The 95,031-nt window shown below is 44.1% G+C and carries 84 protein-coding genes, 4 tRNA genes and 2 pseudogenes; 47 read left to right on the top strand and 43 right to left on the bottom strand.

Annotated features, from left to right (window positions below; all coding sequences use genetic code 11):
• The first annotated feature begins 67 nt into the window (after positions 1–67).
• Entirely contained in the window at positions 68–814 is a 747-nt protein-coding gene (locus tag BW716_RS19410) for an ROK family protein (RefSeq protein ID WP_083725021.1), read from the top strand.
• A 90-nt stretch (positions 815–904) separates the two neighbouring features.
• On the opposite strand, the gene BW716_RS19405 is transcribed toward BW716_RS19410, so the two are convergent.
• The 3 genes from BW716_RS19405 to BW716_RS19395 are packed head-to-tail and all read right to left on the bottom strand — an operon-like array spanning position 905 to position 4,899.
• Positions 905–1,246, bottom strand: a complete 342-nt coding sequence (locus BW716_RS19405; RefSeq protein ID WP_083725019.1) for a DUF4280 domain-containing protein — start codon at positions 1,244–1,246, stop codon at positions 905–907.
• Between the two features lies 1 nt (position 1,247).
• Positions 1,248–1,841, bottom strand: a complete 594-nt coding sequence (locus BW716_RS19400; RefSeq protein WP_083725017.1) for a hypothetical protein — start codon at positions 1,839–1,841, stop codon at positions 1,248–1,250.
• Between the two features lie 10 nt (positions 1,842–1,851).
• A complete protein-coding gene (locus tag BW716_RS19395) occupies positions 1,852–4,899 on the bottom strand; it encodes a type VI secretion system Vgr family protein (RefSeq protein ID WP_083725015.1) in 3,048 nt (1,015 codons plus the stop codon).
• A gap of 154 nt (positions 4,900–5,053) precedes the next feature.
• On the opposite strand from BW716_RS19395, the gene BW716_RS19390 reads away from it, so the two are divergent.
• Positions 5,054–5,680: an ABC transporter ATP-binding protein gene (locus BW716_RS19390; RefSeq protein WP_083725013.1), complete on the top strand. Its 627-nt coding sequence runs from the start codon at positions 5,054–5,056 to the stop codon at positions 5,678–5,680.
• Entirely contained in the window at positions 5,681–6,778 is a 1,098-nt protein-coding gene (locus tag BW716_RS19385; RefSeq protein WP_143708916.1) for a hypothetical protein, read from the top strand.
• A 21-nt stretch (positions 6,779–6,799) separates the two neighbouring features.
• On the opposite strand, the gene BW716_RS19380 is transcribed toward BW716_RS19385, so the two are convergent.
• Positions 6,800–8,107 carry a RagB/SusD family nutrient uptake outer membrane protein gene (locus tag BW716_RS19380; protein ID WP_083725009.1) on the bottom strand — a complete coding sequence of 436 codons (1,308 nt, stop codon included), beginning with the start codon at positions 8,105–8,107 and terminating at the stop codon, positions 6,800–6,802.
• Between the two features lie 22 nt (positions 8,108–8,129).
• Complete coding sequence (locus BW716_RS19375) at positions 8,130–11,126, bottom strand: SusC/RagA family TonB-linked outer membrane protein (protein WP_083725007.1); 2,997 nt, start codon at positions 11,124–11,126, stop codon at positions 8,130–8,132.
• Between the two features lie 450 nt (positions 11,127–11,576).
• On the opposite strand from BW716_RS19375, the gene BW716_RS19365 reads away from it, so the two are divergent.
• Positions 11,577–12,131, top strand: a complete 555-nt coding sequence (locus tag BW716_RS19365) for a hypothetical protein (RefSeq protein ID WP_143708915.1) — start codon at positions 11,577–11,579, stop codon at positions 12,129–12,131.
• A gap of 168 nt (positions 12,132–12,299) precedes the next feature.
• Here the strand turns inward: BW716_RS19365 and BW716_RS19360 are convergent, their stop codons facing one another.
• The 11 genes from BW716_RS19360 to BW716_RS19310 form a co-directional block, all read right to left on the bottom strand.
• Positions 12,300–13,340, bottom strand: a complete 1,041-nt coding sequence (locus BW716_RS19360; protein WP_083725001.1) for a DUF2167 domain-containing protein — start codon at positions 13,338–13,340, stop codon at positions 12,300–12,302.
• A 261-nt stretch (positions 13,341–13,601) separates the two neighbouring features.
• Positions 13,602–14,387: a pyruvate formate-lyase-activating protein gene (pflA, locus tag BW716_RS19355; RefSeq protein ID WP_083724999.1), complete on the bottom strand. Its 786-nt coding sequence runs from the start codon at positions 14,385–14,387 to the stop codon at positions 13,602–13,604.
• Positions 14,388–14,475: 88 nt separating this feature from the next.
• Complete coding sequence (gene pflB, locus BW716_RS19350; RefSeq protein WP_083724997.1) at positions 14,476–16,710, bottom strand: formate C-acetyltransferase; 2,235 nt, start codon at positions 16,708–16,710, stop codon at positions 14,476–14,478.
• 148 nt (positions 16,711–16,858) lie between these two features.
• Positions 16,859–17,629, bottom strand: a complete 771-nt coding sequence (locus BW716_RS19345; protein WP_083724995.1) for a hypothetical protein — start codon at positions 17,627–17,629, stop codon at positions 16,859–16,861.
• Positions 17,630–17,876: 247 nt separating this feature from the next.
• Positions 17,877–18,716: a VOC family protein gene (locus BW716_RS19340; RefSeq protein ID WP_083724993.1), complete on the bottom strand. Its 840-nt coding sequence runs from the start codon at positions 18,714–18,716 to the stop codon at positions 17,877–17,879.
• A gap of 286 nt (positions 18,717–19,002) precedes the next feature.
• Positions 19,003–19,413 (bottom strand): hypothetical protein, encoded by a 411-nt coding sequence (locus BW716_RS19335; protein WP_083724991.1) that lies wholly within the window; start codon positions 19,411–19,413, stop codon positions 19,003–19,005.
• A 361-nt stretch (positions 19,414–19,774) separates the two neighbouring features.
• The gene (locus BW716_RS19330; protein ID WP_235643890.1) at positions 19,775–21,031 is read right to left on the bottom strand and encodes an amidohydrolase family protein; all 1,257 of its coding nucleotides are present in this window, start codon (positions 21,029–21,031) and stop codon (positions 19,775–19,777) included.
• 183 nt (positions 21,032–21,214) lie between these two features.
• Positions 21,215–21,985 carry a DUF5995 family protein gene (locus BW716_RS19325; protein WP_083724987.1) on the bottom strand — a complete coding sequence of 257 codons (771 nt, stop codon included), beginning with the start codon at positions 21,983–21,985 and terminating at the stop codon, positions 21,215–21,217.
• A gap of 120 nt (positions 21,986–22,105) precedes the next feature.
• The gene (locus BW716_RS19320; protein WP_083724985.1) at positions 22,106–25,333 is read right to left on the bottom strand and encodes a DUF2723 domain-containing protein; all 3,228 of its coding nucleotides are present in this window, start codon (positions 25,331–25,333) and stop codon (positions 22,106–22,108) included.
• A gap of 210 nt (positions 25,334–25,543) precedes the next feature.
• Positions 25,544–26,377 carry an S-adenosyl-l-methionine hydroxide adenosyltransferase family protein gene (locus BW716_RS19315; protein ID WP_083724983.1) on the bottom strand — a complete coding sequence of 278 codons (834 nt, stop codon included), beginning with the start codon at positions 26,375–26,377 and terminating at the stop codon, positions 25,544–25,546.
• Positions 26,378–26,595: 218 nt separating this feature from the next.
• The gene (locus tag BW716_RS19310) at positions 26,596–27,408 is read right to left on the bottom strand and encodes an SDR family oxidoreductase (RefSeq protein WP_083724981.1); all 813 of its coding nucleotides are present in this window, start codon (positions 27,406–27,408) and stop codon (positions 26,596–26,598) included.
• Positions 27,409–27,573: 165 nt separating this feature from the next.
• Here BW716_RS19310 and BW716_RS19305 point away from each other — a divergent pair.
• Positions 27,574–27,649 (top strand) — tRNA-Lys (locus BW716_RS19305).
• Between the two features lie 157 nt (positions 27,650–27,806).
• Here BW716_RS19305 and BW716_RS19300 read toward each other — a convergent pair.
• Complete coding sequence (locus tag BW716_RS19300) at positions 27,807–28,121, bottom strand: hypothetical protein (RefSeq protein ID WP_143708914.1); 315 nt, start codon at positions 28,119–28,121, stop codon at positions 27,807–27,809.
• A 1,399-nt stretch (positions 28,122–29,520) separates the two neighbouring features.
• Between BW716_RS19300 and BW716_RS19295 the strand changes: the two genes are divergently transcribed.
• Positions 29,521–31,242: an amidohydrolase gene (locus tag BW716_RS19295; protein WP_083724977.1), complete on the top strand. Its 1,722-nt coding sequence runs from the start codon at positions 29,521–29,523 to the stop codon at positions 31,240–31,242.
• A gap of 354 nt (positions 31,243–31,596) precedes the next feature.
• Here BW716_RS19295 and BW716_RS19290 read toward each other — a convergent pair whose 3' ends face one another.
• The 7 genes and pseudogenes from BW716_RS19290 to BW716_RS19265 all read right to left on the bottom strand — a co-directional run bounded on the left by BW716_RS19290 (position 31,597) and on the right by BW716_RS19265 (position 37,681).
• Positions 31,597–33,336, bottom strand: a complete 1,740-nt coding sequence (locus BW716_RS19290; RefSeq protein WP_143708912.1) for an amidohydrolase — start codon at positions 33,334–33,336, stop codon at positions 31,597–31,599.
• Between the two features lie 30 nt (positions 33,337–33,366).
• A complete protein-coding gene (locus BW716_RS19285; RefSeq protein WP_179091191.1) occupies positions 33,367–34,455 on the bottom strand; it encodes a porin in 1,089 nt (362 codons plus the stop codon).
• A gap of 23 nt (positions 34,456–34,478) precedes the next feature.
• Positions 34,479–35,273 carry a transporter gene (locus tag BW716_RS19280; protein WP_083724973.1) on the bottom strand — a complete coding sequence of 265 codons (795 nt, stop codon included), beginning with the start codon at positions 35,271–35,273 and terminating at the stop codon, positions 34,479–34,481.
• A gap of 340 nt (positions 35,274–35,613) precedes the next feature.
• Positions 35,614–35,865, bottom strand: a pseudogene (locus tag BW716_RS19275) (transposase); the annotation flags it as partial.
• Positions 35,855–36,031, bottom strand: coding sequence for a transposase (locus BW716_RS39020; protein ID WP_143708917.1), 177 nt, complete (start codon positions 36,029–36,031; stop codon positions 35,855–35,857). The pseudogene BW716_RS19275 and the gene BW716_RS39020, both read right to left, overlap by 11 nt.
• A 2-nt stretch (positions 36,032–36,033) precedes the next feature.
• The gene (locus BW716_RS19270) at positions 36,034–36,273 is read right to left on the bottom strand and encodes a hypothetical protein (protein WP_083724969.1); all 240 of its coding nucleotides are present in this window, start codon (positions 36,271–36,273) and stop codon (positions 36,034–36,036) included.
• Positions 36,274–37,198: 925 nt separating this feature from the next.
• Entirely contained in the window at positions 37,199–37,681 is a 483-nt protein-coding gene (locus BW716_RS19265) for an alpha/beta fold hydrolase (RefSeq protein WP_083724967.1), read from the bottom strand.
• Positions 37,682–37,846: 165 nt separating this feature from the next.
• On the opposite strand from BW716_RS19265, the gene BW716_RS19260 reads away from it, so the two are divergent.
• From BW716_RS19260 to BW716_RS19235, 6 genes are all read left to right on the top strand, one after another.
• Entirely contained in the window at positions 37,847–38,683 is an 837-nt protein-coding gene (locus BW716_RS19260) for a hypothetical protein (protein ID WP_083724965.1), read from the top strand.
• A 164-nt stretch (positions 38,684–38,847) separates the two neighbouring features.
• Positions 38,848–40,026: a hypothetical protein gene (locus BW716_RS19255; protein ID WP_143708911.1), complete on the top strand. Its 1,179-nt coding sequence runs from the start codon at positions 38,848–38,850 to the stop codon at positions 40,024–40,026.
• A complete protein-coding gene (locus BW716_RS19250) occupies positions 40,023–41,852 on the top strand; it encodes a 7TM-DISM domain-containing protein (protein WP_083724962.1) in 1,830 nt (609 codons plus the stop codon). The genes BW716_RS19255 and BW716_RS19250 overlap by 4 nt, the downstream gene beginning before the upstream one ends.
• A gap of 30 nt (positions 41,853–41,882) precedes the next feature.
• Positions 41,883–42,533: a response regulator transcription factor gene (locus BW716_RS19245; protein WP_083724960.1), complete on the top strand. Its 651-nt coding sequence runs from the start codon at positions 41,883–41,885 to the stop codon at positions 42,531–42,533.
• 114 nt (positions 42,534–42,647) lie between these two features.
• Positions 42,648–43,565 (top strand): hypothetical protein, encoded by a 918-nt coding sequence (locus tag BW716_RS19240; protein ID WP_143708910.1) that lies wholly within the window; start codon positions 42,648–42,650, stop codon positions 43,563–43,565.
• Positions 43,562–44,974 (top strand): C1 family peptidase, encoded by a 1,413-nt coding sequence (locus tag BW716_RS19235; protein ID WP_083724956.1) that lies wholly within the window; start codon positions 43,562–43,564, stop codon positions 44,972–44,974. Before BW716_RS19240 ends, BW716_RS19235 begins: the two co-directional genes overlap by 4 nt.
• Positions 44,975–45,055: 81 nt before the next feature.
• On the opposite strand, the gene BW716_RS19230 is transcribed toward BW716_RS19235, so the two are convergent.
• Complete coding sequence (locus BW716_RS19230; protein WP_220388791.1) at positions 45,056–46,009, bottom strand: hypothetical protein; 954 nt, start codon at positions 46,007–46,009, stop codon at positions 45,056–45,058.
• Positions 46,010–46,185: 176 nt separating this feature from the next.
• Here BW716_RS19230 and BW716_RS19225 point away from each other — a divergent pair, with 176 nt between their 5' ends.
• The 3 genes from BW716_RS19225 (at position 46,186) to BW716_RS19215 (ending at position 47,689) form a co-directional block, all read left to right on the top strand.
• Positions 46,186–46,506 (top strand): helix-turn-helix transcriptional regulator, encoded by a 321-nt coding sequence (locus BW716_RS19225; protein WP_083724952.1) that lies wholly within the window; start codon positions 46,186–46,188, stop codon positions 46,504–46,506.
• Positions 46,507–46,582: 76 nt separating this feature from the next.
• Complete coding sequence (locus BW716_RS19220; protein WP_083724950.1) at positions 46,583–47,050, top strand: SRPBCC domain-containing protein; 468 nt, start codon at positions 46,583–46,585, stop codon at positions 47,048–47,050.
• Positions 47,051–47,155: 105 nt separating this feature from the next.
• The gene (locus tag BW716_RS19215) at positions 47,156–47,689 is read left to right on the top strand and encodes a DUF4256 domain-containing protein (RefSeq protein WP_083724948.1); all 534 of its coding nucleotides are present in this window, start codon (positions 47,156–47,158) and stop codon (positions 47,687–47,689) included.
• An 83-nt stretch (positions 47,690–47,772) separates the two neighbouring features.
• Here BW716_RS19215 and BW716_RS19210 read toward each other — a convergent pair whose 3' ends face one another.
• The 5 genes from BW716_RS19210 to BW716_RS19190 form a co-directional block, all read right to left on the bottom strand.
• Positions 47,773–49,473 carry a family 2A encapsulin nanocompartment cargo protein cysteine desulfurase gene (locus BW716_RS19210; RefSeq protein WP_083724946.1) on the bottom strand — a complete coding sequence of 567 codons (1,701 nt, stop codon included), beginning with the start codon at positions 49,471–49,473 and terminating at the stop codon, positions 47,773–47,775.
• Positions 49,460–50,380, bottom strand: coding sequence for a family 2A encapsulin nanocompartment shell protein (locus tag BW716_RS19205; protein ID WP_083724944.1), 921 nt, complete (start codon positions 50,378–50,380; stop codon positions 49,460–49,462). The genes BW716_RS19210 and BW716_RS19205 overlap by 14 nt, the downstream gene beginning before the upstream one ends.
• Positions 50,381–50,600: 220 nt before the next feature.
• Complete coding sequence (locus BW716_RS19200; RefSeq protein WP_083724942.1) at positions 50,601–51,068, bottom strand: hypothetical protein; 468 nt, start codon at positions 51,066–51,068, stop codon at positions 50,601–50,603.
• 28 nt (positions 51,069–51,096) lie between these two features.
• Positions 51,097–52,524 carry a glycoside hydrolase family 28 protein gene (locus tag BW716_RS19195; RefSeq protein WP_083724940.1) on the bottom strand — a complete coding sequence of 476 codons (1,428 nt, stop codon included), beginning with the start codon at positions 52,522–52,524 and terminating at the stop codon, positions 51,097–51,099.
• Between the two features lie 241 nt (positions 52,525–52,765).
• Positions 52,766–53,602, bottom strand: coding sequence for a methylated-DNA--[protein]-cysteine S-methyltransferase (locus BW716_RS19190; RefSeq protein ID WP_083724938.1), 837 nt, complete (start codon positions 53,600–53,602; stop codon positions 52,766–52,768).
• Positions 53,603–53,688: 86 nt separating this feature from the next.
• On the opposite strand from BW716_RS19190, the gene BW716_RS19185 reads away from it, so the two are divergent.
• From BW716_RS19185 to BW716_RS36820, 3 genes are all read left to right on the top strand, one after another.
• Positions 53,689–54,252 (top strand): alkylphosphonate utilization protein, encoded by a 564-nt coding sequence (locus BW716_RS19185; protein WP_083724936.1) that lies wholly within the window; start codon positions 53,689–53,691, stop codon positions 54,250–54,252.
• 258 nt (positions 54,253–54,510) lie between these two features.
• Positions 54,511–54,795, top strand: coding sequence for a hypothetical protein (locus tag BW716_RS36825; protein WP_179091190.1), 285 nt, complete (start codon positions 54,511–54,513; stop codon positions 54,793–54,795).
• A 5-nt stretch (positions 54,796–54,800) separates the two neighbouring features.
• On the top strand, positions 54,801–54,995 hold the full coding sequence (locus BW716_RS36820) for a hypothetical protein (protein WP_179091189.1): 195 nt from the start codon (positions 54,801–54,803) through the stop codon (positions 54,993–54,995).
• Positions 54,996–55,076: 81 nt separating this feature from the next.
• Here BW716_RS36820 and BW716_RS36815 read toward each other — a convergent pair whose 3' ends face one another.
• The gene (locus BW716_RS36815; protein WP_179091188.1) at positions 55,077–55,259 is read right to left on the bottom strand and encodes a hypothetical protein; all 183 of its coding nucleotides are present in this window, start codon (positions 55,257–55,259) and stop codon (positions 55,077–55,079) included.
• Between BW716_RS36815 and BW716_RS19170 the strand changes: the two genes are divergently transcribed.
• Both BW716_RS19170 and BW716_RS19165 read left to right on the top strand, forming a co-directional pair.
• Positions 55,258–56,013, top strand: coding sequence for an AraC family transcriptional regulator (locus BW716_RS19170; RefSeq protein WP_179091187.1), 756 nt, complete (start codon positions 55,258–55,260; stop codon positions 56,011–56,013). The two genes, BW716_RS36815 and BW716_RS19170, sit on opposite strands and share 2 nt — an antisense overlap.
• A gap of 48 nt (positions 56,014–56,061) precedes the next feature.
• Positions 56,062–56,937, top strand: coding sequence for a hypothetical protein (locus BW716_RS19165; RefSeq protein WP_083724928.1), 876 nt, complete (start codon positions 56,062–56,064; stop codon positions 56,935–56,937).
• Here BW716_RS19165 and BW716_RS19160 read toward each other — a convergent pair.
• Positions 56,932–57,584: pseudogene (locus BW716_RS19160) on the bottom strand (suppressor of fused domain protein). The gene BW716_RS19165 and the pseudogene BW716_RS19160 sit on opposite strands and share 6 nt — an antisense overlap.
• A 53-nt stretch (positions 57,585–57,637) precedes the next feature.
• Between BW716_RS19160 and BW716_RS19155 the strand changes: the two are divergent.
• A complete protein-coding gene (locus BW716_RS19155; protein WP_235643888.1) occupies positions 57,638–57,859 on the top strand; it encodes a hypothetical protein in 222 nt (73 codons plus the stop codon).
• 53 nt (positions 57,860–57,912) lie between these two features.
• On the opposite strand, the gene BW716_RS19150 is transcribed toward BW716_RS19155, so the two are convergent.
• Positions 57,913–60,297: a discoidin domain-containing protein gene (locus BW716_RS19150; protein ID WP_083724926.1), complete on the bottom strand. Its 2,385-nt coding sequence runs from the start codon at positions 60,295–60,297 to the stop codon at positions 57,913–57,915.
• Between the two features lie 100 nt (positions 60,298–60,397).
• Between BW716_RS19150 and BW716_RS19145 the strand changes: the two genes are divergently transcribed.
• From BW716_RS19145 to BW716_RS19125, 5 genes are read left to right on the top strand one after another with little or no spacing between them, the layout of a single operon-like run.
• Positions 60,398–61,123 carry a DUF72 domain-containing protein gene (locus BW716_RS19145; protein ID WP_083724924.1) on the top strand — a complete coding sequence of 242 codons (726 nt, stop codon included), beginning with the start codon at positions 60,398–60,400 and terminating at the stop codon, positions 61,121–61,123.
• 22 nt (positions 61,124–61,145) lie between these two features.
• Positions 61,146–62,258, top strand: a complete 1,113-nt coding sequence (locus BW716_RS19140) for a tetratricopeptide repeat protein (RefSeq protein ID WP_083724922.1) — start codon at positions 61,146–61,148, stop codon at positions 62,256–62,258.
• Between the two features lie 30 nt (positions 62,259–62,288).
• Positions 62,289–62,978: a DUF2461 domain-containing protein gene (locus BW716_RS19135; protein WP_083724920.1), complete on the top strand. Its 690-nt coding sequence runs from the start codon at positions 62,289–62,291 to the stop codon at positions 62,976–62,978.
• A gap of 43 nt (positions 62,979–63,021) precedes the next feature.
• Complete coding sequence (locus tag BW716_RS19130; RefSeq protein WP_083724918.1) at positions 63,022–63,885, top strand: serine hydrolase; 864 nt, start codon at positions 63,022–63,024, stop codon at positions 63,883–63,885.
• 19 nt (positions 63,886–63,904) lie between these two features.
• Entirely contained in the window at positions 63,905–64,291 is a 387-nt protein-coding gene (locus BW716_RS19125) for a DoxX family membrane protein (protein ID WP_083724916.1), read from the top strand.
• On the opposite strand, the gene BW716_RS19120 is transcribed toward BW716_RS19125, so the two are convergent.
• On the bottom strand, positions 64,266–65,852 hold the full coding sequence (locus BW716_RS19120; protein WP_179091186.1) for a T9SS type A sorting domain-containing protein: 1,587 nt from the start codon (positions 65,850–65,852) through the stop codon (positions 64,266–64,268). The genes BW716_RS19125 and BW716_RS19120 overlap by 26 nt on opposite strands.
• Before the next feature lie 104 nt (positions 65,853–65,956).
• Here BW716_RS19120 and BW716_RS19115 point away from each other — a divergent pair, with 104 nt between their 5' ends.
• Positions 65,957–66,244, top strand: coding sequence for a hypothetical protein (locus BW716_RS19115; protein WP_083724914.1), 288 nt, complete (start codon positions 65,957–65,959; stop codon positions 66,242–66,244).
• Here the strand turns inward: BW716_RS19115 and BW716_RS19110 are convergent.
• Positions 66,211–67,302: an anaerobic sulfatase maturase gene (locus BW716_RS19110; protein WP_220388790.1), complete on the bottom strand. Its 1,092-nt coding sequence runs from the start codon at positions 67,300–67,302 to the stop codon at positions 66,211–66,213. The two genes, BW716_RS19115 and BW716_RS19110, sit on opposite strands and share 34 nt — an antisense overlap.
• Positions 67,303–67,534: 232 nt before the next feature.
• Here BW716_RS19110 and BW716_RS36810 point away from each other — a divergent pair, with 232 nt between their 5' ends.
• Both BW716_RS36810 and BW716_RS19105 read left to right on the top strand, forming a co-directional pair.
• On the top strand, positions 67,535–67,678 hold the full coding sequence (locus BW716_RS36810) for a hypothetical protein (protein WP_179091185.1): 144 nt from the start codon (positions 67,535–67,537) through the stop codon (positions 67,676–67,678).
• A gap of 82 nt (positions 67,679–67,760) precedes the next feature.
• Entirely contained in the window at positions 67,761–68,474 is a 714-nt protein-coding gene (locus tag BW716_RS19105) for an alpha/beta fold hydrolase (protein WP_083724910.1), read from the top strand.
• On the opposite strand, the gene BW716_RS19100 is transcribed toward BW716_RS19105, so the two are convergent.
• The gene (locus BW716_RS19100; RefSeq protein ID WP_179091184.1) at positions 68,444–69,841 is read right to left on the bottom strand and encodes a carboxylesterase family protein; all 1,398 of its coding nucleotides are present in this window, start codon (positions 69,839–69,841) and stop codon (positions 68,444–68,446) included. The genes BW716_RS19105 and BW716_RS19100 overlap by 31 nt on opposite strands.
• A gap of 78 nt (positions 69,842–69,919) precedes the next feature.
• Between BW716_RS19100 and BW716_RS19095 the strand changes: the two genes are divergently transcribed.
• From BW716_RS19095 to BW716_RS19075, 5 genes are all read left to right on the top strand, one after another.
• Positions 69,920–71,014 carry a VWA domain-containing protein gene (locus tag BW716_RS19095; protein WP_083724906.1) on the top strand — a complete coding sequence of 365 codons (1,095 nt, stop codon included), beginning with the start codon at positions 69,920–69,922 and terminating at the stop codon, positions 71,012–71,014.
• 34 nt (positions 71,015–71,048) lie between these two features.
• On the top strand, positions 71,049–72,557 hold the full coding sequence (locus BW716_RS19090) for a sigma 54-interacting transcriptional regulator (RefSeq protein ID WP_083724904.1): 1,509 nt from the start codon (positions 71,049–71,051) through the stop codon (positions 72,555–72,557).
• 123 nt (positions 72,558–72,680) lie between these two features.
• On the top strand, positions 72,681–73,262 hold the full coding sequence (locus tag BW716_RS19085; RefSeq protein WP_083724902.1) for a TetR/AcrR family transcriptional regulator: 582 nt from the start codon (positions 72,681–72,683) through the stop codon (positions 73,260–73,262).
• Between the two features lie 14 nt (positions 73,263–73,276).
• Positions 73,277–74,038: an SDR family NAD(P)-dependent oxidoreductase gene (locus tag BW716_RS19080; RefSeq protein ID WP_083724901.1), complete on the top strand. Its 762-nt coding sequence runs from the start codon at positions 73,277–73,279 to the stop codon at positions 74,036–74,038.
• A 40-nt stretch (positions 74,039–74,078) separates the two neighbouring features.
• On the top strand, positions 74,079–75,392 hold the full coding sequence (locus BW716_RS19075; protein WP_083724899.1) for a Gfo/Idh/MocA family protein: 1,314 nt from the start codon (positions 74,079–74,081) through the stop codon (positions 75,390–75,392).
• 197 nt (positions 75,393–75,589) lie between these two features.
• On the opposite strand, the gene BW716_RS19070 is transcribed toward BW716_RS19075, so the two are convergent.
• Together BW716_RS19070 and BW716_RS19065 are read right to left on the bottom strand one after the other, a co-directional pair.
• Positions 75,590–76,096, bottom strand: coding sequence for a GNAT family N-acetyltransferase (locus BW716_RS19070; protein WP_143708908.1), 507 nt, complete (start codon positions 76,094–76,096; stop codon positions 75,590–75,592).
• A 224-nt stretch (positions 76,097–76,320) separates the two neighbouring features.
• On the bottom strand, positions 76,321–77,535 hold the full coding sequence (locus tag BW716_RS19065; protein WP_235643886.1) for an MFS transporter: 1,215 nt from the start codon (positions 77,533–77,535) through the stop codon (positions 76,321–76,323).
• A gap of 89 nt (positions 77,536–77,624) precedes the next feature.
• Between BW716_RS19065 and BW716_RS19060 the strand changes: the two genes are divergently transcribed.
• On the top strand, positions 77,625–78,521 hold the full coding sequence (locus BW716_RS19060) for a LysR substrate-binding domain-containing protein (protein ID WP_083724895.1): 897 nt from the start codon (positions 77,625–77,627) through the stop codon (positions 78,519–78,521).
• Here the strand turns inward: BW716_RS19060 and BW716_RS19055 are convergent, their stop codons facing one another.
• Positions 78,522–79,751, bottom strand: a complete 1,230-nt coding sequence (locus BW716_RS19055) for a BamA/TamA family outer membrane protein (RefSeq protein WP_179091183.1) — start codon at positions 79,749–79,751, stop codon at positions 78,522–78,524.
• Between the two features lie 536 nt (positions 79,752–80,287).
• Here BW716_RS19055 and BW716_RS19050 point away from each other — a divergent pair.
• The 12 genes from BW716_RS19050 to BW716_RS19000 all read left to right on the top strand — a co-directional run bounded on the left by BW716_RS19050 (position 80,288) and on the right by BW716_RS19000 (position 91,012).
• Positions 80,288–81,979: an arylsulfatase gene (locus BW716_RS19050; RefSeq protein ID WP_083724891.1), complete on the top strand. Its 1,692-nt coding sequence runs from the start codon at positions 80,288–80,290 to the stop codon at positions 81,977–81,979.
• A gap of 133 nt (positions 81,980–82,112) precedes the next feature.
• Entirely contained in the window at positions 82,113–84,530 is a 2,418-nt protein-coding gene (locus tag BW716_RS19045; RefSeq protein ID WP_083724889.1) for an ABC transporter permease, read from the top strand.
• Positions 84,531–84,696: 166 nt separating this feature from the next.
• Entirely contained in the window at positions 84,697–85,035 is a 339-nt protein-coding gene (locus BW716_RS36170; protein WP_143708907.1) for a hypothetical protein, read from the top strand.
• A gap of 130 nt (positions 85,036–85,165) precedes the next feature.
• On the top strand, positions 85,166–86,824 hold the full coding sequence (locus tag BW716_RS19035) for a phage tail protein (protein ID WP_179091182.1): 1,659 nt from the start codon (positions 85,166–85,168) through the stop codon (positions 86,822–86,824).
• Positions 86,825–87,009: 185 nt separating this feature from the next.
• Positions 87,010–87,639, top strand: coding sequence for a hypothetical protein (locus BW716_RS19030; RefSeq protein ID WP_143708906.1), 630 nt, complete (start codon positions 87,010–87,012; stop codon positions 87,637–87,639).
• Positions 87,640–87,653: 14 nt separating this feature from the next.
• Positions 87,654–88,331: a hypothetical protein gene (locus BW716_RS19025; RefSeq protein ID WP_083724882.1), complete on the top strand. Its 678-nt coding sequence runs from the start codon at positions 87,654–87,656 to the stop codon at positions 88,329–88,331.
• Positions 88,280–89,065 carry a sensor histidine kinase gene (locus BW716_RS19020; RefSeq protein WP_083724880.1) on the top strand — a complete coding sequence of 262 codons (786 nt, stop codon included), beginning with the start codon at positions 88,280–88,282 and terminating at the stop codon, positions 89,063–89,065. The genes BW716_RS19025 and BW716_RS19020 overlap by 52 nt, the downstream gene beginning before the upstream one ends.
• Before the next feature lie 8 nt (positions 89,066–89,073).
• Positions 89,074–89,730, top strand: a complete 657-nt coding sequence (locus BW716_RS19015; protein ID WP_083724878.1) for a response regulator transcription factor — start codon at positions 89,074–89,076, stop codon at positions 89,728–89,730.
• 119 nt (positions 89,731–89,849) lie between these two features.
• Positions 89,850–90,761, top strand: a complete 912-nt coding sequence (locus BW716_RS19010) for a putative 2-dehydropantoate 2-reductase (RefSeq protein ID WP_179091181.1) — start codon at positions 89,850–89,852, stop codon at positions 90,759–90,761.
• Positions 90,762–90,782: 21 nt separating this feature from the next.
• Positions 90,783–90,853: transfer RNA gene (locus BW716_RS36805), tRNA-OTHER, on the top strand.
• Between the two features lie 7 nt (positions 90,854–90,860).
• Positions 90,861–90,933 (top strand) — tRNA-Gly (locus tag BW716_RS19005).
• A 7-nt stretch (positions 90,934–90,940) separates the two neighbouring features.
• Positions 90,941–91,012: transfer RNA gene (locus tag BW716_RS19000), tRNA-Gly, on the top strand.
• A gap of 47 nt (positions 91,013–91,059) precedes the next feature.
• Here BW716_RS19000 and BW716_RS18995 read toward each other — a convergent pair.
• The 4 genes from BW716_RS18995 to BW716_RS18980 all read right to left on the bottom strand — a co-directional run.
• The gene (locus BW716_RS18995) at positions 91,060–91,302 is read right to left on the bottom strand and encodes a hypothetical protein (protein WP_083724874.1); all 243 of its coding nucleotides are present in this window, start codon (positions 91,300–91,302) and stop codon (positions 91,060–91,062) included.
• Between the two features lie 7 nt (positions 91,303–91,309).
• Positions 91,310–92,299 (bottom strand): type IX secretion system membrane protein PorP/SprF, encoded by a 990-nt coding sequence (locus BW716_RS18990; RefSeq protein WP_235643876.1) that lies wholly within the window; start codon positions 92,297–92,299, stop codon positions 91,310–91,312.
• Complete coding sequence (locus tag BW716_RS18985; protein WP_255373883.1) at positions 92,296–94,821, bottom strand: Ig-like domain-containing protein; 2,526 nt, start codon at positions 94,819–94,821, stop codon at positions 92,296–92,298. The genes BW716_RS18990 and BW716_RS18985 overlap by 4 nt, the downstream gene beginning before the upstream one ends.
• Positions 94,818–95,031 (bottom strand): Ig-like domain-containing protein (locus BW716_RS18980; RefSeq protein WP_143708904.1); only part of this gene is annotated, 214 nt, incomplete at its 5' end. The genes BW716_RS18980 and BW716_RS18985, both read right to left, overlap by 4 nt.

Raw genomic sequence — 95,031 nt, 5'->3', positions numbered from 1 at the left:
AGTATAAACAACTTCATAAACAAAATCGGTGTGACTTTTGTATTGATTTGCATAAATTTTTAATAACATGGCAGAGACAGGACATATTTTAGCGATTGATGTGGGTGGGTCGCATATCAAATGTACGATCCTCAATGATAAAGGGGAATGGCAGATGGAGTATAAGCGGGTAAAAACGCCGGAGGCAGCCACCCCCGAGAATGTGTTAAGTACCATACAGGGTTTGGTACAAGGCATGCCGGAATATGATAAGATCTCTGTTGGATTTCCAGGGTATGTAAGGAATGGTATCGTGTATACGGCACCGAACCTGGGAAATCCGAACTGGAAGAATATTGATTTGGGACAGCGTATTGCGGATTTGCTGAATAAACCGGTGAGACTGGTAAATGATGCGGATCAGCTGGGACTGGGTGTTGTAAGTGGCAAGGGGTATGAGCTGGCGGTAACACTGGGAACAGGGTTTGGAACAGCGGTTTTGATTGATGGGTATTTACTGCCGCACCTGGAACTGGCACATCACCCCTTGACGAAGGAGCATGATTATGACGAATATATAGGCAATAAGGCGTTGGAAAAAGAAGGGTTGGAAAAGTGGAATAAGCGGATGGAACGGGTGATGGAGGTGCTGAAAGTTGTGTTTAATTACGATCGGTTGTATTTGGGAGGGGGAAATGCGGATAAGATTAGTTTTAAACTGGATAAGAATGTGATATTGTTTACGAATAAAGATGGGATTAAAGGAGGGGCGAAATTGTGGGGGATGGAGGATAAGTATCATATCAGTACTAATTTTCCCAAAAATAAACAGTAAAAATTGAGGGAGATTGCTTCGCAATCTCCCTCAATTTTTAAATGCTGTATTTCGGCAATCCCTGCTTCGCTAGCGCGTTTGGCGGTCCTTTTATTCTTCAGTAGCAGCGAAACCATTTTGCCCTGTCGATGCAAAAGAAATCTTTCCACCCAACCCGCACATACAATACGATTTATCTGTCAATTCCTTATCTGATCCAATCACATCCAATACCGTCGTATCCATCCACGCCGTAGGCTTCGGCATACAAGGCTTCTGCGTTACACTACACACCCCAAACGGCGGTATATTCGTATTCGCTCCTTTATCCTTCTCCGTCGCCACCAGCTTATCTTCTATATACACATACGACTGACTGGTGACCTTTAGCACAGCTGGTGCCGCACCCTTATCACACTTCATCCGGGCGGTATCTGTAATAATTGTAAGCATATCAGTTATCGTGATGAGTAGATGTTTTAATTGTAATCACCTTGCCAGTCACCGCATCCAGATTCACATGCTTCAGCTGAATATCCGCCCCACCTATATGCCCGTCTTCATGCGTCACTATCCAGCGATCGCCAATAGTATCTGACTTTCTATTGATGCTCGTCCAGCGATCTGCCAGTGACAGATTATTGCGTTTCAGGAATTCCATCACCTTATCGAGCGTAAAAGTATATGGCGCATCGTAGTTCACAGATTTTTGTTCAACTCCCTGCTCATTGAAGAAACGCCACGTACCCAGGCGGAACACACTTTTATTGAACAAGTCACCTTCCTCCTTGAGTGTACCATTTTTATAATATTCACGATAGTGATCAATATACGTATCGGGTTTACTGGTCGTTTCGGCATATCCCCCATCAAAGTCGGTCTGTCTTACCTTCACACCATCGTGCTCAAAGGTATACTCACCTGCCTGTTTGTTTTTATTATAGGTCTCTATATCGAATCGGTTGTTCATATTTGTTTGTTTGGTTTGTGCACAGGCCGCAAATGAGTGGATGATGATCAGTACGGCCAGCCAGAACTTTTTATACATATTGATTGATTTATTCTTTTCCTACATTCGCTCTCACCTTCTCCCACTGCCACTTCCAGGTACTGATACGCGTCTTGCCATATTGGTGCGAATAGTCCATGATATTCTCAGTTTCACCAATCTTAAACACATGACTGCCACTATTGTCAAACGTGTGATACAGTCCCATTGCATGCAGCAATTCGTGGGTGGTCGTAGCAGTATTATGGGTATTGAAGAGCACTACACTCTTCGCCACTATATCTTTGGCGCCACCATTCAGGCCCTGGTAATTGCTTCCGGCCATATACCCGCCTTCTTCATCAAAGAAGAATACTTTGTAATAGTCTTTGTAAGTAGCATGCTTTGCATTGAAGGCCGTTTCCAGTGAATCGTGGATCTGCTTACCTCCCGGATAAGCATTCACAGCAGTGGAACCGGAAGCCGTGGTCAATGCATTCGTTTTGATAGCTGCATCTGCCGTCATATCCAGTTCTTCTTCTACCAGGTTCAATAAAATTAAACCCTGATTCATATATTTTTCCAGAAAAGCCTTTTCTCCGGTGGTCTTGCCTGTATTTACACTTGTCCCAAATTTGGTCTTCACTTTCACAAAAACCACATTTGCTTTATAACGTACTTTGTTTTTGACAACAATCAATTTTCCGGCCAGCTTAGGCGTATCCAAAGTACCATCTGCTTTCTTAGTATAAGCCATCACTTTTATTTCCTGATCTGCATCTGATTCTTTCAAACATTCTACTGTCAGTTCCAGTTTATGACTACCCTTACTCTTTGGTGTGATCTCCTTTTTATCGCATTTGATAAATTCATCCTTGAATAACAGCTCTATTTTTTCCGGCTCTTCATCTACTTCTACAAGCAACTGCACAGTAGCTTTCGTATTATTATAACTCTTACCACCGGGGAATAAGCATAACCATGACTGGTAGTATTCCGCCGTCGTTTTACCATCCGCTTCCTTCTTCCATGGAATGAGTGCCGGACTGTAACGGGTAGTTTTCAGTGTATTAAATTTAGCATCGCTTTGTGTAAACACAGCGCCAGACTGGGTGGCATAGACACTGCCATAGCTACCTACAATCTTTTTATATTCTACATCACCCACAATGCTGGTATCTTTGATACGCAACCAGTCAAAGCCATACTCTCCTGTCCACCCACTTTTTGGGCGGAAGCTTACAATCACTTTAGCCGGAATTTCCGGTTTTGCTGTTTCGTAAGTATCTGCTTTATTATAGTGTTTATTGCCCTGCTCACCTTTCATGTGCAACTCACCTTTACTATTTGCCAGGATCTTCTCATCGCTGTGCAGCATGATCTGGCTCTGGCCTGCGGCATAAAGTTGCTGGGCTTCTATCTTGATTTCATCTTTTGAATTGAATAGCGCCTTGCCCGCCTGCATGTGCAGGAAGTCAGCAATCATCTGCGTCATGAGTGGCGTATTCACGACCATTGCTTTCATCACATTCATGAGCAGCTGTCCGCCTACGTTCATCTCCATTTGCTCACCCACATTGATGTTCATGTTGCGGGCATTCAGCGTCATGTTCTCCGGCGCAGTGATTTCGATGCTGGATGTGCTGGTATTTAGGTAAATGACATTACTGTTTTTGTCAGTGATAGTAATGCTTTCACTACCATCCGTATCATCCAGACGAATGACATGGCCACTGCGGGTTTTGATCACCTTCAGGTTATTCTGCGCATCACCAAAACCTGTCTTTGCCGTACCATTGTACGTGGTACCTGTTACAAAAGGTGCTTCGGGATTCCCTCCTTCAAAGTCTACCCATACCTCCTCCCCTTTTTCAGGCATGAAGTAAATACCTTTGTCCGAACCGCTGTGTGCATTCAGCACACGTATCCAGGGAGTTGTACCGCTCTCCTGCCAGCGAAACCGAACCTTTACACGGCCCAGACCTTTGGGGTCATGGTTCTCAATCACGGTGGCGCTTTGTGGCTCGCAATATGGAATGGCATGCAGGTCTATGTACGGTACAGCCGTATCCGCAGGAATGGCTTCGAATGTATTTACATAAAGACCATTATCCGTACAGGAATGTTGCAATGAAGTAATAAGGAATTGTCCATGATCTTCGGTAGATAGAAAGTTTTCTCTCACCGTAATCAAATCCCCAATTCTTAAAGACGTTTCATTGGAGCGGCCTTTCATCACCACCATGCTGGCGGCTTTGCCTTTATACTGCAAGGTAGTCAGATCGTCTACCTGCGACTGGGCACTACTGCTAAAGCCATAGTTCATTTTGTACAGCGAGGGTTTGCTATAGAGCTGTTTGCTCACCTCCTGCACATGGGTGCTGTATTGATTCGTACCACTGCCAGCCTGTGATTGCGTGTCATTGTTCACCACAGATTCCTGGCGGTAGTCATAGCCATTCAGTTTTAAGTTGTTTGGCTTTACATCCAGTGCCAGGTCAAAATCCAGTAAATTCACCTGGTGGATTAATTCAGTTTGCCGGTTTTTGTACTGCCCGAAAATGAGTTGTTGCCCGTCGTAAAAGAACCATTCACCATAGCGTGCCGCGAGGCGGGACACAAAGGTGTAAGCGGTTTCCTTGTATTGAACAATGTACTTGAGCGACGCTGTGTTATTGGGTTTGACCGATAACGGCGGCATGAGTGGGCCCCCTGATTTAAGCACAGTATCAATGATGTCGCTGAGCGGACGGCGCTCAAATGTAGCGATGTGGGGATCGTTTTCCAGCAAAATATCGGGGCTGAAACCTCTGATCACACAGAAACCGTTGGTACCATCGTTTTCTTTGCCGGCATTGATACCGGTAACAATGCCATCAAAAATCAATGGTTGAGCAGTGCTCAATGGATCCGCGGGTTTGATGGTGATTTTGATTTCTTTGCCAAGAAAGTTCTTACTGGCGTTGAACAGACCTTTTCCTAACTTATTCAACCAATCGTAGCTAATGAGAATTTCAAATGAATGATGTCCTCTGATTTGCTGGTACAGATTGAGTGAATGAAATGAGGAAAACAGGTTCCCATCAATGGAGAATGAAGTTTGGGTATGTAAAGACATGGTTAAGGGTTAAAAAATCAAGGTGAATATACGAAAAAATATTAATTACGAATAGATGCACCCTGCCTGCGGCCAACTAATTTTCTCCAAAAAATATTGTTAAAAAACAGCAGCGGTCTCATCACCCATCAATAATTTTTATATATTGATAGCTATGCTTCAACTCACAAATGTTCGCAAAGCCTATCAGGGAAAAGTAATCCTCAATATACCTTCCCTCCTGCTGGATCCCGGCATCTACTGGATACAGGGCGCCAATGGGTCAGGCAAATCCACGTTACTGAAAATCATCGCCGGCATGGTGCCTTTTGAAGGAGAGATCACCCTCAAAGACAACAGTCTCAGGCATTCACCCCTCATTTACAGGCAACATATAGGTTGGGCTGCAGCAGAACCGCTCTTCCCTCCTTTTATGACAGGCATGGATCTCGTGATCCTGTACCAGCGGATCAGGAAAGTGCCACAACCCGAAATCGATCGGCTCATAGAACGGTTTAATGTCGGTAACTTCATACAGGGACAAGCTTCCGCATATTCCGCAGGGATGACCAAACGATTGTCGCTGTTACTGGCCTTCATCGGAAATCCTGCTCTTATTATACTGGATGAACCATTGACGACACTGGATACGAATTCATTTACACTCATCTCTGATCTGATACTGGAATTCAACCAGAAAGCCGGCACTTCATTTTTAATGAGCTCACACCAGGACCTGGATACCAGTTTATTAAATGCACAGCGGGCACTCACAGTTATTAACCAAAGCATCATACAATAAATGACAAGATATCTACTCCGTTCATTGGTTTCACCCTTCTTCAGAGAGAATAGCGGGTTGATCATTTTCATTTACACCATGACGGTGTTTATTGTCAATTCCCAATCTGGCGCAGGCGTATATGAATATCATTTATTCCTGGTACTGGGTACTTTCAGACATGCGGGTATGATGAGCATGGTGTTTTTACTTTGGTTCCTGTATACGAGAAAGTTTACCGCCTTTGTGGTCACGGAAATATATAAACCTGAAAATATGTTCCTGCATGTATTCAATTATCTCAGTAAAAAAAAGCAGACAGGATTACTATTCATTGCCACATTTTTATTGATGATACCCGTGTGGGCGTATGTGATCTTTATAGTAAGAACAGGTATTCAATATGGCTATATCGGAGGTGTATGCCTTGTGATCGGTTATTTATTATTGCTGTGCTTACTCTCCGCGCTCTGGTTGGGAAAAAGGCTAAGACACATTGCGGAAGGAAATGCACCGGTGCTGAAATCTTTTAAATTCACTTCTATGACAGGGATGCTTTTGCGATACATAGCCACGAAACAACTTGTTACATGGACAGGATTAAAGATCTTCACATGTGGCCTGCTATACCTCATTGCTGTCAATAATTCAATGAAATATTATGATGGACAAACCATCTTTATTGTAATAAGCTTAGGTATTTTAGGCAATGGCATATTGGTATACAGATGCAGGGAATTTGAAGATGTGTATTTGAATTTTTATAGAACAATGCCGGTATCACTAAGTATGCGATTCCTTGAATATGCATTACTGGATTTTATATTGATCATCCCCGAGGTATTGTTGTTAGTACTGTTAGTACCCAAACACATGCCGCTGACCGATGCTGCTATCTTTTTTTTATGTGGGTATAGCAGTATGTTGCTGATGACGAGTCTTACCTTCTACAGGCATTTTACAAAATCACAGTTCTATAAGATCTTATCAGTCGTACTTTGTGTACAGTATATTTTTTTATTGACAGTAGGCTTACCGGCCCTTTATATTTCACTTACAATGATCGCCATCGCGCTGTTCAGGTGGAGATATTATAAATATGAAACGCTTCTGCCTTAAAAAACAGAAGCGTTTCTATTTTTATTGATTGCTTTCGCTTTGAGGTAATGGGAAATGACTCCACACATCATCATCTGCTCTGTCTACAGGAAGTGTATGCAACAATCCATATCTTCTCATATCAATCCATCTATGTCCTTCCATGAACAGGGAATACCGCCTGTTGTACAATAATTCCGTCGTCAATGCGGCACTCGTCAAAGCGCCTGCATATGCTGTCAGATTGTGGGCAGTACGTATACGGTTCAGGGCCACTATCGCATCCGGAAAGTTATTTGTTTGAATATTAGCTTCTGCATAGATCAAAATGAGTTCTTCATTGCGAATAATGCTCACAGGCGCATTCAGTGAATTCCAGACAATCACATCTCTGTTGCCGGTCAATCCATTCTGACTGGCAGACGAATTACGTACCTGTGTTTTATTGATCCGATCATCACCCGGCACAATGTCATTAGCATAAGAAGGATGCGCTATCCGCACTTCCCCATTACTATTTGGTGCGATATACAATGTGTTGGAAACATCTCCCCCATTGGTAGAGAAAAAATGCCATACACCTGTCGTAAGATCCCCATTCAGGTCAAAGAAAGATTCATTCAAAGCAGTCAGCGCTTCCGCCCATTGCTTACGATATAAATGCACCCTTGCAGCCAGTGCCCTGTTGAATTTCAACAAGCCCGCAGCATCCGAAAATCCTGCAAAACCACCTGACAAAGGGAAGATAATATCTGCACCTGTAAGGTCCGCCTTTCCATCATCCAGGAATTTTAATACTGAATCCAATACAATACCCGGATCAGTGATCACCGGTCCCTGTGCTGCGCCATTGGCCACCGGAATGCGGGCCCCACTGGAATCCGTCATATTGATATTGAGTAATAACTGGTAACCTATCAAAGTCTTTGCATATCCGGAAAATCCTTTCTTCTGCGCATCACTCGCTACAGATCCGCTTGTATGACTAATGGCCTCCAAAAGAATAAAACACTGCCGCATCACCTGATAACGGGATGCCCAGGGATTGGTCAGGTAAAAAGTATTATTGTCCAGCACCTTCGTACCACCACCCAACATATCTGTTGTATAACGGGGTTCTGAACTGGAAAAGCGATAGACTTCACGACCAATAATCCCTTCTGCATCCAGGTAAAAATTGATACTGGTACGCATACCCGATTCAGCACCGGTAGCGAGATTAAATAAGTCACTTCGGGTTGGATTGCCTGTTACACCACCCACCACCGGCGTATTCAGACTGTTTATTTCTCCCTTCTGACAGGCATTCAGCAATATTAGCAGACAGAAGGCTATTATGTTGTGTTTCATGTGTCAATGTTTTTAAAAAGGATCAGAAATCTACACCAATATGGAAACTGGCTCTCTTCGATGCAGGGAAAGGCATTACATCCACCCCTGTGGACAAACCATTGCTACCACGGCTGGAAGAAGTGCTGATGGTATTACTACCAAAATTGGATACTTCCGGATCATACCCTACATAATGGGTCCAGGTAAAGAAATTGTTCGCTGATACACCCAGCCGGATACCGGAAATGGTTTTGGTATTTTTTAACGGCACATTGTAATACAACCCGATTTCGCGGATGCGTACATAACTGGCATCCTGTACATAAATGCTGGCATCGCCGGCACCTAAGCGGTATACACCCGCTTTCTGTCCATTGATGATATCATCATAATCGAAGGAGGTTGCCCCCGCATCGGTGAGCAACTGGGTCAGGTTGATATTATCCCCGCCTTTCTTCCAATGCAGCAGGATACGCAGTGACCAGTTTTTAAACACCGTCACTTCATTGTAGAAGCTCATCTGGAATTTAGGCTCTGAGTTCCCGATCAGTTTCAGGTCACTCCCTACAGTACCTTTGATCTGTGTGGCGGGCTGACCTTCTTCGAGGTAGAATGTACCAAGTGAGTTACCAAATGCACCAATGGCATAAGGAGGAATCACCAGTCTGGTGACCTTGCTACGGTTGTACCACCAGTTGATAGACGAAGTCCATTTGATATTCGTTTTATTGACAGGCACCAGGTTCAATCCTATTTCCACACCCTGATTTTTCAGGTCGCCACTGTTTTTCCATTCAGCGCTGTAACCGGAGGATGCTGCCAGCGAGTGGCGCAGCAGCACATCCTGAATTCTCTTATTGTAATAAGTTGCTTCCAGGCTAATACGGCCATTCAGCACACTGATGTCCAAACCGGTTTCAAACTCCTCCTGCCTTTCAGGTTTGATATCAGGATTTCCCTGCAGGTTATCGACCAATACACCGGGCAGACCATCGATATTACTACCCAGCATGCCGGTGAACTTACTGCTGTAAGGCGGTACATTGCCTGACTGTCCATAGGCCGCCCTGATCTTGAGGTTATCGACATTATCGATTGACCACCCTTTCAATTTGGTGAAGTTGAAAGAGAATGCGCCTTTCGGGAATGCATAGTACTTTTTGTATTCACCATTATTGGTAGAACGGTCAAAACGAACACCACCACTCAACGTAATGGCTTCAATCAGGGAGAGGTCTTCCTGTATGAAAACACCATTGTCCCTGAATTTGGAGCGGAACTGGCGGGTAGCGGTATTGGCACTGGCATCGACATTGCTCTGACCTGCTACAATATTGGTAGCCACCGTTACGATGTTATCAAAATACCCGGTTTCCAATGTGGCACCTACAGTACTCGTCAGGCTGATAGCCGGTGTTGGCGTAAAAGTATTGGCGAGGAAACCACCGAGGTTGGTATTGAGGTTATTGGTATTGCCCTGAATGGAATGTCCCTGTTTTGAATTTTCTTCAAACTGCAGATCACGGGGAAAGAGGGCCATCGTTTTATAATTGAAATAGTCCACTCCACCACGGCCAATAAAGCGGGTATGAGAATGCTCGCTTTGTTGCAGGTGCACTTCCAGGTTACCTCCACCGACAAAACGGTTGGTAGTTTCATTGTTCGTCATCTTATCGCGGGTTTCCAGGGGGTTGGAAGCGGCGAAAGGATTGCGTGGATATTCCCCCAACGAATTGGGATGGAGGTCAACGAAATTGGGGGTGGAAGAGAGCGCTACGCCATAGCTGACACCATTGTTATCGTTGTTGGTTAAGCCCCTGTCGGCAGAAGAATAGATGTAGTTCGTCGTGACACCGAGCGATACCCGGTCACTGAGTTTATGGTCAATATTGAGGCGAACGGAGTTGTTAAAATAACCGGTACCTTTTACAATTCCTTCTTCCTGACGGCGGTTGCCCGAGAGGTAGAAAGTTGTCTTGTCTCCACCACCGCTGATGGCGAGATTGGTGTTTAGCACCTGCCCTTTCTGGCCAAACATTTCCTTTTCATAATCGAAGATCCTGCCGGCACTTTGGGCGTCGGTAAATTGCGTTTTATAGGCTTCTCTTTTGGCGATTACATCCGGATCAGTATTATCTGCACTACCGGCAAGATCGGCCGCCGTTTCGGCTGTAAATGGCCTTACACCCATCAGGTGTCGCACCTTCACAAAGCCGACTTCCTGGTTAAGGCTCACTTTTGTTTTGCCTGCCCTTCCTTTTTTGGTAGTAATGATCACCACCCCGGCAGCGGCTTTGGCGCCATACATAGCGGCGGCAGAAGCGCCTTTCAGGATCTCAATATTTTCAATATCGGTGGGGCTCAGGTCTGCAATACGGCTGGAGGGGTTGTCCTGGTTATTGGGGTTTCCGGCAGTAGCGGCGCCGGTTACGTCATTGAGGCCGGCAGGGATACTGCTGTTATTAAAGAAGATACCATCTACAACATACAGCGGTTGCGAGTTACCAAATACCGAGGTGATACCCCTGAGTTTGACGGTGAAACCACCACCTGGGGCGCCGGAATTGGCAGAGATCAAAGCGCCCGGGACCTTGCCACTGAGGGCGGCGTCGAAGGTCTGTGCGGGGGCCACGCCACTGAGTTGATTGACAGAGATGGTGGCGACGGCATTCGCAAGATTACTTCGTTTGATGCTTGTAGCGGCGCCGGTCACTACTACTTCATCAAGGTGAGCAAGGTCTTCATCCAGGGTCAGGTTGAGGATAGCCTGATTGTTAGTGAGGCGGATAGTTTGGGTTTTGTACCCGGTATAGCTGATCACTAACGTGGAGGCACCGGCGGGAAGGGCGATGGAATATTTACCGTTGGCGTCGGACATAGCGCCCCTGCTGGTATTGAGCACCCGGATGGTTACACCGGGTACGACCTGACCGGTTTTCGCATCTCTTATTTGTCCGGTCACATTTTGCTGCGCGAATAATGCATAAGTACAGAATAGGCATAACAGTAGCAGCAAGCTAAATTTTTGCAAAAGCATAGCTTGAAGGGTTTAGAGTGTGAGTTGAAATTTGACTGGTTACAGACTACAAAATTTTGGTTATTAAAAGCTGTCGTGGTTCCTGCTAAATGGGTTCAACACTGTTTCAGGGGTGCAGGTGATTATTACTCAGGCATCAGATCGATGCGGCAGATTACGGAATTTTTCAGGGTTTTCACTTTTTTTATTTGGAGGGATTGGGTTATTTTTTATAAAGTAAGTATTAATACTCTGTAAAAGGGCGGTATCATTCAGTTGATACCGCCCTTTGTCTTTAGTGTAACTTCGATGCTAATACATCACCATAAGTATATTATAAGTACACTTGTATATCGATTGGATATTGAGGTGAAGATTTAGTGATGTATTAGTACTCATTTAGTATTATAGTTACACTATAGTTCCAGCGTATGTAGTAACATTGTTTCTGTAACCTCAAAATTGTTTGTTATGGCACTTGTAAAAGACAACATACTCCTCCAACTCGTACGGGGAACGCTCGGCGATCAACTCACGATTTACGAACGGAACGGACAGATAATAATGGCGAAGAAGCGCGGTCCGTCAAAGAAAAAGCCGACGAAAAAACAGCTGGAAGCAAGGTATAAGATGAAAATAGCGGCGGCTTATGCGCGGTCGATTCTGAAGGATCCGGAGTTGAAGGCTTATTATAAGTCGCTGGCAGGGCCTGGGCAGAATGCTTATAATATGGCGGTGAAGGATGCTTTCAGATCGCCTGAGATTCAGAATATCAGGTTTGAAGAAATGGATATAGTGGTGACTACGAAAGATGAATTCCGGGTAGTGGATGTGGATGTACGGGTACATGATGCGGCGAGTACTATGCTGGAAAGAGGGAAGGCAGTGTTGGGCAGGAATGGGGTAGATTGGTATTATAAAGCAGCGGTGTTGCCTGCAGGAGGCAGGGTTGTAGCGGTGGCGGTAGATTTGCCGGGGAATGAAACGCTGAGGGAGTTGGTGATTGTGGGGGATGGAGGGAAATGAGAAGCCGCCTCATATTCGTAATGAGACGGCTTTGTATGTAAAGATTGGGACTGTGTTTTTGGAGGATGATTTTAGAGGGCAGGCTTTCAGGTTCCTGTTTTTTCGGGGCCTGTTTCTCAGTGTCCTACTTTTCGGGTTCCAGTTTTCCGGGGCCTGTTTCTCAGTGTCCTACTTTTCGGGGTCCTGATTTTCTGATTCCTGCTGCCCTGGATCCAGCTTTTCGTGGCCCTGAATTTCCGATTCCTGCTTCTCGTCTTCTTGTTTTTCGTCTTCTTCTATTGCTGGTATCTCTTTAGAATTCTTCTCTTTTTTACCCGTAAATAACTTTCGGATAAAACCACCTACAGCAACAAATCCTAAAAGAATAAATTTCCAGAAAGCAGCACCAAATTTAACAAGAAGGGCAAAGAAACCTACCTTGGCAAGCACTTTGCCAGCGATCAGACCACCAATAGTATAAGCAGCTACCTTATCGATTTTTGGGTCAAAATCCTTGTAAGCATTACCACTTGTGAACTTCGCCATTTGCAACACTTTATCTATATCAGCTTTTACCAGCGGCAATTCATTCATAGTACATATTGCATTCATAGAAAGCACCCCATCACGACCTAATATCCTGATTTCGTAGTTCAGTGTATGGGGCGTGTCTTCTCCGAATTTAATTTCTCTGGCCCAGTGAAGCACTTTGTTTTCCTTGTCGTAAAAAGGAGATTGTGCCCAGCCCATCATATGAATTGGCTGGTAACCATTCTTTACTCTTTCCGTATTTGCTTCAACTTCTTCCTTTTGAATATCTTTCAGCAGGTCATCATAATTGATCTTTGATGCATCATAGTCCTTTACATAACCGATGTTTTCATATCGTACCACAAAAGCATAGCTGATCGAATCAAAAGCATCAGCATTAGCAGGAAAAATCATCCCCAGAATATCATCTGACACTGAAGGCGGGTTGCCCCACAAATCGGTCAGAATATACTTGCTCTGTGCTGCATTCAGGAATTTAAAGCCCGCAGGTACATTGATATCAGCCTTACCGCCGGACAAGTGAATCAAACCAGATTCCCACTTTTCCGACTGCTTTACTGAGTCTACGAATTTGCTGTATTGTTTTTCAGCCATGACAATCGAATCGTCCACGGGAGTGGCCGCTTTCAGGCCCGGCGCAAGTAGGAGCACGCTGGCCAGGTAAAGGAATTTTCGCATATAGAGGTATAAATTAAAGACTGTAAAAGTGGGAATAATTTTGATGTATCCGTAATATATTGGACGGAAAATGGGTTTCAGAGGATGGATTTAATCCAGTAACCTATGGATGTTACAGGTGTGTATTGGAGTTACTTACGCAAGTATCGTTTTGACGGGTAAACAAAAAAAGCATACAGTTAGCAATTAACCGATGCCTTCATTTATTATTAGAAAATCATTTTCCTGAATGGAAGAAACCTTCTCCAGCTACCGTAGGCGTTATTTCAGCACTACATTATTAAAGTACTTATTAAATATATGTACAGCTGTTTTTTTACCCTCGAGTGTAGGCCCCTCAATACCTTTCAATGGATAATTCATTTTCAGCAATTCCCATTTATGGCTGCCTAACTGATGAAAAGGAATGATCTCTACCCTATCCACTGTTTTATATCTTGTAAAATGCTTGGCCCATTCTTCCAGGTACTCTACCTGATCTGTCCATCCGGGAACCAATACATACCTCAACCACATCCGCTTACCAGTAGATTCACGGTAGGCAGCAAGGTCCAGCGTATTCCGGTTACTCAGGCCAGTAAGTTTATGATGCCATTCATCATTAATATGTTTTACATCAAGCAGTAACAGGTCAGTATGTTCCATTAATTCATGGGTAGCATCATCATTCAGACGGCCATTGGAATCCAGACAGGTATTGATTCCTATCTCGTGGAGCGCTTTAAAAAAGGTAGTGATCTTGTTGCGTTGCAACAGTGGCTCCCCTCCTGAAACGGTGACACCGCCATCCTTTCCAAAATAGGTGCGCTGTCTGTCTGCTCTTTTCACCAATTCGTCAATACCAATCAACATTCCACCTTTCACATCAAGTGTATCAGGATTCTGGCAGTAAACGCAGCGGAACTGACATCCCTGTACAAATACAACCATTCTAACGCCAGGTCCGTCGTGTGTGCCAAATGTTTCAAGAGAGTGAATACGCAAATGTTCCGGATCATCGAGGTTGAGCGCGGCGGCCTCGAGGTCCTGTAAAGGAAAGTACAACATAGTCTTAAAAAGGAAGGTCGATAGAAGACAGAGACAAAACAGCGGACCGCAGATGCGATCCGCTGTTGTCTTACTTAGTCCCAATTGATCACATACTCTCGTGGAAAGTACGTGTTATCACTTCAAGCTGATGCGCCCTGGATAAGCGCACGAAGTTTACAGCATAGCCGGATACACGGATGGTGAGCTGAGGATAATTCTCAGGGTGCTCGTAAGCGTCCATCAATGTTTCGCGGTTCAGCACATTTACATTCAGGTGATGCGCCATCTTGTTAAAGTAGCCATTCATGGTAGTCACCAGATTATTAATCTGTTCGTCTCTTGTATCACCCAGTGATTTAGGGATCATAGAGAAGGTGTTAGAGATACCATCCTGCGCATCTTTATAATCCAGTTTACAAACAGAGTTGAGAGATGCGATCGCACCGCTACAGTCTCTTCCGTGCATTGGATTGGCGCCGGGCGCAAAGGCTTCGCCTTTCTTACGTCCGTCAGGAGTCGCACCTGTGTTGCTACCGTACATTACATTACTTGTAATGGTCAGCAGAGACAGGGTCGGTGTAGAATTCTTGTAAGTAGCATGCTTGCGCAGCTCTGTGATGAAGAAGTGAGTGATTTCTTTTGCAATGTTATCTACTCTGTCATCATCGTTACCATATTTAGGATATTCTCCTTCAATTTTATAGTCTACGGTCAGGCCACGATCATCTCTGATTGGTGTAACCTTCGCATATTTGATAGCGGAGAGGGAGTCTGCTATGATGGAAATACCGGCAGCACCATATGCAATGTCGATATGGGGATCTGTATTTACCAGAGACATCTGGGCTCTTTCATAATAATATTTATCGTGCATGTAGTGGATGATAAACATCGCTTTGGCATACACTCTCGCCAGTTCTGCCAAAGTTTGTTTGAACACACCCAAAACCTGGTTGTATTCCAGCGGACCATCGGCCAATACAGGAATGTTCTTGATCACTTCCAGACCATCGATTTCTTCTTTACCGGCATTCAGGGCAATCAGCAATGCCTTAGGCAGGTTTGCTCTTGCACCAAAGTGCTGGATAGATTTACCGATTTCCTGATAGGATACGCAACAAGCGATACCATAGTCATCAGAACCACGGGTACCTCTCATCAGGTCATCGTTTTCGTACTGGATAGATGATGTATCGATAGATACCTGTGCACAGAAGCGTTTGAAACCTTCTGGCAGACTATCAGCCCACAGAACAGTCAGATTTGGTTCTGGTGAAGAACCCAGGTTGTACAGGGTCTGCAGAAAGCGGAAAGAAGTCTTGGTTACTTTTGTACGGCCATCGTGCAGTGTACCACCGAGTGCTTCAGTTACCCAGGTAGGGTCACCACCAAAGATCTCGTCGTAGCTACCAGGACGCAGGTGACGTACCAGTCTCAGTTTCATTACGAACTGGTCGATGATTTCCTGTGCTTCTTCTTCATTGATCAGTCCAGCCTGCAGGTCTCTTTCAATAAATACATCCAGGAAGGAGGATACATTACCCAAAGACATCGCAGCACCATCCTGTTCTTTTACAGCAGCCAGGTAAGCAAAGTACACCCATTGTACAGCTTCGCGGGCATTTTCTGCAGGGCGGGCTACATCACAACCATAGGCAGCAGCCATGGTGATCATGTCTTTCAGCGCACTGATCTGGGTATTGATCTCTTCACGCAGACGCACTTTGTGCTCAGTCATTTCACCACCCACCTTGTTCAGGTCAGCTTTCTTGAACTTAATCAGCTGATCAGCACCATAAAGCGCCAGGCGACGGAAGTCACCAATAATACGGCCACGTGCATAGTTGTCTGGTAAGCCAGTCAGTACGTGTTTGGAGCGGAATGCCCTGATTTCGCTGTCATAGGCATTGAACACACCTTCATTATGGTTTTTAGCATAATTGAAAATGTCGATCACTCTTGAAGATACTGTCAGTCCTTTTTCTTTCACAGCGGATTCAACCAGCTTGATACCGCCAAAAGGCTTCATTGCACGTTTTAACAGTTGATCAGTTTGCAGGCCAACAATTATTTCATCATCCCTTTTAATATAGCCCGGCGCAAAGGCGGTCATATTGGAGATGGTTTCTGTGTCAATGGCTAGAACGCCATTGTTAGCTCTTTCTTTGAGCAATTCTTTTTTAACGGTATCCCACAAGCGGTTAGTTCTTGCAGAAATACCTGACAGGAATGAAGCATCACCCTGGTAAGGTCTGATGTTTTTTACAACGAAATCATATACGTTCATTGTAGTATTCCAATCACCTGATTTGAAGGGAACAGCGGTCACATCTTTTATCATATCCTTGAATTTTATTTATTCTCTAGATAATGATACAAAGTTAACCCCCGCGCGGGTGGATATTTGTGTTCGTCGTCAGTCTATATAGTGATTATAGTTGTGAATCTGACCAAATTGTGGGTGATTATAAGCGTAATTGTAGGTGTGATTATAAATTTGAATGTGATGATGGTGCAGGATGTGAAGATGGTTGTGGATGTTCTCTTTTCCACTTGGTAGCGAAGTAGGCTCCCCAGCCTTTGATATATTCGTAAAACTGGTATTCGTTTTCGAAGTCCAGGAGCATCTCGTAACTAGGCCGGTAGGCGACCATGAAGGAATCCAGAACGGGTGACTCCAGTCCGGTGAGACGCTTTACAAGAGGCATATTAAAGCGGTGAGTAATGTATTTATCCTGTTCAATAGCAACCAATTGGTCGCGGAAATGCTCCATTCTTTTTGCTTTTCTCCAGGTTAAGAGGAGGTCGAGGTTTACACCTACACCACCCATGCCGGTGGCGATGTATTCGCGGGAATAATCGAATACTTTGCGGTACTCCTGTCTGAATTCGGCGGAGTCCTGTTTGTAGCTTTTTTGCTGTACTTCTACGGTAGGGAGTACTTTGATATCTATATGTAATCCCACATCAAATGGGCGGTTTACGTTCAGTTCATTTACGGGGAATTTCATGGTGACCTTGCCCTGGTAAGAAAAACTCAGGGAATCTTTGCGGTTGATGCGGATAGTGTAATGCCCCATGGAATCGGTGACAGTACCGCCTCCGGCGGAATTTATTACGCTGACGCCTGCCATGCCATAGCGTTCCGTACGTTCATACACGGTACCCTTCACCTGCACTATCTGGGCGAAGGTCAGGGATCGAATGGCGATCAGGATAATAAGTAATAAGAATGATTTGTGTAAAATTGAAATACTCATCTGGAAGGCAAACTAATACAGATGAGAAAAACAAACAAGTGGATGTTAAATATTAACAAACAATTGTATAGGAAACCCCGCGTTGGGACGCGGGGTTGGGGGTTTTAGAAGGCGAAAAAAAGTTTTTTGGTCAGGCGGATTGATCAGCGGTTTGAACTTAACCGGAAGGCCGGTTTGATCCGGGGGGTGATTTGATCAGAGGGATTGGTTTGATCAGAGTCCAATTTGATCATGGCCCCTATTTTGATCATGCATTTTCCAATTCTGTATAGATAAGCTTCTTCATCTTCATCAATGCCCCCATTACATGCTGAAACTTACCTGGATTCGTCATCCATTCACCCAGTTTATCAGGAACGATCTGCCAGCTGATACCATATTTATCGACCAGCCAGCCGCAAGCCACCTCATGGCCACCATTGGCGATCAGGCCATCCCAATATTTGTCAATTTCGGCCTGATCCTTACAGTTTACCACCAGGGAAATGGCGTCCACAAAGCCAAATCCATGTTCGGCAGAGCTATCCATTGCCATGGTCACGAAGTTCTTGATTTTGAACTGAGCGTGCTTTACATAATTGGTATTGTCCTCTCCTTCGCTATATTTCAGAATACCCTGTATACCGTTTTCAGGGAATAAATTGCTATAGAAGTGCACCGCCTCTTCTGCTTTGCCGGCTTTAGGACCGGTGAACATCAGGGTGGGGCAGAATTTCTGGTTCATATCGTTTTTGCCACCGGTATATAGCTGCCAGGAGATGCCAAATTTATCCTGCACCCAGGCGTATTTGGAACTCCAGGGGTAGGTATCCAATGGCATCAGGACGCTGCCGCCATTGATCAGTTTTAGGTAATATGCTTCTGTATCTTGCTCATTTTCACTCAATACCATGAAGGAAATGGATGGATTGGGGGTGGATGAAGGCCCGTCATTGAGTAACATAAATTGCTGACCGCTCAGTTTGAGCGTGATTACGATTGGGTTGGAGGAGGTAATGCCGCCGTCTCCAAAGGTGTCTAAGTAAAAGTCAGCCGCTTCCGCAATTTTGCCTTTGATGGTGAGGCAAGGATAGATGGAATTGTTCATGATGATCAATTATGTTATTAATGAGTAGTTTTTGCGATACAACTTTTTGAAGAGCTGTTGTGCTATGAGGTCTTTAACTTTTGTCATGCACTCTTTAATGAAGGGGCTGTTTTGCCTTACAATTTTTTAAAGCGCTGTTCTGCCATACCCTCTTTAATTTTTGTCATTCACTCTTCAATGAAGGAGCTGTTTTGCCTTACAACTTCTTAAAGCGCTGTTCTGCCATACCCTCTTTAATTTTTGTCATTCACTCTTCAATGAAGGAGGTGTTTTGCCTTACGACTTCTTAAAGCGCCTTTTTTACCATACAACGACACAGGTCCATCCCCATATACCATTCAATGCAAAAGCCCGCAGGGTCAATGCTACTATCGTGAATTAATTGCTGGAAAGCATTGCCAATGGCAGGAATGTCCTTCATAAAATCATGAACGTCGATGAACAGGTACCCTCCTTTTGAGATCACTTTAGTCTCCAGGCTATGTTTGGAGAACTCACCAGGGTGCAATTCGGCTGCCGCTGCCTTATACAAAATACGACCATCTCCGGCTGGCCAGGAAAGCCCGAAATACATCCTTTTTTCGTCGAAAGGAACAAGGCTATGTAAGGTCTCATGGGCCTGCTTTACTCCTTCTGGGAAGGAGCTGGCAGTGACACAATAGACAAGTATATCGCTTTGTAAAGTAGTAGTTTCCATACTGTAAACATACGATCATTAGGAACGGTTCATAGGGGGTAAAAAAGACAATTAACAGGTAAAATACGACACCATGACTCAGCCGCTGGAAAAATATAAAAAACTGCTTTCCGACAGGTGATAAGCACAATTAAGGAGTAAAATGCAATAACCTTAGATTCGGCAAGATGAGGGATACTCCTTTCATAACTGATGAAAGGCATGGTTACCGGGTAAAGCCTACAATTGACGCAGATTCTGCAAGATCTGGGATACTTCCCTGCACAACCGGTGAAAGGCATGATTACCGGGTAAAACCTACAATTGACGCGGATTCTGCAAGATCTGGGATACTTCCCTGCATAACCGGCGAAAGGCATGATTACCGGGTAATATCCAACACCATAACCCCATTCTGCATCACCAAGGAAACCAGCTTCACAGCCGCAATATCTGCCACCGGATCTCCCTTTACTGCAATCAGATCGGCCACATAACCAGCCCTGATATTTCCCAGCAGCGGCAAACCAAATACACTTGCATTGACAGCTGTAGCCGCATGCAGTACCTCAATAGGTTTCATACCGTATTCTACCATTAGCAACATCTCACGACTATTATCACCATGTGCAAATACACCTACATCCCCTCCCATACAAATAGTAACACCTGCCTTCATCGCGTCATTAAAGATCTTGTGCTTTTGTTTTATCGCAACCGTTTCCTGGTCTATGCCTTTACGCCAGCCTTTATAACTGGCAATAGATTCAGTAGCTGTAAGTGTAGGACACAATGCAATACCTTTCTCTTTCATCAACCTGAATAATTCAGGCGTTCCCCCATCCCCATGTTCAATAGTACGCACACCCGCCTCTATAGCGCGGCGCATCCCCTCTTCAGTGCCGGAATGTACCACCACATACCGACCACTACTACCAGCTACTTCTACCGCAAGCTTAAGTTCTGTAGCCGTAAACGTAGGTGCCGGTGTTTTATTCAACCCCCATCGGTAATCTGCATATAATTTAATCACATCAGCACCATGGCCGATCTGAGATCTAATGGCTTTTGTAAGACCATCCATACCATCAGCTTCTTCAGCGCCAAGCGGAATATCACCATTGTATCCTTTAGGCCCATAACTACCAGTGGCAACAATAGCACGGGTAGCAACGATTAAACGGGGACCTGGAATAATACCTTTATTAATCGCTTCTTTTAAACCAGCATCATCATACATCGCCCCTTCCGTACCCAGATCCCGTGCAGTAGTGAACCCCGCCATAAGCGTAGCTCTGGCATGCACTACAGCGCGGGCCGTACGTTCCGCTCCTGATTCAGTGAGCACCTGATCATTCCAGCTGGTTTCATTATAAGGATGTAAGAAAAGATGTGAATGGCCTTCTATAAGCCCAGGCATAAGGGTCATGCCTTTCAGGTCAATAACAGTTACTTTTTCAGGCACCTGGATAGTTGCAGGATCGCCGGCAGCCACGATCTGACTATCCCTCACCAATACCCACCAGTTAGCATGCATAACAGTTCCGTCAAATACACGATCCGGTTTGAAAAGGTAAGAGGACTGGGCATTGACAGATATATTGAATAGAAGGAAAAAAGCAAAAACGACGTATCTCATATTCATTCTTTGGCTTACAGTTTAGCCGGTTATACCGCCGGCAGCAAGGAAAAAATAACAAATATTCCTTTAATAAAATTATTCCCTCTTTAAAGGAATTCCCTCCTTAAGATCCCATCCTTAAAATGATTCCCTCATTAATAAAAAGCGAATCCCCTTTAAAAAAGAATGATTCCTTCTTTATCACCGCACCTTAATATACATTTTTTGATAATTCCTTAGGATATGGGTAATCTTAGAAGGATTTTTCAGCTCAAATAAATGGATAAAAAACACAGTTATTTTGATAAAGCCTTTGGTGGTGACAATACTCCCACCCAGTTTATGAATATCCTGGTCTCTGGAAGCAATTGTATTTCCACTATTATATAAATCCTCTGCAAAGCACCATGCTCCATCTCTCGCATTACTCAGTGCAAACTGGATTAACAATGAATTATTGCCTGAATGTTTGCCTAGTAAAGATAGTAAAGGAGATATTCTATTTAGCTCGTTGATCACTTCATAACTCAAGGCCGCGAGAATAGTATTAATACTATTAAAGTCCTGGTGTATTAACTGTAAAGGGGTATCATATTCTTTCGCTATTTCCACTACTGCTACGCCAAGATCCAGATTAATATGCGCATTCATACCTAACAGTAAATGCTGCAAAACCAATACAGATCTCTTTTGTAGCTGCTCAAACGTCACTTGCCATGATAAGGATACACCGGTTTTATTCTTCGCCGTCCATTCATCATAAGCCGCAATGTAACGATTGGCAAAGACCACATCCAGTCTTTCCATTCTCGGTCCATCCTGAAACTCTCCTGCTGCAATTCCTTCTTTTACACGACATGTGACTTTGTGGTATAAGGCAGCGAAATAGCCGGCCCTGTTATCTGTGGTGATAGATGTTGCGATGATCTCCTCTAACCGGGAAATCACCTCATTAATAGTTTGCGCGGGCATGTTTTGGGGTTTGATAGTTACTAAGATAATAAAAAAATCCCCGGCTCTAAAAGAACCGGGGATTATACTTACTAATAATATATTAACCAGCTGGCGTCACATTGCCACCAGGCCTATAATTTACTTAGTGCTATCGTCTGTACTGATCACATTACCACCAGGTAAATCCTGCATGGCATGATGCGCAGTATCGCTAAAGTCTGATTTCATACGATCCAGTAATGAAATAAACTGTTGCGCCATCTGTCCATCACGCTGCAAATCGCTGGTCATTCTGTTCTCAGGCAGACTACGATAATAGTTGATCTGCTGCTGACAATCCTTCTTGATCAGACTGGCAATCTGCTCAGCCTTCGTCTTATCACCAGCCAGGTAGTACGCATATACAGTCTGCATAGAACTGTAGTTATGCATCTGCCCCGGAGTAGTCATCGCATAAGGGAACGTGCTTTGCAACAGGTTGCTATCTGCCTTGTTCAGTGCCAGTAACGCCTGATCTTTCTTATTATCCAGCGCCAGTGCAGTACCCAGGCGGGTATAAGCATTTCTCAGATACTGAAGCAGCTTACGGTTTGGTTCGTCGAAGTAAGTAGTTGGAATATTCGCACCACCGAAGGTGAATTTATTCATCATTACATCGTACATCACCGGCACGTTCACATTCTTCTCAGCACCCATTGGATCTTCGCTTTCTTCTTTCTTCAGTGGAACCAGGCGATAGGTCAGACCATCCATACGGAGGTAGTCGTTCAGACCCAGATCGGTAGGGCTGGTGAAATAAATAGGGCGTTTCCATGCGTTGGTAGCAATGATATCCAGTGCAGCCAGGTCATTCTTCAGCAGGTAGTTCTTATTTACCTGGAATGGCAGCTGTGGAAGGATACGGCTGCTGTCGTACGCACTTACAGTATTGGAAGCCAGTACTTCAGCTTTATCAACAGGAATGAACAGTCTCTTTACAGGGAGGTAGTTCATCTGCTCATTGCTCTGAGTGGTTACCATCGCACGACTGTCAGTAGACCCCATGAAGTTGAGTACTTCTTTCAGGTTATAGAATTTATCCTGCGGGAAGTTACCACCATCATAGAACTGAACGTAGTTGTGGTTTTCGCCACGGTATTTATCCGCACTCCAGGTCATTGGAATAGCTGGACTCTGGTTTACCGCCTGGCGGGCCTGATCGATATACCAGTCAACACCAAGCAAGCTCAGGTTGATCACACGTACATCGGTACGAACACCTTCTACTTCCTGTGCAAACCACAGCGGGTAAGTATCGTTATCACCTACAGTGAAGAGGATCGCATTCGGCGCACATGAATTAAGGTAGTCAGAAGCCACGTCTTTAGCAATCGTCTTGGTAGAACGATCATGATCATCCCACTCCTGCGCACCCATCAGTACAGGTACTGCCAGGATACAGATCACAGTAGCGATTGGCGCAGCAACTGCCAGTTTGGTTTTGCTCTTCAGGAACTGATATACTGCCAGTACACCCAGACCAATCCACACCGCATAAGCATAGAAAGATCCTACATAAGCGTAGTCACGCTCACGTGGCTGGTTACCAGCCTGGTTCAGGTACAGTACGATCGCGAAACCTGTGAAGAAGAACAGCAGACCTACAACAAGGGTATCGCGGCGGTGGTATTTATAATGATACAACAGACCGAATATACCTAAGAGGAATGGCAGGAGGAACAGGGTATTGTGACCCTTGTTGTTCTTCAAACTATCTGGCATGTTAGACTGGTCACCATACAGGAAGTTGTCGATGAAAGGAATACCGGAAATCCAGTTACCATCTCTCACGTTACCATAACCCTGTGTATCGTTCTGTTTACCAGCAAAGTTCCACATGAAGTAACGGAAGTACATAAAGTTAACCTGGTATTCCAGGAAGAACTTCACATTGTCGCCAAAAGTTGGCTTTTCACCCTGTTGTAAGCCCAGGAAGCTACGATAGTAGTCAGCATGGCCCTGATCGTTGGACGCGTCCCAAACACGTGGGAACAGCATTTTATCTTCTGGAGCATAAACAGGTTCCTGTTTTTTGCCGGCAACTACATATTTAGGTTTACCGTTTTCATCAAAACCGCGTGCGTACACATTGCTGGTTTCTTTGTATTCGGAAGGACGGGCAGTAAATACCTGACCATAGATCAGCGGGAAATCACCATACTGCTCACGACCCAGGTAACCAACCAGGGAGATCGGGTTATCTACGTTATACATATCTACAGCCGGATTGGCAGTAGACCTCACCATGGTGGTAATATAAGTGGAGTAACCCAGTAACAGGAAGAGCGTACAGTAGATAGTCAGCTTGGTTGCATGTACAACATTTGGTAACAACAGGTTACCACCAGCCTGTTTAACCACCCATGGAATACCCAGTACCGCACCTGCGATGATGATCTTCAGGAATATCATACCACTACCATCAGCGTCGATGAATGCAGGGATGAGAATTACGGAAGAGATCAGGATCAATGGAGCATAAATGCCGAATTTCGGATTTTTCAGACCATAGATCAGGGCTGCAATAATTGCAATAAAGTAGAATCCAAAACCAGTGAAGAAAGGCAGGTGCAGATAGTTTACGAAGAACACATCCATATAACCGGAAGCCTTGATGGTATCCTGGATAATGAATTTCTGTATCAGACCGGTTATCGCACAACCAATAATAAACGCCCAGAAGGTACCCATTGGGGTCGCTTTGTAACGTTTAAAGTAATATACCATCACAATAGCAGGGATGGTGAGGAGGTTCAGCAGGTGGACACCAATAGAGAGCCCCATCATGAAAGCGATGAACACGATCCAGCGGTCGGCATAAGCCTCTTCGGATTCATGTTCCCATTTCAGGATAGCCCAGAATACGATGGCAGTGAAGAAGGACGACATAGCGTATACCTCACCTTCCACAGCAGAGAACCAGAATGAGTCAGAGAAAGTATAAGCGAGGGCACCTACGATACCTGCGCCCATGATAGCGATCATTTTTTCGCCGGAGATCGATTCGCCTGCCTTCACCATAAGGCGGCGTGCAAAGTGGGTAATGGTCCAAAAGAGGAACAGGATAGTGAATCCACTTGCAAGGGCAGACATCGTGTTAACACCAATAGCGGCATGCTTCTGGCCGAAGAAAATAATAAAGAGCCTACCCAACAGCACAAAAAGCGGAGCCCCTGGAGGGTGAGGGATCTGCACCTTTGCGGCGGTGCTAATAAACTCACCGCAGTCCCATAAGCTGCCGGTCGCCTCCATAGTCATAATATAGACAGTGCAGGCAATGATACAAATAACCCAACCCACAATGTTGTTGGTCCTTTTAAAATTCATAGAGATGTTTTAGGTCCGACAAAAATAGAAAAAGTGGCAAATTATGATAATTAGAGATAACAGTTTTAACTTTTTCTTTAATAAGTGAAAAAAAATGAAGATTTACAGGGATTTATGGGGTTTGGGGTGGGATTTTTTAATACTATTTTAATTCAGGGGGTCCTCTTTCCGGATAAAATCAAAAATGCCGGCCATGGGGCCGGCATAAAATCAGTTAAATATAACTCTGACCGTCTGGTAAAACGACAGTTTCTGGTACCCGGTATTCTGCTGACTCGTCAACTGATCCCTGCGGAACCCTTGTAAACCAAACAAACCGGCAGCATTACCTTTATTAATAGCGATCTCCAGGTAACCGGCGGCATTGAACATGGCCAGTTTATGTCCTTCCGGTACATCGGAATAGGTTTCACTTAGGGAGGAAATGACTTCATCCCTGCGGAAAAAGATAGAGAACTTTCTATTCTGGCGCTGCTCTTCGAACTGTTTGCGGGTGATATTCACTACAACATTTTCGAAGTTGTCGATATGAATGATCTGACCATCGATATAATCCTGCCCGGTCATGGGCTGTAAGTTATTCTTAATAACGTATTCGTTTGCCTGTTCTCCCAGGTCAGTTAATTTCTTACCGCTTTTGAGATCATTGAATGCCTGAGCAAAACGTCTCAGTATACCAAAGGTATCTTTCGCCTGATCTTTTCCGAGCGGTAATTTGACAACTACTCCAGGTAACCCTTCTGCAATCATGGTAATCAGCCCGTTATCTGCGCAGGCGATATATTGACCATTGTGCTGAGCGAGCAACACATGATCTGCTTTTCTATCGAACAGATTAATGAGTACCATATGAAATGTACCTGCTGCAAAATGCGCGAAAGCACCTTTACAGATATACGTAGCCTGCGGCAGGTTGAACGGAGAAATCTGGTGAGTAACGTCCACTAACTGAGCACCGGGACAGTCCTGCGACAGCTGCCCTTTCATGGCGCCGACGAGGTAATCCTGTAAACCGATATCTGATGTTAGTGTTATAATGGACATTCGTGATTATTAGATTCGCTTTATCTCCAAATTTGATGCCATTGAAGACTGGCGTTGATTTTAATGCAAAGTAAGATAATATTTAGATGCGGGAGACTGTCAATATGAAAATACTTGTTCAGATGTGTATAACTCTGTGAACTTGTATAGATAAGGGTTTGGGGCGGTGTAAAGAAAATCCGGAACTGGAAAATAGTCAGTTCCGGATTGAATGTCAATTATTTTAAAGGAGAATTTGGTTCTTTCTTAAAGTGGTTGTACACCATTCCATCCAGGAATCCGGGTAGTAGTTTACTCAGTAACACGGTCAGTTTTCCCTGTCCTGTCAATACCAATGTACGTTTACGTTTAGCAATCGATTTATTGATAGCTGAAGCAACGGCTTCGGCGGTCATGAGTTTTCCTTCATCAAGGGGTGTTTCGCCCTGTACGTTACCTTTTTCGTTCAGTGCCGTGTTGCGGATATTGGAGGCAGTAAAGCCCGGGCATACCCACATTACGTTTACGCCTGTATGCAGGAGTTCTGTTCTCAGCGATTCCAGGAAGCCCTGCATGGCGAACTTGCTGGCAGAGTAACCGGTTCTGCCGGGAAGGCCACGGTAACCGGCGATGGAAGATACGCCGACGATGGTTCCTTTATTTTCGAGGATGGAAGGTAATGCATAATTTGTACAATACACGGTTCCCCAGAAATTGATATCCATTAGTTGTTTTAACACAGACAAATTGACACCATTGAAGAGGGCGCGCATAGATATACCGGCATTGTTGATGAGGATATCTATTTTACCGAAATGGGCAATAGTTTGTCCAATAAAAGCTTTACAATCATCCTCTTTACTCACATCGGCGACATAGGTAAACAGGGTATTTGTTTTCAGCTCATCGCTTAAAGCCTGCAGGGCGTCCTGCTTGCGGCCACATACAGCGACTTTGGCGCCGGAGCGAAGGAGGTCAATTGCGATGGCTTTTCCTATACCGGAAGTTCCGCCGGTGATAACGGCTACTTTGTTTTCGAAAGGTTGTTGCATTAGAAATTTTTAGCAATCACAAAAATAAGTGGGATATTGGATAATATGAGATTTTGTTTGTGAAGAGCGGGTAAAATTGTGAGTATGTTTTAAAAAAAGTTGTCAAAAAGTTGGGAGATATTAAATAATTCCTATCTTTGCACTCCCAATAACGAATGGGGCTATGATTCCGTAGCTCAGTTGGTAGAGCAATACACTTTTAATGTATGGGTCTTGGGTTCGAGTCCCAACGGGATCACCAAACCCGACTTCTTGAGAATAGTCTCAAAAGGTCGGGTTTCTTCTTTATATGAAGTGCCCGTCAGGTCTGCAACGAGCGCGAATAATGGATTTATTTTTGTGGTTCGAGGTTGGACATTTTCCTTGTTATAATAGATGCCTTCAGGAAATATCGTTTTCTAGAATCTTTGTTTTTCTATGTAATTGTTATGATTCCATACCAACGCGGGTTCTATGACTTGTTGAGTAGCAAATTCGATGTATTTTTCGAGGTTCGAGGCGTTTATCGGGGACGATTGTAAATCCTCCGGTAACTTTTTACGTTCTGCTCCATATTTACCGGCAAACTTTTTATACAGCTCTTCTGTGATTTTATCCTCAACATAACGTTCTTCCAGCCTTTCGATCTTTTCTTCCAGTTCTGTAAGCCTTGCTTTAAGATGTTTAGCTGTTTCCTCTCTTTCTGCGTTGACGGTTGTAAATAGCTTTCTCAATTGGAGCTGAAAAAGAGGGATATACTTTATCTCTGAGTACATCCCAAATTCTAACATTCCTGTATAATCCTTAGCACATGAAGCAACACCTCTTCACAAGGCTATTCATTGCGTTATGTCTAACGGTCAACGCTCTGGGGGCACCCTATTGCCCAGCGTTAATGATAGCCTGTTATCCCAAGTACAAAAAATCAGTTAAGAAAAGTATACAACTGAAAAGGTTCTAAGAAATAGAGCCAGCATAACTATATACTCAACTGAACAGCTACAAAAGGTTGAAGCAAAAATATGGTTACATACTGTTGTTGTCACACTTCAGTTTTGGGAGTATAAGGCTCCTATTTAAGAGAGAGTATAAATTAGTTTCTCAATTGTAAGATGTAGCTTAGACCTTGATCAGATGTTAATTTGAATTTGTTATCTTTGGAATATGCTCGCCCCGAATGAATTTGATTTCGAAAGATACAGTTATACGAAGCTTACCTAATATACCCTAGTTTGACGGGCACTATGTTAAGATGTAAAAATCTTAATTAGTAAATATCTAAAAGAGAACGATTTATAGTAGCTAGTTCAAAGAAAAAGCTCTTCATTTAGCTGCCAAATCCAGCATAACACAATTAGCTTAGGCTTTTAGAGTTCACCTAATACGCTTTATAAACAGAAGAATCAGTTGTAACAACATTCGGAAAAGCCCTTTCCGGGTCAGGGAAAGCCAACTGATCAGGATATGGTCAAATTGCAAAAGGACAATGCGAGGCTAATGGAAGAAGTCGGGATACTAAAAAAGCTGCTGAAATCTTTATAGATCACTCCGGGAGAGATACTTTGCGATTAAGAAGTTGTCTGGGCTGTTTCGTACACGGGCTTTGTGGTGGTCTTTTGTTTTAGTATCAGTGCATACTATAGCTCGCAGAAAGTTGAATCCAGAAAGCTGGAACACCGTAAGCGGAAATTAACCTCTTTGGTTAGAACAACATATTTTGATTCTCTAAAGACTTATGGCAATCCCCATATTCAATTTATAAAGCAGTATGGGCATAAAGGGTAATTGCTGGGATAACTCTGTAGCTTAATGTTTATTTTCATCTTTAAAAGACGCGTCGATCTATCCATCAGGTGCGCTCACCAGCACTAAATAAGTCCGTAGCCACATTTCTTTTATATAGAAGGCTTCCACAAAATAAATACAAAACACTCATATCCAGGATATGTTTCTCCCGATGAATTTGAATTAGATAGCAAAAATGTGTTTGTGAAAAAGCGGCTTAAACTAGTTTTTTTATTTCTGGGTGAGGACCAATCCTCATATATAGTGTGTAGATATTTAACTGTAAAACCGGCAAGACAATTACTGGATAAACAATTAATATGAACTTTCATTCTAAAAATAACCACTATGAAAAAACTACTCCTACTGATTTTTATTTCAGGGATTTTGTTTAGTTGCAATCGCAAAAACCCTTATTCTAATGAGACATCTAAGTCTACAATTTATTTCAATGGTGACATCATTACTGTAGCTGATGATACGGCTACTTACGCTGAAGCGGTACTTATAAAAGATGGTGAGATTTCTTTTGTGGGTGCCAAAGCAGAAGCAGAGAAGTTGGAAACCAATGCTACTCAAATTGATTTAGAAGGAAAAACCCTTGTTCCTGGTTTTATCGATGCACATGGCCACGCATTTAATGCAGGTATTCAGGCCGTATCGGCAAATTTATTACCTGCTCCGGATGGAACGGGAAACGATATTCCAACGCTGATTCAACTATTAAATGAGTGGAAAACTAAAAATCCTAAAGCCTTAGGCAAATATAAATGGATAATAGGGTTTGGATACGATGACGCACAATTAAAAGAGCAAGTTCATCCAACTGCTGACGATTTGGATAAAGTGTCAACAGAATCGCCTGTATTAATTATTCATCAATCCGGCCATTTGGGTGTAATGAACCACAAAGCCCTGGAGTTAACAGGCTACAATGCCAATACTAAAGATCCAGCGGGTGGAGTGATCAGAAGAAAGACAGGCACGAAGGAACCTAACGGTGTGTTAGAAGAAATGGCATTTTTCGGGCCATTATTTTCAGTAATGGCTAAATTGGATAAGGATGCCAATGAAAAAATTGCTTTAGCCGGTGTAGATGCCTATACCCGTTTTGGCTATACAACTGTGCAAGAAGGCAGGGCTACCAAGGCAGTCTGTGATACCTGGTTAAGTCTGGGTAAGCAAGGCAAGCTAACTGTTGATGTGGCCTGCTATCCTGACCTTCAATCACAGTTACCTTATATGCAAGTACATGGTGTACAAAAGGAATATACAAATCACGTAAGAATAGCAGGAATTAAATTGTCATTAGATGGCTCTCCGCAAGGTCGTACCGCATGGCTTACGAAGCCTTATTTTAAGCCACCTGCCGGACAAAAGAAGGATTATGTTGGCTATCCCGCTTTTCCTCTCGAATCTGATGTACACGCACTTGTAGACACTGCCTTTGCGCATAACTGGCAGATATTGGCACATTGCAATGGTGACGCATCACTTGACGAATATATCAGGGCTATTCGTGAGGCTGTAAATAGATATGGAAATGGCGACAGAAGAAACGTAGCAGTTCATGCGCAAACGGCACGCTTTGATCAGTTAGATTCCATGAAAGTTTTAAAAATCATTCCTTCTTTTTTCGGGATGCACACTTATTATTGGGGAGACTGGCATAGAGATGTAACCTTGGGAAAAGATCGGGCGTACAAAATTTCTCCTGCGCAAACAGCACTTAAAAAAGGGATGATATTCACAGAGCATCATGATGCTCCTGTTGCCTTACCAAGCAGTATAATGATCATGTATTCTGTAGTAAATAGAATTAGTCGTTCAGGAGATATTATAGGCCCTGATGAGAGAATCAGTCCTTACGATGCATTACGTTCCATCACTTCATGGGCCGCTTATCAATACTTTGAACAAGATAAGAAAGGCTCAATTGAAAAGGGGAAACTTGCAGATTTTACTATACTTGATAAAAACCCTTTAAAAGTGGAACCTAAAGAAATCATTAAGATTCAAGTATTGGAAACCATAAAAGAAGGTAAATCCATTTACAAAAAAAAGATATAGCTTGAAAAAGGAATACTGATTAGATTAGAAGGATTTAGCTAATCAGTATTCTTGTTACTCTTATTTGTAGCATAATTGAATAAAAGAACCTATTCACAATTTCATTTCTATCACCACAAAATTTTGTTTATCCTTTTACTTTCCTGTTTGACGCTTGGATCTCCGCTATTGCTAAGAAAGACAAATATTCAGATCTTTGCTACATGGCAACCAGACGAAAATATCTTACAGATGAGCAATGGTCTTTGATATCCCCATTAATACCACCCGCTGCTATTCGTTCAGACGGCAAAGGTCGTCCACGAGAGCATAGTGATCGTACCTAAGGTCACTTTATTTATTTATAGTTTATAATTATTGTTTAGTATTATCAAATCGTTTGCCGTGATAAACAGTTCCAATAACTTTAATATCTTTAATCTTTAAAGGATCAATTTTTAAGGGATTTTCGGAAAGGATAGTAAAATCCGCAGTTTTTCCTGTTTTTATGGAACCTATTTCATTTTCTAAATCCAATGTTCTTGCTGCGGTAATCGTGATGCCTTTCAAAGCCAGGTAAGTATCGATTCGTTGGTCTTGTGAAAATCTACTATTCTGTGATGTAACTCTGTTGACTGCGGTCCAGGCCAGTGTTAATGGTTCAATTGGAGCCATTGCAAAATCCGAGTGGAAAGATACCGGAACTCCCCGGCTGGTCAATGATTTGATTCGAACTAAATTCTCCCCTCTCTCTTTTCCTAATCCTTTTTCGGAATATTTATCAGCCAAAGCCCACAAATAATAAGGGTTAACAGATGCTTCAATGCCCAAGTCTTTTACTTCCTGTGCTTGTTTGTCGGAGAAATAGCCCATGTGATGTAGGGTGAATCGATGGTCTTTTCGCGGATTATTCTTTTCATTCTCGGTCACATAATCCAGTACTTGCTGAATACCTTGGTCACCATTGGCGTGCACATGAATTTTATAACCCGCATCCCAGTAAAATTTCACTTGTACTTTCAATAAATCCAAAGGAGTCATCCATTCGCCTTGGTGTCCATCGGTGTAACCACCTTCCATACGCATCAATTGTGAGTAGATTGCGCCATCAGAAAAAAGTTTTACTTGTTTAGGTAAAAACATAATGTTTGTTGTATTATATTTTGCAGGTAATTCTTCCATATACGCTTCTGCCTTTTCATTACTATTCCCTTTCATACTATACAACTGGGTACCGCTAGGAATGAGGTATACAGAATAAGGTGGATTCTTATCCATTTCCTTTTTGAGTAAACTATATTCCATATTAAAATCAGAACTTGGAAAACCAGGTTCAGCTATTGTTGTTATGCCATTTTTCCGGATAAGCTGAGTCATTAATACCAAACCTTTGGAATATCTGGAGGGCACTATGAACCATTGTGCAATTTTTGGAACTAATCCTAACCATCCGCCTTCAAAAAAGTGACCTCTTTCCCATTCTACCTGGGGGTTTCCTTTAAAATCTGCTTTTTTAATTTTCATTAATTCTATTGATTTGTCGTTCAAAAATACCTCGTGAAAGGAACGATGTAATACTGCAATGGGTTTATCGGGAGAAATTTTATTTAACATATCTCTATTTAAATCACCGTGCCATAATTGATGGTATCCCCAAATCCAGTATACTTCACCTGCCTTAGCATTTTTTTGAATCGATTCCGTCAATGCCTTGATGTAGGCATCGTGTCCAATAACTCCTTTTTGGGTTTCTGTTGGCAGTACCCAATCGTAAGGAGCAATAATTTCATTTGGTAAGATAGAAGCTGCAATGGATGGATGTACATGAGGTTCCACAAATCCGGGCATCATCGTTTTCCCTTCTAAATCGACCAGGACATATCCTTCTCCGGCCTGTTTTATCGCTTCCGCCTTATGTCCTGTGAATGTAATTTTTGCGTCTTTCACGACCACTGCTTCTGCATAATTAGCGTTTTGGCCTTCCATAGTTAGAATGTCACCATTATAATATACGGATGCACTATTTTCTTTCCTACGTGTAGTACTTTTTTCGTATGTTTTGTAGGAAACCAATAGTAGGATTACTACAAAAATGGCCAGGGAAATTTTTTTCATAACTGTTTAATTATATTGAATTAATATTTATCAAAATTTTTTCCCAAAATCGATGTTGTATCGAAATCCGAGTACCAATACATTGTAATCATCTTTTTGTTGAGCATAATCGGAATGGCTATAGCGACTTAATAGATACACCCTGGTTGCTGGCGTAATAAAATAGTTGGCTCCTAAAATAAAATGCATTAATCGATAATTGTTATTGTTTAATATAGTCGCTTCTTTGGAATCTATAATGTTAAGACCACCTTCAAAAGCCCACTTACTGTTGGGAATGTAACCGAGAGAAAGTTCATAGCCATTGGTAGGGGCAGAAATCACAGTTGCACTGTCTTTTTTGGCAATGGCATCATCATTAACCGAAAAAGTCGCTGCGCCATAGTATTTACTACTACTGTATTTCATACCCGCCAGGAAATTGCTTGAATTTTTCCCGATTCCCTTAATAAATTCCTGTATTTTAGGTTGAATTTTAACCGTGTTATATGTAGTTCCAATGGTTAAATTTTTATTGATATCGTACTGTACCGAGATACCAAAGGATTCCGTATCTCCGAATAATTGAGTTTGAATACCTGTTTGCAAATCTCCCCATCTATTGCGGTATTGTATGCTATTATCGGCTCTACCAGTTCCTTTCCAGCCACCGTCGGTACCTCCTGCATAGATCCCGTGGGCTGCACCGCCAAAGAGCGAAAAATTATCGGTATAAGCACCGATGTCGTAATAAACTCCCCATTGTTTTCCAATTGATAGTACCCCCCATTTTTTTTGTTGAATGGCCACATAAGCCAAACGAGGACTTAAAACCTCTGCTTTGGAAAAGGGATTTGAAACAAATTCAATGCTCGAATTTGCATCGTTATTGAAATTGACACCATCAATAAAATGAAGTCCCATTTCAATTTTTCCGTTTACAGACCATTGGTCATCAATTTTTCGGTTCAAATAGATACCTATTCTTGGGGAATTTTCCTGAAGTTGTATTTTATTGTCAAAAAGCCCCAGTTGAACGCGAATCATTCCATAAAACGAAATGGAATCTGATATTTTTGTGTTTTGTGCTTTAAGTTGTAAACTTAAAACAACAAGTAGAAGTGAAAGCCATTTTTTCATAGCCAACATTTTGGTTTTTATATTCATTTTGGAAACAGCAATGCCATTCCGGCTCTTATTCCAAATTTACTTTCCGTTCCTTCTGGTGCTGCTAAATTGATTCTTGGACCGATTGAAAGACTTACTTTTTGGGACCCAAAAGAAGTAAGCCCTGAAAACATCGGTTCAAAATATAAGGTTGTACTGTTTTCCGTCCAATTTTGAGTCCATTCGAGTTGAGCTGTCAAACCAGCACCGGATTTCCAATTGAAACTTATAAATGGATTAACAAACATCTGATTTATATTTGGGCGTTCATCATTTCTAGCTAAGCTCCAAATTTGATTAATCAAAGAACCATAAGTCAAGCCGCCAGATTGTTTAAGTGCAACTACTGTTGGACCAATACCAAACTTGTTAGCAGTCAAAAAATCATTGGTCCCTGTTGGAAAGAGCAATACAGGACCTGCTCCCCAGGTAAATCCGTTTTTCAGTTTTTTAGGAGAGAAAAATGCGCTCGCAACAATGTCTGACAATCCAGACTCGTGCGCACCCATTCCGGAAATGTTGTATTGGGATACAACAGGAACAATAACTCTAGTAATTAAATTTATGCTCTGGCTTAGTGATAAAGGAATTACTGGCTGAATGTTCAAAGTATATCGTGATCCCTTAAAACTACCAATACCATAATCTATATTATTTTGCAAAGGCAAAGAAATTAAGGATGCTATAGGATTGGCTAATTTTTTTGCTAAGTCTTCAGTTTCGCTTTGGCCGGATACAGATATTGATTGGAGACAGATAATACCAATTGATAGTAATATTTTCTTTTCCATTTTATTATATTTTGAGAGTGTTAAGATAACTGTGTAGGCTGTCTATCCAGCTCATATCTTTAAGTGGCATCGCTCCTGACCAAACAGTTTTTAATAAACTGTGTTAACATAATGTGCCAGTCTTTTGAGGCATAGTCCAATTTTTTGAGTCTGCATCAGGCTGAGATAAACCACTTTTTCGGCTGCCTGGTCACCAGGTAATTTGCTTCTGACCTTGGTATATTTCGGGTTCGAGTTGTTGTATGGGGATACATAAACTTGATCGCTTCGACAAAGCTTTTCAGATTATCTGTACTTGTGATCAATAGCTTCTACTCCATGAGCATTTAGATGAGTCAACTCACTCATCCCGAAACGCAGCACTTTTATTTTGGCAGATCCACATCCCTGGTATTTCCTTACGACCATTATTATTAAGGCCTAATGCAATCTGTACTGACTTATCTATGACTTTACCCTCCTGGCGCACCTTAAATACGATAGCATCCCTCCAAACTACCATATATACCTTTTCCAGGCGTCTATTCTTCCATTGGTGAATATGACCGATTACGCGGTCTGTTATGTGAGATATTGTGGCTTCACTCATTTCTACGCCATATAGTTACCCCGGCGTGAGTTTCAATGTCATGGACAGTCATACCATGATTATAAAAAGACAATATATTATCTTCTATTTCAAGCATTACACGGCTACGCTTGGGTACCAACTTGGGTTGAATACTGACATCTCTATCTATTGGAACTTCTAAGGGAATTTCTACCGGATTTGATTTTTACTTCTTCTTACTTTACCCATTGCGGCTGTTGGGTGCTCTACACCTTCTGGTGCATGTTTTTCGTAACCTAAATGTTCATCGATTTTAGCTTTGAGTATTTTCTGTATATGCAAACGGTACATTTCATGAAAAAGATCGGAGAACTCTTTGCTGGAGTTGATTTTACCGTTTTTCAAACGGTAGGCCGGTTCCTCTTGAATTGTCTGCTGTAACTTGTCCATAAGATAACTGGTTAATTCAAAGGTAAGATATTAATCACAGACTACTAGCATATCAGTACAGCAGCCTCTGCATAGCATCTTTAACCTTTACTCGGTTATCTTAACACCCCTATTCACGTTCACGTTTTTGTAATTAGTTCTACTGATGTGAGTCGAAAGTATCAATCAGAAGAAAATAGTGGCACGATCGACAGAAAGTTGAAATACTATAAGGATGATTCCATGGGGAAGGATCTGACGATATTGCGGAAAGAATGAAGACATTTGATGAGTTATGTGAAAAAGCACCATAGCTATTCCCCATTTATAGGCCTTCGATATCAGGTAGCCGACTTAAAGTAGCCTTGACTTAATTTTACACCCCAAGCGCATCCTCGAACCTTTCGCATATTATGTTAACTCATTGTTTCCTGTTAATATTAAGAGCAGTTAATTCATTAACTATCTGGTTCGAGTGTCCGATACCTGGGGTCACCAAAAATCAGAAAGCTTCAAGTTCAAGAACTTGGAGCTTTCTGATTTTTGGTGCTTTCATTCACATTATTTATTATCAACCTGTAGCGAGGTTCGAGTCTCATTGTAGTGTTAACTGAGAATAACATTAGAACAATATTCCAATATTTTTCATGATCATTGGCAACAGTTATTTTTGTAATGAGGCATATAAGCTAATAAGTATACACTTCCCGGCATTCCGGAATAGATATTTATAGACTTTATCTTTGCCGCTGTATTCATTGATGCCATCAGGTTTACAGTATTACTTTCCAATCCTGGTATTTCCAAAACCGGTTCAGTCATATCATTTACATACACTCATTTGCCAACCGGAAACTACCAGCTGAACATGGTTCCATTCTTTATTTTGAATGAGTTGAAGGCGTTTGGGTAAGCACCACTTATTTATACTATTATCAGATGTCGTCTATTTTGCGTGCTGCAAAAAATCGACAATCAATTCGGTGAGTTGTTCAGGTTGTTCCTGTTGCAACCAGTGACCCGCACCTTCAATGATGTGAAAGCTTTGCATTTTTGTACAGGCCTTGCGCTGCATCTGTTCTAATGCGCCTGGCGGACGAAATGTTGCCCAGTCAGCGACCCCTGAAATAAAGCAGGAGGGTACATCTATGGTGTGACCCGAAAAAAGTTCGAGGTCAGACCTATTTAATCCGCTCGTGGTACAACGGTACCAGTTTAATCCGCCCTGGAAACCGGTACGTTTAAACTCCTGGGTATAGAAATCTATTTCATTATCCGGAAGCCATTTACAAGCGTCTATTTCATTCTGTGACGGCATGTAGGGAGCAACTGACTCCGGCATTGTTTTATCCAGATCCAGCACATAATAAGTAGGCTGCCTGGCGAATTCTTCTGCCGTGCCCGAGGTAAGGGCAAATCCTTTCTTCAAATCTACACTTCATAAATACATACATAATATCCATCTAACCGATATCCTGATGGGTCAGCTTATAAGTCTTCAGGTCGATTAATAGAAAACATTAGAAGTATACACCCAGTACAAAAAACACTAAGATATTTACCGTATATTCAATCTAACAACTCTTAAAATGCCATGCACGTTACCTCTCTTCGCACAACGCAGCCTGCTAACAGAGCTTCGGCCAATAATACCTCTTCTGCAGGTATTTCCCGGCCTGCTGCAACGGTAAATAAGCCTGTAGTACAGCTCACAAAAAGCCTTACATATGCAGTAAGCCCTGAAGCCGTGGTGAGCGCCTCCGCTAAGTCCAGGTGGATGATGGTACAGGGCCTGCAACAGCTGGGCTATCCTGATTGGCACCTCACCATCTTCCCTATTAACCAGGAAAAATGGAGCCATAGCTTTCAATTGCCTGCCAATGGTAACCCTCCCGTACAAAAATGGATGCTATACAACGAATTTCACTTTACCAATCGCGAAGGCGACCACTTCTTCTACACTGATGATTGTGTCCCCCTGAAAAGCAGCATGGAATCAAGAGGCAAAAGCCCTGCATGGGAGCTACAGGATAAATGGACCTGGGCTAACTGGATTTGTCATCAGTATTTCAATGTAAACTATAACGCGTTACAGCAATATGTACAAGAACGTCCCAAGGCTGAACAGGAAGAAGCAAAAAAAAAGAAAGCAGAAGAGCAATTCCAGCAAAACCTGTGGGAGCTCTATAAAGATTCTGTCAGGCGCTTTCCTGAATGGCATGAAAAAGAGAAGCTGGACGTGTATAGCTGGACAAAGCTAATCCAAGACGGCTACCGGGGCACTGATGAACAATTTAAACTACAGATAGCTGAGGAAGTCAAAGGAATTCCTTATCCGACCCAGGAGAGAGTATGGGTCGATAATGAAAAAGGATATGGATATGAGACGCCCCAGCATGAAAAATCTCCCAACTCTTCAGGTTTGATATAAAGCGCACTGTAAATAAATGCTTAGTCCCGGGACGATCAACCTGTAGCATTTCGAACACAAAATTCAACCCGGGGAAAATACCCCTCCCCCATGTTTTTTTTCACCTTTTCGCGCAACAGTGTAATGTGTAGCTTGCAAGCATAACCTCAATAACTACTGAATCTATGAGTCATAGTCGCAAAGTCGGGTACCTATTATTGACCCTGGTCATCATTTTCTACACCCCTTATGTAGCCCTGCTACTCCGCGAAGGAGGAGAACTCCCACCGGATTTCTTTTATTTTCCTGCAAAGGTAGCCACGGTAAAACCAGATAAGAATTACCTGGTGATTGTCATTACCTCCTTATTGTTCATCGCTTACCTGTTACTCGTCTTCTTCCCACGTATTTATGGGATACGACCTGCTACCACACCACCGCCACGCCCCCCAAAAACACGCTTACCATGGTGGTTCTGGCTGGGACTGATTTTGTGGGGTGCGATCATAGTCATATTCGCCGCAAAACTCAGCGGACCTAAATGGCTGTTGAACTGGGCATTATTGCCCCTATGGTGGGGCTTCATCTTTATGCTGGATGGCATGGTCTACGCCCGCAATGGGGGTAAATCCTTGATGAAAAATGGAATGGCAGAACTTTTTGCCATGGGGATGCTCTCCATTTCAGGATGGCTCATCTTCGAGTATTTCAATTTTTTCATCAACATCAACTGGTTCTATCCGCATGCGGAGATAGTGACACGGGATGAATTCCTGCTCTACGCCATTATAGGTTCCTCAGCATTTATTCCCATGGCATTTGAGTGGTACCACCTGCTGCTGACCTTCCCGCGCATCAACGCCGGTTACCGGCAGGGCCGAAAGGTGAAATGGTCGCTGACTGCGCGTATCATTATTCTGATTGTAGCAGCCGGGTTGCTTTTCAGTATGGTATTCGCACCGGATAGTCTGTTCTACGCCTTCTGGCTGGGGCCACTCACCATCCTGATTATTGTACTGGGCTTGCTGGGAAAATGGACGCCTTTCCGTGCTATCAGGGAACAGGGTGACAGGAATCCGCTGATTGTTTTTTCTACCGTATGGGTCATACAGGGACTTTGTGTGGAATGCTGGAACAGACTGAGTTATTTCCAGGCCATAGCCGTACGGTTCCATGGCGGTTCTTTTAACCCGGGTTACTGGGATTACTGTATTCCTTTTGTGAATTTCTTCCATATTTTCAATATGCCTTTGTTAGGCTACCTGGGGTATGTGCCGTTCGGTATTTACTGCTTTATATGGGTGATTACGATGTCTTTTGTAATGAATATAAAATTGCCGTTCACAATGGGGGATAACGAATGAAATACCTGCTTATACTGATAAGCTGCATCCATTGGTGCTTACCCGCTGGCGGACAAACCGTGCAATGGTCGCGGGGCGACGAGACATTGTCCGTTGCCCCGGCGATGCAATTTATGGAAGATAGCACGGGTAAGTTGCGGATAGAAGATGTGATTACTTCAGTTTGGCATCCTACGGGACAACCAGTGCTTCATTTCGGTTTTACGGATAAAGTGATATGGCTTCGCCTGTTTGTACGGAACAATACAGCTGATAGTCTGTTATTATCCTATGAACAGGCGTTCATATCCGACCTTACATTATACTATACCGACGCAGAGGGGCATTGGCAGCCGATCAGGAGTGGATACGAAGTTCCGTTTACGGCAAAGCCTGTACTGGACCATAACCAGGTCATTCCCTTTCCCCGTTCGAATGGCCCGGTATATATCCGCATGCGCCCATTGATCCATGCTACACCTGTGCAACTCATTACCCTTAAACAATGGGAGCTGCAAGCTGCACGGCAAAAAATGGATTATGGGATCTATGCAGGCATCCTGCTATTAGCAGTGATCGTGAACCTCTTCCTGTTCGCCGCCCTGAAGAAAAACTATTTCCTGTATTATTCTATTCTCATCTTCTTTTACCTGATGACCTCTGCAACGGTCATGGAGGGTTACGCCATCTACTTCTTTCCCCGGATCCCGATGATGTTCTGGTACAGCATCGTACCGGTACTGGACATGATCGCGCTTTTACTCTTTTGCATCTCTTTCTTTGAGCTGCGTAACAGGCATCCGGACCTTTATGGGGTAGCATTGTACAGTGCGGCATTCTTCCTGATTTATCTGGTGGTGCTCTCCTTCCTGCCTCTGCTGCCGGTTTTACTGGCGAATCAGGTTTTTGCATTGTATGTATTTGTGATCGCGAGTGTGGTCGGGTTGAAAGAGGGACGATCCGGGAACCCGCTGGGATACTACTTTTCAGGGTTCTATGCCTTGTGGTTTATACTCATTCTCGTGGAAGCTGTGTATATACAGACCGGGGCGCCCCAACATATATTCCCGGTAAGTTATGTTTCTACGGCCATTTTCCTGGAAGGTTTTCTCCTGGCGATTCTTGTTGCGAAACGATTCCAGCGGGAAAAGCGGGAAGATAACCTTCGGCAGTTTGAGATGAAAAACCAGATAGAGAAAATGGAACAAAATTTCAGACAGGAGATCCTGACTACACGGCTGGAAATCCAGGAAGAAACATTCACTGCCATTAGTCAGGAAATACATGATAATGTGGGGCAATTCCTGAGCCTTGCCCGGATACAGGTCAATATTATGGATCAGCAGGAAGCCAAGAATGGCCCTATGATCATTGAACTGAGAGATAATCTTGGCAGAGCGATGACTGATTTGCGAAATATTGCCAAAAGCCTTAATAGTTATTATATACAGAATAACAGCCTTGGTGAAACGATCGCCAGTCAGGTGCAACATATCAATCGTACGGGATTTACACGTCTTGAGCTTTCTATCAATGGCTCAGAACGGGAAATTGATAATCAGCGTAAACTGGTACTTTATCGCATGGTGCAGGAAGGTATCCAGAATGCTATTAAACATGCGAAGGCTTCAACCGTCCATATCCGGTTGGATTATACGGGTACTTTATTTTTGGTAGAGATTGAAGATAATGGCGAAGGGTTCGATAAAGAAGCGACATTACAGCAAAACCAGGGACTAGGATTGCATAACATGTTTAGTCGCGCGACACTGATTGGAGGTGAAGCATACATTGTGAGTCATCCAGGGAAAGGTACCATTATTCAGATCAAAACACCATTTCAATAACTCATGAAGATTAAAACGCCCTATCAATAAATGAAAAAGATCGCTATTGTAGACGACCAGGTGATGATACGAAAAGCATTGTCCGTATTGATAAATATGTTTCCCGGTTACGAAGTGATGCTGGACGCAGCTGATGGGAAAGACCTGCAGCGACAGCTTCAGGAGGAGCACCTACCTCATATCGTATTACTTGACATTGTAATGCCCAATATGGATGGGTATGAAACAGCCGGATGGCTTCGGGATAATTACCCCGACATCAAAGTGCTGGCCCTAAGTACAATGGACGCTGACACGGCCATCATAAAAATGATCAAGCACGGCGCGAAAGGCTATGTGCTGAAAGATGCAGATCCTGCAGAACTGAAACTGGCATTTGACGAAGTAATACGACAGGGTTATTTCTATAATGAACTGATCACACGCAAAGTGATGAACAGCATCCATGCATTGGCAGATGATAAAAGTGACCTGAAGGCATTCGCGAAATTGACAGATCGTGAACTGCAGTTTCTCCGTTTAGCTTGTAGTGAGAAAACCTATCAACAGATTGCGGCAGAAATGTTCGTGAGCGAGCGTACGGTAGACGGTTACCGGGAAGCCCTGTGCAAAAAGCTCAACCTGAATACCCGGGTGGGTCTGGTAATGTTTGCTATTAGAAATAATATCGTGCAGTTATAACCCTATTACGGGAAAAACACCCTCCTCATTTCCGTCTTTAATCCCATTGTTACAGACATGCGTCCGGGTTAGTTTTGGTAAAGCAATGTTTTATTCTTTACTAAACTTATGATCATGTTTGTAAAATCTCTATTCACAGCACTGGTCTCCTTCGCTCTTTGCAACAGCATTTCGGCAATACCGGCCTTTCATTCCTTAAGGGATACTCTTCCCACTACCCCAACCGATACTGTTCCAGCGGCGGTTTACACCCCTTCTGCACCAGCAGCTGTAGAAGTATCAGACGATGACGACGATACCAAAAGCGTACTCACCCCTTTACTGAGCTACAACTTTTCCAGTGGAAAAAACAACCTCTCCAATCTTACTCCCGTTATCAACTACGGATGGATCAAGACAATCGGAAAAGCATTCTGGGGCCGGGCTAAATGGGAACTAGCCATTAATCCTTATTCAGCCGGACAAATAGACGTGAAGGATTCGGCCAACTATCTCCCTGCCCTCATGCTGCCTGGCATTGCGGGTATCAACATCAACAACTTTTTTACGTTCAATGAAAATGGTAACGGGCATTTTATTCTCTATCCCGTGAATTTCGCATTAAAACTGAACACTAATTTCCAGGACTCAGGCCGGATTATCGCACAGTATAACGTTCGCTGTGGTATGGGCTTCCGGTATGATGATCATTTTCAGATAGGGATACAACATACCTGGGCATGGCATAACCTGACATCGGAATCAGAAGAGAGTTTTAAAAAGGTATTCAATACAGAGAAGAGCCGGATTTCTTATGTGACGGTGGTATTCGAAACCTATTTCAATACTTCGCATGAAGCCAATACAGATGTGGACGGTAATGATAAAAGCAATGTATTATTCCTGGAATGGAGATGCCTGACAAACAGAAATGATTTCAAGGGATTTCCTAACGATCGTATTCTCACACTTGGGTTCAGGAAAACACTTAATCTTTCTAATCTCAGCCTCGCACCAGGAGCAGCTGCAAGAAGCAGAAACGCAGCAAGATGAAAAAGTTGATCATTGCACTCATACTGTCAATTTGCATGACGGCCTGCACGCCACCTGATGTACCAGGAGGACTACTACTACCCGAACCGGATTCACTCAAAGAGTTTCCGCTTGCTGCCTCTTCCGGACGCAAGGTGGAACTCCGGCTGGCAGTGGATATGGAACCAGTGCTGCCTCCCGCTGGTGATCAGGGAAAACAGGGATCCTGTGTGTCGTGGGCATTGGGGTATAACCTGTTCAGCTACTATGAAAGAGCGCATGCAGGGTTGCAGGATTATGGCATCTCTCAGGGTATCCCTGATCCAAGAAAAGTGTATAGTCCTGCGTTCATTTACAATTACCTGAAGCAGCAGGTCATTCCCACTGATTGTCAGCGGGGTATTTTGTTCAAAGATGCGTTTCACATCATTATGAACAAAGGTAATTGTCAATGGGCCGATTTTCCCTATCATTCGGTGCAGGATGGGTGCAAGGGCGGTGTAACGACGGCCAGCATTGATGGTGCAAGCAAACATAAAGGGTACCGCTTTCAGCGGATCACAAAATCGGAATATGATTTTAAAGTGCAGGTGCAAAGTGGGTACCCGGTGATTATCGGGGTCTATACTTCGGAAAGTTTGTATGATGATGGGAAAAATGCGGATACCACCCGAAAGTTTATCTGGAACCCGGCACAGCGGGATAAATGGGAGTACCACGCCATGCTGGTGGTAGGGTACGATCAACAGTATTTCAAACTAATGAACTCATGGGGAGCAGACTGGGGGAATAAAGGATTTGTGTGGATACCCTACAAGAAACTACTGGACCGGACGGTGGAAGCTTATACAGCAGAGAAGCTCGTCCCTGATAGAGGCATCGCCGCTATACCGTTCGCCATGGATTCGACTATTAAGCACCGTAAACATATGAGTTTAAAATTACCGGATAACTCATTCATTGCTTTTGATAATTTCTCGATGAATCTGAACAGGATGAATGCAAGTGTTTCATTCAGTATTTTTGATTCTACATCTAATCATCCCTACAAGGGATATTTGCAGGAAGGCGAGCAGAAGCAGTTTTATATATCGGATTCTCTGGTGACGATCTATTCTGATTTTACGAATAACAAGGTAAGACCGGTTCATATGAACATGAAGATTGATAGTGGTGTTGTAGATGAGAATATCAAAGGGATTGATTCGATGCTGCGGGAGAATTACAGCTATCTGAAAAGTAAAAAGAACCTGACGGAAGGGGATAAAAGAATGCTGAAAGAGTTTGTGAATTGGGAGGGGAAATATCGGATGATGTCCAACACCAATGATAACAATGACAGCGTAAACTGGAAATTATTAACTGTTCTGCTTTCCCTGATACCATTAGGCGTGTGGGCTTTCCGACAATGGAGGAAAACCCGGTCGTAGTCAATAACCTTCGGTTTGGGCCGAAGGTTATTTTTAAATAATTTTTCCTGTTCTGTCTCACTTAAATGAGTGCCAGATTGATTATAAACTCAGGTCTTCATAGAACACCACCGTCTCAGGTGCCTCCGGCAGGTACATAATCTCCACAGGGCCTGTGCCCAGCTTATGTGTTTCCAGTAGTGACACTATTTTCTTTGTCACCATGCTATGCCGAATCCCCTGCTTATCAGTAAACTCAATATTAAATGCAACCTGGGGTTGCTCATTAATATACAAACCTGTTTGATTGTAACTTGTGATCTCGCCCTGTGCCTTCACGCCGTACATGACCATTCGCACAGCGTTTTTGGAAGCGCCTGACACTTTACCGATCATACCAATCAGAAATCCAATAAAGAGTGCTGTACCCAGGTTAATCAGGGGGATTAGCGTCCATGGATGTGGCAGCACAAAATAGCGCCAGTCCGCAGACACAGGATAATACACGGCTACCCCAATCAACACCAGGAATATAAATGTATAGAGGTATACCATCGGTACATTGCGGATTACCTGTATACCTTTGGGTACGACCAGTCCTGCTTTTTTTTTCATATTCACGCTCAATTCAATCTGACTACCTTTTTCATATCTTCTTTCAGCAGGCTTACTGTCCATCAGCTGATAACCTGCTTCTACAGGGGTGCCAGCGAGGTTTGTAAATGCGAGCCGGAGTTGTAGCACAGCTGTTTGTTTGATCACGCCTTCCTGCACTTTATTTTTCACAGTGGCGATGATGGTAGTACCTTCTTTAGCATTCTTTAAGATTTCTGACTTGTTGGCGAAGACAGTCTTCACGTAAAATCGCCCGTAAAAAGCAAGCAGTAATATCCATCCTACAATTGCAATACCAATGGAGATGTAAGTGAAGTTGGTAGGATCTTCGGGCACTTCAGAACCATCAACTGAAGAATAATAAATGATCATCGGTAGGACAACAGTAAAGGCTAACGTGTATAGGGCCCAAAAAGAAATGGTTAAGTTAGGTTTTCTCATAATGCTATTTTAACGACAAACATCAGACCACAATTGAATTGGCTGAGTATAATCCGGGATTTTCAGACCTTCTATTGTAGAGGTATTTGATGCGGTCTGGGTCATTTGTTTTCATTAAAAATATATTTGTGTAGTTAAATGACTACACATATATTTGTACACAAATACCTTCACCCATGATAATCAGAAGAGACGTGTTTCAGGCCATTGCGGACCCGACCAGGAGGGCTATTCTAATGCTGGTGGCGTCACAGGCGATGACTGCCGGATCTATTGCCGCAAACTTCAATACTGCGCGACCTACCGTGTCAAAACACCTGGCGATTCTAACTGAATGTGAGTTGCTTGAACAACAGCAAAATGGCAGGGAAATTTACTATCACCTGAACCCAAATAAGATGAAAGAGATTGCTGATTTTATTGAACCATTCCGGAAACTATGGGATGACAGGTTCAATAAGTTGGAGGATATTATGAAAAACTACAAGAAGAAATAGGTCACCCATTCCTTAATGTACTTTCCGTAAAGGAGGATAAAAGGGATGATATTACGAAACCTGCAAATAGAAATAAATGGAACTGAAGACTAAAATCCACGCTGAAGAAGGTCAACAGCAACTCACCATTACGAGGGAGTTTGAACTGCCTGTAGAACTGTTATTCAAGGCATATGAAGATGCTGATATTGTAGCCCAATGGATGAACACAAAAGTTGTAAAACTGGAAAATAAAAAATCCGGTAGCTGGCAGTTTGATACCAGCGATGGGGAAGGTAAAATCGTCTTCACGGCAAGTGGTGTTTATCACGAGTTTGTGCCGAATAAAAAAATTACCCGCACTTTCGAAATGGGGAATGCACCTTTTGATGTGCAACTGGAATTCCTTGAATTTGAGGCCCTGGATGAAGATAACAGCAAACTCACTATGCAGATTATATATAGATCGGGAGCATTGAGAGACCAGATGCTGAAATTGCCTTTCAGACAAGGTTTAAATATGGCACATAATCGCTTACAGGAAGTCGTTAACAAATTAAAATAACGATAAAAGTATCGATATCAGGCATGCTGAAATTCCCTTTCAAAAAAGGTCTAAACATTGCACTCAATCAATCATAGAAAGTTGTAAAAAAATTAAAATAACCGTATGAGTACTGAACTGCTGAAAATATTAAAAGCCCGTTTTGAAAAACATGCAAATCGCCACAAAGAAATTGAATGGGCAAAGGTAGAAGCAAAACTAATTGCCAGTCCAAAGAAATTAAAAGTTCTCGGTATTATGGAGGAAACTGGCGGAGAGCCGGATGTGATTGCATTTGATAAAAAAACAGGGGAATATACTTTCGTAGATTGTTCGCCAGAAAGCCCTAAAGGCCGCAGAAGTGTGTGTTATGATCAGCAGGCGCTGGATGAAAGAAAGGAAGCAAAGCCAGCGGATAGTGCTACTGAGATGGCGGCGGCAATAGGGATAGAGTTGCTAACTGAGGAGGAGTATAGGGGGCTGCAGGAATTGGGGGCGTTTGATCTGAAAACTTCCAGTTGGCTGGTTACGCCAGCTGCTATCAGAAAATTAGGTGGGGCAATCTTTGGGGATCGCAGATATGATCAGGTGTTTGTTTATCATAATGGGGCGCAATCTTATTATGCTGCAAGGGGGTTTAGGGGATCGTTGAAAGTGTAAATTCCCTCCCAGATCCTACTTCGCAATCCTTAGCTAATCAAAACCATACAACCACCTCTCCTTAAAACTATAAAAGAAACGCCTCACAAAGGAGAGGCGCTTCTTAATTTCCTTACTGTATTTACCAATGCATCAATATCCGTACAGGTATTATAAAACGCCAATGACGGTCGCACACTACTCTCTAACCCAAACCGCCGCAGTATCGGCTGCGCACAGTGATGGCCGGAACGTACAGCGATACCATTATTGCTTAACGCCGTCCCCACTTCCTCTGTACGGAATCCCTGTAATACAAACGATAGCACGCCTGCCTTATCCGGCGCCGTACCGATCAATCTCAATCCAGGAATATCCTTGAGTAACCGCGTAGCATATTGCAATAAATAATGCTCGTACTGGTGTATTACCTCTATGCCTATACTGTTTACATAATCAATTGCAGCACCCAATCCTACTGCATCGGCTATATTCCCCGTACCTGCCTCAAAACGGGCAGGTGCCGGTTGGTATTTAGTATGTTCAAAGGTCACATCACTGATCATGTTTCCCCCACCCTGCCAGGGTTGGGTTTCATTCAGTAAAGCTTCCTTGCCATATAATACACCGATTCCCGTAGGACCAAATACCTTATGCCCTGAAAATGCAAACCAGTCGGCATCCAGATAGCGCACATCCGCTTTCATGTGCGATACGGATTGAGCTCCGTCTATTAATACTTTCGCTCCTGCCTGGTGTGCAAGGTCTGTCATCTGCTTCGCAGGCGTTACAGTACCCAACGCATTGCTCACCTGCGTGAAGGATACAAGTTTGGTTTTCGGGCCTAATAAACGTGCATATTCTTCCAGTATGATTTGCCCATCTTCATCTACAGGCGCAACTTTCAATATGGCTCCTTTTCTGGCTGCCAGCTGCTGCCAGGGAACGATGTTCGCATGGTGCTCCAAATGAGTCACTACAATCTCATCGCCAGCTTTGATGTTTTGATCACCCCAGCTATTTGCTACCAGGTTGATGGCTTCTGTGGTACCACGTACGAATACAATTTCGTTCGGACTACCTGCATTCAGAAAGAGCTGTACCTTTTTGCGGGCTTCTTCGTATGCATCTGTGGCTCTTGCAGCTAATGTGTGCGCCCCGCGGTGAATATTGGAATTCTCATGCTCATAGAAATAGCTGAGTCTTTCAATCACGTGCCTGGGTTTCTGCGTTGTCGCAGCATTGTCCAGCCAGATCAGCGGACGGCCGTTTACATATTGATTGAGAATGGGGAAATCTGCTTTCACCCTGTTCACATCAAAAGGCGCAGCGGCAGTAATAGACTGGCCATCAGATGGCATGAAATAATAAGAAGAGTCGGCAAAAGGCAACTGTCCCGTCGGCACATACTGCGATATTCCCTTCAACGCCGCCTGTAACTGCTCCTCAAACGTATTCTCATGCTCCAACGGCAATGAAGAAGGCGTTCTACCCCCGCCTGTAGAAGTAAGCGTAGAAGTATTCACCTGGCTCCCCAGCCCTCCAATCTTCGGATCCTCCCCTAACTGCTGCGCAGAAGGAGACTTCCCACTCCCCGCCACAGAAGCCGGTATCGGCCCCCTGCCACCCGGAAAATGCGGATCATGCAAACTGGTCTGAGGCTCCGCCATATTAACGGTCTCCCCATGTTGCAGCAGGATATCATTATGTGATGAAGATACTGGCTGTTGCCCCGGTTGCGCCTGGAAATACTGATTCGCCAGTTGCTCAAGGAACGCAGTTTCTATTGGATTACTTGTACTCATGATATTTACCGATTTCTACGTCTTCAAGTACAGCTATGGCGTCATCTACCAATACTGCCAGCGAACAATACAGTGATACCAAATATGAAGCGATCGCACGCTCATTGATACCCATAAATCTTACGGATAATCCCGGTGACTGTTCGCCCGGCAAGTTAGGCTGGTACAGCCCCACCACACCCTGCCTGCTCTCACCAGTGCGGATCAGGAGGATCTTGGACTTACCTTTCTCTACCGGTACTTTATCAGAAGGAATCAGTGGCACCCCTCTCCATGTAATAAATTGCGAACCAAAAAGGGAAACTGTTGGCGGCGGTACACCCCTGCGGGTACATTCCCTGCCAAATGCTGCAATGGTAAGCGGATGTGTCAGAAAGAAACCCGGCTCTTTCCACACCTTTACAAGCAGGTCATCCATATCATCCGGTGTCGGTGCACCTGTACGGGTTTTGATGCGCTGTGAAGGCGCAATACTGCTCAACAGACCGTACTCCTTGTTGTTGATTAATTCGCTTTCCTGACGTTCTTTGATTGCCTCAATCGTCAAACGTAATTGTTCACTGATCTGGTTATAAGGTTTACTATACAGATCTGACACACGGGTGTGTACATCCAGTACTGTGTTCACCGCTGTCAACATATACTCTCTTGCATCCTCGATGTAGTCGACGAATGTTTGAGGAAGTGTACGTTCGTCACGACCACCACAGTCTACTTCTACCTGGGTAGCATCTTTCACCCTGTTCAGGCGATAGATCCCGGATTCTACAGGTATCCAGCTTAATAAATGGGTCAGCCACCGGGGGGTAATAGTACTCATCTGAGGAACGGTACGTGTGGCGATGGCCAGTTGCCGTGCGGCCACATCACCTAAAGCAGTTTGCTGCCTGGTCTTTGATTCTGCCATGGGGATAGCGTTTTTAATAAATGATTAAAGAAAGATAGATCATCAGGACTGACTGGTGGGATCAGTTCTTCATGTGGTGGTTAATTAATACGGACACTATATTAAAGTAAATCTTTGATATAAAAAATCTTCCTGCTTAGTCTATCAACCCAATATATTAAGTAATAAACCCGCTTCAGCGTTGAGCCAAAGCGGGTTTCACCTTATTATTAGTTAAATGTTAAAACTTAAACATCTTGCCTAAATCATTCAGGTCCACATCACCGTCATTATCTTTATCCAGGCCAAATTTTGCACCTAAACTGCTTAATCCACTCAGGCTGCCACCGCCTCCCAGAGAGGCTAAGATCTCCTGGATGCCACCCTGTCCACGCAGTGCGTTCAGGATACCAGGAATCAGTGTAGCTGCGATGGTGGTAGCTACCTGACTGTTGATGCCGAACTTCTGCATGATGTTGGTAGCAAAGTTATTCTCCATGTCTTTTGTTTCAGGCGTGTCCCCATTGGAGGATAACATTTCAGAAATTTTGTCGGTCTGACCACTGGTTACCAGACCTGTTACTTTAGAGAGGATGACATTCTTCAGTTCTTCCACAACCCCCTGGTTGTGTTCATTTGGTATTGCGGGATTGTCAGCTACGCTTTGCTGACTGTGCTGCTGGATCAGAGATGATAATTGCTCGAACATATGTATCAATTTTGGACAAAGATAATTTTTAAAAGGATAGCGTTTTCGCTTCGATATGTGATGTATTCATTTCCTTCTTTTCAGGTACTTTTACATGCCTCAATAGTATAGCCTTTACATCCTCAAACATTAATGCAGATCTGGAATCTCCACGTCGCACGTCTACTTTAAAATTCCACATTTGAATACTATCCGCATGCATTACATACAATCCCCATGCAGGCAGGTCTCCAAACATGGTGAATTCCGGATAGCCAGCCGGGTTATCCGGTACTACATTGATCGCACCTTTTACACGCTCTCCCTGATAGACCACTTCAATATCCATGAGCTGCACATTTTTCACCGGATGCCCAGGCAACCCTGCAATCACCATCGGTAGTACATATTGAATCGGCATCTTCGGTAATGGCCCTTCCTGCGGATACCCGATGTCAGGTTTACCTGCCGGGATTTCCGCTTTTACTTTTTCAATCACAATATTATTGACCGTACTGTATCTGTCATCTGTATTCCGCTTCCCCAATCGTATAAACAAGGCATTGCCGGTGTTCGTGGCATTCACCCCACTAATATGCACATTCTCTATAAATCCCCCATCTACGGCCTCCAAAGCTATCGCTGAACGATAAGTGTCAAACACCGTAATGTTCTTTACCACAATATTCTTAAACCCTCCCAGTGATCCAGTGCCTAATTTAAACCCATTCGCACTGGAACGCAGCGTACAATTTTCTACAGTGACATCCTCACAAGTCCGCGCCGCAGTTTCTGACTTCAGACATATTGCATCGTCTGCCGCATTGAAATAACTGTTCTTAATCACTACATCCTTTGAATCAACAATATCTACCCCATCATTGTTCCAATAAGCCGTACTTTCTACATTAATTCCATCTATCACCACATGGGTACACTCCTTATAATTCTGCACCCAACAGGCAGCATTCTTTAAGGTCACCCCCTTTATCCGTACCCCCGTACAGTTTTCAAAGTACAACAGGTTGGGCCTGTTTTTTTCAGTTGGTCTTTTTTTCAACCACTCCTCATCCTGGATCTTCCCCTCACGCAGGCATTGAATGGTATTTTCTACCAACTCCCTACCCTGTCCATCAATCATTCCTTCTCCTGTAATACCCACGTTTTGCTGCCCCTTACACACAATCAACGCCGGACCACTGTAGTGCATCCGCTCCGTACTCCCGAACAAAATGGCGTCTTTATCCAAATGTAATGTGACATTACTTTTTAACTGCAAAGGGCTAGTCAGGTACATCCCCGCAGGAATCATTACTGTCCCGCCCTTAAGAGTAGCGGAATCAATCGCCCGCTGTATAGCATTGGCGTTATCAAAATTCATCGTAGACTTTGCTCCAAAGCGGGTAATAGGGAACTCTGTTTGCCCCCGGGCCTTCACACTCAGGAAGACCAGCAATAATATGACAGTACTTTTCATTACACAATAAATATAATGTCTTTGTGCCATGCGACTCTCAATATATTCAGATATTTACGAAAAGATTTTGTTACCCTTCAGGTTAGTTGACCTTTATTACACTATGTGATCTTCAAATATCACTTCTACGGTCATACGGGTGAACCTATAAAAAGGAAAAGGACATCAACCGTATCACGACCTCTTTAAAAATTAAAGAACTGGAATTTAATGAAAGCGGCATTCCCGGAGAAAGTTGTACCTATAACCCTGCCTTCGCAGCTTCCCAGCCTATGATCGCCGTTTTTCGCGTGCTCCCCCACATATATTCCCCGAATGTACCACTGGATTGTATCACCCTGTGACAGGGAATTAAATATGCTACTGGATTATTGCCAATGGCTGTTCCCACTGCCCGCGATGCATTCGGATTCCCGATATTGGCAGCGATCGCACCATAGGTAGACAGTTTTCCTAAAGGTATCTTCAATAAACTCTCCCATACCTTCAGTTGAAAATCCGTTCCCCGCAGGTGTAATTTAATCTCTGGTAGTTTAGTCCAGTCATGCTGAAAAATGAACAATGCATTTTGTTGCAACAAATCCAGTTTGCGTACAAAAGCAGCATTCGGAAATTTCACTTTAAGATCTTCCAACGCCCGCACTTCGTCCGCATCAAATGCCATATAACAAACACCCTTTGGCGTAGACGCTACAATCAGACTTCCAAACGGACTCTCAGCAAAACTATAATTGATCAACAGATCCTTACCGCCATGCTTATATTCAGCCGGGGTCATACCTTCAATCCCAATAAATAAATCATGTAAACGACTGGTACTCGACAGCCCGGTTTCATAGGCGGTATCAAAAATAGTCGTTTCCTTCAGCATCCCCTTGGCATATTCCAGACTGATGTATTGCAGAAATTTCTTGGGACTTGTGCCTGCCCATTCCGTAAACATTCGCTGGAAATGCGCCGGACTCAGGTGCACACTTTCTGCTACCGCGTCCAGGTTCGGTTGCTCCCGGAAATGGTTCCTGATATAGTCAATTGCCTCTGCAATCCGGGAATAATTAATATGCTCCTGTATTTTCATAATACAAATGTCCTGATTCCTGTCAATACAGAAAATCCGAAATATGCGTTTATCTTTGCACCTTTTATATAGAAAATAAACCATTTATGAGTACAACTATTACGCCTGCATTAAGGGAGCGCAGTAACGGCACATGTGAACTGTGCACGGGTGAAGATGCCTCGATAGCCTTTGCAGTGAGTCCCAAAAACAATGATGCAATTGAAAATGAAGTGGCGATTTGCAACACCTGCGCTGCCGCCATGGAAGATGCAACAGCAGCTATGCACTGGCATGTACTGGCTGGTAGTATATGGAATCCGGAGCCCAGCGTACAGGCCCTGAGTTATCGCCTGCTATACAAACACAAAGACCAGGAATGGGCAGCCGAAATCATAAATGGAGTAGAAATAGATGAATCAGTGAGCCACTGGGCACTGAGCGCATTCGAAGTAAAAGCCGTTCATCGTGACAGCAATGGTACTGAACTGGAACACGGCGATACCGTGGTACTGACACAGGGCCTGAATGTAAAAGGCGCCAACTTTATGGCCCCCAAAGGAACGATTGTACGTAAAATCAGATTAGTCAGCGACAATCCCGAACAGATAGAAGGAAAGATCAATGAACAAACCATTGTGATCCTTACGAAATATGTTCGTAAATCATAAATGAAAAACCTGCGGAATTTCGCAGGTTTTTTTTATTAATATAAAACAATTATCCCACCCCTCTGTTTGTATTACATCACAACCAATTGTCCTCCCTTGCCTGCCATTTAAAAAATGATTACCGCCATGTAAGAATTGAATATTGCCCCCAACAGACATTTGTGACATATTTGCATTTAGTTGCAGTTAGTAAATGAATTAGCATCGGATTCTATCAACCATATCCTCGTCAACCACACTAGCGCAAGCGGCAATCTCATGATCCTGCAGCTTGCCGGTAGCAACGTGGCCCGCGTGAACAAAGCCGGCCGTGGTTTCTTCAATGGTGGTACACAAACAAGTGGTGCTGACGCAGCAGGAGCTTTTGCTATAGAAGGTAAAATTTCTTCTTACAGTGCTACTGAAGATGACCGCACTGTTGCCCTTTCTTCCGAACCATACTCTACGCTCGTCGTTGGTGTGTATGCCACCAAACCAGGTGTGCTACTCACCGAAGACGAGGAATTAAAAGGTGAACTGACCGACAAAGTACCAATGGGGTGATTGGTGTGATTCCAACCAAGGGATGCAGTGAAAATGGGGCTATTAAACGTGGCGATCTGCTGGTAACTTCCAGCAAAGCGGGTCATGCTATGAAAGCTGATATTGACAAGGTGGAACACGGACAGGTGATTGGTAAGGCACTGGCCAATTTTGATGGCAATGGAACAGGTGTTATTAAAGTGCTGGTGAGTATCAAATAATAGGAACCAATATACTGTTGTAGTTTTGAAAAAGCGCCTGCATATTTTTGCAGACGCTTTTTTTGTAAATTGAAGTATGATTTATGCGCTAACCTGTGGCAGTATATTTTTACTGTCCTTTTTACTGATCAGTACCGCAGAGAAGATAAATGTGCCGGCAAATCGCTGGCTGGGGGCTTTTTTCTTATGTGTAGGATGTGGTATCGCCTCTATGATCGTCCCAACCAGGTGGATACCTTTAACTGAGCTTACCCGGTTTGCCATGGCGCCAGCACTTTATCTTTGCGTACTACATTATACAAGGGGGGGCAAGAAAGCTGCTTACTGGCATTTCTTACCGGCAGGGTTGTTTTTTATTTTCACTGTACCTGAAATCATTTACAACAAACATCTCTTTTCCTTACCTGCACCCTACTCACCCATTTTGGGCTGGATCATGGGCCGGATTATAAAGATACAGTTATTCATATACGTCTCTCTGTCTATCTACCGCCTTATGAAGTACCCGATGTACATGCCCTGGCTCAGGTATTTGCTATGGAGCATCTGCTGCCTGATGCTCATCTGGTTCAGCGGTCTTAATCAATACGCGGTGGTGGTGACCATTTTCGGAATTGGATTTTTGGCTATCCGGCAAAAGGATTATCAGCCACGTCCGGTTCAGGCTCCCATTGCTGATGATTTAAAAGCCCGTCTGGAGGATTTAATGACCAGACACAGGGTTTTTACAGACAGTGACCTTAACCTGCCCTTATTGGCCGAAAAAATGGGAATAAGTGTCCATGACCTGTCCGCATTATTAAACAACGGCTATGGCCAGAACTTCAATCAATTCATCAATACCTACAGAATCACCTTGGCTAAGCAGCTCCTGCTTTCTGAAAAACATGCCCACCTGAGCATACTGGGAATTGCCTTTGAAGCAGGCTTTAATTCCAAGACCACCTTCAATACCACCTTCAAAAAAGCGACTGGTCTATCCCCTTCAGACTGGAAAAAAAGTGGTTCGGAAATATAGTTCGGAACGCCAGCACCCGCGCTCCATGGTAGTATTGTGAAAAAAACCATGAGAAAAATTTTGCTTTCTATCCTAAGTGGATTATTGGCCGTGGCAGTTTTTAGCCGGATTGCCATCAGGTATTTTGACTTTTTACCGATGCCCTGGATATGGGGATTGACAGCATTGATTACTATTATAATAATCATTAAACCATCGAAACAATGGATCTGCTTTGCCATCTCATTTGACCTGATCGTTTTTGGCTGGCAAAAACTCTTTCACCAACAGGCCAATGTTCCCCAATCGGTACTCGACATGCCATTTAGTTCCCTGCCTGCCGATACGGTTAACTGGGCGTATTTCCAGTATTCTTACCCCTATATGGTAGCCATTGCGCTGACCCAGATTATCTGTTCCTTCCTGTTGTTATTCAGAAAGACCCGGCTATTGGGATTGATTATGCTACTACCTGTCTTATTGAATATCATGATGATAGATGTTTTTTACCAGATTGGCGTGGGAGCGTTGCTTCACGCAACTATTTTATTTGCCGGAGTCATCTATCTGCTAGCGGGGTATTATTATCAGTTAAAGCAGGTATTTTTTCAAAAAAATGAATGCAATATTTATATTGTGCTTGCGGCGGCAGTACTTCCATTTTTGTTAGTCGCTACTGCTCCTTCTACAGACAAAAACCCATCCATTACAGGCAAGTATAAGGTGGAAAATCATGCGCTCACCACCGTGTATTTAGAACATTTTAATGATGTAACCCTGCAATGGGGCGATGTAAACCACCGATACACTGGTAAATATCAGTACCGGGGGGATACGCTCATTGCTGGGCCCTTACAAGGTATTATTAAAAAAGAGATGGATCATCTTACAATAACAGGCACACTGGAAAAGGATTCTGTGCATCTTGACATGATCCGGTTATGACCGTCTTTCCAAATCGGTTATCAGCAAAGGATTAGTCTTAGCTAATTCTGTCAGTACTTCCTCCACAGCTGTTCTTGTATTGGATTTTTGAATCCGCTCAAGCTCAGCTGTGGTAATTCCTACTATTTGCAGGAAGGTGACCTCACCATTCGATGTATCTATACGATCTGCTTCCGGGTCTTTGATAAAAGCCAGACCAGTAATATCTGTATCCGTTCAAGACGGATAGGCCCATTAGCTGGAATATACTGAAATTCCTCAAACCAATTACCGGAAGTAAATACATAGCGGGCCAGGTTGTTCATCATATTTATCACCCAGGTTGGCTTGTCCGGATCACCCGCAAATGGCGTTACACGCATAGTCAGTTCAAACCCCCATTTGCTGAATTCACCACCTGCGGCTTTTTCGTTATAATACAATTCAGAAAAACCATAACTCACTATATGAAAATGTTCTTCCTGCTGATTGCTTTTGTAAATACTTGTGCCATCAAGTGGATCTTCTCCACCTGCTGCATAGTGTAACGGTGGGGCATAATGTGCTGGTTCCTGACCTGGGTAAATTTTATCAAACACATTGTCAATGGCCGTCCAACCAACAGTATCGTCCTCGGTAAACAAACTTTTATACGCTTCTGGTGTCATAAAAATAAAGAATGCCAATTTGCACAAAGGTAAACTCCTCATTAATACGCAAGGTGTCAATTTCAGAAATGCGCCTGCTGCTTTGCTGTCTGACCATCGATCAGCAAGCACCTGATATGATCATTCTGGATGAACCGACGAACAACCTCGATATTCAGAATGTAGACATTCTCACAGCTGCCATCAATGCTTACGATGGCACATTGATCGTCATTTCGCACGATCAGTATTTCCTGAAAGAAGTACGTGCAGTCAGGGCAATCGAATTAAAATAAAAAACCGTCCCGGCATCATCACCGGGACGGTATTAACCTATGTTCACACAATTTTATTGTACAATAATCTTGTGTGACTGACCGCCAGCGGATATGATATAAATCCCCTTAGGCCATCCTGAAACGTCTAGTTGCAGCTGGTTTACATCCTGTTTCAGGAGTGTGGTATACATGGCTTGTCCGTTCATACTGTATACGCGCAGTACGGTAGGTGATTTAATACCTTGTACCTGTACGTTGAGGATGTTCGATGTTGGATTTGGAGAAATGTTTAGTGAGAAATCAACAACTGCTGTTGTGGTTTTCTTTGCAGATGCGGTAGTTGCGGCAGTCGCATCACCTCCATGAATCACAACTTCCCACAATGAAATGCCATAAACCGTAGCACGTTTCAATCCATATACACGTACGTATCGGGCATTTACTGCCGGGAAACTAACGGTTTCCGTGCCCCCTGTACCATTCGTCACGACTTTTTGTACTGTCCAGTTAAGCGTATCTAAAGCCTTCTCAATACGATAGCTGGTCGCATACGCGGCTTCCCATTTGAGCACCACTTCTGACACAGAACGCACCGTATCCAGGTCTACCCTTACCCATTGGCTATCCTTGAATGCAGATGACCATCTGGTAGTCGAATCATTTCCATCAAATGCATAAATTGCAGGAAAATCAGCTGTCTCTATAGAAGAAGCAACTGCCTTTTTACCTGCGGCTAAATCTTCAGCCTGTAAGACGAAGTTAACCCAGTTCAGGTTGAACTGATCACTATCCATATAGACTTTCAGCACCTTTTTACCCGTGGTCAGCACCGGCGTAGTCACATTCACGGTAGTCCATGTCTGCCAGCCACCAGTAGTAGGTACACTGATCGTACCAGTAAAGTTCTGTCCATCCAGTTCAGCATGGAAAGCCTTGCCGGTTGCAGTGGTGGCAACCCGCGCCTGGAAGGTATATACACCAGCCTGGATAATATTAACCGTATATTCCAGGTATTCAGTCGTGTGCAATGCCCCCACGTCATAGCCGCCGTTAACATCCGTACAGCTTTCAATATCGACATCTTCAGTAGTTCTATACTGTCCCTGTGTATTGCCTGCATCATAGTCATGATACGCGACCCCTTCGCCGCCATTATCAAAATTTTCCGCTTCAATCTTGCCGGGAATGGTCCATGCGCTGCCACCATACGGGCTTTGCGCAGCACTACCATATACTTCCAGTTCATAGATAGAGTAGCCATAAGCGGTAGATCTGGCCGTACCGTAAATGCGTACATAGCGGCCGGTGCCACTGAGACCTGTTACATCATTGGTCAGCGTGATATTGCCACTTACAGATTTAATCGTTGTCCAGGTATTCGCATCCGCAGAAACCTGTATCTGATATGCAGTAGCAGATGCAGTTTCCCAGGTGATCTTTACTTCGTTGATGTCATAATTCGCACCCAGGTCTACATACACCCATTGCGGATCGCTATAGGCCGAGGACCAGCGGGTGGTGTAACTGCCATCAGTAGCATTACCAGCTACATAGGTCGTACTGGTTTCTACAGAAGAAGCTATGGCTGTTTTGCCTTTGGCCAGGTTCTGCGGCACAGGTGTACTACCAGAACAGACGGTACCTAAGGTGCTGTAAATAGAATTGATATCACCATATTCGGTAGCAATATCCCAGATCATAATCCCACCATGAGACTTTGCTAAGGTCGCCTTTTGAATATGCTCTGCCGTATTATTGTCTGAACTATAAAAAGGTACGCCCAGCATGCGTTTGCTTTGCGGTACGCCCCTTGATGTCCAGTAAGACACAGAGCTGCTGGCCAGACTGTAATTACCATAGCACATAATGTTCACGAGATCCAGCATGGAGACGTCATCATAGTGATCACCATTGTTGGCTGCACTCTCGGAAACCGCGGCGGTAAACAGTTTGCCCATGCCGTGGATCTTAGTACCCAGGGCCGTCGCCAGTGCATTCCACTTAGCCTTGGTAGTAGGGTATTCCCAATCCAGGTCAATGCCGTCCAGGTTGTACTGGGTGATCAGGTTTCCGCAGGCCGTGGCGAGGTTATTGATATAAGTGCTATTACCGGAGATGGTTTCGAATGGCGTGTTGCTGGGTGAAGAATCCAGCCAGCCTCCGATAGACAACAACACTTTTACATTGGCAGCATGTGCACGTGTCACAAGGTCGGTCAATGAAGAGCTATTGTCTACAGCACCAATTTTACCATCGGTGCCCGGAATGGCAAAAGCATACATAATATGCGTGTATTTGGTATAGTCGATCTTCGAAGGGCTGTTGATGTAGTAACTACCTCCGGCTACCCACGAAGGGTAATACCCTACGATGTTGTAACATGATACCTGTGAGAAGCATTTCACAGAGAGCATGACGAGGAATAAAAGAATGATTACTTTGAGTTTTTGCATCATGAGATGTTTAATGGTTTTTCTGTTGAATGAGGGAAATTGATGAACATAGGCATGATTCAAATATAATTGTTTATAATGTATTATCAAATCAGATATTAATATGAATAGCCTGTATAAATCGGGCACCAGCGGGCTTGTACTGCCTGTTCCCAACAAAGCTGCTTTCCCGCCGGAGTACCGGGATAAGAGCCGGCTTACTTACTATTCCAGTTTGTTTAACAGCATTGAAATCAATAGCTCATTCTATAAAGTACCTAAAGGTAGTACGGTAAAAAAATGGACGGAAGAAGTACCTCCTCATTTCGTATTTACCTACAAATTATGGCAGGAAATTACCCATGTAAAAGGGTTCGCATTTAATCCCAAAGATGTGTTAAATTTCATGACTGTCATTGATCAGGCAGGGGATCAGAAAGGTTGTTTGCTGGTACAGTTTCCTCCCTCCCTGACCATCGACGCCTTTAGCCAGGTAGAATCTCTGCTGTCGCTGATTTCAGAATGGAAAGTAGCATTGGAGTTCAGACATTCCAGCTGGTATATCAGCGAAACGTTTGAGTTGGCCGACGAATACGGCGCCAGTGTAGTCCTGCACGATATTCCGAAATCAAAAAATACCCGGTTAAATAACAAAGCCAATTTTGTTTATCTTCGGTTTCACGGTCCGGCTGGCGACTATAAGGGAGGTTATACCCATGCACAGCTGGAACAACAAGCTTTACAGATCAAAGAATGGATGAGAGATGGAAAAGAGGTGTATGTGTATTTCAATAACACCATCGGGGATGCAATTACTAATCTGATGACATTGAATGCATTGATCGGTTAAACGGAAAAAAATATCCCTATATATGAAAAAATTTATCGCAACCATTTGTTGCTGTTGCGCCCTGTACCAAAGTCACGCCCAGGACAGTGTCCTCTTTAAAAGGCTGGCCCGGACAGAAAACTGGCAGGACATAATCACTGTCACCACAGTGCCTGACACCTTATCAGCTTCCGCATTGAATTACCTGGGTATCGCTTATCAAATGTTATCACAGGACAATATGGCGATCACCATCTTTGACAAGGCCAGTGCCAAAGCACCGAAAGATCCCCGCTCCTATTACCTGAAAGGCACTATGCTCAATCTGAGGCAAAAATACAGAGAGGCGATTCCCGTATTCGAAAAGGCACAGGACTGCGATGTCAGTGCCCGCAACTATGTAGGATTGGGTATTGCCTATCGTGGGTTAAATAAAATTCCCCAGGCGCTGGATATGTTAACAAAAGCAAGCGAACTACCCGATGACGACGGCCATGCCAATGTCATGATAGGCCAGATTTATTCTGAACAGCATGATAATGAAAAAGCGCTGGCTGTTTATTACAAGGTGAAAGATAAACTGGCCAAGGATGGGGAGGACTACCAGACGGCCTGCATCGGCATCTGTGATCTTGAAATCAAAGAAGGCAGACATGAGCTGGCCTTGCCGGTAGTGCAGGAATTGCTGGAAATAGACACAGCGAATTACATAGCGATGACCAAAATGGTCCAGATCTGCTATCAGGATAAGGATTATATAACAGGCGACAGATACAAGGCGAAATTGTACGCGGCACAGCGGGACGGTAACCTGGACGGAGAGCTGAATGACAGGTTTTGTATTGACTACTTTAAATGGAATAAGAAGAACGTGGTTGTATATGAAAGATATGAGCATGGTACATCCGACAAAATTTATAACAAGATCATTTTTACTATCATGGATCATCCTGACTCCGTTGAAAGGACGATCCAGACAGAATATGCTCTTCCTATTGAAGAAAGCAAACCTTATATACTCTGCGGAACAGATAACGATGGCCATACCAACTACGGCCTGAGATTCGATGACAATACGCAGTATGAAGAACTGAAAACGGCCGTGCTGAAAATACTGGATAATAAAAAACAAGCTGTAGCAGGTAGTGCTCATTAGGATTATCTTTGCCATTCAATTTTCATTGTCATGGCAAAACAATCACAGGTGATCATACCTGCATCCGGATACGATTTTCTGGAGAAATTAAGAAAGAATAATAACCGCGAATGGTTTAATGAGCATAAAATAACTTACCAGCAGGAGCTGCTGCATATTGAAAACTTTGCTGAAGCCCTGTTGGCTAAAATGAATGTACACGACCTGATTGAAACCCCATCCGGTAAAAAAAGCCTTTACCGCATTTATAGGGATACCCGCTTTTCCCAGGATAAAACACCTTACAAAACACATTGGAGTGGTAGCTTTAAACGTGCGACAAAACAGCGCAGGGGTGGGTATTATTTTCATATAGAAAAGGGGAATAGCTTTGTAGCAGGTGGATTCTTTGCCCCTGTACCGGCTGATCTGAAACTGATCAGGGACGACATCGCCTTTGATCCTGCGCCCTTGCAAAAAATCATACACAGTAAAACATTCACTTCTGCTTTTGGTACATTACAAGGGGAGCAGTTAAAGACGGCTCCAAAAGGTTATCCTGCAGACCATGAAGCCATAGATCTGTTGAGGTATAAACAATATCTGTTGATCAGGAGATTTACGGATGAGGAAGTAATGGAAGCATCTTTCCTGGAAGAAGCCAATAAAACATATAAGGCGATGCGCCCGTTTTTTGATTATATGAGCGAGGTACTGACCTCTAATAGCAACGGGGAATAATTCAGGACTACTGTAATTCGGTAAGATTTTTTATCTTACCAATATGAAGTATTTCTTTCTTGCGCTTTTGCTCCCAACTCTCGCCTTCGCCCAGCACGACCCAAAGCTGGAAAAAGGCCTCCGCGATGTGATCTCCGGTTTTCATGGGGATGTAGGTATTTATGTCCGTAACCTGAAAACCGGCCACTACGCCGAGATCAATGCAGACAGCATCTTCCCTACCGCCAGCATCGTAAAGGTGCCTATACTGGTAGGCGTATTTGACAAGATAGAGAAAGGGGAACTCCAATACCACCAGCCACTCATATACAGGGACAGCGCCAAATACGGAGGCTCCGGTATTATGCAATATTTTAAAGACAGTTCAGACACAGAACTAAGCGTTCTCCTCGCCCTCATGATGTCGTACAGTGACAACACGGCTTCCCTATGGAACCAGGCCCTCGCCGGCGGTGGCGAACGTATTAACCAGCTCATGGAGCAGTACGGTCTGCACGTCACAAAAGTGAACTCCCGTACAGCCGGCAGACAGGAAATATGGAAAATCTACGGCTGGGGCATGACAACTCCCCGTGAGATGACCACCCTGATGATCAAAATCCGCAATGGAGAAATCATCAGTAAATCCGCTTCTGAAAGAATGTACCGGCTCATGACCCATCCTTATTATGACGAAGGGGCTATCTCCGCCATTCCTCCATATGTACAGGCTGCTCACAAATCGGGCGCAGTAGACGAATCCAGATCGGAAGTCGTATATGTGAATGCCCCACATGGAGAATATGCTTTCTATATCGGTACGAAGAATATTGCCGACAAAAGCTGGACGGATGACAATGAAGCGTCTATCCTGATCAGGAAAGTCTCCAAATACCTGTGGGAATACTTTGAAAATAAAAAGGCATGATATTTAGACTACAAAAAACATGATCCGTAATATATTTCGCATTTTACTTGGCTTATTTCTGATTTTCGCAGGTGTTGGCCACCTGAGTTTCGCCCGATATGAATTCCAGGCACAGGTGCCTTCATTTGTGCCATTGAATGCAGATTTAGTGGTACTGCTCTCTGGGGTAGTAGAAATTCTGATCGGCCTTGCCCTGATATTTGTCCGGAAATACCGCGTACAGGTAGGCTGGCTGATTGCGCTATTCTTTGTACTGGTATTCCCGGGCAATATCGCACAGTACATCCATCACAGGGATGCATTTGGGCTGAATACAGATAGTTTAAGGCTGATAAGACTGTTCTTCCAGCCGGTATTAATTCTTTGGGTATTATGGAGCACTAATGCACTACGACGATTTTCCTGATTTGGGTATTTTTACCTGACATGGAAATAACTCTTAGCAGGTAATTTCCCGAAGGCAGTTCCGCTGTGCTGATATTAAAAATAGGCCCTGTACTGTTTGTGCTTTTTAAAACTTTACCATTCATATTGACCACTTCCACCAGGAAAGGAGCGTTTGCTCCAACCCGCACAGTCACTGAAGATGCTGCAGGATTAGGAAACACCCTAAAAAACGCTTTCTCTCCATCATTTGGCACCTTTATATTTCGTAATAGCGAAGCATCCGCCAGGCAATTGATGTAGTGCTCTAAATTCGTATACCCATCCGTATTCAACGTCTTCCCATCCGCTGCACTGTCAGGGTTCAAACCATATCGCACCTCCCACGCATCCGGTATTCCATCTCTATCTGTATCCGTCTGCGCCACGCCACCATTCACAACACCCGGTCCGCCCGTAGGCAACAGGTTCTCATTTGTAAATGTGGTAATGGTGATTCCACTGGTTCCCAACGACGCCAGTTCACTGATCATAATAGAATCCACCTGATCCCTCTTTGGAATATTCGCCCCTGCGCCTTGCAATACAATACTATATGCCTGCTGCGCACTTACAACATTCCCGCTATCCGGCTGAATAGGATATGCAAACGGCACCGTCATCCAGTTTACCGCCCTGTCTCCCACTCCATAATCAAACTGCTCCAACAACCTGCCACTCAGCGTACCATCCTGTATACTATCATAATAATTTCCTGCACCATACATGCTGAAATTGAGATTTCCCCTTATAAAAGGAGCCGTATGATTATTCACCGCCGGTCCTGCAATAAAGAAATTATTGATAATATTTGCGGCGGAAGCTCCTTCTGAATCACCTAAAATATATGCCCCGCCATCGCCCCAATTGTAAACGATATTATTGACAAACTCGTTCTTACCCTTTACTTTGGGATTCCTTGTCTTATTGTCTATATACAAATTGCGATACAGCGACACGCCTCCATTTGTCTGGATCAAACCACCGCAGGAATGGCTCCACAACCCCTGGCCGATAATTGAATGCTGAATGGTAATATTCCCGGGTTCGGAGTTCTTACTATCCCAATTAATTGAAAAATTCTCATCGCGGCCCCAGCTCACAGAAAGGTGATCAAAGATCATATTGATGCCATTGGCAATCCCCAGCGCATCCTTGCCACTATCCCCATTCACCCCCATCCGCACGCGGAGATAACGGGTAATCGTATTACTGGCATTGGAATAAGACATGCCATTCCCATACACCACAATCCCATCTCCGGGTGCTGTCTGCCCCGCAATGGTGATGTTTTGAGACACCACAATCCGGGTATCGATATTAATAATTCCGCCTACCTCAAACACTACAATCCGGTTAGGCTGACTCACCGCATCGCGCAAAGACCCGCTTCCGCTATCGTTCAGATTGGTCACGATGTACACATCACCTCCCCGGCCACCGGTAGCAAAGCGTCCGAACCCTTCCGCACCGGGGAAGGACAATGTTTGGGCAAATAAAGCATTGGAAATGCATAAGAATGCAAAGAGTAACAGTTTTTTCATAGTAAACGTGGGTTAAAACACGACTATAAAAATACCCACTGTTCCTGCTGTGGAATTGCTGACATATGGCCTGTCTTTTGCCTTACTATACTAAACTCAAACATATGACCAGGCAAATCACAATTAACTTAGATGGGCAACAGTTTATGCTGGACCTGGAATTCGAACAACGCGATCATTCCATCGTCTATCATGTAACTCCAAACAAGCATTTCAGTCATCAGATCCCGGCAGGATTTGAAATGATTCAAAATGATATAGATAAGGAGAGTGCTCCTACTTATGATGAATCAGCTTTAAGCGAACAGGGCAGACATATTGCTGAAACAATCAGTCAGCAAATCAGTATGTTGCCACCTCAGTTCAGAGGCGGAAAACCTGTTGAAGCATAACGCATGACATTCGCGAGAGATCGATGATGGGCCAGTTCGTTGGCCATAAATTGCAGATAAGGACGGATATGCCTGAAGAACAGACGGTAACCCTTACAAAGGTAATTAAGACCATCTGACTGCCTGTTCTTCGGGCATTCCCCTCTACAATACTTATAGACATCACAGTTGCCACAGGCTGCCGACAGCAGCCTCAACTTATTTAAGCCAAAAGTCTGCTGCTTTTCTGAATGCATCATCTCCTGCAGGCTCCCTGTCAATATATTCCCTACTTTATACTGCGGCTCCACAAAATGATCACAGGCAAATACATCGCCGTTATGCTCGATTACAATCGATTGTCCGCAATAGTCATTGAATACACAACTCCCTGCCGGCACACCGACCTCATTCGCCAGTGCAGCGTCAAAAACAGGCACGAAATACCTGCCCACATCTCTCTTTACCCACTCGTCGAAGATGCTGCTCATAAACCGCCCAAATTCCTGCGGGTCCACAGCTTCTTTCTTGCCAACCAATGGAATAAACTGCATGTACTCACTTCCTTCTCTTTTCAGAAACCGGTATACTTCCAGCGGTTTCTTTGCATTTAAATCGTGTACGACAGTCAGCGTATTAAATTCTACCCTATATTTCAGTAATAACTGTAATCCCCGCATCACCTGCTTAAAAGTGGCTTTCCCTCCTTTATTCACTCTGTAAGGGTCATGTAATTCTGCCGGGCCATCAATGGAAATTCCTACCAGGAAATTGTTATCTCTGAAAAAACGACACCAGTCATCCGTGAGCAAAGTACCATTCGTCTGAAACGAATTCGTAATCACCTTTCCGTTTCTGTATTGCTTTTGTAACTGCAGGGCTTTTTTATAAAAAGGAATGCCCTGCAAAGTTGCTTCTCCTCCCTGCCAGACAAAATCAACCTGTTGGCTGGGCTGCTCGCGGATATAGTTCCGGATGTATGCTTCCAGCACCGTATCATCCATATAAGGTGTGCCATTTTCCAGGTAATAACAATAAGAACATTGCAGATTGCAGGTAGCACCCGCAGGTTTTGCCATTAAATTGAAAGGAATTTGCATCATAACAGCAAACGTAGTAGAAAAAACGAGTGTAAACTATGACGGCGATCATTCATCCACAGCGGATTAGAGGCTTTTTAACAGTAAATAACAATCCATTTTTGACTCTGGCACACTTTTCTCATTTACTAAATCAGAAGTTTAAAAAAACGCCTGCAGACGCCAACTTAAACAACCTTTATTGATCACAGTTTATTCAAACCTAATCATCATGAAAACGTTAAAATATTTCATCATCGCAACATTATTTATTGGTACAATCAGCTTAAGTAGCTGTCTGGTAGAACGTGGTCCTGGTTATGGTCCTCCACATCATCATCATTACCATGGTGGCGGCGGTTACTATCGCTACTAATAGTCTTGTACTTTAAATAATTAGCGGAAGGCTGGGATGCTTATTGGGTAGGCATTCCGGCCTTTTCTTTATATTTGCAGGCATGAAAAAGCCCCAATTGTTATTACTCCACGGCGCCATTGGCGCATCACAGCAGCTAAAGGCGATCGCCGAAGCATTGTCACCACATTATACCATCCACTTATTTGACTTTCCCGGACATGGCGGACAACCATTACCGGAGGAACCATTTTCTATTGCACTTTTTGCTGAAGCAGTAGCAGATCACATCCGCTCACAACAACTCGAAGATCTCACGATTTTCGGCGCCAGTATGGGAGGATATGTTGCCTTGCATTTAGCGGCAGCACATCCTTCTCTTGTGGACTGGATCATTACACTTGGCACTAAATTCCATTGGGATCCTGCTACGGCGGAAAAGGAAACAGAAATGCTCAATCCTGAGACGATGCTGGCGAAAGTACCAGCGTTTGCAAAGGCGCTGGAGAAAATGCATGCGCCGAATGACTGGAAAATTATTGTAAAAAAAACAGCAGAAATGATGCTGGCTATGGGTACGCACAATCCATTACAACCAGATGACTACAAAAACATCTCTACCCCTACATTGATCTTATTAGGAGACCGCGATCGGATGGTGTCTTTTGAAGAGACGCTACAAACCTATAAACTACTGCCGGATGCAGGTTTGGGTGTTTTACCCCATACCCAACACCCGGCAGAACTGGTGAATGCGCAACTACTCGCTTACATTATTTCAGCAAATCAATCCAGCAAAAAGCCCATCGCGGGATAGTTTGGATCTTCATAACCGGGGATCTTATCTTCGCGGGTAGGCTCCCCGTAAATCATTCCAAGCTTTCGACCATCGTATTTTGTCCAGGGGCTTTTGCCTTTGATAAAATTCACCCAGTCTGTATGAATTGTTTTCTGCAAGGAAGGATTATCCAGCGGTTGCTGGCTACCCCATATGTATCCCAGCTCCTGTCCATGGGTAGCGGGGTTGCCATGACTGGGCTGTTCGAATGAGTACAGCCATACGTTAGCTTTTTGTGCGCTGAGTACATTGGCAAGACGATAAGTATGCAGCTGGTACATAATGCGGCTGAGCGTTTGTATTTTACCAGCAGTATCCGATGGCAGCTGCACCAGATCCCCATTTTTACCAAACCAATCCCTGAGTGCCTGCCTATCCTCGTGGTAAAGTCGCTTGTCCATATTCATAAACACCAATGCTTCTGCTTTATTGCTGCCGAGTAAGACCCGTACATTTTTTACAGGGTGCTTTTTTAGCCAGTTGTACGCATCGCTGAAAACGATCTTATCATCCGCCATAGGGCCGAAATAATTCGTACCTGAAGCTCCTTTTAACACCTTTGCCTGTGCAGTGATAATGTCATTAACAGATAAGATCAGGAGTTGTCCGGGATCAGAAATATGTAAGGTGTCCATGAGGCGCTTCCTGATAGCTTTGGCCGTAGTAGTATCCCTTATACAGTTTACGCCACCGCTTTCCAGTACCAGTTGCTGATATTTGCCTTTGGCAGCAGGAGCCACCAGCAGAACACTGGTCAGTTTTGCACCTGCTGATTCCCCCATTACAGTTACACGATCCGGATCTCCGCCAAATGCGGCTATGTTTTCTTTGACCCATTGCAGGGAGGCCACCAGATCCAGCACGGCATTATTCGCCGCAGTTTCATAACCCGGTATATCTTTTAAATACAGGAAGCCCAAAGCGCCTAACCGATAATTGATCGTGATTGTAATGATACTGTCATGATCTGCAAAGGCATGACCGTTCATCCACATGCCAGTACCGCCTGTCATACCGCCACCGTGTACCCATACCACCACCGGCTTTTTCCCTTTCACACCTGGTGTATACAGGTTCAGCCGCAGGCAATCTTCATCGCCAGTTACTTTACCATCCCACTGTGGAGCGATCGGGCCAAAATTAGTACACGAGAGGGTGTCTTTCCAGGCGGGTCTGGGAGTGGGTGCTTTGAAGCGTTCCGCACTGGCGTAGGGTATTCCTTTGAATACGAAGATGCCCTGCTCTTCGATACCTTTGATGTAACCTCCGGTTGTTTTAACTGTCTGGGCCGTGGAAATGCTGCATTGGAGAATGAGTGCCAATGCAGGAAATATTCTTCTTAACATAAACATAAAATTAAAAAAATCCTTCACATCCTGTCACTGTCTTTGACTGTCAACTAAAATCACTAATTTAGAACTATTATGAGAGGCTTACATTTTTCCAAATTTGAACCCGACGAGCAGGGAAAATCGCCATTTGAGAAATTACTGGACGTGTTTACCCAACTGCTGACTTACACCAGCGGCGACGTCAGCGAAGCACTGCAATGGCTGACTGAACTGGACAAGGAATACCAGCTGACCAACGAAGAATACGGTATCGGAGACTTCATACAGGAACTGAGGGATAAAGGATACATCCGCGAAAACGAAGAAAACGGCAGTATTCAGATCACCGGAAAAACCGAACAGAATATCCGCAAACGTGCCCTCGAGGAAATCTTTGGTAAGCTGAAAAAGTCAAACGTGGGCAACCATAACACCCGTAAATCCGGACAGGGTGATGAACTGAACGCCGATTCCAGACCTTACCAGTTCGGCGACGCACTGGAACAGATCGACATGACAGCGTCCATCCGCAATGCCCAGATCAATCATGGTATCGAGAGCTTTTCCATACATCAGGACGACCTGGAAATACAGGAAACGGATTTCAAAACACAAACGTCTACCGCCCTGATGATAGACATCTCCCATTCCATGATCCTCTACGGCGAAGACCGTATCACTCCCGCCAAAAAGGTAGCCATGGCACTGAGTGAACTCATCACCACCCGCTATCCCAAGGACACACTGGACATCATCGTCTTCGGTAACGACGCCTGGCAGATAGAGATCAAAGATCTTCCTTACCTGCAGGTGGGACCTTACCACACCAACACGGTAGCAGGGCTGGAACTGGCCATGGACATCCTGCGCAGACGCCGGAATCCCAACAAACAGATCTTCATGATCACCGATGGGAAACCTACCTGTCTCAAAGTCGGCAAACAATATTACAAAAACAGCTTCGGCCTGGACCGCAAAATTCTGAATCGCACACTGAACCTGGCGGCACAATGCAAAAAGCTGAAAATCCCCATCACTACCTTCATGGTAGCGACTGACCCGTGGTTGCAAAAGTTCGTGACCGAGTTCACCGAAACCAACAACGGGAAAGCATTCTTCTCTGGTCTTGACAAACTGGGCCAATTCCTCTTCTTCGACTTCGAAAACGGGAAAAGAAAGGTGCTGTAAACTCAATTGTAATCAGTAAAAATCTTATCAATTAATGAATATTAACATCAGAACGCTAGGTGAGTTAAAGAAGAGTGGATATAAACCTAAATCGGTCAAAGAAGAGATCAGACAAAATCTGATAAAAAAATTACAACAAAAAGAGATCACTTTCCCCGGTATCATAGGGTATGAAGATACCGTCATCCCCGACACAGAAAGAGCATTACTGTCAAGGCACAATATCCTCTTCCTCGGTCTGCGCGGTCAGGCAAAAACACGTATGGCCCGCCAGATGATCTCCCTGCTGGACGAATACATTCCTATCGTGGAAGGTTCTGAAGTGAACGACAGTCCATTCGAACCGCTCTCCAAATACGCCCGGGACCTGGTCGCTGAACTCGGTGATGCAACACCCATCTCATGGTTGCCGGCAGAAGTCCGCTATGGCGAAAAACTGGCTACACCAGATGTTTCCGTAGCTGACCTGGTAGGCGATATCGATCCTATCAAAGCGGCAAACCTGAAACTGAACTACGCAGATGAAAGAGTGATCCACTTTGGTATCATTCCCCGCTCTAACCGCGGCATCTTTGTTATCAACGAATTGCCCGATCTGCAGGCACGTATCCAGGTATCCCTGTTCAACATTCTGCAGGAAGGCGATATACAGATCCGTGGCTTCAAAGTACGCATGCCGCTGGATATCCTCTTTATCTTCACCGCGAACCCGGAAGACTATACCAACCGTGGTTCTATCGTGACGCCGCTGAAAGACCGTATCGAAAGCCAGATCATCACGCACTATCCAAAGAGCGTGGAGAACTCCCTGCTCATCACCGAACAGGAAGCGAATGTACATGCGGAGCAATCACATGTTGAGATCAGTGATATGATCAAGCGCTTGATCGAACAGGTGGCTTTTGAAGCACGTAACAGCGAATATGTAGATAAGAAATCAGGTGTCTCAGCGCGTCTTACCATCGCTGCGTACGAAAATGCAGTGAGTGCCGGCGAACGCAGGGCTATCATCAATGGCGAGAAATCAACTTTTGTCCGCATCGCGGATTTACAGGGTATCATTCCTGCTATTACCGGCAAGATAGAACTCGTGTACGAAGGCGAACAGGAAGGTCCATTGCAGGTAGCAGTGAATCTGCTGGACAAATCTATCCGTACACTTTTCGCTACTTACTTCCCGAATCCGGATTCGTTCAAGAAGCGCAGCAAACAGGTACAACAGGCTGAAAACCCTTACAGACAAGTAATTCAGTGGTTTGACAAAGGCAATGCTGTACAGTTACTGCAGGATGTGAGTGATAAGCAATACGAAACTGCACTTACAAAAGTAGATGGGCTGAAAGAACTGATCAAAGCCCGTTTTCCACAGGCAAATAAACAGGAACAGCTGCTGCTGATGGAATTCGTGCTGCATGGTCTGGCTGCTTACTCTTTAATCAGTAAGAAGGTGGTGGAAAATGAGACAAGGTTCAGCGATCTACTGGGAACCATGATGAATTTTGGCACAAGTGCTGGTGAAGAAGAAGAATCTGAAGATTTTTAAAAAATAGCAGGCCGCAAACCTTATAACTAAAACCCCTTCAATTTTGCTGTAAGTAAAATTGAAGGGTTTTGGTGTTTTAAGTAGGATTATCTATTTTTGTATCAATCATTACAAAAATCACAAATGAGAGGCAGACCGACCATTTACGATAATAGAGAAGCTTTGACAAAAGCCCAACAGGTATTCTGGAATAAAGGGTATACAGCCACTTCGCTACCTGATATTTTAGCGGCCATCGGCATAGGCGCCGGCAGCTTTTACAATGCTTATAAAGGGGGTAAAAAAGAGCTTTTCAGCAAAGCGATACAGCAGCGCAGGGAGGCTTTTACTGCATTTAAGGCGGAATTAGAAGTAGCTCCTGTACCATTGAACCTTATCAAAGATTTCTTTCGCAGCATTGCGGCAGCCGATCAGGAAACACATATGCAGGGATGCATCATTGTCAATACAGTCGTGGAAATGGCCAACCTGGATGAAGAACTGGAAAGCGAAGCAGTGACGATACTTAAAGAAGTAGAAGTAATGTTCACTGAAACGATTGCAGCTGCACAAAAGAACGGCACCATCAAAAACCAGACAGATGCTACGATACTTGGCCGTTATCTCATCACGCTCTGGAACGGAATTAACGTGACAAGACGCATGTATCCTGACAATACTATTCTCGCGAAGCAAATAGACATGCAACTGGAAATACTCAATTAAATCAACTTACATACATGGATTTACAATTAAAGGGGAAGACTGCTTTCATCAGCGGGTCTTCTCAGGGGATTGGTTTTGCCATAGCGGAGCAGTTACTGAAAGAAGGCGCTTCAGTAATTATTAATGGCAGAAATAAAGAAAAATTAGAACAGGCGATTTCGCAGTTACAGCCACTGGGCAAGGTTTCAGGAATTGCAGGAGATATCGCCACGATAGATGCACCGCCGGTAAATATTTTAGTAAATAATGTCGGCATCTTTGGGCTCAAATCTTTTTTTGAGCTGACCGATGAAGACTGGTTGCATTATTTCAATGTAAATGTGATGAGTAGCGTACGATTATCACGTGCATTAATGCCATCTATGCTTGAAAAAAAATGGGGCAGAATTATTTTTATCAGTAGCGAATCAGGTGTAAATATTCCTGCGAATATGATTCATTATGGCATGACAAAAACAGCGATGTTATCGATTAGCCGCGGATTAGCACAATTAACGAAAGGTACGGAAGTAACGGTGAATACAATTTTAGGTGGCCCTACTTATTCCGATGGGGTAAAAACGGCAATAGAATCAATCTCAGCAGTACAAAACGTACCTGTAGCGTTATTAAAAGATAATATTTTCGCTACCACCAATCCGGGTTCTCTGCTGGGAAGATTTTTACATGCTGCAGAAATCGCGCAACTCGCCGCCTACCTGGCCTCTCCGTTATCAATTGCTACAAATGGCGCAGCACTTCGTGCAGACGGCGGTGTATTAAATACAATCTTGTAAGATATTTTTATATCTTGTATACTGTCTCAATTTCCACAATATGAACACATCCCGCAGAAAATTCATCCGTTCGGCGTCCACCCTTGTAGCGGGTGCCGGACTGGCCGCTTCCCTCCCATCCACATTGCGTGCTATGGCCCCCGGCGATCGCATCAACGTCGCTGCTATTGGTATCAATGGTATGGGTTGGTCTGACCTGACAGCCATGCTGAAAAACCCGGTCGCCAACTGCATCGCCCTCTGTGATGTAGACAAAAACGTACTGGACAAAAGAGCCGGTGAACTCGCGGCTAAAGGTATCCATGTCAAAACATACAGCGACTACAGGCAGTTGCTCGACAACAAGGACATCGATGCCGTCATCATCGGCACACCTGACCACTGGCATTGTCTGCAAATGACCGATGCAGTTTCCGCAGGCAAAGACGTATACGTAGAGAAGCCCATAGGTAACTCCATATCCGAAATCCGCGCCATGGTCGAAGCACAGGAACGTACTAAACGAGTAGTACAGGTAGGCCAGTGGCAACGCAGTATGCAGCACTTTAACGACGCCATCGCTTTTGTACACAGCGGTGCACTGGGCCAGGTCCGTCTTGTAAAAGCCTGGGCATATATGGGCTGGATGCATTCAATTCCTGTCAAACCAGATGGCGAACCACCTGCAGGCGTAGATTACACCAGCTGGTTAGGCCCTGCGGAGAAAAGACCTTTCAATCCTAACAGGTTCCATTTCAACTTCCGCTGGTACTGGGATTATGCCGGTGGTTTAATGACCGACTGGGGTGTACACTTACTGGATTACGCACTCCTTGGCATGAAAGCCACGGATCCTCAATCTATCATGGCTGCCGGTGGCAAATTTGCGTACCCTGATGATGCGGCAGAAACACCGGATACTCTCACCACCGTCTACCAGTTCGATGGTTTCAATATCCAGTGGGAACACGCTACAGGCATCAATGGCGGCCCTTATAACAGGGATCATGGCATTGCCTTTATTGGGAATAATGGTACGTTAATCTTAGATAGAGGCGGCTGGGAAGTCGTACCTGAAAAAGAAGATGGGAAAGAAAAGATGCCCGCAGTGCCCCGCAGGGAAAAGGTCGACAACGGTCTGGATAAACATACGACCAATTTCCTCGAGGTGATAAAATCCCGGAAACTGGAAGACCTGCATGCCCCGATACAGGTGGGAGCACATGTGGCAAAAGTGGCACAAATGGGAAATATAGCCTATAAAACAGGCTTGAAACTACACTGGAATACCAAAGAGCAGCGCTTTGATGAAAAGGCCGGAAATAAGCTTATTATGCCCCATTATAATAACGGGTATCATTTGCCACGTTCCTAAAAAACTGTGCGTAGTAGGTTCACCTGCTACGCACACCCCTCCCCCTTATGCCATTGGCATTCAGCTTTCACAAAGTTCTAAAAATGGAAAACACAAGGGGGTAGGTACGCTTTACTGCGTAAATATCACACAACGTTCACCTGGCAATCATGGAGCATGTATTACCACCGGTGCTACACTATAAAAAGCAGCGCTACTTAAGCTGCATTACCTGTACTCTCGCTTTCTGTATCAAGACTCATAGACAAGTATACTGCATCGCTGATGGGATTGTCATAATAAGCGGCAATTGGTCTGAATCCCAGTCCGGTATAAAGGTCGATTGCACGGCGCATGTGCGCGAGGGTATCCAGCAAAATACGTTTATATCCCAGTCTGCGGCCAGCTTCGATGGCACTTGCTGCCAGGGCTTTCCCTACACCATGACCTTTGTAAGCATCTCTTACAAAGAGGCGTTTCATTTCACAGGTTGAATTTTCAAAAGCCCTTACGGCTACGCAACCCGCAGGCAGTCCATCTACCAGTGCTAAAAACAAACTACCTTCTGGTGCTACATAAGCAGGTTCAGGCAGGTTACTCAATTCTTCTTCAAAACGCTGAAAGCTCAGATCCACACTCAGCCAGTTAGCATACTCTCTGAATAGGCCTTTTACCTGATTCAGTCTTTTTACATCTTCCTTTGTTACTTCTACAATTTCCAACATACACTTCTTGGTTTGGTTACAAAAAATACAAAAGCCTCCTGAGGCATCAGAAGGCTTGATATCTATTACTGTAAATTGATACTTTACAATTAACTCAACGTCAGCATCCTTTGCATCCACAAAGCCTTACTGCTCACTTCCCTGTACAAATAGGGAGGGTAACAAATATAACAAAAAACAATTAAAAAAGAAAGAGTATGAAATAATTAATATGTAGATAATATTTATTTTTTAGGTTTCACCAATAAGAGGGAACCCAATACCAGCAAAAACAATACGCCGATAAACACTTCCCAGTTCCATTTTTGTAAGGCGATACCTGTACTACTGCCCACCAGACTGGATCCCAGGTAATAGAACAACCAATATAAAGAAGTTGCCGTACTCTTCCCTTGCTTTGCCTGTTGTGATACCATTTTGCTCGCCATCGTGTGTGCACCAAAGAAAGCAAAAGTGAAGATGCCAAGTCCTATAATTATCAAGCCGACACTTTTAGTCAGCAGGAACAATAATCCAGGTACCAGCAACAACATAAACACACGGAGAATCTTATCTGCCGGATGCCTGTCAGACCATTTACCTGTTACCAGTGAGCCCGCTACCCCTGTGGTATACATCAGGAAGATAAATGCGATCAGGTAATGTGGCAATGAAAATGGTGCTGCCTCCAAACGGAAACCTAAATAATTATAAACACTCACAAATGCACCCATGATCAACGCAGCTACAAAATATAACCGCACGATCAAAGGATCACGGAGAAACTGTCCCATGTGTTCCAGCTTACGTCTTGTCTCTACTTTGGCTGGTGCAAAGTGTCTGGATTCGGGAAATACCTCTGCGAACACAAGCCCTAACAATAAGCTGCCTACACCTATACCTACTGTAGCCCACTGCCATCCCCACCAGCCTGACATTAAAGTAGCGCCTACACGTCCCATCATACCCCCCATGGTATTACCGGCCAGATATAAACTGATAGAAGTACCCAGTGAACCCGCATCTACTTCTTCTGATAAATAAGCCAGTGCTACCGCAGAAACGCCTGATAATACCATTCCTTTCAGGAAATTGATCGCGATGAGCAATTCAAAATTGCTGACAGTCGCTGAGATAATTGTGAGAATGGTAGAGATGATCATTGAACTCACCATCAGCTTTTTCCTTGGAAAACGGTCGGCTTTAAAGGCAAATAAAAATAACCCGGTGGCCATTCCCACAGTACAGGCAGATACTGCCAGACTACTATGGGCAGGCGTGATGTTAAACTGTTTGCACAACAATGTCAGCATGGGCTGAAACAAATATAACTGTGCAAAAACCGACAAACCTGACAAAAAGATACCGAACCTGATACGTGTATAACGTAAACATCCTTTCACCGCTTTTTGTCTTTCAGGGCGCATTTTCAACACCCCGACGTCTGCTACCGCTTGCATAATCCTTGTATTTATTACACAAATTTATAACGGCGCTTCGATTAGTAAACATGGTATTTTTCTATGGTTATCATTGATAAAACCGATCGATGACCTACCTTCGTCTCATGGAACTACGCCAATTGCGCTATTTCGTGAAAACAGCAGAAATCCTAAACTTTACGGAAGCTGCAAGTATGCTTTATATCAGTCAAAGTACCCTTTCTCAGCAGGTAAAACAGCTGGAAGAAGAACTGAATACCCCTCTTTTTGACAGAATAGGCAAAAAAGTGATGCTCACAGAGGCCGGCAAGCTTTTTCTGCCCTATGCCAGACAGAGCATTCAGAACGCAGAAGACGGCCAGCACCTGCTGCAAGACCTGCAGGAACTGGAAACGGGTGAACTCGCCATCGGTGTCACCTATGGTTTGCAAGCCCTGCTCACCCCTGCCTTAATGGAGTTCTCTGCCCGGTACCCCCGCATAAAGATCATCGTGGCCTCGGGGCCTTCCCTGGATCTGTTGGAAAAACTACGACAGGTACAACTGGATTTTGTGCTCTCTTTTACTCCTGCCCAGAAGAATGATGTCCTGATCTCACAGACATTGTTCGAATCCCGTTTATCCCTCATCGTTCCAGTCAATGATCCACTCACTGCACGCAAAAGTGTAGATATAAAAGAAGTGGAAAGTCTGCCATTGCTCATGCCTTCCAAAGCCTTCAACACCCGGAGTTTCCTGGATAAAATGTTTGAGAAAAATAAGATCTATCCTGATATCAGAATGGAACTGAGCGACATCAGTATATTATTACAACTGGTGGCTACAGGGCGCTGGTATACCGTATTAACAACAGCTTCGCTGGTGGGTCAGACCGCGGTACAGGCTGTGACGATCACCGGAAAGGAAATGAGCAGACAGGCCACCATCTCGTGGCCAGCAAATGCTTATCGGAAAAAAGCGGCGATGGTATTTGCAGAAATGCTGCAACAGTTTGGAGGAGAATGATCAGAAGGCTTCACCCAGCATCATGCTGAAACGACCACCCGTTGAGCTAACACCATAGTCAAATGCAATATTAGTATTAGAGCGTTTATTGAACTTTACTCTCAAACCAGTACCCACAGCTGGATGTGGGGCAGTAAAGCGATATTCTTCGAGTTTGGTCACTGCATTCATATTGGCAAAGACCACAAAACCCAGAAAACCATTGGCTGTAATATCTCTGCGATATTCAGCTTCCAGATCCCACAAACCTTTGCCCCTGTATCTATTTTGCGTAATTCCCCTTCCACTGTGGGTCGTAGGATCCCAACCGATACTTGGCAAATCAAGATATGGGGTTTTATTACTCAGTGCTGTCCAATAAAAGCCCCACAATGCCAACACATTCTGGCTACGTTCATCTCCAAAATGCAGATATCTTCTATAATCTACATACAATGAGGGCCAGTTTTCACTACTGCCCAGCCATTTAAAGTTATAGCGCAATACGGTATTGAAAAAATACCCTGACTGTGGGTTGATAGAGTTCTGACGGGCATCTTTCTGCAAGTTAAATGAGATACCGGATGACACGGAATGCTTACCCAACTGGGTCCCGTATTCATAATGACTAAATTCCGGCAGCGATACGCTGTCATTGTTTTTGAACTTGATGGCCGAATTCCAGTCCAGCATGTAACCCAGACCAGCCATCCATTGACCACCGTCTAACTTGTGCAGCCAGGTTTGATAAAACCTGAAATAGTTGCTGTTTAGTATTTCCTTCTGATCATTGGACACGCCCTCTCCTAACCCCCATGTATATTGTGGGTTGATAATGAAACGCATATCACCGGTCACATTATCCTTATTGCCCATAAGCCAGATATTGCTGTGGAAGCTAAAAGAAAAACGTCCCTTGAACGAAAATGAAGGGGCAAAAGAGACGTTGGACAAATTGGTAGATGCCCGTGGTCCCATATAAAAAGCCGCATTGGTACTGGTTATCAGCGCCACGCCACCACCGGGGATATTGGTCGGTATAGGTACTAATGAATAATAGACCCTCTTGTCTCCCTTCTTAGGCATCTTCTTGCCGTGAATATGAAATGTCTTGCTGAAGATGTCGATTAAGTCAAGTTTAGGTACTGTATCCACATCATAACCATAATATCTCCTCATTCTTGGGATCGAATCCTGGGCAATGGCGTCAGTTGTAAGCGTAATTAATATAATTAATAGTAATCCCTTCATCACTGGTAATGATATAAAATACTGTGCCACAATTCAGTCCGCCATCAATTGACCACGATCATCATGATCGTTGAGAATGATCATTTCCTATGGAGCCGTACCGCCCTACCTTTGCAGTGATAATTATTCGAATTACTCACAATAAATAACCCAACAGGATAATTTTTTATCTAATTGGTTTGATAACAAACACAGGCGATCAATAAGTAAAAGAGATCAGATGATCAAATGCAAACAGCCGGCTTAGCACCGGCTGTTCATTTTTTATTTCTCCAAGGGTCTCTTGTTGCCCTACTTTCCAGCCTTATATAAAGCGAATATTTTTCTGGCATTTTTTATACAAAACGAGGAACAGGGTCTTTTTCATGGGTATTATTTTTAATGGAGTGTTAGGATGAGAAATTCATCTTAAGAAACTGATGTAATGAGTAATACAGGATTTTGATGTCAAGAATATTTTTACACCTGTGCTGAGACAAGGTTAGATCAATCCTGGAAAATTAATTGTAATTTTCTAAGGTTAAGACCTTTATGATATGAAACTTCGTGTAGCCCATCTGCTATTTTTATTTCTTGGAATTTCTGTAAAGGCGCAGCAACGCCCGAATATCATTGTCTTCTTAAGTGATGACATGGGGTATTCTGATATTGGTTGTTATGGAAGTGAGATCCATACACCGAATCTGGATCAGCTGGCCCAGACAGGGATACGGTTTTCACAGTTTTATAACGGGGCAAGGTGCTGTCCTACCCGGGCATCCCTGCTCACAGGCTTGTATCCCCATCAGGCAGGAATGGGCTGGATGCGGGATACGGATTACCAGTTGCCCGGTTACAGAGGAGACCTGAACCCTAAAGCAACTACGATGGCAGAGGTAGCTAAGTCCGCAGGCTATTCAATATTCCTGACAGGTAAATGGCATGTGAGTCAGAATATCAAAGAGGATGGGGCCAAAACAAGCTGGCCGCTACAGCGTGGGTTTGACCGGTATTATGGCACGATACAGGGTGCGGGTAGTTATTTCGATCCGGCGGCATTGTGCAGAGACAATCATTTGATCTCTCCTTTTACAGATCCTGAATATAAGACAGATAGCTTTTATTATACAGATGCCATTACACATGAGGCCATCCGGTTTATAAAAGAAAGAGATGCCAGCAAACCTTTCTTTCTATATGTTACCTATACAGCGGCACACTGGCCATTGCATGCAAAGCCGGCAGATATTGCAAAATACAAAGGGAAGTATGATAAAGGTTGGGATGCGGTGCGGGATGCTCGATTCAGAAAGCTACGGCAGGAAGGTTTATTATCCAACAATACAGAATTAGCGCCGGCGGATTATCCCGGTTGGGATAACGGGGTTGATAAAGCAGTGCAGGCAGCACGCATGGAAATATATGCAGCGATAATAGATGATATGGACCAGGGTATTGGGGCCATTCTTGCCACTTTAAAACAGCAAGGCATTGACAATAACACCGTCATCATGTACATGCAGGACAATGGCGGTTGTGCGGAAGATATTGGTGCTACAGGGGCTACAGGTAACTGGGCACCACATCCGGAAACGCTGAAGCCTTTGAAAAAAGATGAAATCTCTTATGCCACCATTCCGCAAATTACCAGGGATGGAAAGCTGGTACAGAAAGGTAAAGGTGTGATTGGCGGACCAGATTCTACCTATATCTCTTACGGAAAGTTCTGGGCGAATGTGTCCAATACCCCATTTAGAGAATATAAACATTGGGTACATGAAGGCGGCATCTCTACGCCGCTCATTGTTCATTATCCGGGTTTGATCACCGGAAAGAATAAGATAACGCCTTTTGTGGGACATATCATTGATATTATGCCAACGATCGTAGAATTGACAGGGGCGAAATATACGGGAAGCATCCCATTGGAAGGGGTGAGCCTGGTGCCTTTGTTTAAGGGGAAATCGCTGGATAGAGGAAAAGCTATTTGCTGGGAGCATGAAATGAATAAAGCGGTACGCCTCGGTGACTGGAAACTGGTATCTAAAGGAGAATTACTAAAAGATAAAGAACATTATAAAGAGGGGAAATGGGAGTTGTATAATATGAAAAAGGATAGAAGTGAGCTACATGACCTGTCAGAACTCTATCCGGAAAAGGTACAGGAATTAAGCGCTATCTGGAACGCCTACGCAAGACGGGTGGGAGTATTACCCGCACCGTGGAAACCATTGTTAGATTTAAACTAATCGTTCGCTACCGGACACACCAAAAGGTGAAAACGAACATATATTAATTTTAAATAATCATACACACTTTATAATCACCTCATAAAGAACAGGCATATTCCATGTATGCAGGTGGTAGCTAATCTCTACCCTTATGATCAGGAATTATTTCAAAATCGCCTATAGAAATCTGGTCAGTAATAAGCTGTACACAGGCATCAATATTCTAGGACTTTCACTAGGTATCCTATCCTGCGTTGCCATTTGGGTTACGTGCAAATTCGAGTTGAGTTATGAGAACTTCCAACCTGATAAAGCGCAAATTTACAGGATAGTAGGAGATATCATGAGGCCAGATGGCAGGCATGATTTCTTTTCAATGCCGCCGGATCCTGCTGCAGACGCCATCAGGGGGCATATCAGTGGAATGTCCGAGGTAGCGGATCTTCACGCATTTTATACCAAAGTCGATGTACCTAATGGAAAGCGGTTTCCTGCTGCTGACTTTCATGATCATCCTTCAGATATCATCATAACAGGACCTGCATACTTTCAGGTATTTACCTATCAGTGGTTGATCGGATCTCCGAATACAGCGCTATCAGAACCCTTTAAAGTGGTATTGACCGAAAGCAAAGCGTATAAATATTTCGGTCGCATTCCATTACAGGATATAGTAGGAAAGACACTGCTTTATGCAGATTCCCTACCGCTGACAGTAGCAGGTATAGTAAAAGATTATGCCGCTAATTCTGATTTCAGGTTTACAGATTTTGTTTCAATCAGTACAGTACCGAATAGTTTCCTGGTGAATAAGCACATTTATTCCAAACAATGGGGTGGCTACTTTGCCCGTACACAAGTATTTGCCAAACTACTCCCGGGAGCAGGGATAGCAACAATCAACAAACAGCTGACAACTTTATTACTTCAAAATATCTCCCTGCAAAAAGGCGAACAGAAAAACCTCTTTTTACAACCTTTGTCTGAACTTCATTTTGATGTAAAATATCACGACTTCTTTTCGAAGCAGGTGCATTTACCTACCTTATATGGCTTGCTGGCCATAGCAGGTTTTATTCTTCTGATTGCGGTGGTCAATTTCATCAACCTGTCTACCGTTCAGTCTATCAAGCGGTCAAAAGAGATCGGGGTAAGAAAGGTCTTAGGTGGCAGCAGACAGAGTTTGATTTTCCAATTTCTGAGCGAAACGTTTTTGATTACCCTGGCAGCGATGATATTGGTGCTGATGCTGGTGTATCCAGTATTAAATGGATTGCAGAATTTTGTACCTGCTGGTGCCGTAGCCACTGTTTTTTCTACACAAAATATATTGATGCTGATTGGACTACTGGTCATTACGACATTGCTGGCGGGGATCTATCCGGCCATTGTATTGTCAGGTGCCATTCCAGTGATCAGTTTGAAAAGCAATACAAGAGAACGGGGTTATTTAAGAAAAGTATTGGTCGTATTTCAGTTCACCATTTCGCTGGTATTTATTATTGGTACCCTGGTAGTACAGAAACAACTGGATTATGTAATACATACAGATCTTGGTTTTAAGAGTGCCGCTATTATTAATATAAATACCAGTCCGGAGTACGAACGATCTAAGGTCGATGTACTGGCAGATATGCTGCGACGTATACCCGGAGTGGAATTGGTGAGTACAAGTAATGGCACTCCTGCTGCGGCATCACATTGGGGTACAGCGTTGAAATATAATGGCGGAAAAGAACCCCTAAAAGCGGATTGCCAGTTGCAATGGATAGATGAAAACTATGTCCCGTTGTACCAGTTAAAACTGGTAGCCGGCAGGAATGTACAGGCATCTGATAGTATGAGAGAGTTTCTCATCAATGAAAGTGCGGCGAAGGCGCTGGGGTTTGCCCATCCGGAAGATGCGATTGGAAAGATTGTGGAAAGCGGCATGAATGATGACGCCTCTCCTATCTGTCCGATTGTAGGTGTGGTGGCTGATTTTCATGCGCAGTCATTGCATGAAGTGATCAAGCCTACATTTTTTACAGCATCTAAAATGTTCGCGATCAACCTGAGTGTAAAAATGCATAGCGCTAATTTCTCTCAAATTGCAGCTGCATTTAATAAGGTATATCCGAATGAGGAGTTTGAATATAAATTCTTTGACAATACGATAGCCGGGTTCTATGCAAAGGAACAAAAGACGGCAGCCATCCTGAATACAGCAACTACAATGGCGATATTGATTTCCTGTATGGGGCTGCTAGGGTTGGCCGCCTTTAGTATTCGTCAGCGTACCAAGGAAATTGGTCTGCGTAAGATACTCGGTGCCAGTGTAGGGAATATTGTTCTATTATTGACCCGGAACTTTATTGCCTTAGTATTGATAGCTATTGTAATTGCAACTCCGCTTGCTTGGTATGCAATGGAGCATTGGCTTGCGGATTTTGCTTACAGGGTGAATATATCAATTGGGTTATTTTTATTTGCCGGAATCCTGGCTGTCGGTATAACAATAATAACAGTAAGTTTCCAGGCAGTGAGTGCGGCCCTCGTAAATCCTGCAAAAAGTATAAAAACGGAGTAAAAGAATATTTAAAAAATCAGTTCAGGAGCTGCAGCTCCATTAACCCGGTTGGTGCCTGCAGCAGCAGGCACCAACCGCCCCCGCAAAAAATCGCTTCTGCCGAAGACGGAAGCAATTTTTTGCCATTTTATTTCTATATTGTCTCAAACAAACCCTGCCAACTCACATGAAACTCAAAGTCGTTCGCAAATTTCTCGAATATCTCTATTCCAACTACATCGGCAACTTCATTGGCTTCGTCATCGGCATGATCTCCACCCGCCTCATCTCCCACTTCTTCACCACCCGCTCCATCCACAACCTCTGGGGCCTCACCACCCACAAAACCATCGTCACCAAACACACCTACACCAACCTTGAATGGGGCATCTCCATCCTCATCGGCTTCATCGTCTTCGAACTCGTCTCCAAATGGCTCAAAAAGAAAATGGACGAAATTCTTCCCCGTTACAAACTCACCCAATGGCTGGTCGACAACCCTAACACACCTATTGAAAATCAATAACTTACTTCCAAAAAAGCTGAAAACCACCTTTTCCACCCCCTAAAAACAGCTGCAAAAAGGGGACATTCCGGCCTGTTCTCCCGATTCGTTTTAGATGACCTTTGAGCCATCAATCAAAACAAACCGGGACATGACTATCCAAAATGCTACAACTGTTTCCACTGGACTCCCTATAGGTGCGATCGCCACCTTTGGAGGAGACCTCTCCAACAGCGATCAGTTGCAGGCATTAGAAAAAGAAGGTTGGTTATTGTGCGATGGTAGCTCATTCTCTACCAAAGAATATCCAGAACTCTACACCGCCATTGGCAACGCCCACGGCGGAGACGAATCATATTTCAACATTCCCGATCTTATCGGACGTTTTTTGAGAGGGACATTACACAAAGCCAGGGGTACAGACCCGGATGCCAAAAACCGGGTCGCAGCCGCACCTGGGGGAGCTACCGGCAACCATACCGGCTCTTTGCAAAAGACTGCCACCGGTCTGCCTGCATCACTTTGGTCCCTCTCCATCACCGGCGCCCATAACCATACCTGCGGCAGGCTTACCGCCAATATGCACAGGGCCTGGAGCGGCTCCCGGCAAGAAATGGCCAGAGGTAATCAAACAATCGCCACAGAACCGGCGGGCGCACACTTTCACACTCTCACAGGATTTGACAACGCGACCCTGCCGATTAACGTGGCTTTATATTTCGTCATAAAATGCCGTGCACCACAAGTGCCTGCTGGCATCTTACCGGCAGGCACTATTACCGCCTTCGGAGGCCCACTGCCTCACATACCGGCAGAATGGCTCTACTGCGATGGCAAACCGTATGCATATACGGATCACCCTGCCCTGTCAGAAACGATACTGGGCAACTTTGGCGGAGATGGTCTTAAAATTATTAACGTCCCGGACTTAAGGGGATATTTTCTCAGAGGTACTAGTCACTTAACTAACAGGGACCCGGATGCGGATACCCGCCATGCCCTTCACAAAGGGGGAAACACGGGCGACAACATCGGCTCAGTGGAGTATTATGCCACAGCATCTCCTCCCGGCATTACCACCACAACAGCCGGTGCACACAATCACCAGGTCGAAAGTGTGCCCGTGTCTACCCAAACTGCGGCCAAAGGCGCCACAGGATTCAATGCCTACAACTGTATCGCATGGACGGACGACACCGAACAAACAAACACCGCCGGCGAACATCTGCACACCATCCAGGGCGGCGACCAGGAAACAAGGCCTGAAAATATCTACGCCGATTTCCTCATTGCTGCAGCAGACATCGTTGGCGCAGCCCCTCCTGTAGGCACCATCATGCCTTTTGGTGGCGACATAACGGACAGGGATGTACAAATAAAACTGCAGTCAGCAGGCTGGTTTCCCTGCGACGGTAGCTCCCTGCGCAGACATACTTACCGCGAACTGTTTGACATAATCGGTACACACTTCGGTGGGGCGCCACTCACTTTTTCCCTGCCCGATCTGCGCGGTTATTTTGTAACAGGAGCCGGCAAACTAAAAGTTGGCACCATACAGGTGATCTCTACTACTGGCTTGCCAGCCAATCCGATTATCACAACTACCAATGGAAAGCATACACATGCTATCTACCGGGTGCCCGCCGAAAGGCATGCGATAGATCCTTCGGATGGTTATGAACTGGCAGCCTTCAATGCAGAAGTAAGTGAGACTTCAAATGATGGCGATCACTCCCATCTTGTTGCTGGCGGCGACCGGGAGTCAAGACCAATCAATGTAAATGTAGATTACATCATCCGCTTTAAATAGGCCTTTCATCCTTATACATCCCCCTCAATCATAACCTGCACACTACTTTCAGAAAGGTACGTGGACAAGGCAGCTCATGGGCTAGGTAGCTGCCCTCCACTGCCTTTTGAAAGTAGTAACAGGGAATTACCAGAATTAAGACAGTTTTTTATACATTTAGGTACACCTTAAACCATTTAATGTTTATGAACATCCCTGTTGCCATTATCTCCATAGCTATGGTAGCTATGACTATGACTGCCTGTCAACCAAAACAATCGCCTTCCATACCGGAAGATGATCACAAAGACACGCCTACGGTAGTATTGCTTGACAAAGACACTATCAGTATAGAGTTTGCAAAAATCTATGTGAACAATTATGCAAAACGTGCCGGTAAAATCCCGGTGGATTCAGATTTCTGGGATGGCTCCACTGCTATGATCGATGGCAAACCTCACAAGATGGGCTCCAATACACGCACCGTATGGTTCAGCGTTTCAAAACTGAAAGCACTCGTTGACCAGCTGGAAACAGAGGGCGGCGATGGTATCCGTTTTTATCTGGCATCGTATGACAGTACGTACAATAAGTACGACAGCGCACATACACACATTCCGGAGAAACCATATTGGAACCGTAACACGCTTGTCATGGTGACGACCCGGGATTCCACCAGAAATGACAGCATCTTCCATTGGGATTACTATAATAACGATCCTCATGGTACTTTAGGCAAAGGCCGAATCATACTTGCTGCACCTGAAAACCGTGGAGAACTGTGTCCTCCGCCCGCTAACTGTAAGTCTGCCGGCGCATTGTTAATTACTCAATGATTTGATTATACAGCATGAAATTATATTTTACAGTAAATACCGTCGCAGAAATGATCTGCCTTTTAATAGGGGTGTTTTGTCTTGCAAAAGACAAAACGCCCATATGGCGGTATTTTATCATCTTTTTGTTGCTAACCTGTGTGACTGAACTAACAGGTATATATATCAGGGAAATGACAAACATGTCCAATGCGCCCTTATATAATGTATACCTATTGGTAGAATGTGGTTTTATTAGTTATTTCTTCTATTATCTGTTCCTGCAATACACCAATAAACGCAGTACGCTCATCCTCTGGCTATGTATATTTCTGGCCATGTATGTACGGGAAAGTCAACTCCTTCATTTTGCAAAGTTCGTAAACGTTACTGCCTCTACAGAATCTGTAGTATTTGTACTGGCAAGTCTGTATTTTTATTATCTTATCTTAAGGGACGAACAGTATGTAGTCCTGAATACCTACGCGCCATTTTGGTGGGTGAATGGAACCCTTATATTTTACTTTGGTAGTACAGCGACCAATATTTTCAATGATTATCTGGTGCATGACAAAATCTCGCTTATCTCTTCTTCGATCAGGTATGTCACCTTTTCAATCCTGAATGTGTTGTTGTATGCCTGTTGGTCATACGCTTTTATATGCAGATTTCTTCAAAGGAAGTATTATTCCTCATCGGTCTCACAACCATAATTTTTCTGATTGCCCCTTTGTTCCTGATCGTATACGTGAACCTCTATAACCGACGGAAAAAGAAGCATGCGGAAGAAAAGGAAAGCCTGAGACAGGCATTTGACACCGAATTGTTGAAAACCCAAATGGAGGTCCAGGAGCAAACCCTGAAGACCATTGGCTACGACTTACATGACAATATCGGACAGTTGCTGGGCCTTACGGTAATGACCCTGGGCTCTATCAACGTACAAGATACTGAAAAGGCCGGCGAAAAGGTGGCCGCGGCGGAAGCACTTGCCAAAAGGGCGGTGAAAGAGCTGCGGGCACTGTCCCGGTTATTGCATGGCGAAGAACTCCTGAGCAGGGGCCTGGTAGATGCTATTGCCTTTGAACTCGAGTACCTGGAACGATCGGACCTGTTTCGTATTTCCTATACACACCCCGATACCCCCCTCCCTCCCGTTGCAGATAAAGCGACGATCACCTTCCGTCTATTCCAGGAGATCCTGAATAATATCGTGCGGCATGCACAGGCCAAAGAAATTGTTATTAACTTAGCGTTTGCTGGTAATGTATTAACCTTATCTATACAGGATAATGGTAATGGATTTGATGTGGCTGAAATCATGAAGCAGCACAAAGGCATGGGATTACAGAATATCCAGAAGCGGGCAGGCATGATTGGCGGGCATACACAGATCCAATCAGCACCCGGTGCCGGCACTACGATTAAGATAACGATTCCTTACTAAATAAAATTATGGCTGAAAAGCAAACCACGATTGCCATTATTGACGATCATACCCTGTTCCGTCAGGGAATGATAAGCCTGCTGTCCGAGTTTCCGGAAATCTCTATTGTATTTGATGCCTCTAATGGAGAGGATATGAAGACCAAGCTGACTAAATTTCCTTTGCCGGAGGTTATTTTGATGGATATAAGTATGCCCGTGATGGATGGGTTTGAGAGTACCCGATGGTTGCGGGAGAATTATCCTGATGTACATGTGCTGGCACTGAGCATGTTTGAAGAAGAGAAGCCGATCATTAAAATGCTGAAGAATGGTGCGGGTGGATATTTGCTGAAGGAGTCGAAGATGACAGATGTGGTGCATGCGATCAGGACGATCAGTGAACAGGGATTCTTTATTAATGAGTTGGTATCGTTTAAATTACTGCGAAATATTCAGGGACATCTGGCGGGAAATAACGCACCGGAGAAGCTGAGTAGTAATGAGATTAAGTTTTTAGAGTTGTGTTGTACAGAGTATACATATAAGGAAATTGCGGATCAGATGAATTTGAGTCCGCATACGATAGATAATTACAGACAGGATTTATTTCAACGATTTGGAATCAAATCCAGAACTGGTTTAGTGTTGTTTGCGATAAAGAATGAGTTGATTACATTGAAGTAAAGAGGTATTTTATTTCTTATGAAAAAGTATCTAGCAGCCATCTGGGCGGCGGGTTTAAACGGATGTCAGGCAGAAAAGGTAATAGATTGTATCTTAGCAGCCACATTATAATTGATACAATGAAATTTGCGATAGTAGGAACCGGTGCCATCGGAGGATTTTATGGCGCCATGTTAGCCAATGCCGGCGAGGAAGTACACTTTTTATTAAATAGTGACTATGCCGCAGTAAAGGAAGAAGGACTCCACCTCATATCTGAAGTATTCAGCGATATTCATTTAGACAAGGTAAACGCATTTCAACAGTCGGCAGACATGCCCGTTTGCGATGTGATATTGGTGTGTTTAAAGACCACCAGTAATGAAAGCTTACTGCCTTCATTAGTCAAACCTTTATTGCACGACAAGTCCGTCATTATCCTGATACAAAATGGCCTCGGTGTGGAAGCAGATGTAGCAGCCATGTTCCCGGGTGTAGGCGTAGCAGGTGCTACAGCGTTGATTTCAGTGAATAAGGTCGGCCCCGGACAAATGCATCACCTCGACTATGGAGATATCGAAATTGGCAATCATAATATACAGGATACAGGTATTATCGACCAGGTGGTAGCCGCATTTGATAAAACAGGATTGATCGCTAAAAAAGCACCAGACCTGAATACGCTACGCTGGAAGAAGCTGGTATGGAACATCACATTCAATGGAATGTCAGTACTATTGAATACTACAGCCAACAAGCTGCTGGCTGATAAAGCTACTTATGAATTGTCTAAAGCGATCATGCATGAAGTGATTAATGGGGCAAATGCCTGCGGTGCACAGTTGCCGGAAACAATGGTATATGATATGTTGCAATTTACGATAGCAATGCGCCCTTATGCGCCGAGTATGAAATTGGATTTTGACAACAAGCGCCCGCTTGAGTTGAAATACATTTATGAAAATCCCGTAGAGATGGCGAAAGCAGCAGGGTATTATATGTCTAAAGTAGATATGTTGCTGCGGCAGTTATTGTTTCTGAGTAAATATTAATTATTTTCACGCTATTACAATGGGGGCGTAAATTGAATGGAAAACTGCTTACCCCAAGTTTGCAGATGCAAGTTCGAGTCTTGCCGCCTCCATTATGTACGGGGGATGGTTTAGTTGGAAAAACGCTGATTTGCCAAATCAGAGACGTAGGTTCGAACCCTTGCTCCTCCACAAGCAATAGTGTTGTAGTATAATTGGAAATATATTTGCCTACCAAGCAAAGGTTGCTGGTTCGAACCCTACCTTCACTATTGCCTTTTAAAAAATAATTTATCTATACACACTTTTTATAGCCCTGCTATCCGGATGCACATACCCCACTCCCTTCGCAGGTATCCCATCTACCACCACATGTGGCATTAATCTGTTGCTGTATAGCCTGGGTTGTTACTTCACGTTGATCCTTCTTGGCGCGTTTATATAATTTTGTGACGAGACCTTTGAGCGTCAGGGTATCCAGCGATTTATCGGGATCTCTGGACAACACCTGCAGTACTTTGATACAGGCATCCCACTCAGCCTGCGAAAATTCATTTGACATAGCTACATTAAAATACTTTGGGACATGAGATACCCAATTTACGCAAATTTACGTGGTCCTTGTTTGTAGGAATTGTAAATCCAATGGATATTTCATGAGATCCGTTGCTATAGCTCTGTAATGGGCCAATAGAAAAGTCATAGGCATAACCGATACGGAGGGTAGGCATCGGGAATATTTCAATCGCAGCAACCGCAGCGTCTCTTGTGGTCAGCGTCTTTTGCAGATAGGCTTTATCGTATAGGGAGACACTGGTTCTGTAAGAGCCTCCCAGCCAGAGTTTATCTGTAATCAGCAAGAAAGCATTGACATCTAAACTAGTGGGTCCTCCCCTGTCGTCTTTCAATAAAAAAGAAGGTTTGAGGGAAAGCTGGTCATTCAGTTTGAACAAAGCACCAGCGGTTACATAATAATGTGGACGAGGTGTAGCGATATACACATATTTAGACTTGTTGATATGCGGTGCTACGAGGTTGTCTACAGAAACGCCGGCATAGAAGTTATCATCTGCATAAAATACACCAGCCCTGGCATCGGGTACAGTGGTCGTCAACGTACCGACAGGCATATCGTCTTCAGGATCGGTGGTGGTGAGCAAAGACGTGTTCACCGCGAGGTTCACCAGGCCACCGCTGATACCGAAAGACAAACGGGAAGTGCCGTCTTCATTCATGCGTATGCGATAGGCATAACTGGCATAGAGGGTTTGGTTGGTCTGGGCACCGAGTTTGTCGGCGACCGCCTGAATACCCCAACCCACATTTCCGTCGTTTGCAATATTATCGGCAGAAACAGAGAAGCTCCGGGGAGCTCCTTCTATTCCAGTCCACTGCGCCCGATAGAACGCATGCAGGTATAATTCCTCTTTATAGCCTGCATACGCCGGGTTGATGTAGATGCCGTTAAACATATATTGGCTGAACTGCGCTTCTTGTTGGGCAAATGTCGATTTGCCCAACGCCATACATAGCAACAATATAAAACCTCTTTTCATCATTTCTTGAATTTGCGGAGGATGGTCGTGAATCCTTTGAAGACTTCCCAATCTGCGCTGCCTTGTTTCTTAACGCGTAATAAATAATAGTAGGTGCCTTCACTTAATCCGTCTCCGGTCCAGGTATTGGAATAGTTATGCTGGCGGTATACTTCGTTACCCCAACGGTTTACAATGATCAATTCATTTTCAGTGTATTTCTCCAGGCCGACAATTTCGAATACGTCGTTCTTACCATCGCCATTTGGCGTGAATAAGGTTGGCACGGCGATATAGACAGCACCAATATGAATGGTTACAGTAGCGACGTTGGATATATAGCCGTCGGCATCTGTGATGGTATAGGTGAAGGTGTCATCGCCAACATAGCCCTGGTCTGGAGTGTATTCGGTATAACCATTTACATCTCTGGATATAGTACCATGTTGTACTTCACTGATGATGGTGTAGGTACCCAGTGTTGAAGTACCCAAGTCATCGTTATCTATGAAATTGAAACTGATCTTCGTATTCATACGGGTATCATACTCGTCGTCTTTGGCTTTAGGTGCTCCCGGAACGGTGATCGTTGTTGGCGTATCATTGCCGGCGGTAGTACCAGAGACGTCGGACACGGTGGCATGATCTGTGGTTGCACCACTTACGGTAGCAGTGTTGGTCACTGATTCGTTTTCTCTGTCCGTCTGTGTGAGGGTGTAAGTAGCGGTTTGCGTAACCACAGCACCTGGTTGCAGGGTGGCAGAGATAGTAGTGTTCAGGTTGACCATTGGATCGGCGAGGATGACATTGATTAATGGAACATCGCCGGTGTTTGTGGTCGTGAAGGTGTAGGTGATGACATTACCATTGAGTACGGCGGTTTTCACCAGTGTGATGCCCGGGTGAGTGATTACCTGGGTGACGGTGATGTAGACGGTTATAGTAATGCTGTACTGGCCATCAGAGATGGTGACAGTAAAGCTGTCATTGCCTACATAGCCGGTGGTTGGTGTGTAGGTGAATGAACCGTTCGTATTTACGACTACAGTACCGAATGATGGGTCGGTGGCTTTAGTGTATGTGAGCACATCGCCATCTACGTCAGCACCAGTAACATTACCGGTGTAAGCGGTATTTTTTGGAGTGGTAATGCTCAGGTCAGTGCCGGTAGGTGCATCGTTGACAGGTGTCACGGTCACATTAACGGTAATGGTAGTTGTGCCGCTGTGGCCATCACTGATTACGATAGTAAAAGCGTCCGTGCCATTATAGTTTGCATTTGGCGTATAAGTATAGGTGCCGTCTGCATTGACGGTGACAATACCATTCGTTGGGTTCGAGCCCATGCTGTAAGTGAGTGCGTCGCCGTCTACGTCGGTGGCAGTTACACTACCATTATATGGAGTGTCTTCTGGTGTTGTGATGCTCTGATTGCCGGCGGCTGGAGCATCATTTACAGGTACGACGGTGATATTTACGGTTACGGTTACAGAAAGCTGGCCATCGCTGATTTCGATGGTGAAGCTGTCGGGACCGAAGTAGTTGGCAGCAGGGGTGTAAGTGTATGTACCGTCTGCGTTGACCGTGGCTGTACCATGAGATGGGGTTGAGCCCATGCTGTAGGTCAGCGCATCGCCATCTACGTCTGATCCGGTAACAGCTCCGCTGACAGGGGTGTCTTCGGAGGTAGTTTTGGAATCGCCGGTACCTGTTGGTGCGTCGTTCACAGGAGTGACGGTGATGGTGATAGTCACGGTGGTGGTACCTCCATGGTTATCATCTAATGTAATAGTAAACACATCCGGGCCATTGTAGTTGGCGTTCGGAGTATAAGTAAATGTACCATCTGCGTTTACAGTGGCTGTACCGTTCGTTGGGTTTGAGCCTTTGCTGTATGTGAGTGCGTCGCCATCTGCGTCGGTACCGATGACACTGCCATTGTATGGGGTGTCTTCAGGAGTGGTAACGATCTGGTTGAAGGCGGTTGGTGCATCATTTACAGGCGTAACGGTGATGTTGATAGTTATTATTACTGTACCACCATTGCCATCATTGATTTCGATAGTGAAGCTATCGGCGCCGATGTAGTTTGCAGCTGGCGTGTAATTATATGTTCCATCAGCATTGACTGTAGCGGTACCGTGGGCAGGGTCGGTGGCCTTAGCATAAGTCAGCACATCAACATCCACATCATTACCTACTACACTACCATTATAAGCTACATCTTCAGGAGTGGTAATATTCTGGTCCGCACCTGTCGGATCATCATTTACCGCTGTTACGGTGATATTGATGGTTACCGTTGCAGTACCGCCATTACCATCATTGATCTCGATAGTGAAACTATCTGGTCCATTATAATTGGTTGCAGGAATATAAGAATAAGTGCCATCTGCGTTTACTTTAGCGGTTCCGTGAGCTGGATCAGTTGCCTTGATGTATGTCAGCACATCACCATCCACATCATTTCCTACGATACTTCCATTGTATTGAGTATCCTCTGGCGTTGTGATCGTCTGATCTGAACCGGTTGGATCATCATTCANNTATTGATGGTTACTGTTGCTATTCCTCCATTACCATCATTGATCTCGATAGTGAAGCTATCAGGACCATTGTAGTTAGCAGCTGGAGTATAAGTATAAGTTCCATCTGCGTTTACGATAGCGGTACCGTGTGCTGGATCAGTAGACTTGTTGTAAGTCAGCACATCACCATCCTCATCATTTCCTACTAAACTACCATTATAAGCTACA

The sequence above is a fragment of the [Flexibacter] sp. ATCC 35208 genome (genome assembly GCF_001975825.1).
Lineage (GTDB): Bacteria > Bacteroidota > Bacteroidia > Chitinophagales > Chitinophagaceae > Chitinophaga.
Note: the sequence above shows the minus strand (reverse complement) of the source record. Positions and strands in the feature narration are given on the sequence as shown.

Excerpts from the sequence above, each read along its gene's own strand:
- BW716_RS19410 (WP_083725021.1), top strand. The coding sequence starts at position 68 with ATGGCAGAGACAGGACATATTTTAGCGATTGATGTGGGTGGGTCGCAT.
- BW716_RS19405 (WP_083725019.1), bottom strand. The coding sequence starts at position 1,246 with ATGCTTACAATTATTACAGATACCGCCCGGATGAAGTGTGATAAGGGT.
- BW716_RS19400 (WP_083725017.1), bottom strand. The coding sequence starts at position 1,841 with ATGTATAAAAAGTTCTGGCTGGCCGTACTGATCATCATCCACTCATTT.
- BW716_RS19395 (WP_083725015.1), bottom strand. The coding sequence starts at position 4,899 with ATGTCTTTACATACCCAAACTTCATTCTCCATTGATGGGAACCTGTTT.
- BW716_RS19390 (WP_083725013.1), top strand. The coding sequence starts at position 5,054 with ATGCTTCAACTCACAAATGTTCGCAAAGCCTATCAGGGAAAAGTAATC.
- BW716_RS19385 (WP_143708916.1), top strand. The coding sequence starts at position 5,681 with ATGACAAGATATCTACTCCGTTCATTGGTTTCACCCTTCTTCAGAGAG.
- BW716_RS19380 (WP_083725009.1), bottom strand. The coding sequence starts at position 8,107 with ATGAAACACAACATAATAGCCTTCTGTCTGCTAATATTGCTGAATGCC.
- BW716_RS19375 (WP_083725007.1), bottom strand. The coding sequence starts at position 11,126 with ATGCTTTTGCAAAAATTTAGCTTGCTGCTACTGTTATGCCTATTCTGT.
- BW716_RS19365 (WP_143708915.1), top strand. The coding sequence starts at position 11,577 with ATGGCACTTGTAAAAGACAACATACTCCTCCAACTCGTACGGGGAACG.
- BW716_RS19360 (WP_083725001.1), bottom strand. The coding sequence starts at position 13,340 with ATGCGAAAATTCCTTTACCTGGCCAGCGTGCTCCTACTTGCGCCGGGC.
- pflA (WP_083724999.1), bottom strand. The coding sequence starts at position 14,387 with ATGTTGTACTTTCCTTTACAGGACCTCGAGGCCGCCGCGCTCAACCTC.
- pflB (WP_083724997.1), bottom strand. The coding sequence starts at position 16,710 with ATGATAAAAGATGTGACCGCTGTTCCCTTCAAATCAGGTGATTGGAAT.
- BW716_RS19345 (WP_083724995.1), bottom strand. The coding sequence starts at position 17,629 with ATGAGTATTTCAATTTTACACAAATCATTCTTATTACTTATTATCCTG.
- BW716_RS19340 (WP_083724993.1), bottom strand. The coding sequence starts at position 18,716 with ATGAACAATTCCATCTATCCTTGCCTCACCATCAAAGGCAAAATTGCG.
- BW716_RS19335 (WP_083724991.1), bottom strand. The coding sequence starts at position 19,413 with ATGGAAACTACTACTTTACAAAGCGATATACTTGTCTATTGTGTCACT.
- BW716_RS19330 (WP_235643890.1), bottom strand. The coding sequence starts at position 21,031 with ATGAGATACGTCGTTTTTGCTTTTTTCCTTCTATTCAATATATCTGTC.
- BW716_RS19325 (WP_083724987.1), bottom strand. The coding sequence starts at position 21,985 with ATGCCCGCGCAAACTATTAATGAGGTGATTTCCCGGTTAGAGGAGATC.
- BW716_RS19320 (WP_083724985.1), bottom strand. The coding sequence starts at position 25,333 with ATGAATTTTAAAAGGACCAACAACATTGTGGGTTGGGTTATTTGTATC.
- BW716_RS19315 (WP_083724983.1), bottom strand. The coding sequence starts at position 26,377 with ATGTCCATTATAACACTAACATCAGATATCGGTTTACAGGATTACCTC.
- BW716_RS19310 (WP_083724981.1), bottom strand. The coding sequence starts at position 27,408 with ATGCAACAACCTTTCGAAAACAAAGTAGCCGTTATCACCGGCGGAACT.
- BW716_RS19295 (WP_083724977.1), top strand. The coding sequence starts at position 29,521 with ATGAAAAAACTACTCCTACTGATTTTTATTTCAGGGATTTTGTTTAGT.
- BW716_RS19290 (WP_143708912.1), bottom strand. The coding sequence starts at position 33,336 with ATGAAAAAAATTTCCCTGGCCATTTTTGTAGTAATCCTACTATTGGTT.
- BW716_RS19285 (WP_179091191.1), bottom strand. The coding sequence starts at position 34,455 with ATGAAAAAATGGCTTTCACTTCTACTTGTTGTTTTAAGTTTACAACTT.
- BW716_RS19280 (WP_083724973.1), bottom strand. The coding sequence starts at position 35,273 with ATGGAAAAGAAAATATTACTATCAATTGGTATTATCTGTCTCCAATCA.
- BW716_RS19270 (WP_083724969.1), bottom strand. The coding sequence starts at position 36,273 with ATGGACAAGTTACAGCAGACAATTCAAGAGGAACCGGCCTACCGTTTG.
- BW716_RS19260 (WP_083724965.1), top strand. The coding sequence starts at position 37,847 with ATGCACGTTACCTCTCTTCGCACAACGCAGCCTGCTAACAGAGCTTCG.
- BW716_RS19255 (WP_143708911.1), top strand. The coding sequence starts at position 38,848 with ATGAGTCATAGTCGCAAAGTCGGGTACCTATTATTGACCCTGGTCATC.
- BW716_RS19250 (WP_083724962.1), top strand. The coding sequence starts at position 40,023 with ATGAAATACCTGCTTATACTGATAAGCTGCATCCATTGGTGCTTACCC.
- BW716_RS19245 (WP_083724960.1), top strand. The coding sequence starts at position 41,883 with ATGAAAAAGATCGCTATTGTAGACGACCAGGTGATGATACGAAAAGCA.
- BW716_RS19240 (WP_143708910.1), top strand. The coding sequence starts at position 42,648 with ATGTTTGTAAAATCTCTATTCACAGCACTGGTCTCCTTCGCTCTTTGC.
- BW716_RS19235 (WP_083724956.1), top strand. The coding sequence starts at position 43,562 with ATGAAAAAGTTGATCATTGCACTCATACTGTCAATTTGCATGACGGCC.
- BW716_RS19230 (WP_220388791.1), bottom strand. The coding sequence starts at position 46,009 with ATGAGAAAACCTAACTTAACCATTTCTTTTTGGGCCCTATACACGTTA.
- BW716_RS19225 (WP_083724952.1), top strand. The coding sequence starts at position 46,186 with ATGATAATCAGAAGAGACGTGTTTCAGGCCATTGCGGACCCGACCAGG.
- BW716_RS19220 (WP_083724950.1), top strand. The coding sequence starts at position 46,583 with ATGGAACTGAAGACTAAAATCCACGCTGAAGAAGGTCAACAGCAACTC.
- BW716_RS19215 (WP_083724948.1), top strand. The coding sequence starts at position 47,156 with ATGAGTACTGAACTGCTGAAAATATTAAAAGCCCGTTTTGAAAAACAT.
- BW716_RS19210 (WP_083724946.1), bottom strand. The coding sequence starts at position 49,473 with ATGAGTACAAGTAATCCAATAGAAACTGCGTTCCTTGAGCAACTGGCG.
- BW716_RS19205 (WP_083724944.1), bottom strand. The coding sequence starts at position 50,380 with ATGGCAGAATCAAAGACCAGGCAGCAAACTGCTTTAGGTGATGTGGCC.
- BW716_RS19200 (WP_083724942.1), bottom strand. The coding sequence starts at position 51,068 with ATGTTCGAGCAATTATCATCTCTGATCCAGCAGCACAGTCAGCAAAGC.
- BW716_RS19195 (WP_083724940.1), bottom strand. The coding sequence starts at position 52,524 with ATGAAAAGTACTGTCATATTATTGCTGGTCTTCCTGAGTGTGAAGGCC.
- BW716_RS19190 (WP_083724938.1), bottom strand. The coding sequence starts at position 53,602 with ATGAAAATACAGGAGCATATTAATTATTCCCGGATTGCAGAGGCAATT.
- BW716_RS19185 (WP_083724936.1), top strand. The coding sequence starts at position 53,689 with ATGAGTACAACTATTACGCCTGCATTAAGGGAGCGCAGTAACGGCACA.
- BW716_RS36825 (WP_179091190.1), top strand. The coding sequence starts at position 54,511 with ATGATCCTGCAGCTTGCCGGTAGCAACGTGGCCCGCGTGAACAAAGCC.
- BW716_RS19170 (WP_179091187.1), top strand. The coding sequence starts at position 55,258 with ATGGCGCCAGCACTTTATCTTTGCGTACTACATTATACAAGGGGGGGC.
- BW716_RS36815 (WP_179091188.1), bottom strand. The coding sequence starts at position 55,259 with ATGGCAAACCGGGTAAGCTCAGTTAAAGGTATCCACCTGGTTGGGACG.
- BW716_RS19165 (WP_083724928.1), top strand. The coding sequence starts at position 56,062 with ATGAGAAAAATTTTGCTTTCTATCCTAAGTGGATTATTGGCCGTGGCA.
- BW716_RS19150 (WP_083724926.1), bottom strand. The coding sequence starts at position 60,297 with ATGATGCAAAAACTCAAAGTAATCATTCTTTTATTCCTCGTCATGCTC.
- BW716_RS19145 (WP_083724924.1), top strand. The coding sequence starts at position 60,398 with ATGAATAGCCTGTATAAATCGGGCACCAGCGGGCTTGTACTGCCTGTT.
- BW716_RS19140 (WP_083724922.1), top strand. The coding sequence starts at position 61,146 with ATGAAAAAATTTATCGCAACCATTTGTTGCTGTTGCGCCCTGTACCAA.
- BW716_RS19135 (WP_083724920.1), top strand. The coding sequence starts at position 62,289 with ATGGCAAAACAATCACAGGTGATCATACCTGCATCCGGATACGATTTT.
- BW716_RS19130 (WP_083724918.1), top strand. The coding sequence starts at position 63,022 with ATGAAGTATTTCTTTCTTGCGCTTTTGCTCCCAACTCTCGCCTTCGCC.
- BW716_RS19125 (WP_083724916.1), top strand. The coding sequence starts at position 63,905 with ATGATCCGTAATATATTTCGCATTTTACTTGGCTTATTTCTGATTTTC.
- BW716_RS19120 (WP_179091186.1), bottom strand. The coding sequence starts at position 65,852 with ATGAAAAAACTGTTACTCTTTGCATTCTTATGCATTTCCAATGCTTTA.
- BW716_RS19115 (WP_083724914.1), top strand. The coding sequence starts at position 65,957 with ATGACCAGGCAAATCACAATTAACTTAGATGGGCAACAGTTTATGCTG.
- BW716_RS19110 (WP_220388790.1), bottom strand. The coding sequence starts at position 67,302 with ATGGCAAAACCTGCGGGTGCTACCTGCAATCTGCAATGTTCTTATTGT.
- BW716_RS36810 (WP_179091185.1), top strand. The coding sequence starts at position 67,535 with ATGAAAACGTTAAAATATTTCATCATCGCAACATTATTTATTGGTACA.
- BW716_RS19105 (WP_083724910.1), top strand. The coding sequence starts at position 67,761 with ATGAAAAAGCCCCAATTGTTATTACTCCACGGCGCCATTGGCGCATCA.
- BW716_RS19100 (WP_179091184.1), bottom strand. The coding sequence starts at position 69,841 with ATGTTAAGAAGAATATTTCCTGCATTGGCACTCATTCTCCAATGCAGC.
- BW716_RS19095 (WP_083724906.1), top strand. The coding sequence starts at position 69,920 with ATGAGAGGCTTACATTTTTCCAAATTTGAACCCGACGAGCAGGGAAAA.
- BW716_RS19090 (WP_083724904.1), top strand. The coding sequence starts at position 71,049 with ATGAATATTAACATCAGAACGCTAGGTGAGTTAAAGAAGAGTGGATAT.
- BW716_RS19085 (WP_083724902.1), top strand. The coding sequence starts at position 72,681 with ATGAGAGGCAGACCGACCATTTACGATAATAGAGAAGCTTTGACAAAA.
- BW716_RS19080 (WP_083724901.1), top strand. The coding sequence starts at position 73,277 with ATGGATTTACAATTAAAGGGGAAGACTGCTTTCATCAGCGGGTCTTCT.
- BW716_RS19075 (WP_083724899.1), top strand. The coding sequence starts at position 74,079 with ATGAACACATCCCGCAGAAAATTCATCCGTTCGGCGTCCACCCTTGTA.
- BW716_RS19070 (WP_143708908.1), bottom strand. The coding sequence starts at position 76,096 with ATGTTGGAAATTGTAGAAGTAACAAAGGAAGATGTAAAAAGACTGAAT.
- BW716_RS19065 (WP_235643886.1), bottom strand. The coding sequence starts at position 77,535 with ATGCAAGCGGTAGCAGACGTCGGGGTGTTGAAAATGCGCCCTGAAAGA.
- BW716_RS19060 (WP_083724895.1), top strand. The coding sequence starts at position 77,625 with ATGACCTACCTTCGTCTCATGGAACTACGCCAATTGCGCTATTTCGTG.
- BW716_RS19055 (WP_179091183.1), bottom strand. The coding sequence starts at position 79,751 with ATGAAGGGATTACTATTAATTATATTAATTACGCTTACAACTGACGCC.
- BW716_RS19050 (WP_083724891.1), top strand. The coding sequence starts at position 80,288 with ATGAAACTTCGTGTAGCCCATCTGCTATTTTTATTTCTTGGAATTTCT.
- BW716_RS19045 (WP_083724889.1), top strand. The coding sequence starts at position 82,113 with ATGATCAGGAATTATTTCAAAATCGCCTATAGAAATCTGGTCAGTAAT.
- BW716_RS36170 (WP_143708907.1), top strand. The coding sequence starts at position 84,697 with ATGAAACTCAAAGTCGTTCGCAAATTTCTCGAATATCTCTATTCCAAC.
- BW716_RS19035 (WP_179091182.1), top strand. The coding sequence starts at position 85,166 with ATGACTATCCAAAATGCTACAACTGTTTCCACTGGACTCCCTATAGGT.
- BW716_RS19030 (WP_143708906.1), top strand. The coding sequence starts at position 87,010 with ATGAACATCCCTGTTGCCATTATCTCCATAGCTATGGTAGCTATGACT.
- BW716_RS19025 (WP_083724882.1), top strand. The coding sequence starts at position 87,654 with ATGAAATTATATTTTACAGTAAATACCGTCGCAGAAATGATCTGCCTT.
- BW716_RS19020 (WP_083724880.1), top strand. The coding sequence starts at position 88,280 with ATGCAGATTTCTTCAAAGGAAGTATTATTCCTCATCGGTCTCACAACC.
- BW716_RS19015 (WP_083724878.1), top strand. The coding sequence starts at position 89,074 with ATGGCTGAAAAGCAAACCACGATTGCCATTATTGACGATCATACCCTG.
- BW716_RS19010 (WP_179091181.1), top strand. The coding sequence starts at position 89,850 with ATGAAATTTGCGATAGTAGGAACCGGTGCCATCGGAGGATTTTATGGC.
- BW716_RS18995 (WP_083724874.1), bottom strand. The coding sequence starts at position 91,302 with ATGTCAAATGAATTTTCGCAGGCTGAGTGGGATGCCTGTATCAAAGTA.
- BW716_RS18990 (WP_235643876.1), bottom strand. The coding sequence starts at position 92,299 with ATGATGAAAAGAGGTTTTATATTGTTGCTATGTATGGCGTTGGGCAAA.